We start from the raw sequence: 110,697 nt of genomic DNA, 5'->3' as shown, positions 1-110,697 counted from the left end.
GACAAGCTCATCACCGACTACACGCGACTGGCCAACAACGCCCGCCAGGCGGAGATCACCCAGCAGATCTCCGAGATCGTGGGCGGCGCGGACGCGCTGAGCTCGGCAAAATAATCGTCCAAACGAGAGAGAACGAATCATGACTACCGCTACCGCCGAAGCCCAGGCTTCGACCGCGCAGCCGGCCGGCGTGGGACGCATCGCCCGCGTCACCGGTCCGGTCGTCGACATCGAGTTCCCGCACGACTCGATCCCGGGCATCTACAACGCCCTGAAGACCACCATCACCATCGGCGAGCAGTCGACCGAGATCACGCTCGAGGTCGCGCAGCACCTCGGCGACGACCTCGTCCGCGCCATCGCCCTGAAGCCCACCGACGGCCTGGTCCGCGGCGGCGAGGTGCGCGACACCGGCGCCCCGATCTCCGTGCCGGTCGGCGACGTGACCAAGGGCAAGGTCTTCAACGTGACCGGCGACGTGCTCAACGCCGAGCCGGGCGAGAAGATCGAGATCACCGAGCGCTGGCCGATCCACCGCCAGCCGCCGGCGTTCGACCAGCTCGAGTCCAAGACGCAGCTCTTCGAGACCGGCATCAAGGTCATCGACCTCCTCACCCCGTACGTCCAGGGCGGCAAGATCGGCCTGTTCGGCGGCGCGGGCGTCGGCAAGACCGTCCTCATCCAGGAGATGATCCAGCGTGTGGCTCAGGACCACGGTGGTGTCTCGGTGTTCGCCGGCGTCGGTGAGCGCACCCGTGAGGGCAACGACCTCATCCACGAGATGGAGGAGGCGGGCGTCTTCGACAAGACCGCGCTCGTCTTCGGCCAGATGGACGAGCCGCCGGGGACGCGTCTGCGCGTCGCCCTGTCCGCGCTGACGATGGCGGAGTACTTCCGCGACGTGCAGAAGCAGGACGTGCTGCTCTTCATCGACAACATCTTCCGCTTCACGCAGGCCGGCTCCGAGGTCTCCACGCTGCTCGGCCGCATGCCGTCCGCGGTGGGCTACCAGCCGAACCTCGCCGACGAGATGGGCCTCCTCCAGGAGCGCATCACCTCGACCCGCGGTCACTCGATCACCTCGCTGCAGGCGATCTACGTGCCGGCCGACGACTACACCGACCCGGCGCCGGCGACCACGTTCGCGCACCTCGACGCCACGACCGAGCTCTCCCGCGAGATCGCGTCGAAGGGCCTGTACCCGGCCGTCGACCCGCTGACCTCGACCTCGCGCATCCTCGACCCCCGCTACCTGGGCGCCGACCACTACCGCGTGGCCACCACGGTCAAGCAGATCCTCCAGAAGAACAAGGAGCTGCAGGAGATCATCGCGATCCTCGGTGTCGACGAGCTGTCCGAAGAGGACAAGATCACCGTGTCGCGGGCCCGTCGCATCCAGCAGTTCCTCTCGCAGAACACCTACATGGCGAAGAAGTTCACCGGTGTCGAGGGCTCGACCGTCCCGCTGAAGGACACCATCGAGTCGTTCGACGCGATCGCCAAGGGCGAGTTCGACCACGTGGCCGAGCAGGCGTTCTTCAACGTCGGCGCGATCACCGACGTCGAGGAGAAGTGGGCGCAGATCCAGAAGGAGAACGGCTGACATGGCTGTCCTCAACGTGAGCGTCGTCGCGGCCGACCACGAGGTGTGGTCGGGCGAGGCGAAGATGGTCGTCGCGCGGACCGTGGAAGGGCAGATCGGTATCCTGCCCGGCCACGAGCCGCTGCTCGCCATCCTCGCCCAGGGCGAGGTGCGCGTGACCCTGAACGGTGGGGAGTCCATCGCGGCGCAGGCCGACGACGGCTTCCTCTCCGTGGAGAACAACACGGTCACGATCGTGGCCCGTCAGGCCGAGCTGGTCTGAACATGACCGACCAGAAAGCCCCGCTCGAACGGCAGTTCGGTGACGTCCGCGTCCCCGTCCTGGTCGTGACGGCGGGGCTTCCCGGTTCGGGCAAGTCCACCATCGCGGAGATCATCGCCGGCCGCCTCGGCGCGACCGCGATCTCGGTGGACCCGATCGAGGCCGCGATCCTCAAGGCCGGCATCGACTCCGACCAGCCCACCGGCCTCGCCGCCTACCTGGTGGCGGAGCGCATGGCCGAGCAGGTGCTCGTCAGCGGGCACTCGGTCGTCGTGGACGCGGTCAACGCCGTCGAGCCTGCGCGCCTGCAGTGGCGCGACCTGGCCGAGCGCTGCGGCGTCAAGCTGCGGGTCGTCGAGACGGTCTGCTCCGACCCGGAGCTGCACGAAGAGCGCCTGGCCAAGCGCACCGGCCTGATCGCCGCATACGCGGTGGAGCAGAGCATCGAGGACTACGCCGAGTGGAAGGGCGCCGCGGCGTCGCTCCCGCGGGTGACCCTCGACACCTCACGGCCGCTCGGCGAGAACATCGACGCCGCGCTCGCATTCCTGGTGGGCTGAGTGCTCGTTCTGCTGCCCCCGTCCGAGACCAAGCGCGACGGGGGAGACGGAGTCCCGCTCGCCCTGGAGACGCTGGGCTTCCCCGCGCTGACGGCGACGCGCGACGGGGTGGTAGCCGATGCGGTCGCGCTCTCGGCCTCTCCGGAGGCCGCCTCCCGTGCGCTCAAGCTGGGACCGAAGCAGGCGCACGAGATCGAGCGCAACCGCGCACTGCGGAGTGCGGCGACGATGCCGGCCCTGCTGCGCTACACCGGCGTCCTCTACGACGCGCTCGACGCGCAGTCGCTGACCCCGGAGCAGTGGCGGTTCGCCTCGCGGACGGTCGCAGTGCAGTCGGCCCTCCTCGGGCTGGTCCGTGCGGACGACCCGATCCCGGCGTATCGCCTCTCGTTCGACTCGCGGCTGACCCCGACGCTCAAGAAGCGCTGGGCTGCGGCGTGCGCAGTGCAGCTCGCAGCCGTGGAGGGCGTGATCCTGGACCTCCGCTCGGAGGGCTACGCGGCCCTGGGGCCGCTGCCGGCCCGGGACCACGCGCACTATCTGCGCGTGCTCGCCCGGGACGAGAACGGCACGGTCCGCGCGCTCAACCACTTCAACAAGCAGGCGAAGGGCCTCTTCGCGCGCGCGCTCATCGAGCACGGCGAGGACTTCGGGTCGGTCGACGCGCTGCTGGCGTGGGCGGCAGCCGAGGGCTATGAGCTGACCCGCTCGACGTTGCGGCCGGGGGAGCTCGACCTGGTCGTCCCGGAGATCATCGGCGTGCCCGGCAAGCTGAGCGCGGTCCTGCGCTCAGCAGGCTGACGATTTTCCCGCGGAGACCGACAGAGCCTGGTGCTGCGCCAGTAAGTGAGATATGCTCACCTCAACGAGAGAAGGGACATCCCGTCAGGTCCCGGCGCCGTGACGCCGAGGGACCCCACATACCAGTCGGGCCGACGCGCTGATCGCGGTCGCATCACACGATGTGCCGAGCCCGGAACCGGTGTGGCGGCAGCACAGTAGATTCCGCCTGCGGTCGGGCACGAGCGGACGCGTCGCCACCAGCGAGAACGGTTCCGTAGAGCGTCCTCGTCGGCCCGACTCTCTCGTTCAGAGCCACGGCTCTCGTCCAGGGCCCGCCGCCCGCCTCACGCGCCGGCGCGGAAGCACCCGTCGAAGTGATCGTCCACCATCCCGGTGGCCTGCATGAGCGCGTACATGGTGGTCGGCCCGACGAAGCGGAACCCGCGGCGGCGCAGCTCCTTGCTCATGGCCGTCGACTCGGCGGTGACGGCCGGGATGTCGCCCCAGGCTTGCGGCCGTGCGCGCGGGCTCGTCGGCGCGAAGCCCCACATCAGCTCCTCGAGCGGAACGTCGAGCGCGAGGGTCGCCCGTGCGTTCGAGATGGTGGCCTCGATCTTGCCGCGGTGCCGGATGATCCGCTCGTCGCCGAGCAGCCGCTGGACGTCCGCTTCCGTCATGGCGGCGACGCGCTCCGGGACGAAGCCGTCGAAGGCCTCCCGGAACGCCGGCCGGCGCCGCAGGATGGTGATCCAGGACAGCCCGGCCTGGAACCCCTCCAGGCAGAGCTTCTCATAGAGCGCGCGGGGATCGTGCTGCGGCGTGCCCCACTCCTCGTCGTGGTAGCGCCGGTACTCGGCGTCATTGGCCGACCAGGAGCAGCGGGCCCGGCCGTCGTCGCCGACCACGAGGGCGACGCGGGTGACGGCCTCGGCCGGGAGGGCGGCGGGGTTCTCGGTCTCGGTCGTCATGCGGCCAGGGTGATCCCCTCGTGCTCCAGGAGCCACAGCTTGGTCGGGATGCCCTCGCCCCCGCTGTAGCCGGTGATCTTGCCGGTGGAGGAGAGGACCCGGTGGCAGCCGATGATGATCGGGACCGGGTTCGCCCCGACGGCGCCGCCGATCGCGCGACCGTAGCCGGGGTGGCCGAGCGCCAGCCCGAGCTCGCCGTAGGTGGTGAGCGTGCCGTACTCCAGGGCGGTGAGGCGCTCCCAGACCGCCGTGCGGAACGCGGTCCCGTGCAGGCGGACCGGGACGTCGAACGCCCGCCGGGTGCCCGCGAAGTACTCGTCCAGCTGCGCGGCCGCGTTCTCGAGCACGGCGTCGCGGTTCTCGGGGAAGTCGTCGTGGGGGAGCACGTCGTCGCGTGCGATCGAGAGGGACGTGACGGCGTCGCCGTCGCCGGTCAGCTCGATGCGGCCGATGGGGCTCGGCATCCGGAGGAGGAAGGTCGTGGAACTGCTCATGACTCGACTCTAGGGCCGGCCACCGACAGCCACTCGCGGAAATCGGACATGGGGGATAAGCCGTCTGCCGGGCCTTCTGTGGAGGACTTCTCGATTCGTCGCGGCACCCCGCGCTGCCTAGACTCGACGGCATGGCGAACATCGAATACCGCACCCTCGGCGACTCCGGCCTGATCGTCTCGACCATCGGCCTCGGCTGCAACAACTTCGGCCGCGCGGGCACCGCGACCGAGACGCAGGAGGGCACCGACGCGGTCATCGGCGCCGCCATCGACGCGGGGGTGACCTTCTTCGACACCGCCGACATCTACGGCAAGGAGCGCGGCCTGTCCGAGACCCTGATGGGCGTCTCGCTGCAGGGCAAGCGCGACCGCGTCGTGCTCGCCACCAAGTTCGGGATGGACATGGCCGGGGTCAACGGCCCCGACTGGGGCGTGCGCGGCTCCCGCCGCTACATCCGCCTCGCCGTGGAGTCGTCGCTGCGCCGGCTGCGGACCGACTGGATCGACCTGTACCAGCTCCACCAGCCCGACCCGGCGACGCCGATCGAGGAGACGCTGGAGACGCTGGACGACCTGATCGCGGAGGGCAAGATCCGCTACATCGGCCACTCGAACCTCGCCGGCTGGCAGATCGCCGAGGCGGAGTTCACTGCGCGGCTCGCCGGCCACCCCCGCTTCATCTCCGCGCAGAACGAGTACAGCCTGCTCGTCCGCGGCGCCGAGCGGGAGGTGCTGCCGGCCGTCAACGCCTACGGTCTCGGCTTCCTGCCGTTCTTCCCGCTCTACAACGGCCTGTTCACGGGCAAGTTCAGCCGCTCGGGCGGCCCGGCCGACAGCCGGATCATGATGATCCGCAAGCATCTGCTCGACGACGCGCCGTGGGACGCCATCGAGCGCTACCAGGCGTTCTGCGACGAGCGCGGCGTCAGCATGCTCGAGGCGACCTTCGCCTGGCTGCTCGCCCAGCCGGGGCTCACCAGCGTGATCGCGGGCGCGACCCGCCCGGAGCAGATCGTCGCGAACGCCGAGGCGGCGACGGCGTGGACGCCGACGGCGGAGGACGTGGCGACGATCTCGGGCTTCTTCCCGCTCGATCGCTGACCGCGCCCGGGCTCGTTCGCTCAGGGCGAACGGTTTTCTCGTTGTGAGTGAGCACTCACTCCGCCTATGATCTCTGCGTGGACACCGAGGTGGAGGCCGAGCTGGAGGCCGAGCTCGCCGGCGCGCTGCGGGGCGAGCAGCCGGCGCGCAACCGCGCCCAGCCGCTGCCGCCCGAGGATCGCAAAGCGATGATCATCGACGCGGTCATTCCGCTGCTGATCGAGCACGGCCGCGGCGTGACGTCGCGGCAGATCGCCGACGCCGCCGGGATCGCCGAGGGGACGATCTTCCGGGCGTTCGGCGACAAGGAGACGCTCATCCAGGCCGCGGTCGAGAAGTTCCTCGACCCCGAGCCGCTCCGCGAGGCGCTGCGCGCGATCGACCCCGGCCTGCCGCTGGAGCACAAGCTCCGCGCGATCGTCTTCCTGCTGCGCGAGCGGTTCCAGAGCGTCATGCGCATCGTGACCGTGGTCGGCCACCAGCGGCCGCCCATCCCGCAGGAGCGCACCGAGCTCGCGGAGATCATCGCCCGCATCCTGGCCCCGGAGGCGGACGAGCTGAACTGGCCTCCCGACCGCGTCGCCCACATCCTGCGCCTGATCAGCTTCTCGTCCGCGTTCCCGGCCCTCAACGACGGGATCGAGTTCAGCGTCGACGACCTCGCCCGGATCGCCCTCGTGGGCGTCGCGGGGCGGCCGTTCGCCATCTATACACCCATCACACCCGTCACGACCGCCGCGGACGCGGCGGAGCAGGGAGAGCCCGGATGCTCCTGAAACTCCTCGGCCGGTTCCTCCGGCCGCACTGGCCGCTGCTCATCGGGGTGGTGGTCTTCCAGCTCGCGCAGTCGCTGCTGTCGCTCTGGCTGCCGACCCTGAACGCGGACATCGTCGACAACGGCATCGCCAAGGGCGACACCGGCTACATCCTCTCGACCGGCGCCGAGATGCTCGGGGTGACGATCGTGCAGATCGCCTGCGCGATCACCGCGGTCTACTTCGGCGCCAAGGTCGCCATGCTGGTCGGCCGCGACCTCCGTGGCGCGATCTTCCACCGGGTCGGCGAGTTCTCCGAGCGCGAGGTGACCCGGTTCGGCGCGCCGTCGCTCATCACCAGGAACACCAACGACGTCCAGCAGGTGCAGATGCTCGTGCTGATGACCTGCACGCTGCTGGTGTCCGCCCCGATCCTCGCGATCGGCGGCATCATCCTCGCGATGCGGCAGGACATCCAGCTCTCCTGGCTGATCGCGGTCAGCGTCCCCGTGCTGCTGATCGCCGTGAGCCTCATCATCGTCCGGATGGTCCCGCTGTTCCGGAAGATGCAGGAGCGGATCGACCGGGTCAACCGGGTGCTGCGTGAGCAGCTGACCGGCATCCGGGTGGTGCGGGCGTTCGTGCGGGAGGACGTCGAGACCGCCCGGTTCACCGTCGCCAACGACGAGGTCACCGACACCGCCATCAAGGCCGGCCGGCTGTTCGCGCTGATGTTCCCGATCGTGATGCTCGTGCTCAACGTCTCCAGCGTCGCCGTCATCTGGTTCGGCGCCTACCGCGTCGCGGACGGGTCGATGCAGATCGGCACGCTGACCGCGTTCCTGCAGTATCTCGCCCAGATCCTGATGGGCGTCATGATGTCCACGATGATGGCCGTGCTGGTGCCGCGCGCCGCCGTCTGCGCCGACCGGATCGGCGAGGTGCTGAACACCGAGCCGTCGGTGGCCGCGATCGAGAACCCGGTCACCGAGGTCACCGCGCGCGGGACCGTGGAGTTCGTCGGCGTCGGCTTCTCCTACCCCGGCGCCGAGCAGCCGGTGCTCAGCGACGTGACCTTCTTCGCCGAGGCCGGCAAGACGACCGCCGTGATCGGCAGCACCGGCGCGGGCAAGACCACGCTGGTCAACCTCATCCCGCGGCTGTTCGACGCCACGAGCGGCATCGTCCTGGTCGACGGCGTGGACGTCGCCGAGCTCGACCCCGAGCTGCTCTGGTCCCGCATCGGCCTGGTGCCGCAGAAGCCGTACCTGTTCTCCGGGACCGTCGCCAGCAACCTGCGCTACGGCAACCCGGACGCGTCCGACGACGAGCTCTGGCGGGCGCTGGAGATCGCGCAGGCGAAGGGCTTCGTCGAGGAGATGCCGGACAAGCTGGACGCCCCGATCGCCCAGGGCGGCACCAACGTCTCGGGCGGCCAGCGGCAGCGCCTCGCGATCGCCCGCGCGCTCGTCCGGCGGCCGGAGATCTACGTCTTCGACGACTCGTTCTCGGCCCTCGACACCGCCACCGACGCCCGCCTGCGCAGCGCGCTGGCCCGCAGCGAGTCGGACGCCACGATGATCGTCGTGGCCCAGCGGGTGTCGACCATCGTCGACGCCGACCAGATCGTCGTGCTCGAGGACGGCCGAGTCGTCGGCCGCGGCACCCACGCCGAGCTCGTGGAGACCAATCCCACCTACGCCGAGATCGTCTCGTCGCAGCTGACCGCGGAGGAGGCGGCATGACCCGCGAGGACAGCGCGCAGCGCACGCCGGCCGCCGAGCAGACCCCGGTCCGCACGCCGGTCCGCCGCGGCCCGGGCGGCGGCGGCCCCTTCGGCGGGATGACGATGCCCGGCGACAAGTCGCTCAACTTCGGCCCGTCCGCCAAGCGGCTCGCCGCGCGCCTGCGGCCGGAGTGGATCGGGATCGTGCTCGTCACGCTGCTCGCGGTCGTCAGCGTCGTCTTCGCCGTACTCGGCCCGAAGCTGCTCGGCAACGCGATCAACCTGGTCTTCGCCGGGGCGATCTCGGCCCAGCTGCCGAAGGGCATCACGCAGGCGGAGGCGATCGCCGGCCTCCGCGCCCACGGCCAGGGCCAGCTCGCCGACCTGATCTCGGGGATGACGCTGACGCCGGGCGAGGGGATCGACTTCACCGCGGTCGGCCACGTGCTGATGTGGGTGCTCGCGCTCTACATCGCGTCGTCGCTGTTCGCCTACCTCCAGGGCTACGTGCTCAACGGGATCACCCAGCGCACGGTCTACCGGCTGCGCCAGGACGTCGAGGCCAAGATCCACCGCCTCCCGCTGACCTACTTCGACCGGATGCAGCGCGGCGAGCTGCTGAGCCGGGTCACGAACGACATCGACAACATCTCGCAGACCCTGCAGCAGACGATGAGTCAGCTGCTCACCTCGCTGCTGACGGTGATCGGCGTGACGGTGATGATGTTCGTGGTGTCGCCGCTGCTGGCGGTGATCGCGCTCGTCACGATCCCGCTGACCCTCGTCGTGACGATGCTGATCGCCAAGCGCTCCCAGCGGATGTTCGTGGCGCAGTGGCGCAACACCGGCGAGCTGAACGGGCAGATCGAGGAGGCCTTCACCGGCCACTCGCTGGTGAAGGTCTTCGGCCGGCACCGCGAAGTGGAGGAGCGCTTCCGCTCCAAGAACCAGGAGATGTACCAGGCGAGCTTCGGCGCGCAGTTCATCTCCGGCCTGATCATGCCGTCGATGATGTTCGTCGGGAACCTGATGTACGTCGCCATCGCGGTGGTCGGCGGCCTCCAGGTGGCGAGCGGCGCGATGCAGCTCGGCGACGTGACCGCGTTCATCCAGTACTCGCGCCAGTTCACCCAGCCGCTCACGCAGCTCGGGTCGATGGCCAACCTGCTGCAGTCCGGCGTGGCCAGTTCCGAGCGGGTCTTCGAGCTGCTGGACGCGGAGGAGCAGAGCCCCGACCCGGAGCGGCCGGTGAGCCCGCAGGGCACCCGCGGCCGGCTGGCGTTCGAGGACGTCTCGTTCCGCTACGTGGCGGACACGCCGCTCATCGAGGACCTCTCGCTGGTGGCCGAGCCCGGCCAGACCGTCGCGATCGTCGGCCCGACCGGCGCGGGCAAGACCACGCTGGTCAACCTGATGATGCGTTTCTACGACCTGGACTCCGGCCGGATCACCCTCGACGGCGTGGACATCGCGTCGATGACCCGGCACGACCTCCGCGACCGGATGGGGATGGTGCTGCAGGACACCTGGCTGTTCAAGGGCACGATCCGCGAGAACATCGCCTACGGCCGCCCGGACGCGACGGAGGAGGAGATCCTGGATGCCGCCCGCGCCACCTACGTCGACCGCTTCGTGCACTCGCTCCCGGACGGCTACGACACGGTGCTGGACGACGAGGGCTCCAACGTCTCGGCGGGGGAGAAGCAGCTGCTGACGATCGCCCGGGCGTTCCTGGCGCGGCCGAGCGTGCTGATCCTCGACGAGGCGACCTCCTCGGTGGACACCCGCACCGAGCTGCTGGTGCAGAAGGCGATGAGCGCGCTGCGCGCCGACCGCACGTCGTTCGTGATCGCGCACCGGCTCTCCACCATCCGCGACGCCGGGCTCATCCTCGTGATGGAGGCCGGCCGGATCGTGGAACAGGGCACGCACGCCGAGCTGCTCGCCCGTGGCGGCGCCTACTACACCCTCTACAACGCCCAGTTCGCCGCCCCCGCCGAGGAGGAGGCCTAGGCGCCCCTTGCGATTCGTGCCGAATGTCGATTCACGCGACTCCACAGGCGACATTCGGCACGAATGTGCGGGGTCAGAGGCGTGCCTTGACGGAGCGCACGCACCAGAAGAGGCCGTAGGCGATGAGGCCGAGGGCGATCACGACCAGCGCGACGACGCCGAACGGCACGCTGGCCAGCGTCTTGAGGCTGCCGTCGAGGCCGGTCGCCTTCGAGGGGTCGTAGGTGACCGCGCCCAGGACGACCAGGCCGCCGACCAGCACCAGGGCGACGCCCTTGGCGATGTAGCCGACGCGGCCGAGGACGGTGATCGCCTCCGCCCAGCGGTCCGGGGGCAGCTTCAGGTCGCGCTCGAACCGGCTCGTCACGCCGTTGCGGAAGAACTCGACGCCGACGGCGACGACGATCAGGCCGATCAGGCCGAGGACGAAGACGCCGCCGGGCAGTGCGAGCAGGTGCGCGCTGCCCGACTTCTGCTTGCCTGTGGAGTTCTGGCCTCCGCCCAGGGAGACCGAGACGGTGATGAACGCCAGTGCTCCGTAGATGACCGCCTTGGCGACCTCCACGACCTTCGTCGCGGCCCCGTGCGCGGTGACCGCCACCAGAAGCTGCCAGAGCGCGAGCACGATCAGTCCGATGACGATCAGCCAGAGCACGAACACGCCTCCGGGCACCGCGGCGACGGCCTGCAGGGCGCCGGACTGGTCGGCCGTGCCGCCCGCGCCGAAGGCGACGGCCAGCGCGATCACGCCGATCAGGATGTGCAGGAGGCCGATGGAGGCCAGTCCCACGCGGGTGAGGACCCGCACGAAGGTGCTGTGCTCCAGCCGGGAGGCCGTTCGGGTAGGTGCGCCGCTCATACCGTGCACGGTACGCGGGGTCCCGGTCGCTCGGAATCTCGGGTACCGTAGATAGCTGGGTCCGCCGCGCCGTCGCGCGGCGGCGAAGATCTGAATAGAGGAGGCCGGCATGGACATCGACCTCAGCGTCTTGCGTCTCATGGAGCGCGAGAAGGAGATCCCGTTCGATGAGCTGGTCCAGATCATCGAGCAGGCGATCCTGACCGCGTATCTCAAGCACACCAACCAGGCCGACCACCGCCACGGGCACAGCGACCAGCCGCCCGCCGCGCGCGTCCACCTGGACCGCAAGACGGGGCATGTCACCGTCTACGTCCCGGAGCGCGACGAGGAGGGCAATGTCATCGGCGAGGCCGAGGACAGCCCGAGCGACTTCGGCCGCATCGCGGCGTTCGCCGCCAAGCAGGTGATCAACCAGCGGTTGCGCGACATCGCGGACGACGCGGTGCTCGGCGAGTTCCGCGGTCGGGAGGGCGACATCGTCGCCGGGGTCATCCAGCAGGGGCCGAACCCGCGCATGGTGCACATCGACCTGGGCAGCGTGGAGGCCATCCTCCCGCCGGAGGAGCAGGTGCCGGGCGAGGAGTACACGCACGGCTCCCGCATCCGCGTCTACGTCACGAGCGTGGCCAAGGGCGCCAAGGGCCCGTCGATCACGGTCTCGCGCACGCACCCAGCGCTGGTGCGCAAGCTGTTCGCGCTCGAGGTCCCGGAGATCGCCAGCGGCATCGTCGAGATCGTCTCGCTGGCGCGCGAGGCCGGGCACCGCACCAAGATCGCGGTGCGCGCGACCGAGCCGGGCGTGAACGCCAAGGGCGCCTGCATCGGCGAGCTCGGCCAGCGCGTGCGCGCGGTGACCGCGGAGCTGAACAACGAGAAGATCGACATCGTCGACTACTCGCCCGACCTCGCGACGTTCGTCTCGAGCGCGCTCTCGCCGGCCAAGGTGACCAGCGCGTTCGTGATCGACGAGTCGCTCAAGGCCGTCCGCGCGCTCGTGCCCGACTACCAGCTCTCGCTCGCGATCGGCAAGGAAGGTCAGAACGCGCGCCTGGCGGCGAAGCTGACCGGCGCGAAGATCGACATCCAGCCCGACTCGATCCTGGACGAGAAGTAACAGCCCGCAGAAGGAATGCGAAGCGGTGACGGAGCGTTGAACTAGTGTGCGGCGCTCCGTCCTGATTCGGCGCAGAGATGCGTGAGGGGTAAGATGGAAGCCGTCAGAACGTGCGTCGGATGCCGTTCTCGCGCTCCCCGATCCTCTCTTCTGAGGGTCGTCCTCCGGAATTCGGAAATCGTGGCGGACCCGTCCGCCACTCTCCCCGGACGGGGCGCGTGGCTGCATCCGGTCGACGAGTGTCTCGATCTCGCACTCCAGCGCAAGGCCTTCGGGCGTGCGCTGAGGGCGGAGGGGACGCTCGACCCGACGGCCGTCCGGGCCGCACTGCGATCCCGGGTGGCATTGAGAGAACAGGCTGAAGAAGCAGTGACTTCACATGAGTGACAACAAATGAGCGGCTCGAAATGAGTGCCGTCCGCAACTAACGCCTGCCCTGTCCGGGGTGGGCCCCAGACAGGAGAATTGTGGCTGCAAAACCACGCGTACACGAGGTCGCGAGCGAGCTCGGCGTCGACAGCAAAGTCGCGCTCGCGAAACTCAAGGAGATGGGCGAGTTCGTCAAGGGACCGTCCTCGAGCATCGAGCCGCCGGTAGCGCGCAAGCTGCGCGCCGCGCTCGAGGCTGAAGGCTTCACGGCCGACAAGGCGTCGGCCCCCAAGGCGGAGGCCCCGCGCCCCGCCGCGCCGCGCCCGCAGGCGTCCGGCGAGTCCGCCGCGCCCAAGCCGCAGGCGCCGCTCTCGGTCGCCGAGCGTCAGGCCGCGGCCGAGAAGGCCGCCGCCGAGAAGGCCGCGGCGGAGAAGGCAGCAGCGGAGAAGGCCGCGCAGGCCGCTCCCGCTGCCGCCGCGACGACCGACACGGCCAAGCCGGCCTCCCCGCGCCCCGGTGCGGGCGGCGGCTCCGGCTCCGGCAGCAGCATCCCGCGCCCGGGCGCCCCGCGTCCCGGCAACAACCCGTTCTCGTCCAGCCAGGGCATGGGCCAGCGGCCCAGCACCCCGCGGCCGGGGAACAACCCGTTCTCCAGCTCGCAGGGCATGGGCTCGCGCCCGAGCCCGGGCAACATCCCGCGTCCGGCCCCGCCGCGTCCCGGCTCGCCGCGCATCGGCGCGCCCGGCCAGGGCGGCGGAAACCGTCCCGGCCCGCGTCAGGGCGGCGGCGGACGTCCCGGCTTCCAGCAGCGCCCGGGCGGAGCTGGCGGCGGAGCGGGCGGCGGCTTCCAGCGTCCCGGCGGCGGCACGGGCACCGGCTTCGGCGCCCCGCGCCCGGCCGGCGGGGGTGGCCGCGGCCGTGGTCCCGGCGGCGGCACGGCCGGCGCGTTCGGCCGTGGCGGCGGCAAGTCCAAGGCCCGCAAGTCGAAGCGCGCGAAGCGCCAGGAATTCGAGATGAGGGAAGCTCCGTCGCTTGGCGGCGTGAGCGTTCCCCGCGGTGACGGCGGCACGGTCGTGCGCCTGCGCCGCGGCTCCTCGATCTCGGACTTCGCCGACAAGATCGACGCGAACCCCGCGTCGCTGGTCACCGTCCTCTTCCACCTGGGCGAGATGGCGACCGCGACCGAGTCGCTCGACGAGGCGACCTTCCAGATCCTCGGTGAGGAGCTGGGCTACAAGATCCAGGTCGTCTCGCCCGAGGACGAGGACCGCGAGCTCCTCGAGGGCTTCGACATCGACCTCGACGCCGAGCTCGAGGGCGAGTCCGACGAGGACCTCGAGATCCGTCCGCCGGTCGTCACCGTCATGGGCCACGTCGACCACGGTAAGACGCGCCTCCTCGACGCCATCCGCAACGCGAACGTCGTCGCGGGCGAGGCCGGCGGCATCACCCAGCACATCGGCGCCTACCAGGTGTGGACGGAGCACGAGGGCATCGAGCGTGCCATCACCTTCATCGACACCCCGGGTCACGAGGCGTTCACCGCCATGCGTGCCCGCGGTGCGCAGGTCACCGACATCGCGATCCTCGTGGTCGCGGCCGACGACGGAATCATGCCGCAGACGATCGAGGCGCTGAACCACGCCCAGGCGGCGAACGTGCCGATCGTGGTCGCGGTCAACAAGATCGACAAGCCGGAGGCCAACCCGGCCAAGGTGCGCCAGCAGCTCACCGAGTTCGGCCTGGTCGCCGAGGAGTACGGCGGCGACGTCATGTTCGTCGACGTGTCGGCCCGCAACAACATCGGCATCGACTCCCTGCTCGACGCGGTCCTGCTGACCGCCGACGCGGGTCTCGACCTCCGCGCGAACCCGAACAAGGACGCGCGCGGTGTCGCGATCGAGGCGAAGCTCGACAAGGGCCGCGGCGCCGTGGCGACCGTGCTCATCCAGTCCGGAACGCTGCGCGTCGGCGACGCGATCGTCGCGGGAACGGCCTATGGCCGCGTCCGTGCGATGGCGGACGAGAACGGCGAGCCGGTCTTCGAGGCGGCTCCGTCGCGTCCGGTCCAGGTGCAGGGTCTCTCCAGCGTCCCGCGCGCCGGTGACACCTTCATCGTCACCGAGGAGGACCGCACCGCCCGGCAGATCGCCGAGAAGCGCGAGGCCGCCGAGCGCAACGCGCAGCTGGCGAAGGCCCGCAAGCGCATCTCGCTCGAGGACTTCACCCGTGCTCTGGAAGAGGGCAAGGTCGAGGCGCTCAACCTCATCATCAAGGGAGACGTGTCCGGTGCCGTGGAGGCGCTGGAGGAGTCGCTCATGAAGATCGAGGTCGACGAGTCGGTCAGCCTGCGCATCCTGCACCGCGGCGTCGGCGCGATCACCGAGTCGGACATCGACCTGGCGACCATCGACAACGCGATCGTGATCGGCTTCAACGTCCGCCCGGACGTGAAGGCGCGCGAGCGTGCGGCCCGCGAGGGTGTGGACGTCCGCTTCTACTCGGTCATCTACAACGCCATCGAGGACATCGAGAACTCGCTCAAGGGCATGCTCAAGCCCGAGTTCGAAGAGGTCCAGTCCGGTGTGGCCGAGATCCGCGAGGTGTTCCGCTCCTCCAAGTTCGGCAACATCGCCGGTGTCATCGTCCGGTCCGGAACCATCACGCGCAACGCCAAGGCGCGCGTCATCCGCGACGGCGTCGTGGTGGGCGACAACCTCACCATCGAGTCGCTGCGCCGGTTCAAGGACGACGTCACCGAGGTGCGTACGGACTTCGAAGCCGGTATCGGCCTCGGCAAGTACAACGACATCCAGGTCGGCGACGAGATCGAGACCACCGAGCTGCGGGAGAAGCCCCGCGCCTGAATCGGTAGCATGTGAGGCCCGGCGGGAGACCGCCGGGCCTTCGGCTTCCGCACCGAACCATCCAAGGAGGACCCCATGGCCGACCCGGCACGCGCGAGGAAGCTCGCCGACAGAATCCAGGTCATCATCGCCAAGCGGCTGGATCGCGGCCTCCGCGACCCGCGGCTCGGCTTCGTGACGATCACCGACGTGCAGGTGACGGGCGACCTCCAGCACGCGACCGTGTTCTACACGGTGTACGGCACCGACCAGGAGCGCGCCGACACGGCCGCGGCCCTGCAGGCGGCCACCGGGCTGCTGCGGAGCGAGGTCGGCAAGAACATCACCGCCCGGCTGACGCCGACGCTGACGTTCCAGCTCGACGCCATCCCCGAGAACGCGGCGCACATCGAGGACCTGCTGCGGCAGGCGCACGAGCGCGACACCGAGGTGGCGGGACTCGCGGCGGGCGCGAGCTACGCCGGCGACGAGGACCCGTATGTGAAGCCGCGCGAGGCCGACGAGGACGAGGACTGACCGTGTACGCCGTCTCGTTCTACGATCCCGACCCCGACACCACCCCGGAGCGCTTCCAGCGCATCGTGGAGGCGTACCCGCGCCACAAGGCCTACCTGGACGCCTTCGCGGCCGAGACCGGCGACGTGCTGATGATCGGCACGTTCGGCGACCCCGGCACGCAGGGGTCGATGGCGGTGTTCCGGTCGCGGGAGGCCGCCGAGCGGTTCCGCGACAGCGACCCGTTCTTCACCGAGGGGCTGGTCTACCGGTCGCGGATCCTGGACTGGGATCCGATCGTCTTCGCGGAGTCCTGAGCCCGCGCGTCCTCAGGGGAGCGTGTAGCCGTCGCCCTCCGCGACCGCGAGCCCGTCGGCGACCAGCCCGCGGAGCGCGCGGTCGCGCTGCTCCGCGTCCGGCCAGACGTCCTCCAGCTCGGCGGGCGTGACCGGGATGTGCGAGCCGCGCAGCTCGGCGAGGATGCGGCCGCGCACCTGCCGGTCGCTGCCCTCGTACTTCTTCTGCACGGCCTTGCGCGGGCCCGCGTAGGCGGGATACCCGGCGGCGCGCCACGCGCAGGTCGCCGCCAACGGGCAGTCGTCGCAGCGCGGCGAGCGGGCGACGCAGACGATCGCGCCGAGCTCCATCATCCCGGCGTTGAACGCGGCCGCGGCCGGACGGTCGTGGGGGAGCAGCGCCGTCATCGCGGCGAGGTCGCGCCGGGAGCTGGGCGGACCCGGCTCGCCCTGGCCGTCCACGGCGCGGGCGATGACCCGCCGCACATTGGTGTCCACGACCGGATGGTGCGCCCCGTACGCGAACACCGCGACCGCGCGCGCGGTGTAGTCGCCGATCCCCGGCAGGGCGAGCAGCGCCTCCACGTCGTCCGGCACCACGCCGCCGTGGCGCTCGGTGATCGCGACGGCCGCGGCGTGCAGCCAGAGCGCCCGGCGCGGGTAGCCGAGCGACTGCCAGGCGCGCACGGCCTCCCCGGGCGGGACGGCGGCCAGGTCGGCGGGCGTGGGCCAGCGGGTCAGCCACTCCTCGAGCCGCGGGATGACGCGGGCGACCGGGGTCTGCTGCAGCATGAACTCGCTGACCAGGGTGCCCCACGGGGTGAAGCCGTCCCGGCGCCAGGGGAGGTCGCGGCGGTTGGCGTGGTACCAGTCCACCACCGCCGTGGCGAACGCGTCGGGTCCGTCCGGGTGGGGCATGCATCGAGGCTACCCGGTGCGGCGGCATATGCTCGTCCCATGATGCTGCCGCCGACTCCGCGCGTGCTCGCCCTCCGCGAGATCGTGGCGGAGGTGCGTGCGCTCGCGCCGGGCGGCCGGGTGATCGTCGCGGTCGACGGCGGCGGTGGCACCGCGGACTTCGCGGACGACCTCGCCGTGGTCTTCCGGGAGTCCGGCGTCGACACGCACCGGGCCTCCGTGAGCGACTTCCACCGGCCCCGCGCCGACCGGACGTTCTTCGGCCCGGAGACGCCGGAGCGCTACTACCGCGACGCGTTCGACTACTCGACGCTCCAGCGGGTGCTGCTCGACCCGTTCCGGATGGGAGGCAGCACCGGGTTCCAGACGGCGGCGTTCGACGAGGTGCGGGATGCGCCGCTCACGAGCCGGTGGGAGACCTCGGGTCCCGACGCCGTGTTGGTCATCGACGGCGAGTTCCTGCTGCGGCCGGAGCTGCGGCGGGAGTGGAACGCGTCCATCCTGCTGGTGAACGCGCCGGAACGCGCCGTCTACGAGGAGGAGGCGCGGCCGCGGGCGTTCGCGACCATCCTGGTGGACGCCTCGGACCCGCTCGTGCCGGTGCGGGTGCCGCGGAACGAGCCGGCCTAGCGAGCCGGCCTAGCGAGCCAGCAGGGGCGCGAGCCGGCGGGCGACCTCGGCCGGCGGGATGAACGCCTTCGTGGCCTCCACCTCGTGCACGAGGCCGGTCAGCGCCGCGTTGACCGGCGCCTCGCGCCCGATCGCCCGCGCTTCGGCGACGACCGCGCCGTTCAGGTAGTCGATCTCGCTGAGCTGGCCGCGGCGGATGCTCTGCAGCGTCGAGCCGGGGTTGGGCGTCGCGCCCATCCTGCGCCGCATCAGCAGCGGGACGACCTGGGCCAGCCAGCGCGGCGAGGAGGCGACGAAGCGCAGGATCCGGTCGTCCAGGCCCTGGATGCTGCCGAAGCGCACGCCGCGCGCGATCCCGATGCGGACGGCCTCCTGGAGGCTCGCTGTGATGATCGGCCGCAGTTCGCGGCCGCCCAGCGTCGCCTGCGCGCTCAGCCCGGTGATCGCCGGCATGGCGTTGACCTGGTTGACGATCAGCTTCGTCCACTGGCAGCCGGTGAAGTTCTCGACCGCGAAGCTCGGCATGGCGGCGTCGAGGATGCGCGCGGCCTCCACCGCGCTCGCCGGCGGCTCGCCGTCGCCGGCTCCGAGGTAGGTGTTCGCCGTCGTCGTCACGGAGACGCGGCCGGGGGAGAGGTAGCTGGCGGCGTAGAGCGCGAGCGCGCCGACGCAGTCGGAGCCGGGCAGGAGCTCGGTCGCGACCCGGAGCCCGGCGAGGCCGTTCTGGACGACCACGACGGTGATGCCGTCGAGGAGCGCCGCGTTGTCGCGGATGGCGGCCTCGGCGTCCTGCGCCTTGGTGCAGACGAACACCAGCTCGGGCCGGGTCTGCAGCCGCTCGGCGGCGGCGACCCGCGCGGTGTGAACGCCCCAGCCGCCGTCGAGGCGCAGGCCGTCGGCCCGGATGGCGGCGAGCTGCTCGCCGCGCGCGGTGACCTCCACGAGGTGGCCGACCCGGTCGAGGAGCGCCGCGATCGTGCCGCCGATGGCCCCTGCTCCGATCACGCCGATTCGCACGCCCTCCAGCCTAGGTGAGGGAGCGAACAGGCAGGACACGCCGCCTCGCGCGGGTGCGAGACGGCGTGTTCTGCCAGACGGATGGTCGGCTACTCCGCGAGGACCGGGGTCGGCTCGGCGGTGGCCTCGGCCTCGGCCGCCGCGCCGAGCGCGCCGGGCTCGGCGTCCGCGGTGTGCGCGGCCGCCGCGAGCTCCGCGGCCCGGCGCCGGCTCGGCAGGGCGAGCGAGATGACCGCGGCGACGGCGAGCGCTCCCGCGCCCACCCAGACGGCCGGGATGGCGGCGCTCACATAGCCGGTCGGGGTCAGCGTGCCGCCGGCGCCGGTGAACACGGCGGTCAGCACGGCGACGCCGAGGGCGACGCCGATCTCCCGCAGCGTGGAGTTGGTGCCGGAGGCCTTCGCGTGGTCGGCGGCGCGCATGTTCGCCAGCACCGCGGTCGAGCTGGGCGCGAACACCAGGCCCATCCCGACGCCCGCCAGCAGGAACGGCGGCCACATCTGCGAGTACGGCAGGTCGGCGGACAGCGTCCCGGCGATCCACGCCATCGCCCCGGCCAGGAAGACCAGGCCCACGACGATCGGCAGGCGGGTGCCCGTGCGCCCGGACACCAGACCGGTCAGCGGCGCGACAACCATCGGCGCCAGCGTCCACGGCATGGTCATCACGCCGGCCTCCAGCGGGGTGTGCCCCTGCACGACCTGGAGGAACTGGATGAGAATGAAGATCGCCCCGAAGATCCCGAAGCTGAACGTCACGCCGACGAGGTTCGCGACGGTGAAGCTGCGGTCGCGGAACAGCCGCAGCGGCAGCAGGGGAGCGGACGTGCGCGACTCCCAGAAGACGAACGCGACCAGCAGCGCGCCTCCGGCGATGAGCGAGAACAGCACCTCCGCGCTGCCCCAGCCCGCGTCGTTGCCGCGGACGATGCCGTAGACCAGCCCGAGCACGCCGGGCGCTGCCAGCAGCAGGCCGACGATGTCGGCGCGCACCCGGTCGCCGAAGCTGTTCGGGATGGCCAGCAGCACGAGCGGGACGGCGATGACGCCGAGCGGGACGTTCAGCCAGAAGATGGCCTGCCAGTTCCAGCCCTGGACGACCGCGCCGCCGATCAGCGGGCCGAGGGCGACGCCGAGGCCGGAGATGCCTCCCCAGATGCCGATCGCGGCGGGACGCAGGCGCTGACTGACGCTGCCAGCGAGCAGCGTGAGCGACAGCGGGAGCAGTGCGGCGGCGCCGGCGCCCTGGACGGCGCGGGCGGCGATCAGCATCCACGGCTCAGTGGCGAGCGCACTCGCCGCGCTGGCCAGGGTGAACACGACGATGCCGCCGAGGAAGACCGAGCGGCGGCCGAGGCGGTCGCCCATCCCGACGGCCATCAGCATGAGCGTCGCGAAGCTGAGCGTGTAGGCGTTGACCACCCACTGCAGCTGCTCGATGGAGGCGCTGAGGTCGCGGGCGATGACGGGGAGGGCGCTGGTGACGACCAGGTTGTCGAGGGTCGCCATGAACATCGGGAGGGAGACCGCGACGATCGCGAGCCAGACGGGGACGCGGCGCGCTGCGGAGCGGGCGCGAGCCGGGTTGTCGGTGCGGAGAGAAGTCATGGGACTTTCGCTTCCTGGGTCGATGACGGGTGAATCGGGAGTGGAGTTGGAAGTAATCGAATGATTACAACGAACTGTAGTAATCGACTGATAACATGTCAAGCATGACTTCGGCGATCAGTGAACGGATCCCTTCGGGCGAGCGGCGCGAGCAGATCCTCGGCGCGGCGAGCCTCGTGTTCGGGGAGCGCGGCTACTTCGGCGCGACCACCGACCAGATCGCCAGGGCGGCGGGGATCAGCCAGCCCTACGTCGTGCGGATGTTTGGCAGCAAGGAGAACCTCTTCGTGGAGGTCCTGCAGCGCGCGCTCGACAAGCTGATGGTGAGCTTCCAGTCCACGATCGACGACTGGAAGGCCGAGGGCTCGCCCGTGGGCGAGGACGGCGGAGACCTCCACGAGATCGCCCGCAGGCTCGGGCTGGCCTACGTCAACCTCCTTGAGGACCGCGGCATCCTGCTCTCGCTCATGCAGGCCTTCGCGATGGGCAACGATCCCGTCATCGGCCAGCGCGCCCGCGACGGCTTCCTCGGGATCTACAAGATGGTCCGCGACCAGGTCGGCTTCTCGCCGGACGAGGCGCGCAGCTTCCTCGCCGAGGGCATGCTGCTCAACACCCTGCTCGGGCTCAAGCTGCCGGCCGAGTACGGTAAAGACGTGTGCGCCACCGAGATCATCGAGTCCACCTTCCGCACCAAGCTGCAGCTGGTCCTCGACGTCGCGGGCGAGAACGCATGACGGGTAGCGGTCTGATCCTGGTCGACAAGCCGGGGGACTGGACGAGCCATGACGTCGTCGCGCGCGTCCGCCGGCTGGCCGGCACCCGCAAGGTGGGGCACGCGGGCACGCTCGACCCGATGGCCACCGGCCTGCTCATCCTCGGGGTGAACTCCTCCACCCGGTTGCTGACCTACATCGTCGGCGCGGACAAGGAGTACCTGGCGACCATCCGGCTCGGCGCCACCACGACCACCGACGACGCCGAGGGCGACATCACCGCGGAGGCCGACCCGGCCGACGTCGCGGCCGTCACCGACGACGCGATCGCGCGCGGCATCCGCGCGCTGACCGGGGAGATCGAGCAGGTGCCGAGCTCGGTGAGCGCGATCAAGGTGGACGGCAAGCGTGCGTACGCGCGCGTCCGGGCCGGCGAGGAGGTCGCCCTCCCGCCGCGGGCGGTGACGATCGCCGAGTTCGAGCTGCTGGCGGCGCGCCGGCTGCCGGACGCCACGGCTCCGGTGGCCGTCGAGCTGGATGTGCGCGTCGTCTGCTCCTCCGGCACCTACATCCGCTCGCTCGCGCGCGACCTCGGCGCCGATCTCGGCGTCGGCGGCCACCTCACGGCGCTGCGCCGGACGCGCGTCGGGCCGTTCGATGTGCGGGAGGCCCACGAACTCGATACGCTCGATGCCGCGGCCGCCCTCATCCCCGCCGCGCGAGCAGCCTCGGAGCTCTTCGAGACGCTCGAGCTGACCGAGCAGCAGGCGATCGACCTGACGCACGGTCGCCGGATCCATGTCGCCGACCGGGAGGGCGCGGGAGGCGGCCCCGTCGCGGCCATCGCCCCCGGTGGCCACCTCGTGGGGCTCATCGAGTTCCGCGGAAAGGAAGCCAGGACGCTCGTGAACTTCCCGACCGACGAGATCGCCTCCGCATGATCGAATGGTTCGTGGCGCTGCAGGTCGGCGTCGCCCTGGTGGCCGGCGTGCTCTGCCTGGTGCTCGGGCTCGCCGGACGGGTCCCGAACGACCTGACGATGGGAGCGGTCGCGCTCGTGGAGCTGCTGCTGATCGTGCAGCTCGTGATGGCGATCGTGGGGCCGCTGGTCGGCAACTCGCCCACCGGCAGCCTCGCCGAGTTCTACATCTACCTGATCTCGGCGCTCATCCTGCCGCTCGCCGGCGGGTTCTGGGCGCTCATCGAGCGCAACCGGTGGAGCACGGTCATCCTCGGCGGCGTCTGCCTGGCGATCGCGGTCATGGTCTACCGCATGGGGCAGATCTGGTTCGTCCAGGGCGCCTGACCACGCGGGCGCCCGAATAGAATTGTCGACGATGTCCCACCACACCATGTCCGCACGCGAGCAGGGCGGGGGCGAGACGCCCCGGCGCCGCATCTCCGGCGTCGGCCGCGTCCTCGTGTTCGTCTACGGCGTGCTCGCGCTGGCCGCGACCGGCCGCAGCGTCTTCCAGATCATCGACCGGTTCCACGAGGCGCCGGTCGCGTTCACGCTGTCCGGGCTCTCCGCGGTCGTCTACATCGTCGCGACCGTCGCGCTCATCGCGCCCGGCCGGGTCTGGTACCGGGTGGCGTGGATCACCATCACCTTCGAGCTGGTCGGCGTCCTCGTGATCGGCACGCTCAGCCTGTTCGCGCCCGCGACGCTCGGCCTGCATGACATCGACCCGTTCGGCCGCGACGCGACCGTGTGGTCGGTCTACGGCATGGGCTACCTGTTCATCCCGCTGGTGCTGCCGGTCCTCGGGCTGCTTTATCTGTCCAAGCACAAGCCGAGCGACGGGGCGCGTTCGTGAAGGTCTTCGGCTCCGTCGAGGAGATCCCGGACGGCTTCGGGCCGAGCGCGGTCACCATCGGCAAGTTCGACGGTGTCCACACCGGACACCGCGCGGTGATCGAGCGGCTGCGCGCCGTCGCCGCCGAGCGCGGGCTGACCGCGGCGGTCATCACCTTCGACCGGAACCCGCTCGAGCTGCTGGCGCCGGAGAAGTGCCCGGCCTCGCTGGTGAGCAACCGGCAGAAGCTGGAGCTCCTGGCCGAGACCGGGATCGACGCGACGCTCATGGTCGCGTTCGACCGTCCGCTCGCGGACCTGCCGCCGGAGGAGTTCGTCCACCGCATCCTGGTCGACCGGCTGCACGCCGCGTCCGTGCTGGTGGGCAGCGACTTCCGCTTCGGCGCGCGCGGGGCGGGGGACATCGACCTGCTGCGGGAGCTGGGGGAGCGCTACGGCTTCACCGTCGAGCTCATCGACGACGTGCGGCCCGAGCACGGCCGGCGGGTGTCCTCCACCTGGATCCGGGAACTGCTGGCGGCCGGCGACGTGGGACACGCGGCGGAGCTGCTCGGCACCGTGCCCACCGTGCGCGGGGTCGTCGTCCACGGCGCGGCCCGCGGCCGTGAGCTCGGCTACCCGACCGCGAACCTGTCGCCGGAGTCCGAGGGCCTGATCCCCGCCGACGGCGTCTACGCCGGCTGGCTGACCGACGACGACGGCACCCGGTACCCCGCGGCGATCTCGGTGGGCAACAACCCGACATTCGAAGGGGTGCCGCAGAAGCAGGTGGAGGCCTACGTCCTCGACCGCGAGCTCGACCTCTACGGCCACACGGTCGACGTGGCCTTCTCGGAGCGCATCCGCGGCATGGTCGCCTACTCCGGGATCGAGCCGCTGATCGCGCAGATCGCCGCGGACGTCGAGCAGGCCAGGCGCATCCTGACCGCCGAGCGCGCGTGACCGAGGCCACGCGCGACGCGGCGGCCTCCGCCCGCCCGCCGCGGCCGCTCTGGCAGGGCCGCGCGGTGGCCCTGCTCGGCATCCTGCTGGTCGCGGCCAACCTGCGCACCGCCGTCGCCGCGCTCTCGCCGATCTTCACCGAGATCCGCGGCGAGTTCCCGGTCTCCAGCGTCGGCGTCGGACTGCTGGGGATGCTGCCGCCGGTGTGCTTCGCCCTGTTCGGGCTGCTCGCGCCGGTCTTCACCCGGCGCCTGGCGCTGGAGGCGGTGCTGCTCTGCGCGCTCGGCGTCATGCTGGCCGGGCACGTCCTCCGGGCGACGGCGGGATCGTTCGCGATGCTCGCCATCGGCTCGGCCGTGACCTTCGCCGGGATGGGGGTCGGGAACGTCCTGCTGCCCCCGCTGGTGAAGCGGTACTTCCCCGACCGGATCGGGCTCGTGACGGCGCTGTACGCGACGGTGATGTCGGTGAGCACCCTGCTGCCGCCGCTCGTCGCGGTCCCGGTCGCCGACGCGGCGGGCTGGCACGTGTCGGTCGGGATGTGGGCGCTGGTCAGCGTGCTGGCGATCCTGCCGTGGCTGCGCATCCTGGTCACCCACCGGCCGGCGCACCCCGAGCACGATGTAGAACTGGAGGAGGCCGACCGCTCGCTGATCCGGCGGATCTGGCGCTCCGGGCTGGCCTGGGCGATGGCGGTGGTGTTCGCGGTGTCGAGCCTCAACGCCTACGCCATGTTCGCGTGGCTGCCGCAGCTCGTCCATGACGTCGCGGGGACGCCGCCGGCGGAGGCGGGCGCGCTGCTGTCGATCTACGCCGGGATGGGCATCCCCGCCGGACTGCTGGTGCCGCTGCTGGCCGCGCGGATGCGGAACGTCACGGCGCTGATCTACGCGGGGGTCGCGTTCTTCGTGGCGGGCTACGCGGGGCTGATCTTCCTGCCGGGCGTGGCGACCTGGCTGTGGGTGGCGTTCGCCGGCCTCGGGCCGCTGCTGTTCCCGCTGAGCCTGGTGCTCATCAACGTGCGCACGCGGACGCACGCGGGCTCGGTGGCGCTGAGCGGCTTCACGCAGGGCCTCGGCTACACCCTCGGAGCGCTCGGGCCGCTGGCCGTCGGCATCCTCCACCAGGCAACCGGCGGCTGGACCGTGCCGCTCGTGGTGCTCACCGCAACCGCGCTGGCCGCTGCCGCGGCCGGCGCCGTCGTCGCCCGCCCGGTCCCCCTAGAAGACCGCTGACCTGCGCTGGCCGCCGAGCACAGGAAAAACGCTCGGATTCAGCCCCAAGAGCGACGAAATTCCTGTGCTCGCGGGCTAGTCGCGGGGGTTGGCAGGGAGGAGCGCGCTGCGGTGGATCAGGGCGGCCGCGCCGATGAGCGGGCCCTCGGAGGACAGCGCGCTCGGGACGATTCGCACCTTGCGGACGAACGGGAAGTAGTGCGCCTCGATGACCTCGCGCATGTGGGTGAACAGGTCGGGCGTGGAGTGCGAGAAGCCGCCGCCGATCGCGACCAGCTCCAGGTCGAGCAGCGCGGTCGCGGAGGCGATGGCGTGGCCCACGGCGCGGCCGGTGCGGGTGATCGCGGCGACCGCGACCTCGTCGCCCGCGGCGTAGGCGGCGGCGAGCTCCTCTCCGGTGGTGCCGGTGAAGCCCTCGCCGCGCGCCCAGGCGACGGTGTGCGGGCCGGAGGCGATGGCCTCCAGAGCGTAGGGGGCACCGAAGGTGTCCTCACCCCGGGTGGCGCCCACCTCGACGTGCCCGATGTGCCCGGCGTTCCCCGTGGGTCCGGTGATGACCCGGCCGTCCACGATCAGGCCGCCGCCGATGCCGGTCGAGATCACCATGCCCATCACGTTGTCGACGCCCTGCGCCGCGCCCACCCAGTGCTCGGCCATCGTGATCGCGACGCCGTCCATCTCCAGCGTCACCGGCACGTCGAGGCTGAGGGAGGCCGCCACCGAGGCGATGAAGTCGCGCAGCGGGTAGTCGCGCCAGTCCGGCACGTTCAGCGGCGAGACCAGGCCGCGCCTGCGGTCGATCGGGCCGGCGCAGCCGATGCCGACGCCGACGACGGTCGCGCCCTCCGGAAGCGCGGCCAACGCGTCGCGGACGACGCCGCCCACCGAGGCCTCCAGGTCGGCGACCGTCGCCGTGCGGCCGGTCGGGAGGCGGTGGCGGGAGCCGGGGAGGAGGACGCCGTCCGCGTCGACGAGGGCGGCTTCGACCTTGGTTCCGCCGAAGTCGACGGCGAGTGCGAGGGGAGTGGCAGACACGAGCCAACGATAAACGAAACTGTCCCTGCTCATTTGAGCAGTCAACGCGCAATCGTTGCACACCGTCCTAAGCTGGACGCGTGGCCCTGAACGATTCCGACGAGATCCTCGCCGTCAAAGCCGCAGAGCTGTACTACGAGGCGGGCAAGACCCAGGACGAGATCGGCGTCGCCCTCAACGTCTCCCGCTGGAAGGTCGGCCGGCTGCTGGTCGCGGCGCGCGAGCACGGTTTCGTGCGCATCGAGATCGTGCACCCGAGCGCCAGGAAGTTCTCGCTGGAGCGCGAGCTGTGCTCCTTCTACGGCCTGGAGGACGCCGTGGTCGTCCCCGCGGCCGAGTCCGACTCCGACGTGCAGGCCCGCGTCGCGCAGGCCGCCGCCGACTACCTCACCACCCTGCGACCCGTCCCGCGCACCCTCGGGGTGAGCTGGGGCCGCACCCTCCACGCCGTCGCCGCCCGGCTCCGCCCGGGCTGGGCCGTCGGCGTGAACCCGGTCCAGATCAACGGGAGCGTCTCCAGCACGCGCCAGGCCACCGCGGCGGCCGACACGGCCGTCGTCATGGCCCGCAAGGCCCAGGGCACGGCGACGCTGCTGCCCAGCCCGGCGATCTTCGAGCACGCCGCCACCCGTCGCGCGATCGAGTCCGACCGCTCCGTCCAGTCCGTGCTGGAGCTCGCCCGCAACGCGAACGCCTACCTGTTCAGCGCCGGCACGGTCGACCCCAGCTCGGTGCACGTCGACTCCGGCTACCTGTCGGCGGAGGACGTGCTCGCGCTGGCTGCCAAGGGCGCCGTCGGCGACGTCGTCGGGCGCTTCATCGACGACACGGGCCAGGTCGCCGACCCCGAGCTCGACAGCCGCACCCTTGGCCTCAGCCTGGACGAGCTCCGCAACGCGGGCACGTCCATCGCGGTCATCGCTGGGGAGGCCAAGCACGGCATCGCCCACGCGGTCGTCGCCAGCGGGCTGTGCACAACCCTGATCACCGACGAGTCGACAGCCAACGACCTCCTCGGCCGCGCGCCGAACATGAGAAAGCAGATGTCATGACCATCGAAACGACACCGCCCGTGCGCACCCTCGCGCCGGCGGCCCGCGCCGTCGAGGTGCTGGGCGGCGACCTCACCGAGGGCTCGCTCCGCCGCTACCTGGGCGGCATCCCCGGGGTGGACGCCGTCGGGCTGGAGCAGCGCGCCGCCGGCCTCGGCACCCGTTCCATCAAGACCACCAGCAAGGCCTGGGCGCTCGACAAGATCATCGAGCTCATCGACCTGACCACGCTGGAGGGCGCCGACACGCCGGGCAAAGTGCGCTCGCTCGTCGCCAAGGCGCTGACGCCCGACCCGAGCGACCTCACCGCGCCGCGGCCCGCCGCGGTCTGCGTGTACGGCGACATGGTGCCCTACGCGGTCCAGGCGCTCGGCGCGTCCCACGCGGGCCGCGTCGCCCGCGAGACCGGCCAGGCCGGCGGCATCAACGTCGCCGCCGTCGCCACCGCGTTCCCGAGCGGCCGCGCCTCCCTCCCGGTCAAGCTCGCCGACACCGCCGACGCGGTCGCGGCCGGCGCCGACGAGATCGACATGGTCATCGACCGCGGCGCCTTCCTCTCCGGCCGCTACGGGCTCGTCTTCGACGAGATCGTGGCCGTCAAGGAGGCCTGCCGCCGCGACGACGGCAGCTACGCCCACCTCAAGGTGATCCTGGAGACCGGCGAGCTGAACACCTACGACAACGTGCGCCGCGCGTCCTGGCTGAGCATCCTCGCCGGCGCCGACTTCATCAAGACCTCCACCGGCAAGGTCTCGCCGGCGGCGACCCTCCCGGTGACGCTGCTGATGCTGGAGGTCGTGCGCGACTGGCACCGGCTGACCGGGGAGGAGATCGGCGTGAAGCCGGCGGGCGGCATCCGCTCGTCGAAGGACGCCATCAAGTACCTCGTGACGGTCGCCGAGACCGTGGGCGAGCACTGGCTGCAGCCGCACCTGTTCCGGTTCGGCGCCTCCAGCCTCCTCAACGACGTGCTGCTGCAGCGCCAGAAGCTGCACACCGGGCACTACTCCGGCGCCGACTACGTGACGATCGACTGAGACGGGACGACAACACCATGAGCTTCCTCGAGTACGCCCCGGCCCCCGAGTCGCGCGCGATCCTCAACCTGCGCGACCAGTACGGCCTCTTCATCGACGGCGAGTTCGTCGACGGCCACGGCACGCCGTTCCAGACCATCTCCCCGGCCACGGAGGAGCGCATCGCGACCATCGCGACCGCGGACTCCGCCGACGTCGACCGCGCGGTGGCCGCCGCCCGCCGCGCCTACGACCGGGTCTGGTCGCGGATGAGCGGCAGCGACCGCGGCAAGTACCTGTTCCGCATCGCGCGCCTGATCCAGGAGCGCGCCCGCGAGCTGGCCGTCGCCGAGAGCCTCGACAACGGCAAGCCGATCAAGGAGAGCCGCGACGTCGATGTGCCCCTGGTCGCCGCCTGGTTCTTCTACTACGCAGGCTGGGCCGACAAGCTGGAGCACGCCGGCCTCGGCCCCGCGCCGCGCGCCCTCGGCGTCGCCGCCCAGGTCATCCCGTGGAACTTCCCGCTGCTCATGCTGGCGTGGAAGATCGCCCCGGCCCTCGCGGCGGGCAACACCGTCGTCCTGAAGCCGGCCGAGACCACCCCGCTGACCGCACTGCTGTTCGCGGAGATCGTCCAGCAGGCCGACCTCCCCGCCGGCGTCGTCAACATCGTCACCGGCGCCGGGGAGACCGGCCGCGAGCTGGTCGCCCACCCGGACGTCAACAAGGTGGCGTTCACCGGGTCCACCGCCGTCGGCCGGGAGATCGCCCGCTCGGTGGCCGGCACCGAGAAGAAGCTCACGCTGGAGCTCGGCGGCAAGGCCGCGAACATCGTCTTCGACGACGCGCCGATCGACCAGGCCATCGAGGGCATCGTCAACGGCATCTTCTTCAATCAGGGCCACGTCTGCTGCGCCGGCAGCCGACTGCTGGTGCAGGAGAGCGTGCACGACGAGGTCGTGGAGCGCCTGAAGCGCCGCCTCTCGACGCTCCGCCTCGGCGACCCGCTGGACAAGAACACCGACATCGGCGCGATCAACAGCGCCGAGCAGCTGCAGCGCATCCGCGAGCTCTCCGACATCGGCGAGGCCGAGGGCGCCGAGCGCTGGACGGCCGAGTGCGCCATCCCGGAGAACGGCTTCTGGTTCGCGCCGACGATCTTCGACAACGTCTCGACCAGCCACCGGATCGCCCGCGAGGAGATCTTCGGCCCGGTGCTGTCGGTGCTGACGTTCCGCACCCCGGCGGAGGCCATCGCCAAGGCGAACAACACGCCGTACGGCCTCTCGGCCGGCATCTGGACCGACAAGGGCAGCCGCATCCTGGCCGTCGCCGACAAGCTCCGCGCCGGCGTCGTCTGGGCGAACACTTTCAACCGGTTCGACCCGGCCAGCCCGTTCGGCGGCTACAAGGAGTCCGGCTACGGCCGCGAGGGCGGCAGGCACGGCCTCGGCGCCTACCTGGTGCCCGGCCGCTCGCTGCCCGCTGCACGTCCCGCTGTGACGGCCTCCCGCACCTCCACCCGCACCACGACCCGCAAGGGAGCGACGAAATGAGCCGCCTGGCCGTGCCGAAGACCTACAAGCTCTACATCGGCGGGAAGTTCCCGCGCTCGGAGTCCGGCCGCACGTACGAGGTCGTCTCGGCGAAGGGCGCGTTCCTGGCGAACGCCGCCAAGGCCTCCCGTAAGGACGCCCGTGACGCCGTCGTGGCCGCGCGCGGCGCGCTGTCCGGCTGGGCCGGCGCGACGGCGTACAACCGCGGCCAGGTGCTCTACCGGATCGCCGAGCTGATGGAGGGCCGCCGGGCCCAGTTCGTGGACGAGATCGTGTCCGCGGAGGGCGTCTCCGCCGCCGTCGCGGGCGCCCAGGTGGACGAGGCGATCGACCGCTGGGTCTGGTACGCCGGCTGGGCCGACAAGTTCGCCCAGGTCGCCGGTAACGCCAACCCGGTCGCCGGCCCGTACTTCAACATCTCGGTGCCGGAGCCGACCGGCGTCGTCGCGATCGTCGCGCCGCAGGACTCCAGCCTGCTGGGCTTCGTCAGCGCCATAGCGCCGGCCCTGGTCGCCGGCAACACCGTCGTTGTCGTGGCGAGCGAGCGCTTCCCGCTGTCGGCGATCAGCCTCAGCGAGGTGCTCGCGACGAGCGACGTCCCGGGCGGCGTGGTCAACATCCTCACCGGGTCGCCCGCGGAGATCGCCCCGTGGCTGGCCTCGCACGCCGATGTCAACGCGCTCGACCTGGTCGGCGCGGGAGCGCTGGAGTGGGTGGACCTGCAGATCGCCGCGGCGGACACGCTGAAGCGCGTGCTGACGCCGGAGAACGGCCCGGACGCCGCTGCACCGTCGCTGGACCGCATCGCATTCTTCACGGAGACCAAGACGGTCTGGCACACCAAGTCGCTGCTGTAGCCGTCGGGTCGCCGCGGGCACCCTTCCGACCTCCCTCGTTCTGAGGGAGGATGGGAGGATGAGCGACGGGTGGGGTTCTGGGCACGGAACACTCGCCCTGGTCGGCGACAGCCTGACCCAGGGCGGCGACTGGGCGGCCTGGCTGCCGGGGGAGGACGTCCTCAACCTCGGCGTCGCGGGCGACACGTCCGACGACGTGCTCGCGCGCCTCGGCCAGATCGTGGAGGCGCGCCCGGCGACGGTCGCCCTGCTGATCGGCACGAACGACCTCGCCTGGCGCCGCTCGGTCGAGCACGTGGTGCGGAACGTCGAGACGATCCTGGTCACGCTCCGCAAGGAGCTCCCGGAGGCGCGCATCCTGGTCCAGTCGGTGCTGCCCCGCGGCCGCGAGTTCGCCGACCAGATCCGCGACATCAACCGCCACTTGTGGCAGTTCGCACCCACCGTCCACGCGGCGTGGCTCGACCTGTGGCCGGCGATGGCGCTCGAGGGCGGCGAGCTCAACCCCGCCTACACCGACGACCGCCTCCACCTCAACGAGGAGGGCTACCGGGTCTGGCTGAGCGAGCTCGTGCCGGGACTGGAGCGGGCGCGGCAGCTGCCGCCGAACAGCCGGGCGATCCAGCTGCCGGATCTGGGCGGGGCGGCGTAGGGGGTCACGCCCCCCGCAGCATCTCCTCGTAGAACCGGATCCCGCGCAGCCACGTGGCCACGCCGATCCGCTCGTTCCGCGCGTGCAGCGTCCCGCGCTCCTCCGCGCTCATCTCGAACGGGGTGAAGCGGTAGACGGCGTCGCTGATCGCCGTGAAGTGGCGGCCGTCGCTGGCGCCGAGCATGATGTACGGGGTCGCGATCGCGTCCGGGTGTACGGCGGAGATCGCCGACGCCACGCGCGTCCACTGCGGGCCCGACGTCGGGGAGACCGGGGAGGGCTCGTTCGCGTCGACCGCCTCGATGCGGACGTGGGGGTCGTGGATGGCGCGGCGCAGGTGCTGGAGGGTTTCGGCGACGGTGGAGCCGACCGCGATGCGGACGTTGACGACCGCCTCCGCCGTCTCCGGCAGCGCGTTCGCCGCCAGGCTGCCGTGGAGCTGCGTCACGGCGGTCGTGGTCCGCACGATCGCGCGGGTCTCGTCGCCGAGCCGGGTGAACACCCAGCGCAGCAGCGGCTGGAGCCGCCGGGCGCGGGTGAACACGGCCCGGAGCGGTCCGGTGGCGTGCGCGCCGAGGGTCTCCACCATCAGCAGGTTCGTCTCGGTCAGGCGCGCGGGGAACGGGCGCGCGTTCAGGCGGGTGATCGCCCGGGCCAGCCGCACCGTCGCCGTCGTCCGGGGCGGGGTGGAGGCGTGGCCGCCGTGCTGCTCAACGGTGAGCCGGACGGTGGTGATGCCCTTCTCGCTCACGCCGACCACCGCGATGGGCTTTCGGATGCCCGGGAAGACGCCCTCGATCACGGCGCCGCCCTCGTCGAGGACGAGGGCGGGGCGGACGCCGCGCGAGCGCAGCACCTCCACGATGCCGCGCGCGCCGGAGCCGAACGTCTCCTCGTCGTTGCCGAACGACAGGTAGACGTCGTGCGCGGGGACCACGCCGTCCGCGAGCAGGGCCTCCACGGCCTCCAGGATCGCGACGGCCGCGCCCTTGTCGTCCAGCGTGCCGCGGGCCCAGAGCAGCCGGTCGTCGCCCCGGCCGGTCAGCTCGGCCGCAAACGGCGGGTGGTCCCAGCCCTCCTCGGTGGCGGGCACCACGTCGTAGTGCGCCATCAGCACCGTGGGCGCACCGGCGGCGTCGCGCCCGCGCCAGCGGTAGAGCAGCGCGTGCCCGCGGTCGCCGTGGCGCTCCCGTTCGAGCTCGGCGTGGACGCGGGGGTAGAGCCGGGGGAGAGCGTCCACGAACGCGTCGAACGCGGCCCAGTCGGTCTCCTCGACCGCATTGCGGGACATCGTCGGGATACGCAGGAGCGTGCGGAAGCGCTCCAGCGCCTCGGTGTCGCGCGCGGCGCTCCCGGCGGCGACCTCGTCCGTCGCGCTCACTCGCCGGCCGCCCGGCGGAACGCGGAGAGCGCGTCGTCGTTGAACAGCACGAAGCGCACGAGCTCGACCGAGCCGACGCCGGAGGAGAGGACGGCGCGCACCGTGCTCACCGCGATCCGGGCCGCGTCGTCCAGCGGCCAGCCGTAGACGCCGGCGGACACGGCAGGGAACGCCACCGTCGCGGCGCCCAGCTCGCGCGCCACCCGCAGCGACGAGCGGTAGGCGTTCTGGAGGTCGGGCGTGCGGTCCTCCGAACGGGCCCAGACCGGCCCGACGGTGTGGATCACCCACTGCGCCGGCAGGTCGCCCGCGGTCGTCGCGACGGCCTGCCCGGTCGGCAGGCCGTCCGGCAGGGTGGTCGCCCGCAGTTCGCGGCACGCGGCGAGGATGGCGGGGCCGCCCCGCCGGTGGATGGCGCCGTCGACGCCGCCGCCGCCAAGCAGGGAGCTGTTGGCGGCGTTGACGACGGCGTCCACGGCCTGCTCGGTGATGTCGCCGCGGACGATCTCGATGGGGTCCGCCATCTCAGCCCCGGTTGTTCGACAGCTCGTACACCTTCAGGAGCTCGAGGATGGCGTCGTCGCGCTGGTCCCCGCCCTCCTCGAACATCGCCGAGACGTGGGTCTTGAGGTGGTTCTCGACGAGCAGCTTGTTGAGCGACCCGAGCGACTTCTGGATGGCCAGCGACTGGGTGATGATGTCGACGCAGTAGTCCTCGTTCTCGATCATCTTCTCGAGGCCGCGCAACTGCCCCTCGAGGATGCGCGTGCGGTGCAGCGCTCTCTTCTTGATGTCTGCGATCACGCGTCCCAGGATACCGCGGAAACCCCATACCCCGGCCAGGTATCCGCCCGCGGCGAACCGCCCCTCGTGCGCCCGATGTATCCGGGTGTATGCATGACGCGCGCGGGGACATATGCCGCCAGGTCCATGCGTCTGTATCAGATTCGGGACGGGAAGGCGCGACACGCGACACGGCGCGGCGCGTTGGCACCCCCTAACGGGGGGTGTGGGAGGACATACCGGCTGGTCTATCCTCCCTAACAGGGGTTGAGAAATATTCGTTTTACAGGAAAGGCCCGACTTTGCTGAAGAACCTCAGCCCGCTGCTGTCCGGTGCGCTTTTGAGCGCCCTGGACGCGATGCAAGATGGCGACACACTTACCCTCGTCGGCAGCGGCTATCCCGAAGAAGCACTCACATCGCCCATCGTCCACCTGGGGGAGGACGTCACCACCGAGGCCGCCGCCGAGGCCATCCTCAGCGTGTTCCCGCTCGACACCGCAGACCCGTCGCCGATCGTGTTCCTGGACCTCGCAGCAGAGCCCTACGAGGTCCCCGACGTCGCGTTCGCGGTGAACGGCATCGCCTCGGACGCGGAGCTGCGCCGCATCCCGATGACCCGGCTCGACCTCGAGCCGTTCGTCGCGCTGGCCCAGCGTTCCGCCGTCATCGTCCGCGTGGGATCGGACGCGCCGCCGTGCGCGTTCCTGTTCCGCAGAGGCGCACTCTGAATCCATCCGCTCACAGCCGTCCGCGCCCCGGGGAGAGGTCTTGTCCCAGGGGCGCGGGCCGTTCGGGCCGCTGACGGTTCACTAGAGTTGACGGGTGCCCTACACCCCGCAGCCTCCCGCCTACAACCGCGCCGCGCTCGCCCCGGGCATCCTGGGCGCGCTGGTGCTGCTGTTCGGGCTGGCGTTCGCGGACTGGTACACCTACGTGCAGTACGCGGTGAGCATCCTGGCGCTCATCCTCTGCGTGTTCGCCTGGCAGGCGAAGAGCCGGTGGTGGCTGGCCGGCCTGGTCCCGATCGCCGTGCTCTGGAACCCGATCTGGCCGCTCCCCGGGCTCACCCCCGTACTGCCGCTGCTGAGCCTCGCGGCGGCCGCCGTCTTCGTCGTCGCGGGACTCACTATCAAGATTCCGGCCGACACGCGCCGCTGAGCCCTCCCGATACGGTAAAATGACGGTTGCACGGCCGTCCTGCGCCGTGCGCCCGGCGTTCTGCGATGCTCGGTCGGACCACTCGGATCCGTCCCCGCCGCCGCGCCGGCCCTCACGCCCTACGGCGTCGCGTCCTCTGTCAGCGCGCGGCGCATCCACTGGAGGACCATGTCTCGTTCGGGTCAGCGCATGTCCGGTCAGCGCATGTCTGGTCAAGGCGCCTCGCAGCGCGCCTCGTCGCGACCGCAGCAGCAGCGCCGCAACCGTCACGCCAACAACGACGGGCTCATCCCCGTGCTCGCGCGCAAGGTGCGCGAGGTGGAGGCCAAGGCCGCCGACGGCAAGAAGCTCGGCCCGACCAACCGGACCAAGTTCCAGGTCATCGCGTTCCTCATGCGCGAGGAGCGCGCACGAGCCAAGGCCGACCCCGAGCTGAGCGACGCCGCGCGCGCCGAGCAGCTCAAGCGGCTGGACGGCATCGCCACGATCCTGGCCAAGACCGCGGCCCGCGACACCTCGCTCATCTCGCTGCTGGAGAGCGAGGCGCCGCCCACCGCGACGGCGCAGAAGATCCGCCGCGACTGGCTGCTGGAGTCCGGCACCGAGCTCAGCCCCGACGACCTCATCATCACGGTGGAGCGCGTGGTCCCGCCCGAGAGCGTCATCCCGCCCGAGCTGGCCGAGAAGCAGGTCGTCCCGGCCTCGGTCAAGTCGCGGCAGCTCTCCAACCCGTTCCTCGCCCCCGACTTCAGCAAGGCGACCGCCGCGGCGCCCGCACCGCGCCGCCGCCTCGACTCGTGGGAGCTGCTCGGCCCGCTGTTCAAGTCGTTCGAGTACGGCGCGGGCGGCCAGGCCGCGAGCATGGAGCTCCCCGACGCGCCGAAGATCGACCGCTACTCGCCTCCCGGCCTCGAGCTGATGCACCACCAGTCCCGGTTCATCGAGAGCGTCCGCCAAGGCCACCGCCGCTTCCTGCTCGCCGACGAGCCCGGCCTCGGCAAGACCGCGCAGTCCGTCCTCGCGGCCTCGGTCGCCGGCGCCTACCCGCTGCTCGCGGTCGTGCCGAACGTCGTCAAGATGAACTGGGCGCGCGAGGTCGAGCGCTGGACGCCGCACCGCCGCGCCACCGTCATCCACGGCGACGGCGAGGGACTGGACGCCTTCGCCGACGTCGTCATCGTCAACTACGAGGTGCTCGACCGGCACCTGTCCTGGCTGCGCACGCTCGGCTTCCAGGGCATGGTGGTCGACGAGGCGCATTTCATCAAGAACCTGCACTCGCAGCGCTCCCGGCTCGTGCTGGGACTGGCCGAGGCGATCCGCGAGAAGGCGGCCGACCCGCTCCTGATCGCGCTCACCGGAACACCGCTGATCAACGACATCGACGACTTCAAGGCGATCTGGCAGTTCCTCGGCTGGATCGACGGCAACAAGCCGACGGCCGAGCTGATGGAGAGCCTGGAGGAGACCGGGCTCACCCCCGCCGACTTCGGCTTCTACGCCGCCGCCCGGGAGTCCGTCATCGACCTCGGCATCGTCCGCCGCCGCAAGGTGGACGTGGCGGCCGACCTCCCCAGCCGCCGTGTGGTCGACCTGCCGGTGGAGCTGGACGACGACCTCGGCCGCTCGATCAAGCAGGCCGAGAAGGAGCTCGCCGCCCGCCTGGTGGCCCGCTTCCACCGCGCGGCAGCGGCCGGACGACCCGACTCGTTCGACGGCGACGACGAGGCGCACCGGAAGCACCTCATCCGGCTCGTGGCGCAGTCCGAGCTGGAGGAGTCGAAGTCGGCCAAGACCGGCGACAACGTCTTCACCATGGTCCGCAAGATCGGCCAGGCGAAGGCCGGGCTCGCCTCCGACTACACCGCGCAGCTGGCCCGCTCGGTCGGCAAGGTGGTGTTCTTCGCCAAGCACATCGACGTCATGGACGCCGCGGAGGAGGCCTTCGCCGCCCGCGACCTGAAGACGATCTCGATCCGCGGCGACCAGTCCGCGCTGGCCAGGCAGAAGGAGATCGACGCGTTCAACAACGACCCGGAGGTCGCCGTCGCCGTCTGCTCGCTCACCGCCGCCGGCGTCGGGCTCAACCTCCAGGCCGCCTCCAACGTGGTGCTCGCCGAGCTGTCCTGGACGGCCGCCGAGCAGACGCAGGCGATCGACCGCGTGCACCGCATCGGCCAGGACGAGCCGGTGACGGCATGGCGGATCATCGCCGCCCAGACCATCGACGCCAAGATCGCGGAGCTGATCGACTCGAAGCAGGGCCTCGCGGCCCGCGCGCTCGACGGCAGCGACGTGGAGATCGGCTCGGCGGACTCGGTGCAGCTGGACGCGCTCATCCACCTGCTGGAGGACGCGCTGGAGGGGTAGCGGCGCCCGCGGGCGAGAACAGCGTCAGGCGATCTCCGCGTCGTCGGGGTCGAGCGGCACCGGGCGGTCGTCGTCCGGGAGGAGGCGGTCGTCGTCCTCGTCCTCGTCGACGGGCAGGTCGTCCTCGTCGCGGATGACGGGGGCCGGCTCGTAGTCGCCCTCCTGCGCCTCGAGGAAGTCGTCGTCGTCCTCCCGGCTGCGGTCCGTCTCGCTCATGCCACGAGGGTACCGCGCGGACCGACCCCGCACGAGAGTGCACGCGATTCGTGCCGAATCGCGGCTCCGGCGCGGTGAAAGCGACGATTCGTGCCGAATCGCCAAATCGCGATTCGTGACGAATCGCGGCTCTGGCGCGGCGAAAGCGACGATTCGTGCCGAATGTGTCGCGCGCTCAGCCCAGGTCGAACTCGAAGTAGGCGCCGCGGTCGTCGTGGCGGATGCGGGCCGGGCCGGCGGCGCCCGCGAAGTCGTCCGTGCCCGTGCCGGGCACGATGTAGCCGAACGCCGACGGGTCGTCCGGGTGCTGCAGCGCGCCGTGGTGGACCGTGAACGAGCCGGAGCGGCCGTCCGGCAGCGTCCCGGTGATCCGTTCGGCCGCGAGGTAGCCGCGGCCGCCCTCCTCCGTGCCCGACGACACGAAGTGCGCGATCGACTCGCCGACCAGGCCCTCCGTGTACGTCTTGCGCATCACCACCGCGCCGAGCCAGTCGCCCGGGATGCCGGGCAGCTCCTCCGGGTCCCAGCCGGTGACGTCGAAGCGGGCGGTGACGATGGTCGCGTTGTCCATGCCGGGAGCCTAACGAGTGCGCCCGCGCACAGCTTGCAATTTCGCGACAGCGCAGAAGTGGACTAGACAGGGGACATGGCGCAGCACCATACCCAGCTCGAGATCGAGCGCAAGTACGACGTGGACGGCGACCTCCGCCCACCCCAGCTCGTCGGCGTCGGGGCGATCGCCGTCGAGGGCGAGCCGGAGTCCGCCGAGCTCGTCGCCGTCTACTACGACACCGCGGACCTGAGGCTGGCGCGGCAGCGCGTGGCCGTGCGCGCGCGGCGCGGCGGCTCCGACGAGGGCTGGCACGTCAAGCTGCCGCCGACCGACGAGGGACGCCCCGAGCTGCACTGGCCGCTCGGCGACGGCGAGAAGCCCCCGGCGGAGCTGCTGGAGACGATCCGGGAGGAGCTCGGCGACGGTGTGCTCGTCCCGGTGGCGCGCGTGACCAACCGCCGGGACACCACGCTGCTGAAGGACGCGGCCGGCTTCGAACTCGCCGAGCTCTGCGACGACCACGTCCGCAGCGAGAACCTCCGCACCGGCGCGTCGGACGCCTGGCGGGAGTGGGAGGTCGAGCTGCTGAGCGGCGCCCCCGACTCGCGCGAGCGGCGCACCGCGCTGCTGGACGGCATCGAGGCCGAGCTGCTGGCGGCCGGCGCCCGGCCGTCCGCCAGCTCGTCGAAGCTCCAGCGGGCGCTCGGCCTCTGAGCGACCGCCCGGGATTTTGGTGCGCCGGTATGCGTCGGGCATGATGCTCAGGGGCGCAATGAGAAACGGAGCAGCATGAAGATCGGCATCCTGACCAGTGGCGGCGACTGTCCCGGACTGAACGCGGTCATCCGCGGCGCGGTCCTCAAGGGCGACCGTGTGTACGGGTCCGAGTTCGCCGGCTTCCGCTACGGCTGGCGCGGCGTGGTCGAGGGCGACATCATGCCGCTCGACCGGCACAGCGTCCGCGGCCTCTCCCGCCAGGGCGGCACCATCCTCGGCTCCAGCCGCACCAACCCGTTCGAGGGCGACAAGGGCGGCCCGGAGAACATCCAGCGGATGATGGACGAGCACGGCATCGACGCGATCATCGCGATCGGCGGCGAGGGCACGCTCACCGCGGCCCGCCGGCTCACCGACGCGGGCCTGCGGATCGTCGGCGTCCCGAAGACCATCGACAACGACCTCGCGGCGACCGACTACTCGTTCGGCTTCGACACCGCGGTCGAGATCGCGACCGAGGCCATCGACCGCCTCCGCACCACGGCCGAGTCGCACCAGCGCTGCATGGTGGTGGAGGTCATGGGCCGCCACGTCGGCTGGATCGCGCTGCACTCCGGCATGGCCGGCGGCGCGCACGCCATCCTCATCCCGGAGCAGCCGCAGTCCATCGAGCAGATCTGCGAGTGGGTCGAGTCGGTGCGCGACCGCGGCCGCGCGCCGGTCATCGTCGTCTCCGAGGGCTTCCACCTCGACACGATGGAGGAGGCGCACTCGCACAAGGGCCTCGACGCGTTCAACCGTCCGCGCCTCGGCGGGATCGGCGAGATGCTGGCCCCGATGATCGAGGAGCGCACCGGCATCGAGTCGCGGGCGACCGTCCTCGGCCACATGCAGCGCGGCGGCGTCCCGAGCGCCTACGACCGCGTGCTCGCCACGCGTCTGGGCCTCGCGGCGGTGGACGCGGCGTACGAGGGCCGCTGGGGCTCGATGGTGTCGCTGCGCGGCACCGACGTCGTGAACGTGTCGATCGCGGACGCGACCGGCGGCCTCAAGACGGTCCCGCAGGCCCGCTACGACGAGGCGGCGCTGCTCTTCGGCTGACCCTCCCTCGCGGGCGCACTCCCTCGCGGCCGCGGGCGGGGATAGGCTCCACCGTATGAGCGGAAGGAGCCCGCAGGTGCCCAGATTCGTCCAGCTCGAGGAGTTCGGCTCGCGGGACTTCCTCCACCTCGTCGAGCGGGAGCGGCCGTGGCCGGGGCCAGGGCAGGTGCTGGTCCGGGTGATGGCCGCCGGCCTCAACCCGATGGACTACAAGGCCTACCGGAGCGAGCAGGCCGCCGCGCGGATGGGCGTGACGCTGCCGAGCGGGATGGGCCAAGACTTCGCCGGCTTCGTCGAGGAGCGCGGCGAGGGCGCGCAGCGCTTCGGGCTCGGCCAGGCCGTGCTCGGCACGGCCCCGTTCGCGGCGCTCGCGGACTTCGTGGTCGTGCCGGAGGACGGCCAGATCATCGAGAAGCCGGATCCGCTCACGTTCGAGGTGGCCGGCTCGCTCGGCGTGGTCGGCCGCACCGCGATGGCGACCGCGGCCTCCCTCGACCTCGGCGAGAGCGACACCGTGCTGGTGAGCGCGGCGGCGGGCGGCGTCGGCGTGCTCGCCGCGCAGCTGGCGATCCGCTGCGGCGCCACGGTCGTCGGCACGGCGAGCGAGGAGAACCACGAGTTCCTGGAGACGCTGGGGATCATCCCGGTCGCCTACGGGGACGGTCTGGCGGACCGGGTGCGGGAGGTCCTGGACGACGGAGCGCGGGTGACGGCGGTCCTCGACAACCACGGACCGGACACCATCGACGCCGCGATCGAGCTCGGCGTGCCGCCGGAGCGGATCAACACGATCGCCGCGTTCGGCCCGGCCGCCCGCGGTGCGCGGACGGTCGGCGGACGCACGGCGGGCAACGCCGAGCTGGCGGAGCTCGCCGACCTGCTGGCGCGGAACGAGCTCATGTTGCCGATCGACTCGATCTTCCCGATCGAGCGTACGGCCGACGCCTACGGCCGGCTGGAGGCCGGGCACGTGCGCGGCAAGATCGTGATCGTCACCGACTGACGGCGCGCTCCGGCGGGCTAGCCGGGCTTCTGCAGCCCCAGCGCCGTGTACAGCAGCGGGAGGCCGCCGTTGAGGCCGCCCATCAGCGCACCGATGCCGTGGCCGCCGGTCGGGATGTCGACGAACGTGCTGGCGATCCCGGCGCGCTGGGCGGTGCGCAGGGCGAGCTCGGCCACGTGGTGGAAGGCGGGGTCGTCGCGGCACGCCGTGAAGATCATCGAGCCGGGGAACGAGCCCCGGATCATCTTGTTGAACGGCTTCGCCTGGTCGTACGCGGCCTGGTCGCCGTGGAAGACGATGCTCAGCGTCGCCGCCGGATGCTCGGCGCCCGGGTACTCCTCGCCCGAGATGTCGAGGATGTTCGAGTACAGCTCGGGGTGGTCGAGCCCGAACGACAGCCCGCAGAGTCCGCCGTTGGAGTATCCCGCGACCGTCCAGAACCGGTGGTCGTGCGTGACCGGCAGGGTCTTGAGCGCCCACGAGCTGACGTCTTGCGTGATGTAGGTCTCCGCCTTGCCGAAGATCGACGTGTCACGGCAGAGCGTGTCGTGCCACGGGCTGCCGAGCTGGTCGGCCACCACCACGACGGGGGCGAGGCCGTTGTGCCGGGCGGCGAGGCCGTTCAGCACCTCGGCGATCGGCTCCGGGTCGGGATTGCCCGGCTGTCCCATCATCATGATGACGAGGGGGAGCGCAGGGGGCTTCGGCACGAGCGCCGCCGGCGGCAGGTAGACGCCGGCCTCCCGGGCCTTGAAGCCGCTGATCGTCGCGGGGATGGTGACCGTTCCGGTCTTCCCGCGCAGCGGCATGCCCGCCGGCGCCTTCCAGTGCTTCCAGAGCGCGTCGTCGTACCCGGCGCTCTGCTGGATCGGCGGCCGCACGGTGATCGGGTTGGGCACCGTGATCGCCATCAGGTTGCCGAGCGTGCGGTCCAGGCCGTAGTTCAGGTTGATGCCGAGCGTCGCGGCCACCAGGAAGACCGGGATTCCGACGATCGCCACGGCGGTCCGCCAGCGCGGCGTCCGCCCGATGCTGACCACGCACAGGGCGAGCCCGCAGAACGCGGCGGCCACCCAGAGGTAGTTGCCCATCCCGAGGGACTCCCCGAACAGGTTGAGCCAGCGCACGCAGACCAGCCAGGTGACCACCGCGGCGAGCAGCCCGCAGGCGACGGCGAGGCCGAGCCGGCGCAGCCAGCCGAGCGAGGGGCGGCGCGCCAGGAGCACGACGACGAGCGCGCTCGCGAGACCGAACACCGTGAAGGGGATGGGCCCGTCGAGCACGTCGATGGAGAGGAGGGCGTCAAACATGACGCGGGGTCGGGATTCCCATGGGAGCAATCTATGGCCGAGAATCGAACAAAAGGTGAACGCGGAGCGCGAGCCGGGGTGTATCCTCCGGATTCTCCCCCGAATTGGGGGCATCGCGAGCCCGGTGGTGAGGAGTAGCCATGATCGACGAGGACACCGCGCGCCTGCTGCGCGCCGCCGGCCTGCGCTGGCAGCCGGCGTCCGGGGACACGTTCGCGATCGACCGGCCGGGCATGGCCGGGGAGCACTTCACGGTCAGCGAGATGACGATCGAGCCGCACCACTTCGACACCGGCACGATCCTCGGCTTCAACGGCACGACGGAGTGGGCGCTCGACTCGCTCGCGGTCGAGGACGCGCTCTGGATCCCGCGGGAGGACCAGCTGCGGGAGCTCCTCGGCGGCTCGTTCCGCCACCTCGCCCGCACGCCGGACGGCTACCGGGTCACGCTGGAGCTCGACGGCGCCGAGCGCTACTTCGAGGAGGAGGACGCCGCGTCGGCGTACGCGCACGCGCTGCTCTCGCTCATCGCGGCGTCGGTGGCGTAGCCGTCGCGAGCACCGACCGGTCGAGGTCGGCGACGCGGGCGACGCCGCTCAGCCCGAGGGTGATGTCGAGCTCGGCCAGGAGGTTGCGCAGCAGCTCGCTCACGCCGCGCTCGCCGGCCACGGCGAGGGCGTAGGCGTACGGCCTCCCGACCGCGACGGCCCTGGCGCCGAGCGCCAGCGCGATCACCGCGTCGGCGCCGCCGCGGATCCCGCTGTCGAACAGGACGGGCAGCCGGCCGTCGACGGCGTCGACGACGCCGGGCAGCGCGTCCAGCGCCGCGATCTCCCCGTCGAGCTGGCGGCCGCCGTGCGTGGACACCTGCACGGCGTCCACGCCCGCGTCGACGGCGCGGCGCGCGTCGTCCGGATGCAGGACGCCCTTCAGCACGATCGGCAGCCGGGTGTGCTCGCGCAGGAAGGCCAGGTCGTCCCAGCCGAGCGACGGGTCGGCGAACACGTCGAGGAAGGTCTCGACCGCCGCCAGGGGCTCGCCGGAGCGCAGGTTCTCGCGCAGGTCGCCGGGATGGTGCCGGAGGATGCTCGCGAACGACGCGACCGCCGCCGGGGTGACGGCCGTGCGCTCGCGCGGTCCCGCCGTCGCCAGCCGATCGCGCACCAGGCGGTGGAAGACCGGGTCGCTGGTGTACTGGGCGATGCCCAGCCCGCGGCTGAACGGGAGGTAGCCGAGGGCGAGGTCGCGCGGCCGCCAGCCGAGGACATGCGTGTCCAGGGTGACGACGATCGCCTCGCAGCCGCAGGCCTCGGCCCGTGCGACCAGGCTCTCGACGAGGTCGCGCGACGAGCTCCAGTAGAGCTGGAACCAGCGCGCGGCGCCCGGTCGGACGGCCTCCATCGCGGCGGCGACGGTCTCCATCGGTGCGGAGGCCTGATTGGAGAGCACGGCGGGGACGCCGTGGGCCGCGGCGGCGCGCGCCGCCGCGGCGTCCCCGTCGCGCCGGGCGAGGTCGAGCACGCCGATCGGGGCCAGCAGGAGCGGCGTCGGCAGCCGCCGCCCGAACAGCTCGATCGACAGGTCCCGCTGCGAGACGTCGCGCAGCACCCGCGGGACGATCCGGCGCCGCCCGAACGCGTCGGTGTCCGCCCGGTCGGTGCGCTCCAGCCCGGCCGAGCCCGCGATGTAGGCGAAGGCCGCGCGCGACATCCGCCTGCGCGCGGCGCGCTCCAGCTCGGGGAACGCGACGGGGAGGGCCGGGCGGCGCCCGCTCACGCCCGCGCGGTAGACGGCGCTCTGCGCGGCCCGTCCGATGCTGTTCGCCAGCGTCGTCGTCGTCATGCCCCCATTCTGCCGATCGGCCTGGCAGAAAGGGCCGTCTCGCGCGGCGCCGGGACGGCGTGTTCTGTCAGGCGGATCGCGTCAGCGCTTCGGGCGCGGGCGCTTGCCCTGCGCGGGCCGGCCGGACTTGCCGGTCTTGGGGCCCTTGGCGGCCTTGGCAGATTTGGCGGACTGCGCGGCCTTGGCGGACTGCGCGGCCTGCGCCGATTGCGTGGCCGCGACCTCCGGGTTGCGCGAGCTGTTCGCGGTGCGGCCGCGGACGATGCCGATGAACTCGTCCACGAGGGGATGCTGCCCCTCCCGCGACCAGGTGAGGCCGACCTGCGAGGTCGGTCCGTCCTCCAGCCGCATCGCTGTGACGTCCTTGCGGCGGAGCGCCTTGGCGACCGAGGCGGGCAGCAGCGCGATGCCGTCGCCCGCCGCCACGCTGCGCATCAGCGCGTCGGACGGCTCTGCGGTCAGGCGCGGCTCGCCCTCGAGGTCGGCCAGGTGCAGCTTCTCCTCCAGCGTGAGCAGGTGCTCGTGGTGCATCACCACGACGACGTCCTCCGTGTAGAGCGGGATGAGGTGGCGGGCGTCGTCCGCCCGGGCGTCGCGCGCGAACACCATGTCGGCCTCGCCCGCGGCCAGCGCGGCCAGCGGGTCGGCGGACGGCGTCACCACCAGCTCCACGCCGGGCTGCCGCTCGGCGAAGACCCGTGTCCACTTGCCGATCGTGACACCGAGCGGGAAGGCGAGGGCGAAGCGGAGGGCCATGCAGGCCAGGCTACCGAACGGCCGGGACCGGCCGCGGACGATACCCTTGAATCCATGAAGCCCCAGACCATGAAGGCGGCCACCGCGGCCAAGAAGCTCGGCATCCTGCTGGCGGCGGCCCCGGAGGAGTTCCGCGACCGCGAGATCAGCCGCACCGAGCTCGACGAGCTGAACGCGAACCCGCCCGCCTGGCTGGTCACCCTCCGAGCCGACGGACCGCACCCGCGCGACGTGGTCGCGCACAAGCTCGGCGTGAGCAACTCGGGGCTGGCCCGCGCCGGCGTGACCGAGCCGCTCACCACGGCCGAGATCAAGGCGCTGCTGGAGGAGAAGCCGGAGTGGCTGGTCGCCGAGCGCGCGACGCAGGCGCAGGTGCACGCCGAGAACGCGCGGGTCAAGCAGCGCAACGCGGAGCGCGCGGCGCGGGACTGACTCCTACGGCCGGTCCGGCGTCGCTGAGGTCCCCGGCGTCCCGGCGGCCCCGGCCTTCTTGACCGCGTGCGCCAGCACCTCCGGCCCGGTGACGAACGCGCGGCGCCAGGGCGCGACGCCGTCGATCTCCACCTGCAGCGAGAAGCTCAGGATGGTGCGGATGAGCACGATGATCCCGAGCACGAGCGCGTCGGTGAGCGTCGGGTTCGACGTCACGGTCTTCACCAGGTCGGCAGCGACCAGCAGCTCCAGGCCGAGCAGGATGACGCCGCCGAAGGCCTCCCGCAGGGTGCGGAAGGCGTCCGCCCCGCTGCGCGTGCGCACCCACACCGCCAGCGCGATCGCGAGCGCCACGACGAAGCCGATCGCCAGTGCGACGACGCCCGCGAACTCGAAGGCGACCCCGACCGCCTCGAAGAACGCGTGGGTGTCCATGCGCACATGGTGCCACACCGCGCCCGCCGTGGAGAGAGGCGCGCAGCTCAGGCCACGTGGACGGCGGGCCTCCGCTTCACGTCCTTCTCGGCCTCGCGCAGCACCTCGCGGGTGACCGGGGCCACTTCGCCGACGCCGGTGATGAGGTACCGGAACATGTTCGAGATCGGGTTGCCCTCGGTCCACTCGAAGTAAATCGTCGGTACGACGCCCGTGATGTCGCGGATCTCCAGCAGGACCGCCGCGATGGTGTTCGGCACGTTGCCGCTCTTCACCTGCAGCACGCGGTAGCCGTACTTGACGACACCGTGCACGACCAGGTCCTCCTCGAAGTCGGAGGAGTCGGACTTGATGACCTCGAGGAAGATGGTCCGCGACCGCTGCGGGATGTGGCTGAAGCGACGCTCGTCCTTGTTCTTCTCCTCGTACTCCTTCGTCGTGTCGACGTCGGGCTCGTGCGAGATGATGCGGATCTCGCCCTCTTCCGCGTCCTCCAGGATGAAGTCGAGCGCCGTCACGTCGAAGGTGACGCTGGTGGCGCGCACCTGGAACGACCGGCCGATGCGGGAAACGATCGACACGATCAGGATGCCGATGATGAACAGCGTCGCGATCCGGAGTCCGTCGGGACGCTCGATGATGTTGTCGATCGTCGTGTAGACGAAGATCGCGGTGATGATGGCGAACACGAGGGTGCGCTTCGGCTGCTTCTTGCGCCAGGCGGACAGGCTCACCGCGAGCGACGCGGAGGTGATCAGCACCAGCACGCCGGTCGCGTACGCGCCGCCCTGGGCGTCCACGTTCGCGTCGAAGACCAGCGTGATGAGGAAGGCGATCGCGGTGAAGACGAGCACGAGCGGCCGCACCGCGCGCGCCCACTGCGGCGCCATCCCGTAGCGGGGGAGGTAGCGCGGCACCAGGTTGAGCAGGCCGGCCATCGCGGAGGCGCCGGCGAACCACAGGATCAGGATGGTGCTGATGTCGTAGACCGTGCCGAAGCCGTTGCCGAGGTACTCGTGCGCCAGGTAGGCGAGCGCGCGGCCGTTGGCGGCGCCGCCCTGCTGGAACTCCTTCTGCGGGATGAGCAGGGTGGTGGTGAAGCTCGACGTGATGAGGAAGACGCTCATGATGATCGCTGCGGTGGTGAGCAGCTTGTGCGCGCCGCGGATCCGGCCCTCGGGCTCGTTCGGGTTGTCGTCCGGCTTGCCCTTGATCTGCGGCATGACGGCGACGCCGGTCTCGAAGCCGGAGAGGCCCAGCGCGAGCTTCGGGAACACCAGCAGCGCGACGCCGACGATGAGCAGCGGATTCCCGTGCGAGGCGAACAGCGCGCTCCACCAGTCGTCGATCGCGGTCGGGTGCTGGAACACCTGCACGATGGACGCCGACACCACGACGACGTTGAGCGCGAGGTACACGCCGACGAGCACGACGGCGATGCCGATCGCCTCACGGAAGCCCTTGAGGAAGACCGCGCCGAGCAGCGTGATGAGCACCAGCGTGATGATGACGTTGTTACCGTGGAACCAGGACGGCGCGAACGGGTTCTCGATCGCGTGCGCCGTGGCGTCGGCCGCGGACAGCGTGATCGTGATCATGAAGTCCGTCGCGGCGAAGCCGAGCAGGACCAGCACGAACAGCTTGCCGGCCCACCAGGGCAGGAAGCGCTCCAGCATCGCGATCGAGCCGGAGCCGCGGAAGCTCTCCCGCGCGACCCGGCGGTAGACCGGGAGGGCGCCGAGCAGCGTCAGCGCGACCAGCACGAGCGTCGCGAACGGCGAGATCAGGCCGGCCGCGAGCGCCGCGATGGCGGGCTGGTAGCCGAGGGTGGAGAAGTAGTCGAGGCCGGTGAGGCACATGACCCGCCACCAGGAGTGCTGGTGCTCGGGGGTCTGGCCGTGCGGGCCCTGCTGGGTGCCGTGCTCGTCGACCATGCCGCGCAGCAGCCAGTGCTTGAACCGGCTGCCGTGCACGTCGGCCGGAGCGAGCGGGTGGGCCTGCCCGGGGATCGGGATCGGCTCCTTAGGCCTCACCCGGGGCGGGACGGCCCCGGTGAGCTCGGCCGGCGTCGGGGCGGAGGCGGAGCCGCCTGAGGTCGGTTCGTCCGGTGCCGCAGATGCGGTGCCCTGCGTCTTGTCCCCGGACGGGGAGGTGCTCGACATCGGCTGCCCTTCGTTCGCCTTCGTGCTCACTGTACGTTCATCGCACGGACCGCCGGAAGACCTTCGGGAAGGACCCGCCAGCGGCCTCCCCGCGATGCCTCGGAAAGTATAGTCAGGCGGACGGGCTCACCACGCGGACGATCTGTAATCCTTCAGGAACACCCCGTGCAGGTCCTCGCCGGCCTCGCCGCGCACGATCGGGTCGTAGACCCGCGCCGCGCCGTCCACGAGGTCGAGCGGGGCGTGGAAGCCCTCCTCGGCGAGGCGGACCTTCGTGTAGTGCGGGCGCTCGTCGGTGATCCAGCCGGTGTCGACGCTGGTCATCAGGATGTTGTCCGTCTCGAACAGCTCCAGCGAGCTGGTCCGGGTGAGCATGTTGAGGGCGGCCTTCGCCATGTTGGTGTGCGGGTGGCCCGCGCCCTTGTAGCGGCGGCCGAAGACGCCCTCCATCGCCGACACGTTCACCACGTAGGCGCGGCCCGCGGCGGCGAGCGACGGCCGGAGCCGGTCGATCAGGATGAACGGCGCCGTCGTGTTGCAGAGCTGCACCTCCAGCAGCTCGAGCGGGTCGATGCCGCCGACGGCCTGCGTCCAGGTGTTGACGCGCTGCACGTCGGGCACGAGGCCGCCCGCGTCGATCGCGGTGCCGTCGTGGTGGCGCTCCAGCGACGACGACCCGGCGGCCATCGCAGCGGAGGCCAGGTCGTTCGCGGTCAGCGCGGCGGCGCCGACCAGCTCCGCGACGGTGCCGCGGACGTTCGCCGACGACAGCAGCGGGTGCGCGGCGACGGAGGCCTCCAGGGCCTGCGGGTGCGGGTCCGCCGTGTGGCCGAAGGTCTCCAGCTCGGGGAGCGGGCCGTCCGGCAGCGGGTGCGACTCGGCCTCGGCCAGCAGCGAGTAGGCGCCGGGGGAGCGGCGGACGGTCTGGGCGGCGTTGTTGATCAGCACGTGCAGCGGCCCGCGGGAGGCGACGGAGTCGGCGAGGCCGATCACCTGGGCCGGGTCGCGCAGGTCGATGCCGACCACGCGCAGGCGGTGCAGCCAGTCCTTCGCGTCGGGGAGCTGGGAGAACCGGCGCACGGCGTCGCGCGGGAACCGCGTGGTGATGGTGAGGTCGGCGCCGTCGCGGAGCAGGCGCAGCGCGATGTGCATGCCGATCTTGGCGCGGCCGCCGGTGAGCAGCGCCCGCTTGCCGGTCAGGTCGGTGCGGGCGGTGCGCTTGGCGTGGCTGAACGCGGCGCAGGACGGGCAGAGCTGGTGGTAGAACCAGTCGACCTCGGTGTAGTGCTGCTTGCAGATGTAGCAGGCCTGCGAGTTGATCAGCGTGCCGGCCGTCGTGGAGCCGGTGGTGGGGGAGGTCAGGTCGCGGCCGCGGGTCTCGTCGTCGATGCGGTCGGGGGCGCCGGTGGCGGTCGCCGCGATCACCGCGCGGTCGGCGGCGAGCTCGGCCTCCCGCAGCTCGCGCCGCCTGGCCTGCTTGACGGCCTTGAACATGTGCGCGGTCGCGCGGCGGACGGAGACGAAGTCGGGGTGCTCCTGGTCGAGCTCGTGGAGCTGAGCGAGGACGCGGAGGGTGGTCGCGAGGTCGTCCGGATCGATGCTCGCGGGGGTTTCGGCTGGCACCGGACGATTGTACTGGGGAGCGGATGACCGTCGGCTGAGGGCAGCCGACCTCTCCCGAGAGACGGCTCAGACCTCCAGTTCGAGCCAGTCCAGCCCGCGCAGGTCCAGGCACAGCCGCCCCTCGCGCTCCGTCGCCTTCGCGATGACGTCGCCGCAGATCCGGCAGTGCAGCACCATCCCGTGGTCGTCCGGCCACAGGTGCGCCTGGGCGATCACCGACACGTCGCCGCAGTGCGCGCACTTGCCGTGCGCCGAGGTCACGTCGGCGGCGAACACCTCGGAGAGGAGCCCGGCCGCCGCATTGCCGTCGAGGTAGTCCATGTCGCTCACGCGGCGCCTCCGATCCCGCCGTAGCGTTCGGTGCGGATCCGCGCCGGGTCGTGCCCGGCGTCCACCAGCCAGCCCGACACCGTCTCGACGAACGGTGTCGAGCCGCACAGGAAGAACGCGGGGGATTCCGCCGCGGGCAGGACGAGCGCGCCCAGCCCCTCCTGCGTCAGCCGTCCGGCGGCGACCGGCCACCCGGCCGGCGCCTCCCGCGTGTACACGTAGTCGACGCGCAGCGGCGCGGCGGCCTCGCCCAGCGCCATCAGCTCGTCGCGGTAGTAGACGGACATCGGCGTGCGCGCGGAGTACAGCAGCCGGAACGGGGCGCTGCTGCCTGCCGCGGCGTGCGCGCGGGCCATCGACATCAGCGGCACGACCCCGGAGCCGCCCGCGATCAGCTGCACGGGGCCCTCGTCGCCGTCGCGCCAGACGAACCACCCGCCGACCGGGCCGCGGACCTCCAGCTGGTCGCCGACCGACAGGCCGTGCACCAGATACGGCGACACCTCGCCGTCGGGCAGCTCCTCCACGGTCAGCTCCAGCTCGTCCGGCGCCAGGCCGCCCGCCCCGGAGGCCGACGCAATCGAGTACGACCGCACCGCCTGGTACCCGTCCGGCGCGGTGAGCCGGACGTCCACGTGCTGCCCCGCCAGGTGCCCGGTGAGCCCGGGGATGCGCAGCCGGATCGTGCGGGCCGTCGCGGTCTCCTCGTGGGCGGCCACCACCTCGGCCGCCCGCCACGCCGTGCTCACCAGTAGCGCTCTTCCTTCCAGGGGTCTCCGTACATGTTGTAGCCGTTCTGCTCCCAGAAGCCGGGCTGGTCCTGGGGCAGCATCTCCAGCCCGCTCACCCACTTGGCGCTCTTCCAGAAGTAGAGGTGCGGCACCAGCAGCCGGGCCGGGCCGCCGTGCTCGGGCGGGAGGTCGGCGCCGTCGAAGGTGTGCGCCACCCAGGCCTTGCCGTCGAGCAGGTCCTTCAGCGGGACGTTCGTGGTGTAGCCGCCGTACGAGTGCGCCATCGTGTACTCGTAGTCGGTGTCCACGTTCTCGAACAGTGTGTCGAGCGCCACGCCGCGCCACGACGTCCCGAGCTTGGACCAGCTCGTCACGCAGTGGATGTCCGTGTCGACGTCGGCCTGCGGGAGCGCCAGGAACTCGTCCCAGCTCCAGCGGTGCACCACGCCCTTCTCGGTCGTGATGGTGAACGCCCAGTCGTCCTTCGCGATCCGCGGAGTCGGTCCTGCGGACAGGACCGGGAAGCCCTCTGTGACGTACTGGCCCGGTGGGAGGCGAGGGTCGTCGGTTCGGCGCCGGCCGAGGAAGCCGGAGGAGATGATTCCCATGCGCGGAGCTTATTACCGTCGCCGTGCGGCGGTCTACGCCCGGCCGGTCTAGGGTGAGGACATGACCGCGGTGAATCTCGGACTCCCGCGCAGCGCGTCGCTGCGGGCTGAGCCCGGCTCTGCCGCGCCCGGTCCCGCTGCGCCCGGCCTCGACGGCCGCCCCGATGTCCCCGGCCTCGTCGACCGGTTCGGCCGGATCGCGCGCGACCTGCGGGTGTCGGTGACCGAGAAGTGCTCGCTGCGCTGCACCTACTGCATGCCGGCGGAGGGCCTGCCCGCCATCCCGCGCGAGGAGCTGCTGACGCCCGCCGAGATCGCCCGCCTGGTCGGGATCGGCGTGCGCGACCTCGGCATCCGGGAGGTGCGGTTCACCGGCGGCGAGCCGCTGATGCGCGCCGACCTCGCCGAGATCATCGGCCTGTCCGCCGCCGCGGCGCCCGGCATCGACCTGAGCATCACGACCAACGGCATCGGCCTCGACCACCGCGTCGGCGAGCTCGTCGCGGCCGGGCTGACCCGGGTGAACATCTCGCTGGACACCGTCGACCGCGAGCACTTCGCGGCGCTCACCCGCCGCGACCGGCTCCCGGCCGTCTTCGCGGGGATCGCCGCCGCGCACGCCGCCGGCCTCACGCCGCTCAAGCTCAACGCGGTCATGATGCGCCAGACCCTCGCCGGCGCCGCCGACCTGCTGGCTTGGGCGCTGGAGCACGGCTGCCGGCTGCGCTTCATCGAGCAGATGCCGCTCGACGCCGACCACACCTGGCTGCGCGAGAACATGGTCTCCGCCGAGGAGCTGCTCGGCGTCCTGCGCACCCGGTTCGACCTGGTGGAGGCCGGCCGGCCCGACGACCCGTCGTCGCCGGCCGAGGAGTGGCTGGTCGACGGCGGCCCGGCCACGGTCGGGATCATCGCCTCGGTGACCCGGTCGTTCTGCGCCGCCTGCGACCGCACCAGGATCACGGCGGAGGGCACCGTCCGGTCGTGCCTGTTCGGCGACGACGAGACCGACCTGCGCGGGCTGCTGCGGGGCGGCGCGGACGATGCCGAGCTCGCCCGCTGGTGGCGCGGCGCGATGTGGGGCAAGCAGTCCGGGCACGGCATGGAGGCCGCGGGCTTCGTCCCGCCGGTACGGAGCATGGGAGCGATCGGTGGCTGAGGCGGCAGGGCGCAGCGTCCTGGTCCGCTACTTCGCCGCCGCCGAGGAGGCCGCGGGCCGCGAGGAGGAGCGGGTCGCACTCGGCACGCCGACCGTCGGCGCCCTGCGCGAGCTCCTCGACGCCCGCTACGGCGAGGCCATGCGGCTCGTGCTGAGGAACGGGTCGTTCCTGGTGGACGGCGTCGTGTCCCGCGACCCGGACGCCGTGATCGGCGAGCGCGTCGACGTGCTGCCGCCGTTCGCGGGCGGCTGACGAACGCCGGCTTCTGCGCTGCCGCGCCTCCGTTCGGGTATGCTGCGCGAAAGGGGGACACCATGAGCGTGCACATGCAGGAACTGGAATCGGTCCGGCGTCGGCAGGGGAGGTTCGCCGCGCTGGTGGTCGCGGCCGTGCTCACCGCGATCGGGACCTGGCTCGCCCTGCCATTCGGGATCGTGCTGCTGACGCAGGGCGCGATGTTCGGACTCGCCCTGGTCGGCGCGGGGATCGTGCTGCTCGCGGCGTGCGTCGTCGCGATCGTCGGAGCGGCGCGCGCGCGTGTCGCGCCGCAGAGCCTCCCGGGCAAGGCGAACCCGGCGTTCGACGAGCCGCTGCCGTCGAAGAACCCCGACGGCGGATACTCCACCGCGGGGATGAAGCTCGGCTCCAACTAGCCCCGCGACATTCGTGCCGAATGTGCCGAATCGCGGCCGCATTCGCGACATTCGTGCCGAATCGTTTGCGTATCACGGGGCTCACATTCGGCACGAATGAGCGGAATCGCGGCGGCATTCGCGACATTCGTGCCGAATCGCCCGTCAGGCGGGGGTGATGCGTACTTCGGCGGGTGGCACCGTCAGGGTGACGCGGGCGCCGGGGGCGACGCGGAGCTCGGCGACCACGGCCGCCGGGACCAGCGCCGTGAGCCGGTCGGTCCGCACCCGGACGAGGTCGTCGCGCGGCTCCAGCGCGGTGACCGTCGCGGCGATCCCGGCCTCGCCCGGCAGCGGCACGCCGACCCGGACCGAGACCGTGGAGGGCCGCACCACCGCGGTCACGGGCCGGCCCTCGACGAGGGGCGCGGTCGGTGTGCCGTCCAGGGCGAGACCGTCGTCCGTGACCAGCCCGGTCGCGGTGCGCCGCCCGGTCAGCAGGCTGAGCCCGGTGAGCTCGGCGGTGAACGGGTGCCGCGGCTGCGTGAGCACATCGCGCGCCGGGCCCTCCTCGACCACGCGGCCGCCGCCGAGCACCGCGACCCGGTCGGCCAGCAGGTAGGCGTCGAGGGCGTCGTGGGTCACGACGACCGCGGTGCGGCCGGCGAGCACCTCCGCCAGCGTCCCGCGGAGCTCGCCCGCGACGCTCACGTCGAGGGAGGCCAGCGGCTCGTCCAGCAGGATCAGCTCGGGCTCGGCCGCGAGCGCCCGCGCGATCGCGACGCGCTGGGCCTGGCCGCCGGAGAGCTCGTCCGGGCGGCGGTCGGCCAGGGCGCCGACGCCGGTGCGCTCCAGCCACTCGTCGGCCTTGGCGCGCGCCTCCGCCCGCGACGCTCCGGCCGACCGGGGTGCGAACTCGACGTTGCGGCGGACCGTGAGGTGCGGGAACAGCAGCGCGTCCTGGGCGAGCAGCGCAATCCCGCGGCGGTGCGGAGGGAGCCAGGACGCAGGGAGGTCGAACAGCGTCTCGTCGGAGAGCGTCGCGCGCCCCGCGTCGGGACGGACCAGGCCGGCGAGGACTCCCAGCACCGTCGACTTGCCCGCACCGTTCGGGCCGAGCAGGGCCAGCGTCTCGCCGGTGCCGAGCCGCAGCTCCACCGCGACGTCGCGCTCGGCGACCGTGGCGGAGAGGGCGAGGCTCATCGCGCGACCTCGGGCGTCCGGGCGGCGCCCGCCGGCCGCGGCCTCCTGCGCAGCGGCTCGCCGGCCCCATGCGCGACGGCGACCACGGCGATCGCGACCGCGATGAGCACCAGCGACAGCGCGACGGCCGCGTCCGGGTCGGTCTCGCGCTGCAGGTAGATCTCCAGCGGCAGCGTCCTGGTGGTGCCCTGCAGGCTGCCGGCGAAGGTCAGCGTCGCGCCGAACTCGCCCAGGGCGCGCGCGAACGACAGGATCGAGCCGGAGACGATCGCGGGCGCCACCAGCGGCAGCGTCACCCGGAACAGCACGGCCGACGGCCGGGCGCCGAGGGTGGCGGCGACGGCCTCGTAGCGTTCGCCGGTGGTGCGCAGCGCGCCCTCCAGGCTGAGCACCAGGAACGGCAGCGCCACGAAGGTCTGCGCGATCACCACGGCCGGTGTGGAGAACGCGATCGGGATCGCGCCGTCGAGCAGCCCGCGCCTGCCGTAGAGGGCGAGGAGCGCGAGGCCGCCGACGACCGGAGGCAGCACCAGCGGCAGCAGGACGATCGCCCGCACCAGCCCGCGCCCGCGGAACGGCACCCGCGCCAGCACGACGGCCATCGGGACGCCGAGCACGAGACAGGCGATCGTGGCGGCGACGGAGGTGCGCAGGCTCAGCAACAGCGCGTCCAGCGACGACGGCGAGGTGATGAGCGTGCCGAACCGCGCCCAGTCCACGCGGGTGACCATCGCGACGATCGGGAGCAGCACGAACAGCGCGCCGAGCGCCGCGACGACGAGGATCCAGCCGGGGATGCCGGTGCCCGCGGGCGTGCCGGACTGCTCCCCGAGTATGCGGCGCGGCGTCACGGTGTCCCGAAGCCGGCTGCCGCGAGCACCTTCCTGCCCTCCGGGCCCGTCACGAACGCGATGAAGGCCGCGCCCCCGGTGAAGTTCGCCCCCTGCCGGACCGCGGCGATCGGATAGGTGTTGACGACGCCCTTCGCCTCGGGGAACGCCACCGAGTCGACGCTCTTGCCCGCGCCCTTCACGTCGGTCACGTAGACGATGCCGGCGTCCGCCTCCCCGGAGGAGACCTTGCCGAGCACGTCGGTGACCGACGACTCCTGGCTCACCGGCTTCAGGGCGACGCCCGTCTTCGCCTCGACCGTGGCGGTCGCGGCGCCGCAGGGCACCTGCGGGGCGCAGACCACCACCTTGAGGCCCGGCCGGGCGAGGTCGGCCCATCCGGTGACGTGGGCCGGGTTGCCGGGAGGCACGGCGATCGCCAGCACGTTGGTCGCGAAGTCGGCCGGCTCGCCGGAGGTCACGCTCGCGGAGACGGCCTTGTCCATGTTCTTCCGGTCCGCCGAGGCGAACACGTCGGCCGGAGCGCCCGCGCTCAGCTGGGTGACGAGGTCGGACGAGCCGCCGAAGCTGAAGCGCACGGTGCTGCCGGGGTTCGCCTTCTCGAACTCCGTGCCGAGCTCGGTGAAGGTCTTGCTGAGGGAAGCCGCCGCGAAGACGGTGATGGTCCCGGTGACGGCGTGCTTCGTGGGCGTCTGGGTCGGCGGCGCGGAGCCGGCGTCCGCCGAGCATCCCGTCGCGGCGAACAGCACGGCCGCGAGCGCCGCCCCGGCGATCCCGAGCCCGAGCCGTCCGCGCATGCCGCCCCTCATTCGACCGATCCCGTCTCGACGATGACGTTGGTGGCTTTGACGACCGCGACGGCGACCGAGCCCAGCTCGAGGCCGAGCTCCCGCACGGCCTCGCTGCTGATCAGCGACACGACGCGGTGCGGCCCGCACTGGAGCTCGACCTGCGCCATGACCCTGTCCATCACGATGTCGGTCACGATGCCGACGAAGCGGTTGCGCGCCGACCGGCCGACGCCGGACGGGTCGACGGGGAGCACGGCGTTCTGCTTGGCGAGCTGCGCGAGCTCCAGGCCGTCCACGACCGTGCGTCCGGCGTCGTCCTTGGCGCTGGAGAGCACCCCTGCGTCGATCCAGCGACGCACGGTGTCGTCGCTCACCCCCAGGAAGCTCGCGGCATCCCTTACCCGTATCTGCGGCACGAACAGCACTCTAGACCGGCAGGCGCGTCGAAATCGAGTCCGCGGGCGGCGAGCAGGTCAGAGTCCGACCCACTCCGAGGCGCCGTCGCCGAAGTGCTGGCGCTTCCAGATCGGCACCTCGGCCTTGATCCGCTCCACCAGCTCGGCGCACGCGGCGAACGCCTCCGCCCGGTGCGGGGCGGCGACCGCGGCGATGAGCGCGAGGTCGCCGATGGTCAGCGAGCCGACCCGGTGCACGGCGGCGACGCGCAGCCCGGTGCGCTCGGCGACCTCCTCGCAGCAGCGGCGGAGGAAGTCGGCGGCCTCGGGATGGGCGCGGTAGTCGAGCGAGACGACGGAGCGGCCGCCGTCGTGGTCGCGCACGATGCCCTGGAACGACACCACCGCGCCGGCCTCGCGGCGCCAGACGAACTCGTCCAGCGTCGACGGATCGAGCGGCCGGTCGGACACGTCCGCGAAGACGTCGGTCATCGGTTCCCTCCCTGGTGGCCACGGTCGTGGCCGCGGTCCCGGTCGCCGTTCAGCTGGTCGAGGAGATGCTCCAGCACGTCGTCCAGGACGGCGAGCCCGTCGGCGACGCCGCCGCGAGAGCCGGGGAGGTTCACGACGAGCGTGCGGCCGGCGACGCCGGCACGGCCGCGGCTCAGCGCGGCGAGGGGTGTGGAGGCGGCGCCGCGCGCCCGCAGCGCGTCGGCGAGGCCGGGGAGCTCCCGGTCCAGCACGGCGGCGGTGGCCTCCGGGGTGCGGTCGTCCGGGGCGACGCCGGTTCCTCCCGTGGTGAGGATGACGGCCGGGCCCTCGGCGACGGCCGCCGTCAGGGCCGGGGCGATGTCCGCGTCCGCGACGACCCGCACCTCCGGATGGAGGCCGTGGCCGTCGAGCCAGGAGGCGATCGCCGGGCCCGTGGTGTCGGCCGCCTCGCCCGCGGCGGCGCGGGTGGAGGCGACGATCACGACAGCGGAGCTGGCGCTGCCTGTGGTGGGCCTGTCGGTGGCCGCGGCGGTCGGGGCGGCGCCGGCGCTGTCCGCGCCTTCCGCGCCTTCCTCACCCGGTCTCCGCCACTCTCCGCGCTTCCCGCCGCTCTTCGCCACGAGCTGCACATCCGTCAGCGTCGCCGCCGGGTCCACGGCCTTCACCATGTCGTGCAGGGTCAGCCCCGCCACGGCGACCGCGGTCAGCGCCTCCATCTCCACGCCGGTGCGGCCGTGCGTGCGCGCGACCGCCTCGATGGCGATCGCGCCGGCGGCCTCGTCCAGCGCGAAGTCCACGCGCAGCGAGTTCAGCGGCAGCGGGTGGCAGAGCGGGATGAGGTCGCTCGTCCGCTTGCCTCCCGCGATCCCGGCGATGCGCGCCGTTGCGAGCACATCGGCCTTGGGCAGGTCGTCCGCGGCGACGAGCCGCACCACCTCCGGCGTGGTCACGAGCCGCCCGCGCGCCACGGCCTCGCGGTCGGTCTCCGGTTTCGCGCCGACATCGACCATGCGGGCGCGGCCGTCGGCGTCCAGGTGGGTGAGCTCGCTCATAGGGTCCAGACTGTCACGTCCGAGCCCGCCTCGATCGCCTCCGCCTCCTCCGGCAGGTCGATGAGCACGTCCGCGTTGGCCATCGCCGCGACGAGATGCGAGCTCGGACCCGACACCGGCGCCACCCCGTCCTCGGCGACCCGGCCGCGCAGGAACTGCCGTTTGCCCGGCACGCTCCGCACCGCTTCGGCCAGCCGCACCCGCCGCACCGGCAGCGGAGGGAGACCGGCCGCCGCGCGCAGCGGCGCCCGCAGGAACACCGCGAACGAGACCTGGGTGCTCACCGGGTTGCCGGGGAAGCACAGCACGGGCACGCCGTCGATCACGCCGGTCGCCTGCGGGCCGCCCGGTTGCATCGCCACCGTCGTGACCTCCGCGCCGCGGGGCAGCAGCACCTCCCGCACGACCTCGTACGCGCCCTTCGAGATGCCCCCGGAGGTGATGACCAGGTCGCTGGCGGCGAGCGCGGCGTCGAGCACCTTCGCGAACGCCGCCGGATCGTCGCTGCTGCTCGCCCGCAGCGACACCATCGCGCCGGACTCCTCCACCAGGGCGGCGAGGGCGATGCCGTTCGCGTCGAACACCTGGCCGAAGCGGACGCCCCGCCCCGGGGCGGCCAGCTCCGAGCCGGTGGTCAGGACCGCGACGCGCAGGCGTGCCCGCACGGCCACGGAGCTGACGCCGGCGGCCGCCAGCGCGGCCAGGTGCCGGGCGGCCAGCCGGGTGCCGGCTCTCACGAGCACGTCGCCGCGCTCCAGGTCGCTGCCGCGCTCGCGCACGAACTCGCCGCGGCGCCGGGCGCGCCTGATCTCGACCACCGCGCCGGCCAGGTCGTCGTCCCTGCCGAGCACCAGCTCGGTGTCCTCGACCGGCACGATCGCGTCCGCGCCGGTCGGCACGGGCGCGCCCGTCATGATCCGGATGGCGGTGCCCGGAGTGAGGGTCAGCGGCACCTCGTGGCCGGCCGGGACGTCGCCGGTCACCTCCAGCGCCACCGGGACGCGGGCGACGTCGGCCGCCCGCACCGCGTAGCCGTCCATCTGCGAGTTGCGGAACAGCGGGAGGTCGACCTCCGACCGGATGTCGGTCGCGGCGACGCGGCCGGCGGCGTCCGCGAGGAGGACGGTCTCGACGTCCGGCTCGGCGCTCAGCGGCGCCAGCAGGCGGTTGACGTGCTCGGCGTGCTCCTCGACGCTGCGCGGTGGGGTCATGGCTTCAGTATCCCGCGCGCCCTGGTGGCGTGCGAGGCCCGGCCGCCACAGGGGTCGCAACACGCCGCTCTCCGCGCGGCGACACGGCGTGTTGCGACCCCTGTGCGGTCGGAGGAGGGGAGCAGCGGGTCAGTAGCGCGGGAGCGACGGGTCGACCTGGCGCGACCAGGCGTCGATGCCGCCCTCCAGCACCACGCCGGGGGCGCCGGCCGCGGCCAGCAGCTTCCGCGCGGTCTCGGCCCGCATGCCGTGGTGGCAGACGATCACGAGCGGGTCCTCGCCCAGCCGCTCGGCGACGCCGGGCGCGTCCCGCACGACGACATCGAGCGGGACCAGCAGCGACCCTGGCAGCTCGGCGATGTCGGCCTCCCACGGCTCGCGCACGTCGAGCAGGATGTGCGGCTGCCCCGCCGCCAGCCGGGCCGCCAGGTCGGCGGGGGAGACGCTCGTGGCCGCCGGAGCCTCACGAGCCGGAGTCTCCTGCGCCTGAGCTCCCTGCGCCGGGGCGACCCCGCAGAACAGCTCGTAGTCGATCAGCTCCGTCACCGGCTCCGCGTGCGGGTCGGCGGCGTACGGCAGCTCGCGGAAGCTCCCGCGCAGCGCGTCGTGCACGAGCACCCGGCCGAGCAGGAGGTCGCCCTCCCCGGTGACGACCTTGATCGCCTCGCTCACCATCAGCGACCCGATCACGCCGCACACGCTCGGCAGCACGCCGGCCTCCGCGCAGCTCGGCACGCTGCCGGGCTCCGGCGGCTCCGGGAAGAGGTCGCGGTAGTGCGGCCCGTGCTGGGCCCAGCTGAGCCCGGCCTGGCCGCCGAACCGGTGGACCGCGCCCCACACCACCGGGAGCCCGGTCAGCAGGGCCGCGTCGTCAACGAGGTAGCGGGTCGGGAAGTTGTCGCTGCCGTCCAGCACGAGGTCGAATCCGTCGAGGATGCCGAGCGCGTTGGCCGACGTGAGCCGCTCGGGGAAGACCCGCACGTCGATCCCCGCGTCGATGGCCCGGATCGCGTCGGCCGCCGACGCGGTCTTCGGCCGGCCGAGGTCGCGTTCGCGGTGGATGGTCTGCCGCGGGAGGTTGCTGAGCTCCACGCTGTCGTCGTCGACGATCCCGATCGTCCCGAACCCGGCCCCCGCGAGCAGCGGAAGCACCGCGGAGCCGAGACCGCCCGCGCCGACCACGAGGACCCGCGCGGCGCGGAGCCGGCGCTGGGCGTCCTCCCCGAAGCCCGGCAGCTGCTCGGTGCGGGCGTACCGGGCACGGTACGCCGACGCCAGCGCGGGACCGGGGGCGACGAGCGGGCCGGGTCGTCCGCCGGGGCCCGTCGAGGTGGAGGTGTCGGCCATGCGGCTAGCCAACCACGGAGACGCCGATCGTGTGCAATCCGGTCGCGCCGTCCGGCACCACGTCCTGCACCTTCGACGTCTGCATGGTGCCGTGCGCGTCGGTGGCCCTGACCTTGATCGTGTGCGAGCCGGGCGTCGCATCCCACGCGTACTTCCACTGCCGCCAGGTGTCGGCCGAGATCGCGTCGGCCAGGGTGGCCTCCTGCCAGTCCACGCCGTCGATCTGCACGTGCACCGCGCTCACGCCCACGTGCTGCGACCAGGCGACGCCCGCGACGGCGACCGTCCCGGCCTTCACCTGCTTGCCGTCGCCCGGCACGTCGATGCGGGACTCCAGCTTGACCGGGCCGCGCTCCGACCAGCCGCGGTCGGTCCAGTACGAGGTCGCCTTGTCGAAGCGCGTCACGTTCAGCTCGACCACCCACTTGGTGGCCGAGACGTAGCCGTACAGCCCGGGCACGACCATCCGCACCGGGTAGCCGTGCTCCAGCGGCAGCGGCTGGCCGTTCATCCCCACCGCCAGGATGGCGTTGCGGCCGTCGGTGAGGGCCTCCAGCGGCGTCCCCGCCGTCCAGCCGTCCTGGCTGCGGGAGAGCACCATGTCGGCGTCGGACGTGGGCTTCGCGCGGGCCAGCAGGTGCCGGATCGGGTAGCCGAGCCATTTCGCGGTGCTGATCAGGTCGCCGCCGACCTCGTTGGAGACGCAGGTGAGGGTCGTGACCGACTCCTCCAGCGGGAGCGCGAGGAGCTCGGTGAAGGTCAACTCGACCTCCTTCTCGACCATCCCGGTGATCCGCAGCCGCCAGGCGGACGGGTCGATGCCGGGGATCTGCAGGGCGGTGTCGATCCGGTAGAAGTCGGCGTTCGGCGTGATGATCGGTGCGAGCCCCCCGATGTCGAAGGAGGCCCCGGCCGGGACGGGCGGCGCCGCGACCGCCGGCTTCGGCAGGTGGAAGGCCGCCCGGGCCGCCGACGCGGCGCGATACCCGGTGGCGATTGCCTGGCCGATCAGCGTGGCGAGGATCCCGCCCGCGGCGGAGGCGGCGGTCGCCGTCACGAAGTGCCGCCGGGAGACCTCGCCCTGCGGGGCGATCCGGGTCGGCCGGGTCCCGCGCAGCAGGCCGGCCAGCCAGCCGAGGAACAGGATGGCGACCAGCGCAGCGAGGGCGGAGGGCACGACGTTCACGATCGACGACCCGGCCCGGGTGATCGCCGCGAGCACGCCCAGCGCCCCGCCCACGCCGATCAGGATGCGGCCGACCGGAGGCCGCCGCAGCTCCAGCCAGCCGGCGAGCGCGCCGCCCACGAGCAGCACCACCGCCAGGGACGAGATCAGGAACGCCTTGTCGCCGGTCCCGAACACGCCGATCACCGCGTTCTTGAGCCACGCCGGAGTGAGGTCGATGACCAGCGCTCCGACGACCAGGATGGGACTGCCGTCCTGCACGGCGAACGCGCTCAGCAGCTCGGCCGCGCCGACGCCGGCCAGCACGCTCGCGGCGCCGGCCCCGGCGGCGCGCCAGGACTCGCCGGCCTTCCGTGCGGTGCCCGCGAGCCGGTCCGCGCCGGCGGGCCGCGTCGATTCCGGAGCCGAACCCGATCCCATACCCGAACCCGATCCCATACCCGAACCCGATCCCATACCCGAAGGATAGGCGCGCGAGCCGGTGGATCTGCCGAGCATCGTCGCGGCTGTGACAGGCTTGACCCCTATGGCCTCCCTGCGCGTCGACGACCTCCCCGGCTGGGCCGGCCCCTCCTCCGTGTCCGAGGACGCCGTCTACGAGGCCTTCGTCGCCTGGGCGGAGTCCACCGGCATCACCCTCTACCCGGCGCAGGACGAGTCGCTGATCGAGATCGTCGGCGGCTCGAACCTGATCCTGTCCACCCCGACCGGGACGGGCAAGTCGCTCGTCGCCGTCGGCGCGCACTTCGCGGCCCTGGCCCGCGGCGAGCGGACCTTCTACACCGCACCGATCAAGGCGCTGGTGTCCGAGAAGTTCTTCGCGCTGGTCGACGTCTTCGGCGCCGAGAACGTCGGGATGATGACCGGCGACTCCGCCGTCAACGCCGACGCCCCGATCATCTGCTGCACCGCCGAGATCCTCGCCAACCTCGCCCTCCGCCAGGGCGAGGACACCCCCGTCGGCCAAGTCGTCATGGACGAGTTCCACTTCTACTCCGACCCGGATCGCGGCTGGGCCTGGCAGGTGCCGCTGCTGCTCCTCACCCGCGCGCAGTTCGTGCTCATGTCGGCGACTCTCGGCGACGTGACGGCGCTCGCCGCCGACCTCAGCCGCCGGACCGGCCGGGAGACCGCGACGGTCACCGGCGTCGAGCGGCCGGTGCCGCTGCACTACTACTACGAGCTGACCCCGATCCACGACACCGTCGAGGACCTCCTGCACACCGGCCAGGCGCCGATCTACATCGTGCACTTCTCGCAGCTCGCCGCCCTGGAGCGCGCCCAATCGCTCTCCAGCGCCAAGATCGCGACCCGCGAGCAGCGCGACGCGATCGCCGAGCTGATCGGCGAGTTCCGGTTCACGACCTCCTTCGGGCGCACCCTCTCCCGGCTGCTGCGGCAGGGCATCGGCGTGCACCACGCCGGGATGCTGCCCAAGTACCGCCGCCTGGTCGAGCAGCTCGCCCAGCGGGGGATGCTGCGGGTGATCTGCGGCACCGACACCCTCGGGGTCGGCATCAACGTCCCGATCCGCACCGTGCTGCTGACCGCGCTGACCAAGTTCGACGGCACCCGGATGCGCCAGCTCAATGCGCGCGAGTTCCACCAGATCGCCGGGCGCGCGGGCCGCGCGGGCTACGACACCGCAGGCACCGTCGTCGTGCAGGCGCCCGAGCACGAGAGCGAGAACCTCAAGGCGCTGGAGAAGGCCGGCGACGACCCCAAGAAGCGCCGCAAGATCGTCCGCAAGAAGGCGCCGGAGGGCTTCGTCTCGTGGGGTGAGCCGTCCTTCCGCAAGCTCGTGGAGGCCGAGCCGGAAACGCTGACCTCGTCCATGCAGATCACCAGCGCCATGCTCATCAACGTCATCGGCCGCGGCGGCGACGTCTTCGGGCACGTCCGGGACCTCGTGTTCGACAACCACGAGCCGTGGAAGCGCCAGCTCGCGCTCGCCCGGCGCGCACTCGGCCTCTACCGCTCGCTCCTCACAGCCGGGGTTGTGGAGGTCGTGGACGGCGAGATCCGGCTCACGGTCGACCTCCAGCCGAACTTCGCGCTCAACCAGCCCCTGTCGCCGTTCGCGCTCGCCGCGTTCGAACTGTTCGACGTCGAGTCGCCGAGCTACGCCCTGGACATCGTCTCGGTGGTGGAGGCCACCCTCGACGACCCGCGCCCGGTGCTCTCGGCCCAGCAGTTCCAGGCGCGCGGCGAAGCGGTCGCCGCCATGAAGGCCGAAGGGATCGAGTACGACGAGCGGATGGAGGCGCTGGAGACCGTCACCCACCCCAAGCCGCACGACGAGCTGCTGCACGAGGCGTTCGCGACCTACGCCTCCAGCCAGCCCTGGGTGGCGGACTTCGAGCTGAGCCCGAAGTCGGTGGTCCGCGACCTGTACGAGCGGGCGATGACCTTCGGCGAGTTCATCGCCTTCTACAAGCTCGCGCGCTCCGAGGGCGTGGTCCTGCGCTACCTCTCCGACGCCTACCGCGCCCTCAACCAGACCGTGCCGCTCGACCTTCGCACCGAGGAGCTGCGCGACATCGTGGAGTGGCTCGGCGAGCTGGTCCGCCAGGTCGACTCCAGCCTCCTGGACGAGTGGGAGGAACTGGTGCACCCCGACGCCGCCCGGCACGCCGCCGAGAGCGGGGAGCTCGCGCCGCCCGCGCCGCGGAACGTCACCACCAACCGGCGCGCCTTCTTCGTGCTCGTGCGCAACGAGCTGTTCCGTCGCGTGCAGCTCGCCGCGCTCGACAAGGTCCAGGAGCTCGGCGCCCTCGAGAACGAGGCGGCGGCGCTCGCCGAGGCGGCAGCGCCGTCCTTCACCGAGCTCCAGTGGGACGAGGCGCTGGAGGCGTACTACGCCGAGCACGACGAGATCCTCACCGACGCGGCGGCGCGCGCCGCGAGCATGATCGTCGTGGACGAGACCCCGGCAGCCACCGAGGGCGTCTGGCGCGTGCGCCAGATCCTCGCCGACCCGGCAGGCGACCACGACTGGGGCATCGCGGCGGACGTGCTGCTGGCCGACTCCGCGCGCACCGGCGTCGCCGTTGTGCGCGTGACGGGCGTCGACCGGCTCTGAGGTGCGCCGGCGGCCGCCGGCGGTTTGACGCGCCCGAGAAGCGCATGCAAGGCTCTACACGGTCGCTTAACGGCACCAGGCATTTCTGTTGAACAACCGGTGAACCCCTCGCCGGGCGTCCGTCTCCACACGAGAAAGAAGCCGGTGGATCTCACCCTCGTCATCGTGCTGGTCATCGCGCTGGCCCTCTTCTTCGATTTCACCAACGGGTTCCACGACACCGCCAACGCGATGGCCACGCCGATCGCGACCGGCGCCATGCGGCCCAAGGTCGCGGTGGCCCTCGCAGCGGTCCTGAACCTCGTCGGCGCGTTCCTGTCGACCGAGGTGGCGAAGACCATCTCGGGCGGCATCATCAACGAGGGCTCCGGCGGCGTCCTGATCTCGCCGCAGCTGATCTTCGCCGGGCTGGTCGGCGCCATCGTCTGGAACATGGTGACCTGGCTCTACGGCCTGCCGTCGTCGTCCAGCCACGCTCTGTTCGGCGGCCTCATCGGTGCGGCCATCGTCGGGGCGGGGGTCGCGTCGGTGAACTTCCCGGTGGTCGTCCAGAAGGTCGTCCTCCCCGCCGTGATCGCCCCGTTCACCGCGGGCGTGGTGGCGTGGGCGGCGACCAAGCTGGCCTACTGGATCACCCGGCGCTACGACGGCCGCCCGGACGGCCGCGGCGGCTTCCGCTACGGCCAGATCTTCTCGTCCTCCCTCGTCGCGCTGTCGCACGGCACCAACGACGCGCAGAAGACGATGGGCGTCATCACGCTGCTGCTGATCTCGGCGAACCTCCTCCCGGCCGGCAGCGGGCCGCCGCTCTGGGTCGTCGTCGCGTGCGCGCTCGCGATCGCGATCGGCACCTACTCCGGCGGCTGGCGGATCATCCGCACGCTCGGCAGGGGCCTGACCGAGGTGAAGCCCGCGCAGGGCTTCGCCGCGGAGACCAGCACGGCGGCGACCATCCTGGCCTCCAGCCACCTCGGCTTCGCCCTCTCCACCACGCAGGTCGCCTCCGGCTCCGTGATCGGCTCCGGCCTCGGCCGGCGCGGCGCGTCGGTGCGCTGGGGCACGGCCGGCCGGATCGCGATCGGCTGGGTGATGACCCTGCCCGCCGCGGGCGTCGTCGGCGCCGTCGCCGCGTTCGTCGGCCTGCTCGGTCCCGTCGGCATCCTCATCGACACGGTGGTCGCCGTCCTGGTGATCACGTTCATCTTCTGGCGGTCGCGGCGCAACCGGGTCTCCAGCGCGAACGCGGTCGCTCCGGTCCCCGTCCAGGGCCAGAGCGACGTCGCCGAGTCCGGCCGGGTCGTGAAGATCCGGAAGGTCAAGCCGCTCAAGCGCGAGCGCACCGGAAGGAACCCCGCATGAGCGCCGTCCTGCAGTTCCTCACGGTGTTCGCCGCGTCCCTGATCGGCGCGTGCGTCGTCGTCGGCTTCTACGCGCTCGGCACGCGCCTGCTCGCCGTGGCCGGCCGGGCGCTGTTCGTCGAGCCGGCCGAGTTCACCGACGCCATCACGGTCATCACGCCGGAACAGGCGGCCAAGGCCCAGAAGAAGGCCGAGAAGGCCCGCCGCAAGAGCCCGCTCAGCGACGGCAGGAAGCGCGCGGCGCTGACCGGCGCCTACGCGTGCTTCGTGCTCTGCGGCGCGGCGGTGCTGTACGGGCTGTATTTGATCATCCCGTACTTCCACCACTGACCGTCGGCGCGGCGAGCGCCGCTACGCGGTCCCGCGGACCCGCGCGATCGAGTTCATCACGTGGTAGACCACGATCGCCGCGATGGCGCCGAGCGCGATCCCGTTGAAGGTGAGCTGGCCGAGGTTCAGCGTGAAGTCGCCGATGCCGATGATGAGCGCGGTCGCCGCCGTGAACTGGTTGACCGGCTTGGAGAAGTCCACCTTGTTGTCCAGCCAGATCTTCACGCCGATGACGCCGATGAGGCCGTAGAGCGCGGTCGTCACACCGCCCAGCACGCCGGCCGGGATGGTGTTGATGACGGCGCCGACCTTGGGGGAGAGGCCCAGCAGCACCGCGACGATGCCGGCCACCCAGTACGCGGCCGTCGAGTACACGCGGGTCGCGGCCATGACGCCGATGTTCTCGCCGTAGGTCGTCGTGCCCGAGCCGCCGAAGAAGCCGGCGATGGTCGTCGCCAGGCCGTCGGCGAACAGCGCGCGGCCGGTCAGCTTGTTCACCGCCGGGTCGGTGAGCTGGGCGACGCCGCGGATGTGGCCGACGTTCTCGGCGATCAGCACGAGCACGACCGGCAGGAAGGCGGGCAGGATGCCCCAGGTCGCCGGGGCGTCCGTGAACGGGTTCGCCGGGAAGGTGAACTGCGGGAGGCCGATCCACGCCGCCTTCTCGACCTTGCTGAAGTCGACCTGGCCGGCGAACACGGCGAAGACGTAGCCGACGACCACGCCGAGGAAGATCGAGAGCCGGCCGAGCATCCCCTTGAACAGCACCGTGCAGAGGATCACCGCGGCGAGGGTCACCAGCGCGGTGACCGGCGCCTGCATGAAGTTGTTCTTCGCCGCCGGGGCGAGGTTGAAGCCGATCAGCGCCACGATGGCGCCGGCGACGATGGGCGGCATCAGCCCGTCGATCCACTTGGTGCCGGTCGCGACGACGATCAGGCCGACCACGGCGAGCAGGAGGCCGGTGACGACGATGCCGAACAGCGCGGACGGCATCCCGTGCGCCTTGGTCGCCGCCACGATCGGCACGATGAACGCGAACGAGGAGCCGAGGTAGCTGGGCAGCTTGTTGCGGGTGATCAGCAGGAAGAGCATCGTGCCGACGCCGGAGAACAGCAGGGTCGTGCTGGGCGGGAACCCGGTGAGCAGCGGCACCAGGAACGTCGCGCCGAACATGGCGACGACGTGCTGCGCGCCGAGTCCGATGGTCCGCGGCCAGGTGAGCCGCTCGCCGGGGAGCACGAGTTCGCGCGCTCCAACCGTCTTTCCGTCGCCGTGCAGCTTCCAGGGCAGAGCCATGCGTGTCCTTATCGTGTCCGAAGGGGAATTAGGCTGGTATGGCGCTGTGACATCGCTTCGAATGCGCCACGAACCAAAACCCCACCGATACTACGGGAGACCACCATTTCCGCTTCGACTTCCACGCCGACGCCGACCCTCAAAGGGCGCCTGGACCGGTTCTTCGAGATCACGTCCCGCGGCACCACGTGGGCCACGGAGTTCCGCGGCGGCCTGCTGACGTTCGTGACGATGGCGTACATCGTCATCCTCAACCCGCTCATCCTCGGCGGGACCCCCGACGTGTCCGGCCACTCGCTGCAAGGCCAGCAGGTCGCCGCCGTCACCGCGCTGAGCGCCGGCTTCATGACCGTGCTCTTCGGCCTGGTCGCCCGGCTGCCGTTCGCGTTCGCCGCGGGCCTCGGCATCAACTCCTTCCTCGCGGTCAACGTCGTCAAGGTGCTGACCTGGCAGGAGGCGATGGGCCTGGTCGTCATCAACGGCCTCATCATCGTGCTGCTCGCCGCCACCGGGCTCCGCCGCCTGATCTTCAACGCGGTCCCGCCGCAGCTGAAGACCGCCATCACCGTCGGCATCGGCCTCTTCATCGCCTTCATCGGCTTCGTCGACAGCGGCTTCGTGCGCAGCACCAATCTGTCCTCGCCGCCGGTGCAGCTCGGCGAGGCCGGCTCGATCGCCACCGTCCCGACCCTGGTCTTCCTGGTCGCGCTCGTCGTCATGGGCGTGCTCATGGCCCGGAAGGTGAAGGGCGCGCTGCTCATCGGCATCGTCGTCGCCACCATCGTCGCGATCATCGCGGAGGCGATCTTCCACGTTGGCGCGTCCGGCCCGAAGAACGCCAACGGCTGGAACCTCACGGTGCCGCAGCTCCCGACGTCGCTGGTCAGCGTCCCGAACCTCAGCCTGGTCGGCCAGTTCGACCTGTTCGGCTCGTTCGGCCGGATCGGCGCCCTCGCCGCCGTGATGCTGATCTTCACGCTCGTCTTCACGAACTTCTTCGACGCCATGGGCTCGATGACCGGCCTGGCCCGCAGCGCCGGCCTCGCGAAGGAGGACGGCACCTTCCCGCGCCTGCAGTCCGCGCTGATCGTGGAGGGCGTCGGCGCCGTGGTCGGCGGCGGCACCTCGGCCAGCTCCAACACCGTCTTCGTCGAGTCGGCCTCCGGCATCGGCGAGGGCGCGAAGACCGGCTTCGCCAGCGTCGTCACCGGCGTGCTGTTCCTGCTCGCGATGTTCTTCACCCCGCTCACCCAGGTGGTTCCGCTGGAGGTCGCGGCCGCCGCGCTCGTCGTCGTGGGCGCGCTGATGGTGGTGCAGATCCGCCACATCGACTTCCACGAGTTCTCCAGCACGCTGCCGGTGTTCCTCACGATCATCGTCATGCCGCTGACCTACTCGATCGCCAACGGCATCGGCGTCGGCTTCATCTCCTGGGTGCTGATCCGGTCCCTCGCCGGAAAGGCGCGCGAGATCAGCCCGCTGCTCTGGATCGTCGCGGCTGGCTTCCTGGTCTACTTCGCGCGCGGACCGATCGAGGCGGTGCTGCCGCACTGACGGACGGCTGAGCCGGCTTCCCGGGTAACCCCTGAGCACAACCGGGGGTTACCCGGATGTGCGCGGGGCGCCCGGATCGCTTGACTGGAGGCATGTCAACCACCGGCACCTCACCGAACCCGTACACCACCGCCCCGTCCCGAACGCTCAGCGTCACGAGCTTCGCGCTCGGCCTCGCGTCCATCGCCCTCGGCTGGACCTTCCTCGCCCCGATCGCCGGCCTCGTCGTCGGCATCCTCGCCCTCGGCCGCGAGCCGGAGGGCCGCACCTTCGCGATCTGGGGGATCGTGCTCAACGCGGTCATGCTCGCCGGCATCCTGATCGGCCTGCTGGTCGCCGTGGTCGGCGTGGGCTTCGGGCTGGCGTTCCTGCCGTGGCACGTCGCGAACGTCTCCTGGTGACCCCCGGCCGCTGATCGGGACAGCCGCTCGGGGGCGGCCGCGCGGCCTGCGAGAATGGAGGGATGGAACCGTCCCCACTCGTCAGGCCGCGCAGCTTCGTCATCCGCGGCAGGAAGACCGAAGCCCAGCAGCGGGCGATCGACGAGTTCTGGCCGCTCTACGGCGTGGAGTTCGACGGCTCGCCGCTCGACCTCGACGCGCTCTTCGGGCGCACGGCGCCGCGCGTGGTCGAGATCGGCTTCGGCAACGGCGAGAACCTGCTCGCCCTGGCCGCGCGGCACCCCGAGAAGGACTTCCTGGGGGTGGAGGTCCACGGTGCGGGCGTCGGCCGGGTGCTGGCCGCCGCGCACGAGCAGGGCCTCAGCAACATCCGGGTGGTCCGGCACGACGCGGTCGAGGTCTTCGAGCGGGGGCTCGGCGCCGCGAGCGTCGACGAGGTGCTCATCTTCTTCCCCGACCCGTGGCCGAAGGCCCGCCATCACCGGCGCCGGCTGGTGCAGCCCGACGTCGTCCGGCTCATCGTCGCCGCGCTGAAGCCCGCCGGCGTGCTCCGGCTCGCGACCGACTGGGAGCCGTACGCCGAGCACATGATCGACGTGCTGGACGCCGAGCCCGCCCTCGTGAACGTCGCAGGCCCCGGCGGTTTCATCCCGCGCCCGGACGACCGTCCCGTCACCAAGTTCGAGCGCAGGGGCGAGCGGCTCGGGCACGCGATCTTCGACCTGGAGTACCGCCCGCGCGTGTGATCGGCCGCGCGTGCGATCGCTCGCGCGTGCGATCGCCCGTGCGTGTGATGATGGGCGCATGACCTCCGAGTCCACGCTCACGTCCGGCACCGTCGCCGGCGGCCCGATCCCGCAGACCGTCGCGACCCTGCGCGCCACCTTCGACGCCGGCCGCACCAAGCCGCTCGCCTGGCGGCTGGCGCAGCTCGACGCCCTCCGCCGCATGCTCACCGAGCGCGCCGCCGAGTTCGAGGACGCCCTGCTGGAGGACCTGGCCAAGAACCCGACCGAGTCGCAGATCGCCGAGGTCGGCTTCGTCGTCGGCGAGATCGACCACATGCGGCGCAACCTCCGCCGCTGGCTGCGTCCCCGTCGCGTCGCCGTTCCGGGCGCCCTCCAGCCCGCGAAGGCGCGGGTCGTGCTGGAGCCGGTCGGCGTCGTGCTCGTGATCGCCCCGTGGAACTACCCCGTCCAACTGCTGCTGGCGCCGGTCGTCGGCGCGCTGGCGGCGGGCAACGCCGTCGTCCTCAAGCCGAGCGAGCTCGCCCCGGCGACCTCCGCGGCGATGGCCCGGCTCGTCCCGCAGTACCTCGATCGCAGCGCCGTCGCCGTGGTCGAGGGCGCGATCGCCGAGACCACCGAGCTGCTCGCGCAGCGCTGGGACCACATCTTCTTCACCGGCAACGGCCGCGTCGGCCGCATCGTCGCCGCGGCGGCGGCGGAGCACCTGACGCCGGTGACCCTGGAGCTCGGCGGCAAGTCCCCGGTCTACGTGGACGACTCCGTCGACCTCGCGGCGGCCGCACGCCGGATCGCCTGGGGCAAGTTCATGAACGCGGGCCAGACCTGCGTCGCACCGGACTACATCCTGGCCACGAAGGCGGTGGCCGGGCGGCTCGCCGCCGAGCTCGCCACCGCCGTGCGCGCGCTGTACGGCGACGACACGGCGCAGAGCCCCGACTACGGGCGCATCGTGGACGACCGGCACTTCGAGCGGCTGACGGGCCTGCTCGGCTCCGGCACGACCGCGGTCGGTGGCGAGTCGGAGGCGGCCTCGCGCTATCTCGCGCCGACGGTGCTCGTGGACGTGCCGCGCGACTCGGCCGCGATGGCCGAGGAGATCTTCGGCCCGGTGCTGCCGATCGTCACGGTGGACGGCCTGGACGACGCGATCGCGTTCATCCGCGCCGGCGACAAGCCGCTGGCCCTCTACGTCTTCAGCGACCGCCGCGACGTCCGCCGGCGCATACTCACCGAGACCAGCTCCGGAGCGGTCGGCTTCGGGGTGCCCGCGGCGCACCTCGCGGTCGGCGGCCTCCCGTTCGGCGGGGTCGGCGAGAGCGGCTCCGGCGCCTACCACGGCCGCCGGTCGCTGGAGGCGTTCAGCCACGAGAAGGCGGTCCTGTCCAAGGCCCTCGCCCCCGACACGCTGCAGCTGATCTACCCGCCGTACACGGAGGGCAAGGACCGGTTCGCCCGCGGACTGCTGCGGAAACTGGGCTGAACAGGAGCGCTCTCGACAGGCTGTCGAACGACGTCCGGGATCCCGGACGATGTGTCCAACTCGGGCACCCCCACCAGGGGTAGGCTCTGCACTGCCGGGCGCCACGAACGGCCGGCTGACCCCCTGAACGCCAACGCACAACGAGAGGCAATGGAGCCAAGCGTGGATTCCACAGCAACGATGGACGAACCGAAGACTCACCCCATCCCCGTCATCGACCCGACGGCCGGCGGCGCCGTCGTCGACGCGTCCGAGAACGTGTCCGACGTCCCGACCCCCAGCGCCGAGGGCCGGCCGACCCGCATCGAGACCGACTCCCTGGGCAGCCGGGAGATCCCGGCCGACGCCTACTGGGGCGTGCACACCTCGCGAGCCCTCGAGAACTTCCCGATCGCCAAGCGGCCGATCTCCGTCTACCCGGACCTCATCGTCGCCCTCGCCGCCGTCAAGCAGGCGGCGGCCCGCGCCAACCTCGAGATCGGTGTGCTGGAGCAGCACAAGGCCGACCTCATCGACCGGGCCTGCCAGCTCATCATCGACGGCAAGTACCACGACCAGTTCGTCGTCGGCGTGATGCAGGGCGGCGCCGGCACCTCCACGAACATGAACGCCAACGAGGTCATCGCGAACGTCGCGCTCGAGCTCGAGGGGCGCCCCAAGGGCGACTACGCGTACATGAGCCCGATCGACGACGTGAACCGCAGCCAGAGCACGAACGACACGTACCCGACCGCGATCAAGATCGCCCTGACCTTCGCGCTCGGCCACCTGCTCGACGAGCTCGCCCTGCTGCGCGACTCCTTCGCCGCCAAGGGCCGCGAGTTCCGCCACATCCTCAAGGTCGGCCGCACCCAGCTGCAGGACGCCGTGCCGATGACGCTCGGCCAGGAGTTCCACGGCTTCGCCACCACCCTCACCGAGGACCACGCCCGGCTCACCGAGACCAAGTGGCTGCTCGCCGAGATCAACCTCGGCGCCACCGCGATCGGCACCGGCATCACGGCCGACCCCGGCTACGCGGCGGCGGCCGTCAAGCACCTCAACCTGATCACCGGCCTCAACCTGGAGACCGCCCCCGACCTGATCGAGTCGACGTCCGACGCCGGCGCCTTCATGTCGTTCTCCGGCTCGCTCAAGCGCAGCGCCATCAAGCTCTCGAAGATCTGCAACGACCTGCGCCTGCTGTCGTCCGGCCCGCAGGCGGGCCTCGGCGAGATCAACCTCCCGCCGCGCCAGGCCGGGTCGTCGATCATGCCGGGCAAGGTCAACCCGGTCATCCCGGAGGTCGTCAACCAGGTCGCGTTCTCCGTGGCCGGCGCCGACGTCACCGTGACGATGGCGGCCGAGGGCGGCCAGCTCCAGCTCAACGCCTTCGAGCCGGTCATCGCCCACTCGCTGCTGCAGTCCATCACCTGGATGGCGCAGGCCTTCCACACGCTGCGCGTCAACTGCGTCGACGGCATCACCGCGAACGAGGAGCGGCTCGGCGCGATGGTCGGCTCGTCGGTCGGCGTCATCACCGCGCTCACGCCGCACATCGGCTACGCCGCCGCGGCGGCGCTCGCCAAGTCGGCGCTGCTGACCGGCCACAACGTCGCCGACCTGGTCGTGGAGGCCAAGCTGATGAGCCGCGAGGAGGTCACCCGCCTGCTGTCGCCCGCGCGCCTGAGCGGCCTCGAGGCGATCACCACCTCCATCCCGGTCGTCGAGGCCGAGGCCATCGAGAAGGCCGAGAAGGCCCGCGAGTAGCGTCCCGCCCTCCGGACAGGGGTCGCAACACGCCGCTATCGCGTCGCGATAACGGCGTGTTGCGACCCCTGTTCCGGTGGAGGCGGGGCGCGGCGTCAGCGCTCGGCGGAGCGGAACAGCGCGATCATGTCGCGGCCGAGCTGGTTCGGCGCGGTCTCGCACGGGCTGTGGCCGGTGCGGTAGACGGCCAGCCGGGCGCCGAGCGCCTGGGCGTTCGCGGCGTGGAGGTGCGTCGGCCACAGGTCGTGGTCGCCGGTCGCCACCAGGACGGGGAGGCCGATCGCGGCGACACGGTCGCGCACGTCCGGCACGTGCTTCATCAGCCCGACGATATCGTCCACGCTCGACCGGCGGGTGAGCGCGAAGCGCTCCCGGACGAACGCGAGCCGGGCCGGGCCGACCTTGTTCTTGTTGGTCACGATGCCCCAGATCATCAGACCGGCGCCCTGGCGGCCGTTCAGGAACCAGCTCAGCCAGCCGATGGTCCGCACGCCGCGGAATGCCTGGCCCGGCTCCGGCGGCGAGGTGAGCAGCGTGAGGGTGAGGAACAGCTCCGGGTGCGCGACGAGCGCGAGCTCGGCGAGGATGCCGGCGAACGAGTAGCCGAGGACGTGCGCGGGGCCGCCGTCGCGCAGGAAGGCGACGAGGTCGGCCACCAGCAGGTCGTAGGTGTAGTGCCCTCCGGCGGCCGGGCCGGCGGACGCCGACTCGTACTGGCCCGCGAGGTCGTAGCTCTGCACGTAGTAGCCCGCAGCCACCAGGATCGGCGCGAGGAGGTAGAAGTCCTCCTTGGAGCCGGTGGCGCCGGGCACCAGGACGACGCGCGGGTCGGCGGGGTCGCCGAGCGCGACGACGGCGAGCTCGCCGCTGGGCGCGCGGAATGTCGAGAACGTCGCCCCGACCGGGGCGACCGACCAGTCGATCTCGGGGAGCACCGCGTCGAGGCGGGCCGCCTCGTCGTCTCCGCCCGAGACTCCGGGCCGCCGCTCGCCGATCGACATGCACTCACGCTAGCCGAAGGCACCGACGATTGCAGGCAATCACGATTGCTGGCACCGACGGTTGCAGGCAATCGGGAGGCCGGGCAGGGCCGGGGTCAGGTCACCCGGCAGTACGTGGTCAGGTAGCCGATCCCGCCGATCGAGACCGTGACCGTCGACCGGTCGCGCAGGAACACCGGGGGAGTGCGCGAGTAGCCGGCGCCGCCCGGGCTGCCGGTGGAGATCAGCGTGCCGGGCAGGATGGTGGCCGACCGGGACAGGAACTCGATGATCTCGGCGACCGAGCGCACCATGTCCGCCGTGGAGGCGTCCTGCAGGATCGCGCCGTCGACGTTGGTGGTCAGCCAGAGGTCCTGGGGGTCCGCGATCTCGTCGGCCGTCACGACCACCGGCCCGTTCGGGGTGAAGCCGTCGAACGACTTGCACCGCGACCACTGCGCCTCCGAGAACTGGAGGTCGCGCGCGGTGATGTCGTTGACCACCGTGTAGCCCCACACGTAGTCGAGGGCGTCGCGCACCGAGACGTTGCGCGCGGGCTTGCCGATGATGACGCCGAGCTCGGCCTCGTAGTCGACCTGGGTGGTGAGGTCCTCCGGCCAGCTGGTGGTCCCGCCGTGGCCGGCGAGCGAGTTGGGCCAGAGCGAGAACACGGTCGCCGCCTTCTCGCTGCGCAGCTTCAGCTCGGAGGCGTGCGCGGCGTAGTTGGCGCCGATCGCGATCACCTGCGGCGGGCGCAGCACGGCGGAGGCGTGACGCAGCTCGTGCACGGGGACGAGGGGCGTCCCGGTCGTGACGGCCTCGTCGACGAGCGCGCGCACCTCCTGGAGGGTGACGTCGCCGCGCTCGATGAGGTCCTGGAGGTCGCGGGGAGCCTCGGCCATCAGCTCGTCGAGGAAGAGGGCGCCGTCTCCGATGACGGCCGCCAGGCGCGGGTGCGAGTCCGGGGTAGTGCTGAGGTGCGAGAATCTCACACGGTCCAACCTATCGGTCGGGAGGCCGCCGACACGAACCGGGGCGGCCCGGGAGAGCGCCCGAAACGCGCAGAACCCGGGGCCCGGGGCGCCGCTCAGGCGATGGCGCCCGGCGCCTCCTCCGTGTGCTCGGCCTCCCAGCGCCTCCGCGCGGCGCGGCGCCGCCACGGCGTCTCCTCCGGCAGGTGCATGCGCAGCGTGCCGAACGCCCAGCGGATGCGCCGGCCGAAGCCGCGCCAGGTCGAGAACGGCCGCGACGAGATCCCGACCAGGAGCCGCTCGTCGTAGCGCACGACCACGCCCGGGTCGAGGTGGATGGCGAGGTCCAGGTCGTCGTGCACCTCGCGCAGGTCCCGGTGCACGCGGCCGCGCACCTCGTGCCACACCTCGCGTCGCATGGCGAAGTTGGAGCCGAAGATCGGCGGGTGCCCGAGCCAGATCTCCATCGACCAGAAGTAGCCGCCGATGTAGAGGAGCTGGCCGAGGCCGGCGACGAAGGTGTTGCCGTCGTAGAACACGCCGGGGCCGGTCAGCACGCCGATCGCCGGGTCGTCGACGAACTCGGCGTCGATGTGCAGCAGCCAGTCGACCGGGGGACGCGAGTCCGCGTCGAGGCGCGCGATGATGTCGCCGGTGGCGGCGTCGTACCCGGTCGCGGCGGCGGGGAAGATGCCGCGGACCTGCTGCTCCAGCACGCGCGCCCCGCCGGCGCGGGCGACCGCTGCGGTGTCGTCGCTGCTGCCGTTGTCCACCACGATGATCTCGTCGGCGGGCCGCAGCTGCGCGGCCAGGTCGGCCAGGCAGCGGGCGAGCATCCCGGCGTCGTCGAGCGCGGGGATCACGACGGTGATCGAGGGCCCGGCGGTGTTCGAGGGCACGAAAGGGCTCCCTCCTCGCCCGAGACGGATGTTCTCGTGATGCCGGGCCGTCACGTCGGCCCCGGCATGGGCGATCCTACGCTTTGCGGGTGGCCGCGGGGCTGAGTCGGGTCCGGCGAGCCGACGCCGTCGCCTCCGCAGCGGGGCGCTGCGCCCGCGCCTCCTGCTGAGCGAGGTGCGCGCTCTCCCAGAGGTGCATCCCCGCGTAGCTGCGCCACGGCGACCACGCCGCGCCGCGCTCCGCGAGCGCCCGCGCCTCCGCCGGGAGGCCGAGCCGGGCGGCGCCCTGCCGCAGGGCCAGGTCGCCGGTCAGCAGCACGTCGGGGCTGCCGAGCACCCGCAGCGCGACGTAGCCGGCGGTCCAGGCGCCGATGCCGGGGAGCGCGATGAGCCGGGCCTCCAGCTCCGCGCGGGACTCCCCGACATCGATGGCGAGGGAGCCGTCCGCGAGCGCGGCGGCGGCGCCGACGATGGCGTCGATGCGCTTGCCCGGCCCGCGCAGCACCTCCCTGCCGTGCTCCGCGATCGCCTGCGCCGTCGGGAACAGCCGGGTGAAGCCGCCGATCGCGACCGGCTCGCCGAGGGCGTCGGTGAGCCGCGCCAGCGCCGTTCGCGCGGCGGCCACCGACACCTGCTGCCCGATGAGGGCGCGGAAGAGGATCTCCTCCGGGTCGACCGCGCCGGGGACCCGGATGCCGGGCGCCGCGGCGACCGAGGGCGCGAGCACCGGGTCGGCCGCGAGGGCGGTGTCGATCGCCTCGGCGTCGGCGTCGAGGTCGAGGAGGCGCCGGACCCGCGCGACGAGCGGGGCGAGATCGGCCATGTCGGCGAGGGTGGCCTCGCACTCGACCGCGGGGGCGTCCGCGTCGCCGGACAGCGTGAGCCGGATCGCCGCGGGGCCGTGCGGCAGCCGCAGCGCGCGACTGTAGGACGGAGCGATCCCGTCCCCGCCCGTCACCGCGGTCTCCATGCCCGCGATCGCCCGCGCGCCGAGGAAGGCGAGGAGGCGTCCGCCGTCGAACGGGGCCCGCGCGGGCAGCCGGAGGCTCAGGGAGGCGCCGGCTGCCGCGCCCGGCACCATCGGCCCGTGGGCGATCCCCGGCCGGCGGCGGGCGGAGGCCCGGATCGCGCCGGGCGTCACGTGGTAGATCTCCGCCATCGTCTCGTTGAACTGCCGCACGCTGGAGAAGCCGGCGGCGAACGCCACGTCGGTGACGGGCATGTCCGTGCCCGCCAGCAGCAGCCGCGCTGTCTGCGCCCGGTGGGCCCTGGCGAGGGCGAGCGGCCCAGCTCCGAGCTCGGCGGTGAGCACCCGGCCGAGGTGCCGCGGCGTGTAGCCGAGGCGGCGGGCGAGCCCCGGCACGCCCTCCCGCTCGACGGTCCCGTCGGCGATCAGGCGCATGGCGCGCGCGGCGAGGTCGTCGCGGACGTTCCACTCCGGAGAGCCGGGGACCGCGTCCGGCAGGCAGCGCTTGCACGCCCGCAGCCCGGCCTCGTGGGCGGCCGCGGCGGTCAGGTAGAAGGTGACGTTGTCCGCCTTGGGCGTGACGGCGGGGCAGCTCGGGCGGCAGTAGATGCCGGTCGAGTGGACGCCGGTGATGAACTGGCCGTCGAAGCGGGCGTCCCGCGCGCTCATCGCGCGGTAGCGGCGGGCGAACACCGGGTCGGCGAGCCGGTCGTCCGCGGTGGGCCGCCGGGCGGCGCCCTGCGTCGGCGTGGTGCTGGTCATGGTCCCAGCGTGACACGCGCCTCCGACATCCGATAGCGGAAATCGGACATCAGCGCGACGCCGTTAGCATGACGTCATGGATGTCATCGACTGGCTCAGGGCGGCTCTCGGCGAGGACGCGGACGACGTGCTGTCGTTCGAGCCGGACCACCTGGACGCCGCGCGCGGCGACCACTCCGGCTGGGTGTCGGACGGCCTCCCGCTCGCCGTCGTGAACGCCCGCACGGTCGATCACGTCCAGGCGACGATGCGCGCGGCCTCCGAGTTCCGGGTGCCGGTCGTGCCCCGCGGCGCGGGCACCGGGCTGGCGGGAGGCGCCAACGCGACCGCCGGATCCCTCGTGCTGAGCGTGGCGCGGATGAACCGCATCCTCGAGATCTCCGCGGAGGACCAGCTCGCCGTCGTCGAGCCCGGCGTCGTCAACGGCGACCTGAACGCCGCGCTGGAGCCGTTCGGGCTGTTCTTCGCGCCGGATCCGGCGAGCAAGGCGATCTCCACCGTCGGCGGCAACATCGCGACGAACGCCGGCGGCCTGCTCTGCGCCAAGTACGGCGTCACCCGGGACGCCGTGCTCGGGCTGGACGTCGTCCTCGCCGACGGGCGCCTCCTGAGGACAGGCCACCGCACGGTGAAGGGCGTGACCGGCTACGACCTCACCTCGCTGCTGGTCGGCTCGGAGGGCACGCTCGGCGTGATCGTCGGCGCCACGGTCCGCGTGCTGCCGCAGCCGCAGGGCGAGCCGATGACGCTCGGCGCGCTGTTCCCGGACGTCCGTGCCGCGTCCGACGCGGCGGCACGCGTGACGGCCGCGCACCTGCGCCCCGCGGTCATGGAGCTGCTGGACGGCCCCGCGCTGGATCGGATCTCCGCGCACCTCGGCGAGCGGACCATCCGGGACGCCCTCGGCGCGACCGGGGGAGCGGCCTACCTTCTCGTCCAGTTCGACGGGCCGGGCGCTGCTGCCGACGCCGCGCTCGCGAGCACCCTGATCGCGGAGACCGGCGGCACGGTGCGGGTCGCCGCCGACGCGGAGGAGGGCGAGCGCCTGCTCGCGATCCGGCGCGCGTTCCATCCGGCGCTCGCGGCGAGCGGGACGGTCCTCATCGAGGACGTGGCGGTCCCGCGCTCGCGGATGCCGGAGATGTTCGCGGCGATCGAGCGGATCGGCGAGCGTTACGGGATCGCCATCCCGACGGTCGCGCACGCGGGCGACGGCAACCTGCACCCGAACTTCGTCACCCAGGGCGATGAGATCGGCCAGGAGGTGTGGGACGCTGCGGGCGACCTGTTCCGCACGGCGGTCGCGCTCGGCGGCACCCTCACCGGCGAGCACGGCGTCGGGGTGCTCAAGCGCCGCTGGCTCGCGGAGGAGCTGGGCCCGGACTCCTACGAGCTCCAGGTGAAGCTCAAGTCGGTCTTCGACCCCCTCGGCATCCTGAATCCCGGAAAAGTCTTCGGCTAGGGCTTAAAAGACTCGACGCCCGGTGGTGCGGCGATGCCTGCAACGCTCCCGGGTCGTCGAGTTATGCGTCTAGCCTGCCCCAGGCTCGCCCGGATTGCAAGACTTTTGACGCGGACGTCCCGCACCGGTTGGATGGGTGCATGGCAGAGAACACCAATGAGAAGCCCGAGGTCGACGCCCCCGAGGGCCCGGCCCCCACGACCCTCGAGATCGTGGACATCGTCGAGGGCGCAGGTCCCGAGGCGACCCCCGGCTCCAAGGTCGACGTGCACTACCTCGGCGTCGAGTACGAGTCGGGCGAGGAGTTCGACTCCTCGTGGAGCCGCGGGCAGTCCATCAACTTCCCGCTCAACAACCTGATCAAGGGCTGGCAGGACGGCATCCCCGGCATGAAGGTCGGCGGCCGTCGCAAGCTCACCGTCCCGCCGGTGCTCGCCTACGGCCCGGCCGGCGGCGGTCATCCGCTGTCGGGCAAGACGCTGATCTTCGTGATCGACCTGCTCGGCGTGAGCTGATCTCCATTCCCCGTGTCGAAGGGCACGTGGCGCACCTCCTCGGTGGCCACGTGCCCTTCGTGCGTCCGGCTCGTCCGGCGGTGTCGGGCGGTGCTCAGAGCGCCGGCGGCTGCAGGTGGGTGGGGACGGCGATCCGGTTCCAGATGTTGATCGTTCCGATCGCGAGGAGGAGGTTCGCGAAGTCCACTTCGCCGAACTCCGCGATCGCGCGCGCGTAGAGCTCCTCGCTCACGCCGCCCTGGTGGATCAGCGTGACCGCCTCGGTCAGCTCCAGCGCGGTGCGCTCGCGCTCGGTGAACCAGGGGGACTCGCGCCAGGCGGAGACCGCGAACACCTTGCGGAGCGGGTAGCCGCCCTCCTGGAGGTCGACGGAGTGCATGTCGACGCAGAAGCTGCAGCCGTTGAGCTGGGAGGCGCGCAGCTTGATGAGGTCGCCGAGCGGCGCCTCGACGGTCTGGCCGACGTAGCCGTCGAGGTTGATCACCTTGCGGTAGCCGTCGGGGACGACCGAGGAGAGCTGCACCCGTGCGGTCGGGGCGGGGTGGTGGGCGGTGGCGGCGGTTTCGATGATCGAGGTGTCTGTCATGGCTCCACCGTAGGATCGCCATTGGTCGGTTGTAAGATCCAATTCTGGAGAATTCCAGCAGACCATTCCGGGAGGCCGTCACGGACATCCACGTGTCGATCGAGGGGCGCGGCGACCGCACGGAGCGGGTCTACCGCGAGCTGCGCGACGCCGTCCTCGACGGCCGGCTGCGCCGCGGCGAACGGCTGCCCGCCACCCGCGAGCTCGCGGCGAGCCTCGGGGTCTCGCGCAGCACCGTCTCGACCGCCTACGAGCGGCTGACCGCGGAGGGCTACCTCGTCGCGCGCGTGGGCTCCGGCACCTACGTCGCGATGCCCGCGTCCACGCCGTCGCGCGCGCCGCGGCACGCCGCACCGTCCGGGACGGCCCCGCGCGGCGCGGCGCTGCCGGCCCCGGCCTGGCGGGACCTCGCCGACCCGCTGTGGTCGGAGCCGCATCCCATCGCCTACGACTTCAGCGTGGGGTCGCCCGACCCCGCGCTGTTCCCGGCCGACGCATGGCGGCGCAGCGTGACGGCCGCCCTGCGCGGCCCGGCGCTGCGGTCGGCGCACTACGCCGACCCGGCCGGTCCGGAGCGCCTGCGCGCCGGGATCGCGCGGCACCTCGGCCTCGCGCGCTCGGTGGCGGCGACCGCGGCGGACGTCGTGGTCACCAGCGGCGCGCAGCAGGCGTTCGACCTGCTCGGCCGCACGCTGCTGCGGCCCGGGGACACGGTGATCGTGGAGGACCCCGGCTACCCGCCCGTCCGCCAGCTCTTCGAGCAGCTCGGGGCGCGCGTCGTGCCCGTCCCGGTCGACGAGGAGGGTCTCCGGGTCGACCTGCTGCCTCCGGCCCGGATGGTGTACGTGACGCCCTCCCACCAGTTCCCGCTCGGCGGCGTGCTCCCGCTGGAGCGGCGCGCGGCGCTGCTGGAGTGGGCGGCGCGGGAGGACGCCGTCGTGATCGAGGACGACTACGACAGCGAGTACCGGTTCGGCGCCAGAGCGCTCGATCCGCTGCAGCGGCTGGACGCCGACGGCCGGGTCGTCTACGTCGGGACGTTCTCCAAGACGATGCTGCCCGGCCTCCGGCTCGGGTTCGTGGTGGCGCCGCCGTCGCTCGTGCCCGCGCTCCGCAGCGCCAAGCGGCTGACGGACTGGCACAACGACGTGGTCACGCAGGCCGCGATGGCGAGCCTGCTCGACTCCGGGGCCTTCGCCTCCCATGTGCGGAGGGCACGGCGGGTGTACGAGGAGCGCCACGCCCTGATCGGCCGGGAGGCCGGGCGGCTGCTGGCGGGCCGGCTGGATGTGGTGCCGTCCGCGGCCGGGCTGCACCTCGCGCTCCGGCCGGCCGACGGCGTCCCGTTCGACTCCGCCCGGGTGGCGGCCGCCGCTGCGGTCGCGGGCGTGGCCGTGCAGGCGCTGCCGCGGTTCGCCGTGGCCGGCGGCTGGGAGGGCCTGCTGCTCGGCTTCGGCGCGATCGCCGCCGCCGACATCCCGGACGGCGTCCGCCTCCTCGCCGAGGCGGCCGCCCGCGCCCACGCGGGGGAGCCGGCCGCCTCAGCGGGTGGGAAGCGGGAGTAGGCGGGTCAGATCGCCGACCAGCCGCCGTCCGAGGCGAGGACGACGCCCGAGATGTTCGCGGAGTCGTCGCTGAGCAGCCAGGTGATCGCGGCCGCGAGCTGCTCCGGGTGCGCCACCGGCGGCACGTTGGTCTGCATGATCGGGCCGAGCCGCTCGCCGGCGAGCTGCGACTTGAAAGTGCCGTCCACGTTGGTGATGACGCCGCCGGGGGCCACCGCGTTGGTGCGGACGCCGTTGGGGGCGTAGAAGACGCTGGTGCTCTTGGTCAGGCCGATGACGGCGTGCTTGGAGGCGGTGTACGCCGCGCCCGCCGCCGAGCCGCGGAGGCCGGCCTCCGACGACACGTTCACGATCGAGCCGCTGCCGGCCTCGACCATGAGCGGGAGGACCGTGCGGGTGAGCCGCATGATCGCGGTGACGTTGACGAGGAACACCCGGTCCCAGGTCGCGTCGTCGACCTCGGCGGCCGGCAGGAAGCCGTCCATGATGCCGGCGACGTTGGCGAGGGCGTCGACCCGGCCGTCCGCGGCCTCCAGCACCGCGGCGATGGTGTCCTCGCTGGAGACGTCGCCCGCGACGGTGACGAGGTCGAGCTCCGGGTTCTCTTCGACGAGCTCCGCGAGGCGGTCGGCGGAGATGTCGCTGGCGACCACGCGCGCGCCCTCGGACGCGAGGCGGAGGGCCGTCGCCTTGCCAATGCCGGAGCCCGCTCCGGTCACGATGGCGGTCTTTCCGGCGAAGCGGCCGGTTCCGTTGCTGCTCATACTGCTGTACTCCTTGACTCGATGTCATCGTCGGCGCTCGATCGGGCGTCGATGCATTTATAACACTGAGTGCCATAATGGAGACCATGAATTCGCTCGAAGCCGAATCCATCCCGCGCCGCCGGGGCCGTCCCGCCGACGTCGACCCCGACCGCGTCGCGCTGCTGGCCCTGCGCCACTTCGCGGAGCACGGCTACGAGACGACCACGATGGACGAGATCGCAGCGCTGGCGGGCATCGGCCGGCGGACGCTGTTCCGCTACTTCCCGTCCAAGCCCGACCTGGTCTGGGGAGGCCTGGAGCCGGTCGTGGACCGGATGCACGAGGTGCTGGACTCCGCGCCGCCGGAGGAGCCGGCCCGCGACGTGATCGCGCGCGCCATCACCGAGTCGCTCGACCTCGGCCCGGACGGCGTCGAGGCGACCCGGTTCCGGTTGCGGCTGATGGCCTCCGACCCGGCGCTCATCGGGTTCGGGCTCACCCGGCTCGGGGCCAACCGCGACATCCTGGCGGAGTTCATCGCCCGCAGGCTCGAGGAGCCGACGGACGCGCTGCGGCCGCAGGTGCTCGCCGACGCGATCAGCTCCGCGAACTTCTCCGCGCTGCTCTGGTGGGCGGTGCGCGGTGCGGGCGACGACCCTGCCGCGGTGGCGGTGCAGGCCCTGGACGAGGTGCTGCGGGGACTGCCCGGCTGACCTGCGGCGCGAGTAGCCTGTCGGCCATGCCGATCGTCGCAGAGTTCCCTCCCGGCACGCCCGTCTGGGCCGACCTCCAGACCGCGGACCCGGTCGCGGCCGCCGCGTTCTACCGTTCGCTGTTCGGCTGGAGCGTGCCCGACGCCGACCCCGCCCACGGCGGCTATGCGATCGCCTCGCTGAGCAGCACGCCGGTCGCCGCCCTCGGGCCGTTCCCGCCGGGCATGGAGCGCCCGGTCTGGACCGTGTACTTCGCCGTCGCCGACATCGACGCGTCCGCAGTCGCGGCGACCGCGACCGGGGGAGCGGTCCTGCTCCCGCCGGGGGAGATCATGCCCGGCGTGCGGCTGGCGATCGTCGCCGACCCCGCCGGCGCGGTACTCGGCCTCTGGCAGCGCGACCAGGACGCCGCGTGGCTGCGCGACGAGCCCGGCGCCGTCGACTGGCTGGAGCTCGTCGCCGGCGACTACGAGAGCACGTTCCCGTTCTACGAGGCGGTGCTCGGCGTCGCGGTGAGCGAGATGCGGGTGAACGACGAGCCGTACGGGCTCTTCGACGTCGGACCCGCGAACGTCGCGGGCGCGACGACCGCGGCTCCCGGGGTGCCGGCGCACTGGCTGGTCTACTTCGGCGTCGCCGACCTCGACGCCGCGGTGCTCCGGTTGACGGAGCTCGGCGGCAGCATCCTCGAACCCCCGGTCGCCGCCGCGGGCGTCGGCCGGTGGGCGATCGTCACGGACGCGCAGGGGGCCGGATTCGGACTGCTCGAACCGGAGGCGCGCTGAGGCTCCGACGCCTCCGCGCGCGGACGGCGCCCGCACCCAGGTCTGCTAAACTCTTCAGGTTGCCGTCTGAACGGCCGCGGAGAAAGAGAGCCCAGGCATTCGGCCCCGGGCACCGCGCAACGAGAGAAAGGGGATCCCCTCTATGGCACTGGATGCAGAGACCAAGAAGGCGATCATCGACGAGTACGCGACCCACCCCGGTGACACCGGATCCCCCGAGGTTCAGGTCGCCATCCTGACCAAGCGGATCAAGGACCTCACCGAGCACCTCAAGGAGCACAAGCACGACCACCACTCGCGTCGTGGCCTGCTCCTCCTGGTCGGTCAGCGTCGCCGCCTGCTCGGCTACCTGTCGGACATCGACATCAACCGCTACCGCGCCCTCATCGAGCGCCTCGGTCTGCGTCGATAACGACCGGTCGCACGCAGGTCGGTCGTCGATCGACAACGCGAGCTTCTTGCGAACGGGCCGTCACCTCCGGGTGGCGGCCCGTTCCGCATCTCCGGCGGGATGAACCGCCGCGCGCGCGGTGAACAGCCGCGGACCGACTGTCCACTAGTGTCGCTCCCGTGGCACTCCCGTTCCTGCCGTACATCGTCGTCGGCGTCGTCCACCTCGCGGCCGTCCTCGCCGGCGCCGACGCCGTCGTCGCGCTGACCAAGCCGTTGCTCATGCCCGCACTGCTGCTGGCCCTGCTGCTCGCGGTGCCGGCCCGACGCGGCGAGACGGTCGTGCTCGCCGCCCTCGGCATCCTGTTCGGCTGGCTGGGCGACCTGGCCCTGATGAACGCCGGCGCCGGCTTCGTCATCGGGCTCGGGTTCTTCCTGCTCGGCCACGTGGCCTACATCGTGTTGTTCGTGCGGCGGATGCGGCTGCGCCGGCCGCGCTGGTGGTCGGCCGGCTACGTGCTGTGGTTCGCCGGCCTCCTCACCGTGCTGGCGCCGCATGCCGGCGGCCTGCTGATCCCGCTCGCGCTGTACGGCGCCGCCCTGGCCGTCCTCGGCATCACCGGTTCGGGATGCTCGCCCTGGATCGCCGGAGGCGCGGCTCTGTTCGTCGTCTCGGACAGTCTGCTCGGGCTGCACCGGTTCCTGCCCGGGTTCGCGCTGCCGCAGGCGGACTTCGCGATCATGCTGACCTACATCGCCGCGCAAGGGCTCATCTGCTGGGGCGTCGTGCGCCGGGTCCGCGCCGCCGCGGCGGTCCCGTCGCTCGCGTAGCGGTCAGTCGGTGTCGGGCCGCCGAGCCTCCACCACCCGGTCGATCAGCGTCGCCGCGACCAGCGCCGCCGCCACCAGCGCGATCGCGATCGTCACGCCGACCAGCCCGATCACCGGGGACGCCAGCGGCGCCAGCAGCACCAGGAGGACCGCGATGCCGGTCTTCAGCGGCCGGATGACGACCTCCGGAACCAGCGGGGCGTGCAGCACGTAGAGCATCAGCAGGAACACCGCGACCGGCACCGCGATCGCGTATTCGACGGCTGTGTCCGACACCGCCGCGTGGGCGGCGCCGCGCTGCACCGCGACCTCCAGCCCGGCGCCCAGCGCGGCCAGCGATGCGAAGACGAAGTAGTGCCCGTACCCCCAGTAGAACGACCTCCCGCGGTTGGACTGCAGGCCCTCGCCCGCCGGCTCCAGGAAGTACAGCCACCACAGCGCGAACAGCAGCACCAGCCCGGCCGCCGCGATCAGCACCAGGGCGGGGGAGACCCCGTGCGCCGCCAGTCCGCTCTGCACGCCGATCGCGGAGGCCGACACCGACTCGCCCAGCACGATGATCGTGAACAGCCCGTAGCGCTCGGCGATGTGGTGGGGATGCCAGGAGGTCATCCCCGGCCGCTCCGCCCACACCGGCACCAGCAGCTCCAGCAGCGCCGCGAGCAGGAACGTCCACTGCTTCAGCTCGACCGGCAGGAACCCCCACGCCACCCAGAGCACCTGCACCGCCGCGATCCCGATCGCGTAGCGCCGCGCCGTCGCGCGCCCGTCCGGATGCTCGACGGCGGCGCGGACCCACTGGCCGACCATCGCCAGGCGCATGATGACGTACCCGATGATGATGGCGGTGAACTCCTGGTGCTCGAAGGCCGAGGGCACGCCGGCGGCGAGCACCAGCACGCCGCCCATCTGCAGCAGCGTCATCAGCCGGTAGGGCACGTCGTCGGTGTCGTAGGCCGACGCGAACCAGGTGAAGTTCATCCACGCCCACCAGATCGCGAAGAACACCATCAGGTAGGGGCCGAGCTTCTCCAGGATCTGTCCCTGCTCGCTCGCGTGCGCGAGTTGCGCGGACACCTGGGCGACCGCGACGACGAACGTCAGATCGAACAGCAGCTCGAGCGAGCTGGAGACCCGGTGCTCCTCGTCGGTGGAGCGCCCGGACATCGGGATGCGGAAGGCGATGCTCATGTGCGCAAGCATAGGAGGATGCTCCGCCGCGTCCTCCTCGCCGTCACCGCCGCCTACCTGCTGCTGGTGGCGTGGATCACGCTGAACCCGTTCCCGGCCGACCCGCACCGCAACACGCTGCTGGAGGGGCTGCTGGCGGCCTTCGCGCAGGCGCCGCTGCTCGCGTGGATCGACTACGACGTGGTCGAGTTCACGGCCAACATCCTGCTGTTCGTGCCGATGGGCGCGCTGTTCGCGCTGCTGCTGGGCCGCTGGCGATGGGGGCTGGCGTTCGCGATCGGCGCGGGGGCGACGCTGACGATCGAGTTCGTGCAGCTGTTCCTGCCGGCGCGGGTGAGCGACCCGCGGGACCTGCTCGCCAACGCGCTCGGGACGGCGCTCGGCATCGCGGTCGTTGCGGTGTCCGGCGTGTTCGCGGGAGGGCGCCGGTCGCGCCCCGATGCGACGCCCTCCCGCAGTCTGTAGGCCGGAGTCTTTCGGCTGCAGCCGGTAGGCCGCCGCCGCTCAGCCCAGCCCGAACGCCGCCAGCTCGGCGTCGTCGAGCATCCGCGAGCGGATCAGGAACCGTTTGCCCTCTGGCGCCTCCACCGAGAACCCGCTGCCGCGGCCGTCGACCAGGTCGATCGTCAGGTGCGTGTACTTCCAGTACTCGAACTGGGAGGCGGACATGAACACCCGCACCGGGTCGATCCCGTCGACCTCCAGCGTTCCGAGCAGCACGTCCGCGGCGCCGACCCGGAACATCCCGACCGGATAGCACATCGGCGACGACCCGTCGCAGCAGCCGCCGGACTGGTGGAACATGAGCGAACCGTGGGTCGCCGCCAGCCGCCGCAGCATCGCCGCGGCGGCCGGCGTGACGTCCACGCGAGAGCGCAGGGTCTCCATCGGCCTAGAAGAACCCCATCGGGCCATCTGCGTACGACACCAGCAGGTTCTTGGTCTGCTGGTAGTGGTCGAGCATCATCTTGTGGTTCTCCCGCCCGATGCCGGACTGCTTGTAGCCGCCGAACGCCGCGTGCGCGGGGTACTGGTGGTAGGTGTTCGACCAGACCCGGCCGGCCTCGATCGCCCGTCCCGCGCGGTACAGCTGCGAGCCGTCGCGGCTCCAGACGCCCGCGCCCAGCCCGTAGAGCGTGTCGTTGGCGGTCGCGATGGCGTCGTCGAAGCCGTCGAAGCTCGTCAGCGCGAGCACCGGCCCGAAGATCTCCTCCTGGAAGATCCGCATCGAGTTGACGCCCTCGAACACGGTCGGCTGCACGTAGAAGCCGCCGGCCAGGTCCCCGCCGAGGTCGGCGCGCTCGCCGCCGGTCAGCAGCTTCGCGCCCTCCTGCCGCCCGATGTCCATGTAGGAGAGGATCTTCTCCAGCTGATCGTTGGATGCCTGCGCGCCGATCATCGTCGAGACGTCGAGCGGGTTGCCCTGTTTGATCCGCTTCACCCGCTCCAGGCCGTCGGCGACGAAGCCGTCGTAGATCGACTTCTGCACCAGCGCGCGCGACGGGCACGTGCAGACCTCGCCCTGGTTGAGCGCGAAGAACGAGAAGCCCTCCAGCGCCTTGTCGTAGAAGGAGTCCTTCTGCGCCGCGACGTCCTCGAAGAAGATGTTGGGGCTCTTGCCGCCGAGCTCCAGCGTCACCGGGATCAGGTTCTCGCTGGCGTACTGCATGATCAGCCTGCCGGTGGTGGTCTCACCGGTGAACGCGACCTTGCGGATGCGCGGGTGCGACGCGAGCGGCGCGCCGGCCTCGAACCCGAAGCCGTTGACGATGTTGAGCACGCCGCCCGGGAGCAGGTCGCGGATCAGGTCGAGCCAGACGTGGATGGAGGCCGGCGTCTGCTCAGCGGGCTTCAGAACGACGCAGTTGCCCGCGGCGAGGGCCGGCGCGAGCTTCCACGTCGCCATCAGGATCGGGAAGTTCCACGGGATGATCTGCCCGACGACGCCCAGCGGCTCGTGGAAGTGGTACGCGATCGTGTCGTGGTCGAGCTCGCTGATCCCGCCCTCCTGCGCGCGGATCGCACCGGCGAAGTAGCGGAAGTGGTCGATCGCGAGCGGGATGTCGGCCGCGAGCGTCTCCCGCACCGGCTTGCCGTTCTCCCACGTCTCGGCGACGGCCAGCAGCTCGAGGTTGGCCTCCATCCGGTCGGCGATGCGGGTGAGCAGCAGCGCGCGCTCGGCCGGGGAGGTCCGGCTCCACTCCGGGAACGCGGCCCAGGCGGCGTCCACGGCCCGGTCGACATCGGCGGCGGTGCCGCGCGCGATCTCGGTGAACGGCCGCCCGGTCACCGGGGTGACGTCCTCGAAGTACAGGCCGCTCGCCGGGGCGACGTACCGGCCGCCGATGAAGTGGTCGTACCGGGTCGCGTAGCTCACGACGGAGCCGGCGGTCCCGGGCTGCGCGTACACGCTGGGCTTCTCGGCCGTGACGCTCTCCGTCACGCCCTCGGTCTGTTCCAGAGTCATTCGAGTCTCCCTTGACTGTCGCGTGCGCCCCTCGCACGCCTCTGGTCCGGGACCCTACGCACCCGAGGGTTGCGTTCAGTTGCACCCCGGTCCGGCAGCCATCGCTTCCTCACTTTCTCCCGCAACACGCCGGGATGGAGCGAGAGAAAGTGAGGAACAGAAGGCGGCAGGGTCAGGATTCGAGGGCGAGGAGGCGGGCGACGACCTGGGCGCGCCGCGGGGAGTGCGGCGGCAGCGCCTGCAGGGCGGCGCGCCAGATGTCCTCGTCGGCGGCGCCGCGCTCCGTCTCGCCCCAAGCGATCAGGAGGTCGGCGGAGCCGGACTCCAGCAGGGCCTCGCGCAGCCGGGCGATGACGTCCTCGCGCAGCTCCTCGACGCCGGGCGCGTCCGAGCCGGGGAGCGGGCCGCCGCCGTAGGACGCGATGGCCGCGCGGTGGGCGCCGCGGCGCTGCAGGTCGAGCACCGCGCCGAGGTCGGTCTCCAGCGGCGCCCCGAGCCGGTACGGGCGGGCGAGTGGGCCGAGCTCGGGAGCGATCGCGGCGATCGCCTTGCGCAGCCGCACGATCTCGGCGCGCAGCGTGACGGTGGAGGCCGGGTCGCCGTAGACCAGCTCGGCCAGGCGCTCGGCCGACAAGCCCTCGCGATGCCAGGAGAGCAGGGTGAGGAGCTCGCTGTGCCGCGCGCTCAGCGTCCCGGTCCGGCCGTCCGCTCCGGCCAGCTCCCCGGTGTCGCGGCCGAGGACGCGGAGCGCCGCGATGGCCGGCCGAGGTCGTTCGCGGCGCGGGCCTCCCGGCGTGCGCGCCTCCCGCAGCCGGGCGATGAGCAGCTCGCGCTCCACCGCGGCCGCGGTCGCCTCCAGCAGGGGGAGCACGTGCGGCTCGGCCACCTGGTCGCCGCCGGTCACGTCGATCACGCCGATGATGTCGCCGGTCTCCGGGTCGCGCACCGGGACCGCGGTGCAGCTCCACGGCTTGACGTCCTGGGCGAAGTGCTCGGCGCCGCGGATCTGCACGCCGTCGCCGATCGCGAGGGCCGTGCCCGGCGCGGACGTGCCGACGTCGCCCTCCGCCCACGCGGCCCCCGGGACGAACAGCATCGACTCCGCGCGCCGGCGCAGCACCGGGTCGCCCTCCACCCAGAGCAGCCGGCCGCGCGCGTCGCCGACCGCGACGACCACGCGGCTGTCCGGTTCGGCGTCGCGCACCAGCAGCTGCCGGATCACCGGGAGCGCGGCGGCGATGGGGTGCGCGCGCCTGGCGTCCTCGAGGCCCGGACCGTCGAGCACCAGCGGGGCGGCCACGGCGGGATCCAGGTGCGCCTGTTCCGCGCGCCGCCAGGAGGCGTCCACCACGGGACGCAAACCGGGGTGCGGGGAGCCCTCGACCGTGCCGACGCCGTCGTCCATGCGCAGCATCGTACGCGGTGTGCGGGCCGCCTGAGTACGGTGGATCGCGTGCGCACGATCGTGAAGGAACGCCCCGACGCGCCGCCCCGGTTCTTCGAGGCGGAGGCGGCGGGGCTGCGCTGGCTGGGGGAGGCCGAGCGCGACGGCGGCGCCCGGGTGGTGCGCGTCGCGGACGTCGGTCCCGGCCGGATCGAGCTGGAGCACGTGCAGGAGGCCCGGCCCACCGCCGACGCCGCTCGCGCGTTCGGCGCCGCACTCGCGGCCACGCACACCGCAGGCGCCGCGGCCTTCGGCGCCCCGCCCGACGGCTGGGACGGCCCGCTCTTCATCGGCCGCCGCCCGCTCCCGATCGCCCGCGAGTCCAGCTGGGGCCGGTTCTACGCGCGCGACCGCGTCCGCCCGTACCTCGATCCCGCCATCGCCGCCCGCAATCTGACCGAGCGGCAGCGGGAGGTCGTGGAGGCCGCCCTGGCGCGGGTGGAGGCGGGCGACTTCGACGACGACGAGCCTCCCGCGCGCCTGCACGGCGACCTCTGGACCGGCAACGTGCTCTGGTCGCCGGAGGGCGCGGTCCTGATCGACCCGGCCGCGCACGGCGGCCACCGCGAGACCGACCTGGCCATGCTCGCCCTGTTCGGCGCGCCCCACCTCGACGCCATCCTCGCCGGCTACGACGCCGCCCGGCCGCTGCGCGCCGGCTGGCGGGAGCGCGTCCCGCTGCACCAGCTGCACCCGCTCGCCGTGCACGCCGCCGGGCACGGTCCCTCCTACGGCGTCGCCCTGGCGGAGGCCGCGCGGGCCGTGCTCGCGCTCTGATACCGGAATTCAGGCGTTCCGACCACCACGACTGATAGGATTCTGCTGGTCGGCCGAATGCCGGCCGCCGGAGCAGGCTGGCAGGAGCTGGTCCTCGGTGGTGGTATCCGGATGCGCTGTGCGAGAGGCACAACCGCAACCGTGTATTTCTACTGATGGCCAGACGGGCTCAGCCCACGCACCCGCATGGGATGCCGCGTACACGAGAGTCGTGTCGAACTGCCTGCTCGCTCCTGAGCCCACGCTGCGCACACGGCGCAGCCGGGCATTGTGGAGTCGCGCCCAGACGGGGCTGCGACGTTAAACAAAGGAGAAAGACCTCTTGGAAGGTCCCGAAATCAAATTCGCCGAAGCCGTCCTCGACAATGGACGCTTCGGCACCCGCACCGTCCGGTTCGAGACCGGACGCCTCGCCCAGCAGGCGCAGGGCGCCGTCGCCGCCTACCTCGACGAGGAGACCATGCTGCTGAGCGCGACGAGCGCCAGCAAGCACCCGAAGGACAACTTCGACTTCTTCCCGCTGACCGTCGACGTCGAGGAGCGCTCGTACGCCGCCGGCAAGATCCCCGGCTCGTTCTTCCGTCGTGAGGGCCGTCCCTCCACCGAGGCGATCCTGGTCTGCCGCCTGATCGACCGCCCGCTGCGCCCGTCGTTCGTCGACGGCCTCCGCAACGAGGTCCAGATCGTCATCACCGTCCTCAGCATCGCTCCGGACGAGTTCTACGACGCGCTCGCCATCAACGCGGCCAGCGCCTCCACCCAGATCTCCGGCCTGCCGTTCTCCGGCCCGATCGCCGGTGTGCGCCTCGCGCTCATCCCCGGCAACGGCCAGCACGAGGACCAGTGGATCGCCTTCCCGAAGGCCTCCCAGCTCGAGGAGGCCGTCTTCGACCTCGTCGTGGCCGGCCGCGTCCTCACCAACGAGGACGGCTCCGAGGGCGACGTCGCGATCATGATGGTCGAGGCGGAGGCCACCGAGGGCAGCTGGAACCTCATCCAGGGCGGCGCCGTCAAGCCGAACGAGGAGGTCGTCGCCCAGGGTCTGGAGGCCGCCAAGCCGTTCATCCGCCAGCTGGTCGGCGCGCAGAACGTGCTCGCCCAGCAGTCCGCGAAGGCGATCGCCGACTACCCGGTGTTCCTGCCCTACTCGCAGGAGACCTACGACAACGTCGCCGGCCTCGCCTACGACGAGCTCGTGAACGTCTACCAGATCGCCGACAAGATCGAGCGCCAGAACGCCGACGACGCCCTCAAGGAGCGCGTCAAGGTCGCCATCACCGAGAAGGTGGAGGCCGGTGCGCTGCCCGCGGAGACGCTGGAGCAGTTCTCCGCCGCCTACAAGTCGGTGTCCAAGGTGGTCATGCGCGGCCGCGTGCTGCGCGAGGGCATCCGCATCGACGGCCGCGGCCTGACCGACATCCGTCCGCTCGACGCCGAGGTGCAGGTCATCCCGCGCGTCCACGGCTCGGCCATCTTCCAGCGCGGCGAGACCCAGATCCTGGGCGTCACCACGCTGAACATGCTCAAGATGGAGCAGCAGATCGACTCGCTGTCGCCGGTCACCAAGAAGCGCTACCTGCACCACTACAACTTCCCGCCCTACTCGACCGGTGAGACCGGCCGCGTCGGTTCGCCGAAGCGTCGCGAGATCGGGCACGGCTTCCTGGCCGAGCGCGCGCTCGTGCCGGTGCTGCCGACCCGCGAGGAGTTCCCGTACGCGATCCGTCAGGTGTCCGAGGCTCTCGGCTCCAACGGCTCGACCTCGATGGGCTCCGTCTGCGCCTCCACCCTGTCGCTGCTGAACGCCGGTGTGCCGCTGCGCGCCCCGGTCGCCGGCATCGCCATGGGCCTGATCTCCGACGTCGTCGACGGCGAGACCCGCTACGCGGCGCTCACCGACATCCTGGGCGCGGAGGACGCGCTCGGCGACATGGACTTCAAGGTCGCCGGCACCAGCGAGTTCGTCACCGCGATCCAGCTCGACACCAAGCTCGACGGCATCCCGTCGTCGGTGCTGGCGGGCGCGCTCAAGCAGGCCAAGGATGCTCGCACGACCATCCTCAGCGTGCTGAACGCCGCGATCGACACCCCGGACGAGATGGCCCCGACCGCGCCGCGCGTGATCTCGGTCCAGATCCCGGTCGACAAGATCGGCGAGCTGATCGGCCCGAAGGGCAAGACGATCAACGCGATCCAGGACGAGACCGGCGCCGAGATCTCCATCGAGGAGGACGGCACCGTCTACATCGGCGCCACCGACGGCCCCTCGGCCGAGGCGGCCCGCGCCCAGGTCAACGCGATCGCGAACCCGACGAACCCGGAGGTCGGCGAGCAGTTCCTCGGAACCGTCGTCAAGATCGCCGCGTTCGGCGCGTTCGTCTCGCTCCTCCCGGGCAAGGACGGCCTGCTGCACATCTCCGAGGTGCGCAAGCTCGCCGGCGGCAAGCGCGTCGAGAACGTCGAGGACGTCCTCGGCGTCGGCCAGAAGATCCTGGTGGAGATCACCAAGATCGACGACCGGGGCAAGCTGTCGCTCGCCCCGGTGCTCGCCGACGAGGCGGACACCCACGGCCGCGACGCCGCCTCCGAGGGCCCCGCTGAGCCCGCCGAGGGCGCCGTGGAGACCGTCGAGAGCTGAGCTCCCGTTCCACAGCGAAGGCCGCGCCGACTCCGTCGGCGCGGCCTTCGCCGTTCCCGCCGCTGATCTTGGTCGATCGCGGGAATCTACTTGCGTCAAATCGCTTTGACTGACATTGTTGTTTGAGGGGATAGACCCAAAGCTATACACGCAAGACGTAAGATTCCAGGGGTGGGTTTGAATTCTTCGATCGACGACTACTTGGGGCCCGCGGCAGAGCGGTTCTTCGGCGAGGGGTTTCGTCGAGTGCATCACGCGATCCGTGACGTACACACGGCGATGGGGGTGGAGGGAGTCTTCGGAGTCCAGGGCTCAGCTGCTCTGAAGTATCCGGAAGACTGGTCGACCAAACCGGGGAAGTCCGAACTGCGACCTCACCTCTCCACGATCGACGCCTTCCTCGTGTCCGTGGAGCTCATCGACCTCCTCCTCGTACAGCAATTCGGCCTTGACAGCGCCGGCCGAGCTGACGCTTGGATCAGTGCGGTCGACTTCCGCTCCGGGACCGCACCGCTGGAGGATCTGAGGGACGTGCCGGTAGCAGCCGGCGTTCTCCGTACCGTCCCGGGGTCCGGGTGGGCGGGCGGATATGTGTCGACGGTTGAGAGCACGGTCGGCCCGATCAAGGTCCTTCTCACTGTCCACCACTCGATCCGGGTGCTCTCCGCGAGGTCGGTTTCGATTCCCTGCCTGGACGAGGTGATCGGAGCGAGTGCGGATCGCTTCTACGGTGAGGGCTACAAGCATCACCGCCACCGAATCGGCGCGCTCTCGTTCGGCGAGGACCGCTCTGCGACCGCCCGGGTCGAGGTCACCCTCGGAGACGGGCGGGATTATCCGGTCGATCTCGGCGGAGCATACCGCCCGTCCGTGTCGGTCCTGGACTGCATCATCGCCCAATCCCAGATCACTCAGGCGCTGTTGTACTGCCTTGATGACATCGATCGGGCAGAGTCGAACACGCTCTGGATGCGCCGCGTGCGCATCGAGGCGGTCACGCCGTATCGGCCGCTCGGGAACGCCTTCGAATCCACAACGCGCGTCGACAAGACCCGACTGCTGAGGATTGCGGATGGCGTGTTCCGATCGACCGAATTCAGTGGGAGCTTTCAGGGCTTGACGTCTCGCTATTCCCTTGCCCATCAGCTGCCGGCCAGCGTCGCAGATCGAGTGAGCGATTCGGTCTGACCGGATCCGACCCGTCGAAAGGAAACCATGAGAATCGCTGTATCCGGGACCTACTCATCAGGCAAGACGACGACCTCGATCGCACTTGCGCACCTCACCGGCCTTCCGCGGACGCACGCGAAGACCATGCGGGAGATTCTCCCGATCGCTCTCCCCGGTAGGCGTCTCGAAGACTGTACCGTTCCCGAGCTGTTCGAGCTCGGCATGATCCGATACAGCGAGCGCGCCGTCCACGAGAGCCATCTGCCAGACGCTTTCATCTCAGACGGGTCGTCTCTGCACGAGTGGGTGTACGGAAAGGTGCGCACCTACGTCGGCATTCATCCTGGGCGGGAAGAGAGCCTGAACGCTGACTTGACCGGCGAAATGCGCTTCTTCGACCAAGTGATCGACTCCATCGGGAATGTCGTCAAACGACACGCCAAGAACGCCTACGACGTGTTCATCCACCTTCCGATCGAATTCGATCTGGTGACCGACGGGCACCGTCCTGTCTCAGAGCGGTTCCGCTCCCTCTCGGACGAGCTTCTCTTGCAGAGTCTGACCGACTTGGAGATCCCCCACCACATCGTCGGCGGAACGGTCGCCGAGCGCCTGCGATCAATCACCAAGATGCTCGCCCTGCCGCACTTCATGCCGATCGATCAAGCCATTGATCGCGCCGAGGCCGAAATCCGCTCACTGAACGTCGCCGACGAACTCGCTCGATAGGAACACCAGACGAATGTCACTCGATCCAACCGCCGGTCCATTCACGACCAGCCTCCACGATCCGGCCCGCGTCGGCCCGCTAGAGCTCCGCAATCGATTCGTGATGGCCCCGATGACGCGCGAATTCTCGCCTGGCGGGATTCCCTCGGAACGCGCCGCCTCGTATTACGCGCGCCGTGCGCGCGGGGGCGTCGGGCTCATCGTCACCGAGGGAACGGTCGTCAATCACCCTGCCGCCGCGGCCTCGGCGAACGTCCCGCGCTTTCATGGCGAACAAGCGCTTGCGCGTTGGAAGCTCGTCGTCGACGCGGTACACGCTGAAGGCGGGAAGATCGTGCCGCAGTTGTGGCACGTCGGCCTGGACCGGAATCCGCGAACGTCTCCGACCACCGCCCCGAATATCGGCCCGCACGTATGGTTCGGCGAGTCTCGGGCTGAGCAACGGCCCATGACCCATGACGAGATCGAAGATGTCGTTCGCGCATTCGGGCAAGCGGCGGTCGACGCCGAGACTCTCGGATTCGACGGTGTCGAGGTCCATGGCGGCCACGGCTATCTCGTCGACCAGTTCCTGTGGGAACGGACCAACGTCCGCACCGACGGGTACGCCGGTAGCGTAGCCGCGCGCTCGCGCTTCGCGGCCGAGATCGTGGAAGAGATCAGACGACGGGTGAGTCCTGACTTTCCGATCATCTTCCGCTTCTCCCAGTGGAAGACGATCGACTTCGAAGCTCGACCCTACGACTCGCCGGAGACCCTGGAGAAGGCCCTCGCGCCGATCGCGGAAGCCGGCGCCGATCTCCTTCACGCATCCACGCGACGCTTCTGGCTCCCTGAATTCGACGACTCGGACCTCAACCTCGCAGGGTGGGCGAAGAAGGTCACCGGTCTACCCACCATCACTGTCGGCTCGATCGGTCTCGAGGGAAGCGACTTCGTCGGCGCCCTCTTGGCCGGAGAAGGCGCTCGTCCCGCTTCCCTGACCCGCCTCGAAGAGATGCTCTGCCGCGGAGACTTCGACCTGGTCGCGCTCGGCCGCGCCTTCATCTCCGATCCCGACCTCGTCACGAAGCTCGGCGCGGGAAACGATGAAGCGCGGACTCCGTTCGACGCGCACGACCTGATGTCGCTGATTTAGGACCAATCCGATGAAACAATCAACAGCTATTCTTTGGGCGGCCTGCCTCGGCTATGGAATGGTCATTCTCGACACCTCTGTCCTGAATGTCGCGCTCCCGTCGATCGCACTGGAAACCAACGCGTCGGGAGCGCAGCAGCGCTGGATGATCGACGCCTATGTCCTGGTCATGACCGCACTCCTGCTCGCCGGCGGAGGACTGATCGACCGTTTCGGCGCCAAGCGCATCTTCCACATCGGCGTCGCGATCTTCGCTGTGGCCTCGATGGCGTGCGCGATTGTGAGCGACGCCAACCTCCTCATCGTCGGTCGCACCCTCCAGGGGATCGGCGGAGCTCTGCTCATCCCTGCCACATTGACGGTCGTCGTCACGCACTTCACGGATCAAGCCCAACGAGGCAAAGCTATCGCTCTCATCGCCACGGTGACGGCGAGCCCGCAGGCGTTCGGACCCACTCTTGGCGGGCTTCTAGTCGACACCCTCGGTTGGCGATCCATCTTCTTGCTCAACGTACCGATTGCCGTGGTCACCCTCTTTCTGGGCCGGCGCATCGCGGCGGGGGTCGCGAGCACCCGTAAGCTCGATATCCCGGGATTGCTGAGCTTCGCGTTGGCTCTCGGCGCCCTGACCTTCGGTGTCATCGACCTCAGCGAAAACCGTCACCTCACGGCCGCGAGCATCACGGCATGCGTCGTCGCGGTCGGAGCAGGAGCGATCTTCCTCTTCATCGAGCGGTCGGTGTCCAGTCCGTTGTTGCCGCGATCGGTGTTACACGCGAAGAACCTGAATCTCGTGGTCCTCGCCGGGACGTTCATGTTCATCCTCTTCTACGGCGCCCTGTTCGCGGCGAACCTCTATTTTCAGAAGGTGCTGCAGATGGATGCTCTTTCTGCGGGACTGTGGCTCCTGCCTGCCGGAGTCCCCGTTTTCGCGCTTCCCATCCTCGTCGCGAAGCTCGCCAAACGCAGGTCTGCCTTCGTTCCCACCATGATCGGCATCGTGGTAGCGACCATCGGGGCCAGCGCGGCCCTCCTCTCCGGAGTATTCGAGGGGCCGATCATCGTCGCAGCCTCCCTTCTGATCATCGGAATCGGATTCGGGATCGCGTCACCTCCGCACCTGAACCTCGCAACCGGAGCCGCGCCGGCAGGCGCCGCCGGTGTGGTCAGCGCTCTCGCGAACGCGGGAAGGCAAGCGGGTTATCTCCTCGGAGTCGCAGCTGTCGGAACAGCGGGCCTCGGTCTCGACGGGTACCTCCAGGCGTCGTGGGTCGCCATCACCGGAGGTGTCTTGGCGATCACGGCACTTGGACTCTCACGCATGCGCGCTGTCCTGCCACGGCGGTCTGAGTCGCCGGAGTCGGAACCCGCCACCACCTGACCGCACCCGCAGTGGAAGCAGAGTCGCGAGGCCCCTCCCTGCTGGTCGAATCCATCGGGTCGGGCTAGGCGTCCCGTGTCAGCAGCGGCCGCAGCCGGTACGGGATCAGCTCGCCCATGTCGAGGGAGGTCTCGGCACGCTCCACCCCGTCGGTGGACTGGATCGCGCCCGTGATGCGGAACAGGTCCTCCGCGTCCGTGCAGACGACGCGCAGCAGCAGGTCGGACGGCCCGGACAGCCCGTGCGCCTGCACGATCTCGGGGATCCCGGCCAGGTGCTCGACGATCGCGGCCAGCTTCTGCTGCTGCACGTGCACCGTCACAAAGGCCGCCAGCGGGTAGCCGGCGGCGGTGGGGGAGATGCGCCGCTCGAAGGACAGGAAGGCCCCGCTCCGCTCCAGTTCGGCCACCCGCGCCTGCACCGTGTTGCGGCTGAGCCCCAGCCGGTCGGCGAGGGAGACGTTGGTCGACCGGGGGTCGTCCGCGAGCGCGACGAGGATCCGCCGGTCGGTGCTGTCGAACGTGCGCATAGTGTGAAAGCTAGCACCTCGCCGGAAGCCCGGACAGTGCAGTGTGCACGGTCGACACGCCGTTGGTTGTGCGCGCTGAACGTGGAGCGTAGCCTTTCGAGTAATTCCGGCAAGGAGGCCGGAAGCCGGTCGCGCGCGCCACAAGCGGGCGGGCCGGACGCGAGAGTGAAGGTTGCGTGAACCGTGACGATCGACAATCAGCCCGACACCCGACTGGACGACGTCCACCTCCCGGCCGGTGCGGACACCGTCCGGCTGCTGACTCCCGAGGGCGTGCGCACCAGCGACGTCCGCTTCGACGCCTGGGTCTCCGACATCGGCCCGCAGCAGCTCCTCGACCTCTACGAGGACATGGTCGTCATCCGCCGCATCGACTCCGAGGCCACCGCGCTTCAGCGTCAGGGCGAGCTGGGCCTGTGGCCGCCGCTGCTCGGCCAGGAGGCCGCCCAGATCGGCTCCGGCCGCGCGCTGCGCCGCGACGACTTCGTCTTCTCCAGCTACCGCGAGCACGGCGTGGCCTACTGCCGCGGCGCCGGCCTCGTTGACCTGCTGCGCGTCTGGCGCGGCACCACGCAGAGCGGCTGGAACCCGTACGACATCAACATGGCGACCCCGCAGGTCATCATCGGCGCGCAGACGCTGCACGCCACCGGCTACGCGATCGGCATCCAGGCCGACGGCACCGACGCGGCCTCCATCGCCTACTTCGGCGACGGAGCGACCTCCGAGGGCGACGTCAACGAGGCGCTGATCTTCGCCGCGACCTACGCCGCCCCGGTCATCTTCTTCTGCCAGAACAACCAGTACGCGATCTCCGAGCCGGTCGGCCTGCAGGCGCAGCGCCCGATCGCCGAGCGCGCCCCCGGTTTCGGCGTGCCGAGCGTCCGCGTGGACGGCAACGACGTGCTCGCGGTCATGGCCGTGACCCGCTCCGCCCTCGACCGCGCCCGCAGCGGCGGCGGCCCGACCTTCATCGAGGCCGTCACCTACCGGATGGGACCGCACACCACCGCCGACGACCCGAGCCGCTACCGCGACCCGGCCGAGCTCGACGAGTGGCGCGCGAAAGACCCGATCGCCCGCGTGGAGGCCCACCTCGCCGCCGAGGGGCTGCTCACGCCGGAGCGCCTCACCGCCATCCAGGAGCACGCCGACCGCGTCGCGGCCGAGATGCGCCAGGGCGTCGTCGCGCTCCAGGACCCGGACCCGCTGTCGGTCTTCGACAACGTGTACGCCGAGCCGCACACCGGCCTCGCCCGGGAGCGGGACCACTACTCGCGCTACCTGCGCACGTTCGTCGGCGGTGACCGATGACAGCGCTCACCATGGCCAAGGCCATCAACGCCGGCCTCCGCCGCTCGCTGGCCGAGGACGACCGGGTCGTCCTCATGGGCGAGGACATCGGCACCCTCGGCGGCGTGTTCCGCGTGACGGACGGCCTGCAGACCGAGTTCGGCCCGCGCCGGGTCATGGACTCGCCGCTCGCCGAGTCGGGCATCCTGGGCACCGCCGTCGGGATGGCGTACAAGGGGCTGCGTCCCGTTGTGGAGATCCAGTTCGACGGGTTCATCTACCCGGCGTTCGACCAGATCGTCAGCCAGGTGGCCCGCATGCACTACCGCACCGCGGGCGCCGTGCGCATGCCGATCACGATCCGGGTGCCGTTCGCGGGCGGCATCGGCGCGGCGGAGCACCACTCCGACTCGCCGGAGGCCTACTTCGCGCATGCCGCCGGGCTGCGCGTCGTGAGCCCGTCGACCCCGCAGGACGCCTACACGCTCATCCGGCAGGCGATCGCCTCCGACGACCCCGTGCTGTTCTTCGAGCCCAAGCGGCGCTACCACGCGAAGGGCGACGTGGACGAGGACGCCGCGCTCGAGGACGCCCGGCCGATGGGCACCGCCCGGGTCGTCGCGTCCGGCAGCGATGTCACGCTCGTGACGTACGGCGGCCTGGTGCAGATGGCGACGGACGCGGCCCTCGCGGCGGAGGACGAGGGTATCTCGGTGGAGGTCGTCGACCTCCGCTCGCTGTCCCCGCTCGACCTCGACACGGTCGCGGCGTCGGTCAGGAAGACCGGCCGCCTGGTGGTCACCCACGAGGCCGCGCTGTCCGGCGGGCTCGGGGCGGAGATCTCGGCGTCGATCACCGAGCGCTGCTTCTACCACCTGGAGCACGCGCCGGTGCGGATCACCGGCCACGACATCCCGTACCCGCCTGCCCGGCTGGAAGCGCACCACCTGCCCGACCTGGACCGGATCCTCGACGGCATCGACCGCGCGATGGACCGCCCGAACTCGCTCAGCGGAGTGGAGGACTGATGGCGGTCAAGGACTTCGCGCTCCCGGACCTCGGCGAGGGACTGACCGAGTCGGAGCTGGTGAGCTGGCACGTCGCCGTCGGCGATACGGTGCGGCTCAACCAGATCATCGCCGAGGTGGAGACCGCCAAGGCGCTGGTCGAGCTGCCCGCGCCGTACGAGGGGACGGTGTCCCGGCTGTACGTCGAGCCCGGCGTGACCGTGGCGGTGGGGGAGCCGCTGGTCGCGTTCGAGGTGGCGGGGCCGGCCGGGGCCGAGCCGGGGGCGCCCGCCGCGGCGCCGTCGGAGGACGCCGGGTCGGCGGAGACGCGCGAGCCGGTCCTCGTGGGCTACGGCGCACGGCCGGATGCGAAGGGGCGGCCCGCGCGGCGGGCGCGTCCGGGACTCGCGGCGCAACCCGCCGCGTCGCAGTCGGTCGCCGTCCAGCCGGCCGCCTCCGGCCAGGTCGCGTCGGCACCGGCCGCCTCCGGCCAGGCGGCGTCGGCATCGGTCGCCGCGCACTCCGCGCCCGCAGTGTCCGTGTCAGCCGCACCGTCCGCGGCGGCGAGCGACACCGCCGTCCCGGAGCGCCCGCGCGCGACGCCGCCCGTCCGCAAGCTCGCCCGCGAGCGCGGCATCGACCTCGCGGCCGTCACCGGCACCGGCGACCGCGGTCTGGTGACACGGGCCGACCTCGATGCCTTCGAGACGGCAGCCGCCGCGCCCGCGGCGGTCGCCCCGGCCGGGAGCACGCCGGACGAGCTCCGCATCCCGATCAAGGGCGTCCGCAAGGCCACGGCCGACGCGATGGTCCGCAGCGCGTTCGGCGCCCCGCAGGCCACGGTCTTCCTCACCGTCGACATCACGCCGACGACCGAGCTGATCGAGCGCCTACGCGCCCGCCCCGACCTCGCCGACGCGCGCCCCGGCCTCCTCGCCGTGGTCGCGAAGGCGCTGTGCCTGGCGGCGCGGCGCACGCCCGAGGTCAACTCGAAGTGGGACGAGGCCGCACAGGAGATCGTGCAGACCCGCGCGATCAACCTCGGCATCGCCGCGGCGACCCCGCGCGGGCTGCTGGTGCCGGTCATCCGCGACGCCGACGGCCACTCGCTGGCCGAGCTGTCCGGCGCGATCCGCGACCTCGCGGTGACCGCCCGCTCGGGCAAGACGCCGCCGAGCGCACTCACCGGCGGGACGATCACGATCACGAACGTGGGCGTCTTCGGCGTGGACGCCGGCACGCCGATCCTGACGCCGGGGGAGGCCGCGATCCTGGCCGTCGGAGCCGTACGGCGTCAGCCGTGGGAGCACCATGGCGAGATCGCGCTGCGCGACGTGCTCACGCTCGCGCTGACGTTCGACCACCGGATCGTGGACGGCGAGCAGGGCTCGCGCTTCCTCGCCGACATCGGCCGCATCCTCGCCGACCCCGCCTCGGTCCTCACCCTCGTCTAGCCATCCATCCGTTCCGGACTTATGTACGCGCGCACACGGCGTGTCGCGTACACAAGTCCGGAACGGATTGAGGGGGTCAGGCGTGGAGGGCGGCGTTCAGTTCGACGCCGGTGCCGGAGCGGCGGAGGACCTCGACGGCGCCCGTGAGGGAGTTGCGGCGGAAGAGCAGGCCCGGGACGCCCGAGAGCTCGACGGCCTTGACGGTCTGCGGGCGGCCGTCCGCGGTGACGGGGCCGTCGACCACGACCACCTTCGTGCCGGCCGTGACGTAGAGCCCGGCCTCCACCACGGTGTCGTCGCCGATCGAGATGCCGATGCCGGAGTTCGCGCCGAGCAGGGCGCGCTCGCCGATCGCGACGCGCTGGGTGCCGCCGCCGGAGAGCGTGCCCATGATGGACGCGCCGCCGCCGATGTCCGAGCCGTCGCCGACGACGACGCCCTGCGAGATGCGGCCCTCCACCATCGAGGAGCCGAGCGTGCCCGCGTTGAAGTTGACGAAGCCCTCGTGCATCACGGTCGTCCCCGGCGCGAGGTGCGCGCCGAGCCGCACGCGGGAGGCGTCGGCGATCCGGACGCGGTCCGGGGTCACGTAGTCGAGCAGGCGCGGGAACTTGTCGATCCCCGTCACGTGGATGCCGACGCGCTGCAGCGTCGGCCGCAGGCGGTCCAGATCCGCGGGGAGGACCGGCCCGGCGTTGGTCCACGCCACGATCGGGAGGTGCGCGAAGATCCCGTCCAGGTTCACCGTGTTCGGGCGGGCGAGCAGGTGCGAGAGCAGGTGCAGGCGCAGGTACGCGTCCGGCGTGGACGCGGGGGCGGCGTCGAAGTCGATCTCCTCCGTCACGATGTCGATGCGGACGTTGCGGCGGGGGTCCTCGCCGGCGAGCTCCTCGAACTCGGCCGGGGCGATCCAGCGCTCCCGGCCGGCCGGGATGCGGCCCAGCTGCGGCTCGGGGAACCAGGTGTCCAGCACGGTGCCGTCGCCGGCGATCGTGGCCAGGCCGTACCCCCAGGCGGAGCGGGCGTTCGCGGACGCGGCGGACTCGTCAGGAAAGTCGGAAGGCATGCCCCTAGATTAGTAGCGTGCCTCTCGACCTCAGCGCCACGTCCATCGACCTCACCCGGCAGATCTGCGACATCGAGTCGGTGTCCGGGAACGAGAAGACCCTCGCCGACGCGATCGTGGCGGCGCTCTCGCCGCTGCCGCACCTGGAGATCATCCGCGACGGCGACACCGTCGTCGCGCGCACGAACCTGGGCCGCGAGCGCCGCGCGCTGATCGCCGGCCACATCGACACCGTGCCGCTGAACAAGAACCTCCCGACCCGGTTCGAGGAGGACGGCGGCGTCCGCTACCTCTGGGGCCGCGGCACCGTCGACATGAAGGCCGGCGTCGCCGTGCAGCTCAAGCTCGCCGCCGAGCTCACCGACCCCGCCATCGACGTGACCTGGATGTGGTACGACCACGAGGAGGTCAACGCCGAGCTGAACGGCCTCGGCCGCCTCGCCCGCAACCGTCCCGACCTCTTCGTCGGCGACTTCGCGATCCTGGGCGAGCCGAGCAATGGCGTCGTGGAGGGCGGCTGCAACGGCAACCTCCGCGTCGAGGTGCGGGCGTACGGCGTGCGCGCCCACTCGGCGCGCGGCTGGGTCGGCGAGAACGCCATCCACAAGATCGCGCCGGTGCTCGACCTGCTGGCGGGCTACACGGCCCGCGACGTGGAGGTCGACGGCCTGGTGTACCGCGAGGGGCTGAACGCGGTCGGCGTCTCCGGCGGTGTCGCGGGCAACATCATCCCCGACGAGGCGATGGTGCACATCAACTACCGGTTCGCCCCCTCGCGCAGCTCGGAGGAGGCCATCGCCTACCTGCACGAGCTCTTCGCCGGCTACGACATCACCGTGGTGGACCGCGCCGACGGCGCCCGCCCGGGCCTCGACGCCCCGCTGGCGCAGGAGTTCGTCTCCGCGGTCGGCGGCGTCGCCAAGCCGAAGTACGGCTGGACCGACGTCGCGCGGTTCAGCGCGCTCGGCATCCCCGCGGTCAACTACGGCCCGGGCGATCCCCTGAAGGCGCACGCCGACGACGAGCGCGTCGACGTGGAGCAGATCGTCGCGGTGGAGGCGGGTCTCCGTGCCTGGCTCAGCGGTCCCGGCGCCCGCTGAGGCCGACGAGGCGGCGCTGACGCCGCGCGGCCCCTGGTGGTCGCGGTGGTGGGTGCGCGTCCTCGGCGTCTTCCTCGCCAGCCGCGTCGTCACGACCGTCATCCTGCTGATCTTCGCCGCGGGCCAGGGCAAGAACCCGTGGACGGGCGCGCATCCGGACTACTTCTCGTACGCAACGATCTGGGACGGCCTCTGGTACAACATCGTCGCGGTCAGCGGCTACCCGGCCTCGCTGCCGTCGAACGACGGCCTGCACGTGACGGAGAACGCCTGGGCCTTCCTGCCCGGCTACCCGGGGCTGGTCGACGTGGTGATGTTCGTGACCCGGCTGTCCTGGGCGCCCGCCGCGGTGCTGGTGTCCGTGCTGTGCTCCGCCGGCGCAGCGCTCGTCTTCTACCGGTTGATGCTGCGCGTCGGGCTCGGGACGTCGACCAGCATGTTCGCCGTCGTGCTGTTCTGCTTCGCCCCGGTGTCCCCGCTGTTCCAGCTCGCCTACGCCGAGTCGCTCTACCTGCTCCTCCTCGCCGCCGCCCTGCTGCTCCTGGTCGAGCGGAGGTACGGCTGGCTGTTCCCCGTGGTGCTGGCGATGGCCTTCACCCGGCCGAGCGGGCTGGCGTTCGCGCTGGCGGTCGGGCTGCACGTCGTCCACCGCTGGCTGCACAGGCGGGACGACCCGTTCCCGGTGCGCGAGCGGGTCCTGGGCGTGTCGCTCGCGGTCTTCAGCGCGGTCGCCGGGATCGCCTGGCCGGCGATCGCGGCCGTCGCCACCGGGTCGTGGACGGCCTACACCGACACCGAGCTCGCCTGGCGCGCCCCGTACATCGGCTACACGCACCTGGTGCCGTTCACCCCGTGGTTCCAGGGCGCGAACTGGTGGGCGAGCGTGATGCTGGGCGTGCCCGGCTGGCTCGGCGTGATCGCGCTCGTGCTGCTGGTCATCGTCTACGCCGTGCTGCTGTTCTCGCCCGCCGTGCGCCGGCTCGGGGTGGACCTGCGGTTCTGGATCGCGGCCTACTCGCTCTACCTGTTCGCGGTGTTCTTCCCGCAGTCGAGCACCTTCCGGCTGCTGATGCCGCTGTTCCCGCTGCTGGGCGCGATCGCGATCCCGAAGAGCCGCGCGTACCGGGTGGGCCTGGTCGTGCTGTCCGTGGCGCTCCAGATCGGCTGGATCGCGCTCTGCTGGGGCGTCGACGGCGCCGACTGGTCGCCGCCGTGACCCGTCCTCCCGCGCCGTCCGGTGCGCGGCCCATTGTCCACGGGGTAGACCGGCGATTTCCCCCGCTCACCGTGGATGACGGTTAATGGATAACGACATCCACGAAAGGGGAGCTGCATGGCGGCCATGAAGCCGAGGACCGGGGACGGGCCAATGGAGGCTGTGAAGGAGGGACGGCTCATCATCGTGCGGGTACCGCTCGAAGGTGGGGGACGTCTGGTCGTCTCCGTCAACGACGCGGAGGCCAAGGAGCTTCACGACGCTCTCGCGAGCGTCGTGAGCGCCTCCTGACGACTACCTCACGAGATACCCGAGAAGGGGCCCCGAGCGATCGGGGCCCCTTCTTCGTCGCACAGGCGGTTGCGCGCCACCGGTTCCGGTCAGGGCGTGAGCTTCGTGATCTGCAGCAGCCCGTCGCCGGCGGGCGAGAGCGCGCTGATCACCGCCCCGGAGGCCGCGGTCTCCGTGATGAGCGTGCGGTAGCCGGTGGCGAGCGGGTCGCGCGCCGCGGGGTCGGCCACCCGGCCGCGCCAGAGGGCGCGGGCGACGAGCACCGTGCCTCCCGGGCGGACCAGCCGCAGGCCGTGCTCGACGTACTCGATGACCGACTGCGGGTCGGCGTCGACGAAGACGATGTCGTAGGAGTTCTCGTTCATCCGGGGGAGGACGTCGAGGGCGTGCCCGGTGATGAGCCGGACCCGGTTGGCGGCGATGCCCGCCTCGGTGAAGAACGTGCGGGCGTGCTGCTGGTGGTCCACCTCGACGTCGATGCTGGTCAGCTGCGCCTCGGCGCCGCCGTGGAGCAGCCAGAGCCCCGACACACCGACACCGGTGCCGATCTCGACGATGTTCTCCGCCTTCGTCGCGGCGACGACGACCGCGGCCTGCGCACCCGTGCTCGGCGCGATCGGCTCGACGCCGAGTTCCAGCGATTGCTGGCGGGCTCGCGAGATCACCTCGCTCTCGACGATCACGTCGTCGGCGAATCTCCAGTTCGAGTCCTTGTCTGACACGTGTCTCCCGTCGGTGGCCTCGGTCCAGAATAGGCCCAGCCGATCCAGCATTCGCGCAGCCGCGCGCGATACTCTTCATGTGTGTTCGGCCTGACCTTCGAGAAGCTCCTCATCGTGGCTGTCATCGCCGCGTTCCTCATCGGGCCGGAACGGCTCCCGCTCTACGCGGGCAAACTGAGGCAGTTCGTGCGGACGGTGCGCGACTTCGCCGACGGCGCCAAGGACCGCATGAAAGAGGAGATGGGGCCGGAGTTCGATGACGTCGACTGGAAGAAGCTCGACCCGCGTCAGTACGACCCGCGCCGCATCATCCGCGAGGCGCTGCTGGACGACGCCCCCGCGCCCTCCGCGATCAAGCCGGTGACCCAGTCGGCCTACGCGCAGCGCATCGCGCCGCTCCCGCCGGGTTCTCTCCCGCCGTTCGACGCCGAGTCCACCTGAGCCGCCTCCGCACCCTGAGCGGCCGTACACACTCCGTCGCGCGTCGCTGACGCGCCTGCGCCCCGATACGGTTCTGCATCCAATACGATGCGGGAATGATCGCAACGCAGCAGTCGCTGACCCGGGCGACGGTCGCCCGTTACGCCGTCGGCTCGCTCGGCACCGGAGGCTTCGCGACGCTGCCCGGCCTGGTCCTCGTCTACTACCTGACCGACAGCCTGGGCGTCGCGGCGATCGCCGCCGGCCTGGTGGTGACGGTCGCGAAGGTGTGGGACGTGATCATCGACCCGGTGATCGGCGCGCGCAGCGACCGGATGCTGGCCGCCCGCGGGTCCCGGCGCCCGATGATGGTGCTCGGCGCCGTGGCCCTGCCGGTGTTCTTCCTGCTGACGTTCGCCGTCCCGGCCGGCACGGCCGCGGTCCCCGCCGCCGTGTGGGTGTTCGTCGCGTTCCTGCTCACGGCGACGGCGTTCAGTCTCTTCCAGGTCCCGTACATCGCCCTCCCCGCGGAGCTGGCGTCCGGCTACGACGAGCGCACCCGGCTGCTCACCTGGCGCGTCGTGGTGCTGACCTTCGCGATCCTGCTGTTCGGCGCCGGCGGACCCGCGCTGCGGGCGCTCGGCGGCGGGAACGACTTCGCCGGGTACTTCCTGATGGCGCTGGTCGCGGGCGTGGTGATCGGCGGCGGCATGCTGGTGTCGGCGTTCGTCGCGCCGCGGCAGCTGCCGGCGGACACCCTTCCGCCGCGCAAGGGCGTCCTGACCACGCTGCGCACGAACTACGCCGCCGGGATCGGGGCCCTGCGCGACAGCCAGCCCTTCCGCGCCCTGCTGCTGGCCTTCCTGCTCCAGGGCCTCGCGACGGGGATGATGCTGGCCGGCGCGAACTATGTCGCGACCTGGGTGCTGCACTCGGAGGACGCGGTGACGTTCCTGTTCATCGCGCTGATCGGGCCGGCGCTGGTCGTGACGCCGCTCTGGGGCGTCGTCGCCCGGCGGATCGGCAAGGAGCGCGGCTTCCGGCTGGCGAGCATGCTGTTCGGCGTCGCCGCGCTGTCGATGGTGCTGCTGATCTGGGCGCCCGGGGCGTGGGTCTACCTGCCGGTGGCGGTCGCGGGAGCGGCGTATGCGGGCATGCAGTCGCTGCCGATGGCGATGCTTCCCGACGTGATCTCGCACGACGCCCGCCGCAACGGGCCCGGCCGCGCCGGCACGTTCGGCGGGATGTGGACGGCGGGGGAGACCACCGGCATGGCGCTCGGGGCGACCGTGCTCACCATCGTGCTGGCGCTGACCGGCTACATCGCCCGCTCGGCGTCGGCCGCCGCCGCGGCAGGGGCCGGCCAGCCCGCGGAGGCCGTGGCCGGGATCGTGCTGAGCTTCAGCGTCATCCCGGCGGCGATCATCGCCGCCAGCCTGGTGCCGCTGGCGCGGTACCGGCTGCGGAAGGGGGACGTCGATGACGTCGTTTGACCGGAACGCCATCCTGGCCAGGCTCGCCGCCCTGCGGGCCGCGGACGCGCCGACGCACGGCGGGCACGTGCTGAGCTACGTCTACGACTCCGGGATCGCCGAGCTCGACGAGCTGGCCGCCGCCGCCGTGCGGATGGTCCAGCCGGTCAACGGGCTCGACCCCACCACGTTCACGTCGGTCGCGGTGATGGAGCGCGAAGTCCTCGGCTTCGCCCGCGAGCTGCTGCACGGCGGCGACGACGTGGTCGGCTCGGTGACCTCCGGCGGCACCGAGTCGTGCCTGCTGGCGGTCAAGACGGCGCGGGAGGCCTGGCGGGCGCGCGGAGCCGCCGGCGTGCCGCGGATCCTCGCCCCGGTGACCGTCCACGCGGCCTTCCACAAGGCGGCGGAGTACTTCGGACTCGACCTCGACCTGGTGCCCGTGGACCCGGACACCGGCCGGCTGGACGCGCAGCGCCTGATCGAACGCCTCGCCCCCGACGTGGCGCTCGCGGTCGTCTCCGCGCCCTCGTACCCCTACGGCTCGCTCGACCCGGTCGAGGAGGTAGCGGCGGCCTGCGAGGAGGCGGGCGTCGACCTGCACGTGGACGCCTGCATCGGCGGCTGGATCCTGCCGTTCTGGCGCGAACCGGACGGGTCCGCGCCGGCGCCGTGGGACTTCCGCGTGAGCGGGGTGACGAGCTTGTCGGCCGACCTGCACAAGTTCGGCTACGCGCCGAAGGGGGCGAGCGTGCTGCTGCAGCGGGGCCGCGACCGGCAGCGCCTGCAGTACTTCGCGACGACCGGCTGGCCGGGGTACCCCGTGGTGAACCCGACGCTGCTCGGCTCGAAGTCGGCGGGAGCGCTCGCGGCGTCCTGGGCGATCATCCAGGCGCTCGGGGCCCGCGGCTTCGCCTCCCTCGCGGAGGCGTGCCTGCGCGCGACGCGCACCCTCGCGGACATCGTGCGCGACATCGACGGGCTGCGGGTGGTGGGCGCGCCGACCGGTCCGCTGCTCGCCGTTGCCGCCGACGACTCCCTGCCGGAGGAGCGCAGGGTCGACCCGCACCACTGGGCCGACCGGGCCAGGAGGCGCGGCTGGCACCTCCAACTCCAGCCCGGGCTCACCCAGCCCGACGGCACCCACCTGCCGCACACCACGCACCTGACGATCACGCCGGTGACGCGCGACCGCCTGGACGAGCTGGAGGCCGCGCTGCGGGCGTCGGCGGACGAGGTGCGCGGCGTCGCACCGGTGGACCCCGCCGTCGCGCTGGCGGCGCTGCCGCCGGTGGGCGATCGGGCGCTGGACTCCGACACCGCCGCAGCGCTGCTGCGCGCCGCCGGGATCGCCGGCGACGCCCCCGGCCTCCCCGACGAGCAGGCGCCGCTCCTGGCGCTGATCGAGGCGCTGCCGCGCCCGGTCACCGAACGGCTCCTCGTCGAGCTCCTGGGCCGCCTCGTCGAGCCCACCTAGCCGACGAGTCCGCGATTATTCAGCCCCAAACAGCCGAGTACGCAGATTATCGACGTACTCGGCGGTTCGGGGCTGAGTTTTCGCGTACTCGACGGGCGCTAGCGGGTGGACAGCGGCAGCTTGCGGCGGGGGAGGTCGCGCGGGCGCACGGCGAGGCCCGCGGCGACGGCGCGGATCGCGGCGGCGGCCGGGTCCTGCGGGTCGGTGACCACGATGGGCGCTCCGGTGTCGCCTCCCGTCCGCAGCGGGACGCTGAGCGGCACGCTGGCCAGCAGCGGGACCGGGGCCTCCTGACCCGCCGAGAGCCGGCGGGCGACCTCGGCGCCGCCGCCGGAGCCGAACAGCTCCAGGACGCTGCCGTCGGGCTGCACGAGGCCGGCCATGTTCT

General features: G+C 71.7%; 113 protein-coding genes (2 of these 113 cut by a window edge). 68 read left to right on the top strand and 45 right to left on the bottom strand.

The window, feature by feature from the left end:
• The 5 genes in view from HNR13_RS15015 to HNR13_RS14995 are tightly spaced (at most 25 nt apart) and all read left to right on the top strand, a layout consistent with a single transcriptional unit that may run on beyond the window.
• Positions 1 to 114, top strand: the 3' portion of a protein-coding gene (locus tag HNR13_RS15015) for a F0F1 ATP synthase subunit gamma (RefSeq protein ID WP_179607016.1). Its footprint begins 786 nt before the window's first position; the window shows 114 of its 900 coding nt (coding positions 787–900); its start codon lies off the left edge, out of view; the stop codon is at positions 112 to 114.
• 25 nt (positions 115 to 139) lie between these two features.
• A complete protein-coding gene (atpD, locus tag HNR13_RS15010; protein WP_179607015.1) occupies positions 140 to 1,603 on the top strand; it encodes a F0F1 ATP synthase subunit beta in 1,464 nt (487 codons plus the stop codon).
• A 1-nt stretch (position 1,604) separates the two neighbouring features.
• The gene (locus HNR13_RS15005) at positions 1,605 to 1,865 is read left to right on the top strand and encodes a F0F1 ATP synthase subunit epsilon (protein ID WP_179607014.1); all 261 of its coding nucleotides are present in this window, start codon (positions 1,605 to 1,607) and stop codon (positions 1,863 to 1,865) included.
• Positions 1,866 to 1,867: 2 nt separating this feature from the next.
• Positions 1,868 to 2,425: a P-loop nucleotide/nucleoside kinase family protein gene (locus tag HNR13_RS15000; RefSeq protein ID WP_179607013.1), complete on the top strand. Its 558-nt coding sequence runs from the start codon at positions 1,868 to 1,870 to the stop codon at positions 2,423 to 2,425.
• A complete protein-coding gene (locus HNR13_RS14995) occupies positions 2,426 to 3,226 on the top strand; it encodes a peroxide stress protein YaaA (protein ID WP_179607012.1) in 801 nt (266 codons plus the stop codon).
• Between the two features lie 326 nt (positions 3,227 to 3,552).
• Here the strand turns inward: HNR13_RS14995 and HNR13_RS14990 are convergent, their stop codons facing one another.
• Together HNR13_RS14990 and HNR13_RS14985 are read right to left on the bottom strand one after the other, a co-directional pair.
• A complete protein-coding gene (locus HNR13_RS14990) occupies positions 3,553 to 4,176 on the bottom strand; it encodes a DNA-3-methyladenine glycosylase I (RefSeq protein WP_179607011.1) in 624 nt (207 codons plus the stop codon).
• Complete coding sequence (locus HNR13_RS14985) at positions 4,173 to 4,670, bottom strand: methylated-DNA--[protein]-cysteine S-methyltransferase (RefSeq protein WP_179607010.1); 498 nt, start codon at positions 4,668 to 4,670, stop codon at positions 4,173 to 4,175. Before HNR13_RS14985 ends, HNR13_RS14990 begins: the two co-directional genes overlap by 4 nt.
• Before the next feature lie 131 nt (positions 4,671 to 4,801).
• Here HNR13_RS14985 and HNR13_RS14980 point away from each other — a divergent pair, with 131 nt between their 5' ends.
• From HNR13_RS14980 to HNR13_RS14965, 4 genes are all read left to right on the top strand, one after another.
• Positions 4,802 to 5,773: an aldo/keto reductase gene (locus HNR13_RS14980; RefSeq protein WP_179607008.1), complete on the top strand. Its 972-nt coding sequence runs from the start codon at positions 4,802 to 4,804 to the stop codon at positions 5,771 to 5,773.
• Between the two features lie 77 nt (positions 5,774 to 5,850).
• Positions 5,851 to 6,549 (top strand): TetR/AcrR family transcriptional regulator, encoded by a 699-nt coding sequence (locus tag HNR13_RS14975; protein WP_343063575.1) that lies wholly within the window; start codon positions 5,851 to 5,853, stop codon positions 6,547 to 6,549.
• Positions 6,540 to 8,273 (top strand): ABC transporter ATP-binding protein, encoded by a 1,734-nt coding sequence (locus tag HNR13_RS14970; RefSeq protein ID WP_179607007.1) that lies wholly within the window; start codon positions 6,540 to 6,542, stop codon positions 8,271 to 8,273. The genes HNR13_RS14975 and HNR13_RS14970 overlap by 10 nt, the downstream gene beginning before the upstream one ends.
• On the top strand, positions 8,270 to 10,267 hold the full coding sequence (locus HNR13_RS14965) for an ABC transporter ATP-binding protein (RefSeq protein ID WP_179607005.1): 1,998 nt from the start codon (positions 8,270 to 8,272) through the stop codon (positions 10,265 to 10,267). The genes HNR13_RS14970 and HNR13_RS14965 overlap by 4 nt, the downstream gene beginning before the upstream one ends.
• A 73-nt stretch (positions 10,268 to 10,340) precedes the next feature.
• Here HNR13_RS14965 and HNR13_RS14960 read toward each other — a convergent pair whose 3' ends face one another.
• Complete coding sequence (locus HNR13_RS14960) at positions 10,341 to 11,126, bottom strand: DUF1206 domain-containing protein (protein WP_179607003.1); 786 nt, start codon at positions 11,124 to 11,126, stop codon at positions 10,341 to 10,343.
• Positions 11,127 to 11,235: 109 nt separating this feature from the next.
• Here HNR13_RS14960 and nusA point away from each other — a divergent pair, with 109 nt between their 5' ends.
• The 5 genes from nusA to HNR13_RS14935 all read left to right on the top strand — a co-directional run bounded on the left by nusA (position 11,236) and on the right by HNR13_RS14935 (position 16,291).
• Entirely contained in the window at positions 11,236 to 12,243 is a 1,008-nt protein-coding gene (nusA, locus tag HNR13_RS14955) for a transcription termination factor NusA (protein WP_179607001.1), read from the top strand.
• 93 nt (positions 12,244 to 12,336) lie between these two features.
• On the top strand, positions 12,337 to 12,630 hold the full coding sequence (locus HNR13_RS14950) for a YlxR family protein (RefSeq protein WP_179606999.1): 294 nt from the start codon (positions 12,337 to 12,339) through the stop codon (positions 12,628 to 12,630).
• An 80-nt stretch (positions 12,631 to 12,710) separates the two neighbouring features.
• Complete coding sequence (gene infB / locus HNR13_RS14945; RefSeq protein WP_179606997.1) at positions 12,711 to 15,479, top strand: translation initiation factor IF-2; 2,769 nt, start codon at positions 12,711 to 12,713, stop codon at positions 15,477 to 15,479.
• Positions 15,480 to 15,554: 75 nt separating this feature from the next.
• Positions 15,555 to 15,995, top strand: coding sequence for a 30S ribosome-binding factor RbfA (rbfA, locus tag HNR13_RS14940; protein ID WP_179606995.1), 441 nt, complete (start codon positions 15,555 to 15,557; stop codon positions 15,993 to 15,995).
• A gap of 2 nt (positions 15,996 to 15,997) precedes the next feature.
• Entirely contained in the window at positions 15,998 to 16,291 is a 294-nt protein-coding gene (locus HNR13_RS14935; protein ID WP_179606993.1) for a YciI family protein, read from the top strand.
• 12 nt (positions 16,292 to 16,303) lie between these two features.
• On the opposite strand, the gene HNR13_RS14930 is transcribed toward HNR13_RS14935, so the two are convergent.
• The gene (locus HNR13_RS14930; protein WP_179606991.1) at positions 16,304 to 17,188 is read right to left on the bottom strand and encodes an HhH-GPD family protein; all 885 of its coding nucleotides are present in this window, start codon (positions 17,186 to 17,188) and stop codon (positions 16,304 to 16,306) included.
• 39 nt (positions 17,189 to 17,227) lie between these two features.
• Here HNR13_RS14930 and HNR13_RS14925 point away from each other — a divergent pair, with 39 nt between their 5' ends.
• Entirely contained in the window at positions 17,228 to 17,818 is a 591-nt protein-coding gene (locus HNR13_RS14925) for a nucleoside/nucleotide kinase family protein (RefSeq protein ID WP_179606989.1), read from the top strand.
• Positions 17,819 to 17,827: 9 nt separating this feature from the next.
• On the opposite strand, the gene HNR13_RS14920 is transcribed toward HNR13_RS14925, so the two are convergent.
• Positions 17,828 to 18,835: a 2-dehydropantoate 2-reductase gene (locus HNR13_RS14920; protein WP_179606988.1), complete on the bottom strand. Its 1,008-nt coding sequence runs from the start codon at positions 18,833 to 18,835 to the stop codon at positions 17,828 to 17,830.
• Positions 18,836 to 18,924: 89 nt separating this feature from the next.
• The gene (locus HNR13_RS14915; RefSeq protein WP_179606986.1) at positions 18,925 to 20,442 is read right to left on the bottom strand and encodes a DHA2 family efflux MFS transporter permease subunit; all 1,518 of its coding nucleotides are present in this window, start codon (positions 20,440 to 20,442) and stop codon (positions 18,925 to 18,927) included.
• A 104-nt stretch (positions 20,443 to 20,546) separates the two neighbouring features.
• Between HNR13_RS14915 and HNR13_RS14910 the strand changes: the two genes are divergently transcribed.
• From HNR13_RS14910 to HNR13_RS14885, 6 genes are read left to right on the top strand one after another with little or no spacing between them, the layout of a single operon-like run.
• On the top strand, positions 20,547 to 21,179 hold the full coding sequence (locus HNR13_RS14910; RefSeq protein ID WP_179606984.1) for a TetR/AcrR family transcriptional regulator: 633 nt from the start codon (positions 20,547 to 20,549) through the stop codon (positions 21,177 to 21,179).
• Positions 21,176 to 22,099: a tRNA pseudouridine(55) synthase TruB gene (truB, locus tag HNR13_RS14905; protein ID WP_179606982.1), complete on the top strand. Its 924-nt coding sequence runs from the start codon at positions 21,176 to 21,178 to the stop codon at positions 22,097 to 22,099. Before HNR13_RS14910 ends, truB begins: the two co-directional genes overlap by 4 nt.
• Positions 22,096 to 22,464, top strand: a complete 369-nt coding sequence (locus tag HNR13_RS14900; RefSeq protein WP_179606980.1) for a hypothetical protein — start codon at positions 22,096 to 22,098, stop codon at positions 22,462 to 22,464. The genes truB and HNR13_RS14900 overlap by 4 nt, the downstream gene beginning before the upstream one ends.
• Positions 22,465 to 22,495: 31 nt before the next feature.
• Entirely contained in the window at positions 22,496 to 22,975 is a 480-nt protein-coding gene (locus HNR13_RS14895) for a hypothetical protein (protein ID WP_179606978.1), read from the top strand.
• A complete protein-coding gene (locus HNR13_RS14890; protein WP_179606976.1) occupies positions 22,972 to 23,916 on the top strand; it encodes a bifunctional riboflavin kinase/FAD synthetase in 945 nt (314 codons plus the stop codon). Before HNR13_RS14895 ends, HNR13_RS14890 begins: the two co-directional genes overlap by 4 nt.
• On the top strand, positions 23,913 to 25,151 hold the full coding sequence (locus HNR13_RS14885; RefSeq protein ID WP_179606974.1) for an MFS transporter: 1,239 nt from the start codon (positions 23,913 to 23,915) through the stop codon (positions 25,149 to 25,151). The genes HNR13_RS14890 and HNR13_RS14885 overlap by 4 nt, the downstream gene beginning before the upstream one ends.
• A 75-nt stretch (positions 25,152 to 25,226) precedes the next feature.
• Here the strand turns inward: HNR13_RS14885 and HNR13_RS14880 are convergent, their stop codons facing one another.
• Complete coding sequence (locus tag HNR13_RS14880) at positions 25,227 to 26,186, bottom strand: ROK family protein (protein WP_343063574.1); 960 nt, start codon at positions 26,184 to 26,186, stop codon at positions 25,227 to 25,229.
• Positions 26,187 to 26,266: 80 nt separating this feature from the next.
• On the opposite strand from HNR13_RS14880, the gene HNR13_RS14875 reads away from it, so the two are divergent.
• Genes HNR13_RS14875 through HNR13_RS14855 form a run of 5 tightly spaced genes read left to right on the top strand, consistent with a single transcriptional unit; the run spans position 26,267 to position 31,319 of the window.
• Positions 26,267 to 27,238 (top strand): sugar-binding domain-containing protein, encoded by a 972-nt coding sequence (locus HNR13_RS14875; RefSeq protein ID WP_179606970.1) that lies wholly within the window; start codon positions 26,267 to 26,269, stop codon positions 27,236 to 27,238.
• A complete protein-coding gene (deoC, locus tag HNR13_RS14870; protein ID WP_179606968.1) occupies positions 27,235 to 28,275 on the top strand; it encodes a deoxyribose-phosphate aldolase in 1,041 nt (346 codons plus the stop codon). Before HNR13_RS14875 ends, deoC begins: the two co-directional genes overlap by 4 nt.
• Positions 28,276 to 28,292: 17 nt before the next feature.
• Positions 28,293 to 29,810 (top strand): aldehyde dehydrogenase family protein, encoded by a 1,518-nt coding sequence (locus HNR13_RS14865; RefSeq protein WP_179606967.1) that lies wholly within the window; start codon positions 28,293 to 28,295, stop codon positions 29,808 to 29,810.
• Positions 29,807 to 30,667: an aldehyde dehydrogenase family protein gene (locus HNR13_RS14860; protein ID WP_179606965.1), complete on the top strand. Its 861-nt coding sequence runs from the start codon at positions 29,807 to 29,809 to the stop codon at positions 30,665 to 30,667. Before HNR13_RS14865 ends, HNR13_RS14860 begins: the two co-directional genes overlap by 4 nt.
• A gap of 58 nt (positions 30,668 to 30,725) precedes the next feature.
• Entirely contained in the window at positions 30,726 to 31,319 is a 594-nt protein-coding gene (locus HNR13_RS14855) for an SGNH/GDSL hydrolase family protein (RefSeq protein ID WP_179606963.1), read from the top strand.
• A 4-nt stretch (positions 31,320 to 31,323) separates the two neighbouring features.
• On the opposite strand, the gene HNR13_RS14850 is transcribed toward HNR13_RS14855, so the two are convergent.
• The 3 genes from HNR13_RS14850 to HNR13_RS14840 form a co-directional block, all read right to left on the bottom strand.
• Positions 31,324 to 32,610: a M20/M25/M40 family metallo-hydrolase gene (locus HNR13_RS14850; RefSeq protein ID WP_179609529.1), complete on the bottom strand. Its 1,287-nt coding sequence runs from the start codon at positions 32,608 to 32,610 to the stop codon at positions 31,324 to 31,326.
• An 86-nt stretch (positions 32,611 to 32,696) separates the two neighbouring features.
• Positions 32,697 to 33,224, bottom strand: a complete 528-nt coding sequence (locus tag HNR13_RS14845; protein ID WP_179606961.1) for an O-acetyl-ADP-ribose deacetylase — start codon at positions 33,222 to 33,224, stop codon at positions 32,697 to 32,699.
• Between the two features lies 1 nt (position 33,225).
• On the bottom strand, positions 33,226 to 33,504 hold the full coding sequence (locus HNR13_RS14840) for a metal-sensitive transcriptional regulator (protein WP_055919275.1): 279 nt from the start codon (positions 33,502 to 33,504) through the stop codon (positions 33,226 to 33,228).
• Positions 33,505 to 33,785: 281 nt separating this feature from the next.
• Between HNR13_RS14840 and HNR13_RS14835 the strand changes: the two genes are divergently transcribed.
• The 3 genes from HNR13_RS14835 (at position 33,786) to HNR13_RS14825 (ending at position 37,014) form a co-directional block, all read left to right on the top strand.
• Entirely contained in the window at positions 33,786 to 34,214 is a 429-nt protein-coding gene (locus HNR13_RS14835; RefSeq protein ID WP_179606959.1) for an RbsD/FucU domain-containing protein, read from the top strand.
• 94 nt (positions 34,215 to 34,308) lie between these two features.
• Positions 34,309 to 34,644 carry a DUF6804 family protein gene (locus HNR13_RS14830; RefSeq protein ID WP_179606957.1) on the top strand — a complete coding sequence of 112 codons (336 nt, stop codon included), beginning with the start codon at positions 34,309 to 34,311 and terminating at the stop codon, positions 34,642 to 34,644.
• A 168-nt stretch (positions 34,645 to 34,812) separates the two neighbouring features.
• A complete protein-coding gene (locus HNR13_RS14825; RefSeq protein ID WP_382313504.1) occupies positions 34,813 to 37,014 on the top strand; it encodes a DEAD/DEAH box helicase in 2,202 nt (733 codons plus the stop codon).
• A 24-nt stretch (positions 37,015 to 37,038) separates the two neighbouring features.
• Here the strand turns inward: HNR13_RS14825 and HNR13_RS14820 are convergent, their stop codons facing one another.
• The gene (locus HNR13_RS14820; RefSeq protein WP_179606953.1) at positions 37,039 to 37,230 is read right to left on the bottom strand and encodes a hypothetical protein; all 192 of its coding nucleotides are present in this window, start codon (positions 37,228 to 37,230) and stop codon (positions 37,039 to 37,041) included.
• A 175-nt stretch (positions 37,231 to 37,405) separates the two neighbouring features.
• Positions 37,406 to 37,801: a DUF3224 domain-containing protein gene (locus HNR13_RS14815; RefSeq protein WP_179606951.1), complete on the bottom strand. Its 396-nt coding sequence runs from the start codon at positions 37,799 to 37,801 to the stop codon at positions 37,406 to 37,408.
• Between the two features lie 75 nt (positions 37,802 to 37,876).
• Here HNR13_RS14815 and HNR13_RS14810 point away from each other — a divergent pair, with 75 nt between their 5' ends.
• The 3 genes from HNR13_RS14810 to HNR13_RS14800 all read left to right on the top strand — a co-directional run bounded on the left by HNR13_RS14810 (position 37,877) and on the right by HNR13_RS14800 (position 40,604).
• Positions 37,877 to 38,497: a CYTH domain-containing protein gene (locus HNR13_RS14810; protein WP_179606949.1), complete on the top strand. Its 621-nt coding sequence runs from the start codon at positions 37,877 to 37,879 to the stop codon at positions 38,495 to 38,497.
• A 75-nt stretch (positions 38,498 to 38,572) separates the two neighbouring features.
• On the top strand, positions 38,573 to 39,601 hold the full coding sequence (locus HNR13_RS14805) for a 6-phosphofructokinase (protein WP_179606947.1): 1,029 nt from the start codon (positions 38,573 to 38,575) through the stop codon (positions 39,599 to 39,601).
• A 76-nt stretch (positions 39,602 to 39,677) separates the two neighbouring features.
• Positions 39,678 to 40,604, top strand: a complete 927-nt coding sequence (locus HNR13_RS14800) for a zinc-binding dehydrogenase (protein ID WP_179606945.1) — start codon at positions 39,678 to 39,680, stop codon at positions 40,602 to 40,604.
• Positions 40,605 to 40,621: 17 nt separating this feature from the next.
• On the opposite strand, the gene HNR13_RS14795 is transcribed toward HNR13_RS14800, so the two are convergent.
• Entirely contained in the window at positions 40,622 to 41,914 is a 1,293-nt protein-coding gene (locus tag HNR13_RS14795) for an alpha/beta hydrolase (protein ID WP_179606943.1), read from the bottom strand.
• A 140-nt stretch (positions 41,915 to 42,054) separates the two neighbouring features.
• On the opposite strand from HNR13_RS14795, the gene HNR13_RS14790 reads away from it, so the two are divergent.
• On the top strand, positions 42,055 to 42,462 hold the full coding sequence (locus HNR13_RS14790) for a hypothetical protein (protein WP_179606941.1): 408 nt from the start codon (positions 42,055 to 42,057) through the stop codon (positions 42,460 to 42,462).
• Here the strand turns inward: HNR13_RS14790 and HNR13_RS14785 are convergent.
• Complete coding sequence (locus HNR13_RS14785; RefSeq protein ID WP_179606939.1) at positions 42,440 to 43,756, bottom strand: alpha-hydroxy-acid oxidizing protein; 1,317 nt, start codon at positions 43,754 to 43,756, stop codon at positions 42,440 to 42,442. The two genes, HNR13_RS14790 and HNR13_RS14785, sit on opposite strands and share 23 nt — an antisense overlap.
• 81 nt (positions 43,757 to 43,837) lie before the next feature.
• Positions 43,838 to 44,512 (bottom strand): LysR substrate-binding domain-containing protein, encoded by a 675-nt coding sequence (locus HNR13_RS14780; RefSeq protein WP_179606937.1) that lies wholly within the window; start codon positions 44,510 to 44,512, stop codon positions 43,838 to 43,840.
• A 54-nt stretch (positions 44,513 to 44,566) separates the two neighbouring features.
• Here HNR13_RS14780 and HNR13_RS14775 point away from each other — a divergent pair, with 54 nt between their 5' ends.
• Entirely contained in the window at positions 44,567 to 44,944 is a 378-nt protein-coding gene (locus HNR13_RS14775) for a DUF5997 family protein (RefSeq protein ID WP_179606935.1), read from the top strand.
• Positions 44,945 to 44,947: 3 nt separating this feature from the next.
• Here HNR13_RS14775 and HNR13_RS14770 read toward each other — a convergent pair whose 3' ends face one another.
• From HNR13_RS14770 to HNR13_RS14745, 6 genes are all read right to left on the bottom strand, one after another.
• A complete protein-coding gene (locus HNR13_RS14770) occupies positions 44,948 to 45,379 on the bottom strand; it encodes a DUF1622 domain-containing protein (RefSeq protein WP_179606933.1) in 432 nt (143 codons plus the stop codon).
• A 47-nt stretch (positions 45,380 to 45,426) separates the two neighbouring features.
• Positions 45,427 to 47,313 (bottom strand): APC family permease, encoded by a 1,887-nt coding sequence (locus HNR13_RS14765; RefSeq protein ID WP_246313134.1) that lies wholly within the window; start codon positions 47,311 to 47,313, stop codon positions 45,427 to 45,429.
• A 354-nt stretch (positions 47,314 to 47,667) separates the two neighbouring features.
• Positions 47,668 to 49,164: an SDR family NAD(P)-dependent oxidoreductase gene (locus HNR13_RS14760; RefSeq protein ID WP_179606931.1), complete on the bottom strand. Its 1,497-nt coding sequence runs from the start codon at positions 49,162 to 49,164 to the stop codon at positions 47,668 to 47,670.
• 66 nt (positions 49,165 to 49,230) lie between these two features.
• Positions 49,231 to 49,485 (bottom strand): DUF6510 family protein, encoded by a 255-nt coding sequence (locus tag HNR13_RS14755; protein WP_218881709.1) that lies wholly within the window; start codon positions 49,483 to 49,485, stop codon positions 49,231 to 49,233.
• Positions 49,486 to 49,490: 5 nt separating this feature from the next.
• Complete coding sequence (locus HNR13_RS14750) at positions 49,491 to 50,246, bottom strand: ferredoxin reductase (RefSeq protein WP_218881708.1); 756 nt, start codon at positions 50,244 to 50,246, stop codon at positions 49,491 to 49,493.
• On the bottom strand, positions 50,240 to 50,833 hold the full coding sequence (locus HNR13_RS14745; RefSeq protein WP_179606929.1) for a sulfite oxidase-like oxidoreductase: 594 nt from the start codon (positions 50,831 to 50,833) through the stop codon (positions 50,240 to 50,242). The genes HNR13_RS14750 and HNR13_RS14745 overlap by 7 nt, the downstream gene beginning before the upstream one ends.
• Before the next feature lie 61 nt (positions 50,834 to 50,894).
• On the opposite strand from HNR13_RS14745, the gene moaA reads away from it, so the two are divergent.
• From moaA to HNR13_RS14730, 3 genes are all read left to right on the top strand, one after another.
• Entirely contained in the window at positions 50,895 to 51,992 is a 1,098-nt protein-coding gene (gene moaA / locus HNR13_RS14740; RefSeq protein WP_179606926.1) for a GTP 3',8-cyclase MoaA, read from the top strand.
• Positions 51,985 to 52,245, top strand: a complete 261-nt coding sequence (locus tag HNR13_RS21655; RefSeq protein WP_343063571.1) for a MoaD/ThiS family protein — start codon at positions 51,985 to 51,987, stop codon at positions 52,243 to 52,245. Before moaA ends, HNR13_RS21655 begins: the two co-directional genes overlap by 8 nt.
• Positions 52,246 to 52,307: 62 nt before the next feature.
• Entirely contained in the window at positions 52,308 to 52,646 is a 339-nt protein-coding gene (locus HNR13_RS14730) for a hypothetical protein (protein WP_179606923.1), read from the top strand.
• A gap of 144 nt (positions 52,647 to 52,790) precedes the next feature.
• Here the strand turns inward: HNR13_RS14730 and HNR13_RS14725 are convergent, their stop codons facing one another.
• From HNR13_RS14725 to HNR13_RS14685, 9 genes are all read right to left on the bottom strand, one after another.
• Positions 52,791 to 53,828 (bottom strand): sulfate/molybdate ABC transporter ATP-binding protein, encoded by a 1,038-nt coding sequence (locus tag HNR13_RS14725; RefSeq protein ID WP_179606921.1) that lies wholly within the window; start codon positions 53,826 to 53,828, stop codon positions 52,791 to 52,793.
• Positions 53,825 to 54,679, bottom strand: a complete 855-nt coding sequence (locus HNR13_RS14720; RefSeq protein WP_343063570.1) for an ABC transporter permease — start codon at positions 54,677 to 54,679, stop codon at positions 53,825 to 53,827. Before HNR13_RS14720 ends, HNR13_RS14725 begins: the two co-directional genes overlap by 4 nt.
• Positions 54,676 to 55,476: a molybdate ABC transporter substrate-binding protein gene (gene modA, locus HNR13_RS14715; protein WP_179606920.1), complete on the bottom strand. Its 801-nt coding sequence runs from the start codon at positions 55,474 to 55,476 to the stop codon at positions 54,676 to 54,678. The genes HNR13_RS14720 and modA overlap by 4 nt, the downstream gene beginning before the upstream one ends.
• Before the next feature lie 8 nt (positions 55,477 to 55,484).
• The gene (locus tag HNR13_RS14710) at positions 55,485 to 55,886 is read right to left on the bottom strand and encodes a TOBE domain-containing protein (RefSeq protein WP_179606919.1); all 402 of its coding nucleotides are present in this window, start codon (positions 55,884 to 55,886) and stop codon (positions 55,485 to 55,487) included.
• 57 nt (positions 55,887 to 55,943) lie between these two features.
• A complete protein-coding gene (locus HNR13_RS14705; protein WP_179606918.1) occupies positions 55,944 to 56,357 on the bottom strand; it encodes a molybdenum cofactor biosynthesis protein MoaE in 414 nt (137 codons plus the stop codon).
• Positions 56,354 to 57,409, bottom strand: coding sequence for a bifunctional molybdenum cofactor biosynthesis protein MoaC/MoaB (gene moaCB, locus HNR13_RS14700; RefSeq protein WP_179606917.1), 1,056 nt, complete (start codon positions 57,407 to 57,409; stop codon positions 56,354 to 56,356). Before moaCB ends, HNR13_RS14705 begins: the two co-directional genes overlap by 4 nt.
• Positions 57,406 to 58,620 carry a molybdopterin molybdotransferase MoeA gene (locus HNR13_RS14695; RefSeq protein ID WP_179606916.1) on the bottom strand — a complete coding sequence of 405 codons (1,215 nt, stop codon included), beginning with the start codon at positions 58,618 to 58,620 and terminating at the stop codon, positions 57,406 to 57,408. The genes moaCB and HNR13_RS14695 overlap by 4 nt, the downstream gene beginning before the upstream one ends.
• A 129-nt stretch (positions 58,621 to 58,749) precedes the next feature.
• Positions 58,750 to 59,967 carry a ThiF family adenylyltransferase gene (locus HNR13_RS14690; RefSeq protein ID WP_179606914.1) on the bottom strand — a complete coding sequence of 406 codons (1,218 nt, stop codon included), beginning with the start codon at positions 59,965 to 59,967 and terminating at the stop codon, positions 58,750 to 58,752.
• Between the two features lie 4 nt (positions 59,968 to 59,971).
• Complete coding sequence (locus tag HNR13_RS14685; protein WP_179606912.1) at positions 59,972 to 61,573, bottom strand: molybdopterin-dependent oxidoreductase; 1,602 nt, start codon at positions 61,571 to 61,573, stop codon at positions 59,972 to 59,974.
• Between the two features lie 106 nt (positions 61,574 to 61,679).
• Between HNR13_RS14685 and HNR13_RS14680 the strand changes: the two genes are divergently transcribed.
• The 3 genes from HNR13_RS14680 (at position 61,680) to HNR13_RS14670 (ending at position 65,923) form a co-directional block, all read left to right on the top strand.
• Positions 61,680 to 64,235, top strand: a complete 2,556-nt coding sequence (locus HNR13_RS14680) for a DEAD/DEAH box helicase (protein ID WP_179606910.1) — start codon at positions 61,680 to 61,682, stop codon at positions 64,233 to 64,235.
• Positions 64,236 to 64,379: 144 nt separating this feature from the next.
• Complete coding sequence (locus HNR13_RS14675) at positions 64,380 to 65,594, top strand: inorganic phosphate transporter (protein WP_179606908.1); 1,215 nt, start codon at positions 64,380 to 64,382, stop codon at positions 65,592 to 65,594.
• Entirely contained in the window at positions 65,591 to 65,923 is a 333-nt protein-coding gene (locus tag HNR13_RS14670; protein WP_179606906.1) for a peptidase, read from the top strand. Before HNR13_RS14675 ends, HNR13_RS14670 begins: the two co-directional genes overlap by 4 nt.
• A gap of 21 nt (positions 65,924 to 65,944) precedes the next feature.
• Here the strand turns inward: HNR13_RS14670 and HNR13_RS14665 are convergent, their stop codons facing one another.
• Complete coding sequence (locus tag HNR13_RS14665) at positions 65,945 to 67,222, bottom strand: uracil-xanthine permease family protein (protein ID WP_179606904.1); 1,278 nt, start codon at positions 67,220 to 67,222, stop codon at positions 65,945 to 65,947.
• Between the two features lie 87 nt (positions 67,223 to 67,309).
• Here HNR13_RS14665 and HNR13_RS14660 point away from each other — a divergent pair, with 87 nt between their 5' ends.
• The 5 genes from HNR13_RS14660 (at position 67,310) to HNR13_RS14640 (ending at position 73,155) form a co-directional block, all read left to right on the top strand.
• Entirely contained in the window at positions 67,310 to 68,776 is a 1,467-nt protein-coding gene (locus HNR13_RS14660) for an NCS2 family permease (RefSeq protein ID WP_382313527.1), read from the top strand.
• Positions 68,777 to 68,868: 92 nt separating this feature from the next.
• Positions 68,869 to 69,177, top strand: a complete 309-nt coding sequence (locus HNR13_RS14655) for a hypothetical protein (RefSeq protein WP_179606903.1) — start codon at positions 68,869 to 68,871, stop codon at positions 69,175 to 69,177.
• A gap of 62 nt (positions 69,178 to 69,239) precedes the next feature.
• Positions 69,240 to 69,923, top strand: coding sequence for a tRNA (guanosine(46)-N7)-methyltransferase TrmB (gene trmB, locus HNR13_RS14650; protein WP_179606901.1), 684 nt, complete (start codon positions 69,240 to 69,242; stop codon positions 69,921 to 69,923).
• 58 nt (positions 69,924 to 69,981) lie between these two features.
• A complete protein-coding gene (locus tag HNR13_RS14645; protein ID WP_179606899.1) occupies positions 69,982 to 71,406 on the top strand; it encodes an aldehyde dehydrogenase family protein in 1,425 nt (474 codons plus the stop codon).
• A 180-nt stretch (positions 71,407 to 71,586) separates the two neighbouring features.
• Positions 71,587 to 73,155 carry an aspartate ammonia-lyase gene (locus HNR13_RS14640; protein ID WP_218881703.1) on the top strand — a complete coding sequence of 523 codons (1,569 nt, stop codon included), beginning with the start codon at positions 71,587 to 71,589 and terminating at the stop codon, positions 73,153 to 73,155.
• 95 nt (positions 73,156 to 73,250) lie between these two features.
• Here the strand turns inward: HNR13_RS14640 and HNR13_RS14635 are convergent, their stop codons facing one another.
• The 4 genes from HNR13_RS14635 to HNR13_RS14620 form a co-directional block, all read right to left on the bottom strand.
• Complete coding sequence (locus HNR13_RS14635) at positions 73,251 to 74,156, bottom strand: alpha/beta fold hydrolase (protein WP_179606897.1); 906 nt, start codon at positions 74,154 to 74,156, stop codon at positions 73,251 to 73,253.
• 95 nt (positions 74,157 to 74,251) lie between these two features.
• Positions 74,252 to 75,127 (bottom strand): fumarylacetoacetate hydrolase family protein, encoded by an 876-nt coding sequence (locus HNR13_RS14630; protein WP_179606895.1) that lies wholly within the window; start codon positions 75,125 to 75,127, stop codon positions 74,252 to 74,254.
• Between the two features lie 95 nt (positions 75,128 to 75,222).
• Positions 75,223 to 76,005: a glycosyltransferase family 2 protein gene (locus HNR13_RS14625; protein ID WP_343063569.1), complete on the bottom strand. Its 783-nt coding sequence runs from the start codon at positions 76,003 to 76,005 to the stop codon at positions 75,223 to 75,225.
• A gap of 76 nt (positions 76,006 to 76,081) precedes the next feature.
• Positions 76,082 to 77,734: an AlkA N-terminal domain-containing protein gene (locus HNR13_RS14620; protein ID WP_179606893.1), complete on the bottom strand. Its 1,653-nt coding sequence runs from the start codon at positions 77,732 to 77,734 to the stop codon at positions 76,082 to 76,084.
• A 76-nt stretch (positions 77,735 to 77,810) separates the two neighbouring features.
• Between HNR13_RS14620 and HNR13_RS14615 the strand changes: the two genes are divergently transcribed.
• Both HNR13_RS14615 and HNR13_RS14610 read left to right on the top strand, forming a co-directional pair.
• Complete coding sequence (locus HNR13_RS14615; RefSeq protein WP_179606891.1) at positions 77,811 to 79,196, top strand: FAD-binding oxidoreductase; 1,386 nt, start codon at positions 77,811 to 77,813, stop codon at positions 79,194 to 79,196.
• A gap of 140 nt (positions 79,197 to 79,336) precedes the next feature.
• Entirely contained in the window at positions 79,337 to 79,711 is a 375-nt protein-coding gene (locus HNR13_RS14610; protein WP_179606889.1) for an FKBP-type peptidyl-prolyl cis-trans isomerase, read from the top strand.
• Positions 79,712 to 79,805: 94 nt separating this feature from the next.
• Here the strand turns inward: HNR13_RS14610 and HNR13_RS14605 are convergent, their stop codons facing one another.
• Entirely contained in the window at positions 79,806 to 80,297 is a 492-nt protein-coding gene (locus HNR13_RS14605) for a carboxymuconolactone decarboxylase family protein (protein ID WP_179606887.1), read from the bottom strand.
• Between the two features lie 92 nt (positions 80,298 to 80,389).
• Here HNR13_RS14605 and pdxR point away from each other — a divergent pair, with 92 nt between their 5' ends.
• Positions 80,390 to 81,862 carry a MocR-like pyridoxine biosynthesis transcription factor PdxR gene (gene pdxR, locus HNR13_RS14600; protein ID WP_343063568.1) on the top strand — a complete coding sequence of 491 codons (1,473 nt, stop codon included), beginning with the start codon at positions 80,390 to 80,392 and terminating at the stop codon, positions 81,860 to 81,862.
• Positions 81,863 to 81,867: 5 nt separating this feature from the next.
• On the opposite strand, the gene HNR13_RS14595 is transcribed toward pdxR, so the two are convergent.
• On the bottom strand, positions 81,868 to 82,626 hold the full coding sequence (locus tag HNR13_RS14595; protein ID WP_179606885.1) for an SDR family NAD(P)-dependent oxidoreductase: 759 nt from the start codon (positions 82,624 to 82,626) through the stop codon (positions 81,868 to 81,870).
• Positions 82,627 to 82,712: 86 nt separating this feature from the next.
• Between HNR13_RS14595 and HNR13_RS14590 the strand changes: the two genes are divergently transcribed.
• The 4 genes from HNR13_RS14590 (at position 82,713) to HNR13_RS14575 (ending at position 85,327) form a co-directional block, all read left to right on the top strand.
• Positions 82,713 to 83,321, top strand: coding sequence for an acyl-CoA-like ligand-binding transcription factor (locus HNR13_RS14590; RefSeq protein WP_179606883.1), 609 nt, complete (start codon positions 82,713 to 82,715; stop codon positions 83,319 to 83,321).
• Between the two features lie 26 nt (positions 83,322 to 83,347).
• Positions 83,348 to 84,106 carry a VOC family protein gene (locus HNR13_RS14585; RefSeq protein ID WP_179606882.1) on the top strand — a complete coding sequence of 253 codons (759 nt, stop codon included), beginning with the start codon at positions 83,348 to 83,350 and terminating at the stop codon, positions 84,104 to 84,106.
• A gap of 142 nt (positions 84,107 to 84,248) precedes the next feature.
• Positions 84,249 to 84,518 carry a 30S ribosomal protein S15 gene (gene rpsO, locus HNR13_RS14580; protein ID WP_055919394.1) on the top strand — a complete coding sequence of 90 codons (270 nt, stop codon included), beginning with the start codon at positions 84,249 to 84,251 and terminating at the stop codon, positions 84,516 to 84,518.
• 158 nt (positions 84,519 to 84,676) lie between these two features.
• On the top strand, positions 84,677 to 85,327 hold the full coding sequence (locus HNR13_RS14575) for a lysoplasmalogenase family protein (RefSeq protein WP_179606880.1): 651 nt from the start codon (positions 84,677 to 84,679) through the stop codon (positions 85,325 to 85,327).
• 3 nt (positions 85,328 to 85,330) lie between these two features.
• On the opposite strand, the gene HNR13_RS14570 is transcribed toward HNR13_RS14575, so the two are convergent.
• Entirely contained in the window at positions 85,331 to 86,518 is a 1,188-nt protein-coding gene (locus tag HNR13_RS14570) for a low temperature requirement protein A (protein ID WP_246312779.1), read from the bottom strand.
• Positions 86,519 to 86,536: 18 nt separating this feature from the next.
• On the opposite strand from HNR13_RS14570, the gene HNR13_RS14565 reads away from it, so the two are divergent.
• A complete protein-coding gene (locus HNR13_RS14565; protein ID WP_179606876.1) occupies positions 86,537 to 86,983 on the top strand; it encodes a VanZ family protein in 447 nt (148 codons plus the stop codon).
• 39 nt (positions 86,984 to 87,022) lie between these two features.
• Here the strand turns inward: HNR13_RS14565 and HNR13_RS14560 are convergent, their stop codons facing one another.
• The 3 genes from HNR13_RS14560 to HNR13_RS14550 form a co-directional block, all read right to left on the bottom strand.
• Positions 87,023 to 87,406: a DUF779 domain-containing protein gene (locus tag HNR13_RS14560; protein WP_179606874.1), complete on the bottom strand. Its 384-nt coding sequence runs from the start codon at positions 87,404 to 87,406 to the stop codon at positions 87,023 to 87,025.
• A 4-nt stretch (positions 87,407 to 87,410) separates the two neighbouring features.
• Entirely contained in the window at positions 87,411 to 88,985 is a 1,575-nt protein-coding gene (gene exaC, locus HNR13_RS14555) for an acetaldehyde dehydrogenase ExaC (RefSeq protein ID WP_179606872.1), read from the bottom strand.
• A gap of 172 nt (positions 88,986 to 89,157) precedes the next feature.
• The gene (locus tag HNR13_RS14550) at positions 89,158 to 90,390 is read right to left on the bottom strand and encodes a GAF domain-containing protein (protein ID WP_179606870.1); all 1,233 of its coding nucleotides are present in this window, start codon (positions 90,388 to 90,390) and stop codon (positions 89,158 to 89,160) included.
• A gap of 57 nt (positions 90,391 to 90,447) precedes the next feature.
• Here HNR13_RS14550 and HNR13_RS14545 point away from each other — a divergent pair, with 57 nt between their 5' ends.
• The 6 genes from HNR13_RS14545 (at position 90,448) to HNR13_RS14520 (ending at position 98,262) form a co-directional block, all read left to right on the top strand.
• Positions 90,448 to 91,206, top strand: a complete 759-nt coding sequence (locus HNR13_RS14545; RefSeq protein WP_179609513.1) for a fructosamine kinase family protein — start codon at positions 90,448 to 90,450, stop codon at positions 91,204 to 91,206.
• Between the two features lie 322 nt (positions 91,207 to 91,528).
• Positions 91,529 to 93,844: a polyribonucleotide nucleotidyltransferase gene (locus tag HNR13_RS14540; RefSeq protein WP_179606868.1), complete on the top strand. Its 2,316-nt coding sequence runs from the start codon at positions 91,529 to 91,531 to the stop codon at positions 93,842 to 93,844.
• A 171-nt stretch (positions 93,845 to 94,015) separates the two neighbouring features.
• Entirely contained in the window at positions 94,016 to 95,032 is a 1,017-nt protein-coding gene (locus HNR13_RS14535) for an AvrD family protein (protein WP_179606866.1), read from the top strand.
• A gap of 27 nt (positions 95,033 to 95,059) precedes the next feature.
• Positions 95,060 to 95,743, top strand: coding sequence for an ATP/GTP-binding protein (locus tag HNR13_RS14530; RefSeq protein WP_179606865.1), 684 nt, complete (start codon positions 95,060 to 95,062; stop codon positions 95,741 to 95,743).
• A 13-nt stretch (positions 95,744 to 95,756) separates the two neighbouring features.
• Positions 95,757 to 96,881 (top strand): NADH:flavin oxidoreductase, encoded by a 1,125-nt coding sequence (locus HNR13_RS14525; protein WP_179606863.1) that lies wholly within the window; start codon positions 95,757 to 95,759, stop codon positions 96,879 to 96,881.
• Between the two features lie 10 nt (positions 96,882 to 96,891).
• Positions 96,892 to 98,262, top strand: a complete 1,371-nt coding sequence (locus HNR13_RS14520) for an MFS transporter (RefSeq protein ID WP_179606861.1) — start codon at positions 96,892 to 96,894, stop codon at positions 98,260 to 98,262.
• A 64-nt stretch (positions 98,263 to 98,326) separates the two neighbouring features.
• Here HNR13_RS14520 and HNR13_RS14515 read toward each other — a convergent pair whose 3' ends face one another.
• Positions 98,327 to 98,791 (bottom strand): Lrp/AsnC family transcriptional regulator, encoded by a 465-nt coding sequence (locus HNR13_RS14515; RefSeq protein ID WP_179606859.1) that lies wholly within the window; start codon positions 98,789 to 98,791, stop codon positions 98,327 to 98,329.
• 189 nt (positions 98,792 to 98,980) lie between these two features.
• Between HNR13_RS14515 and pdhA the strand changes: the two genes are divergently transcribed.
• From pdhA to HNR13_RS14500, 3 genes are read left to right on the top strand one after another with little or no spacing between them, the layout of a single operon-like run.
• A complete protein-coding gene (pdhA, locus tag HNR13_RS14510) occupies positions 98,981 to 100,105 on the top strand; it encodes a pyruvate dehydrogenase (acetyl-transferring) E1 component subunit alpha (RefSeq protein ID WP_179609511.1) in 1,125 nt (374 codons plus the stop codon).
• Positions 100,102 to 101,112 carry an alpha-ketoacid dehydrogenase subunit beta gene (locus tag HNR13_RS14505; protein WP_179606857.1) on the top strand — a complete coding sequence of 337 codons (1,011 nt, stop codon included), beginning with the start codon at positions 100,102 to 100,104 and terminating at the stop codon, positions 101,110 to 101,112. Before pdhA ends, HNR13_RS14505 begins: the two co-directional genes overlap by 4 nt.
• A complete protein-coding gene (locus tag HNR13_RS14500; RefSeq protein WP_179606855.1) occupies positions 101,112 to 102,545 on the top strand; it encodes a dihydrolipoamide acetyltransferase family protein in 1,434 nt (477 codons plus the stop codon). Before HNR13_RS14505 ends, HNR13_RS14500 begins: the two co-directional genes overlap by 1 nt.
• Before the next feature lie 76 nt (positions 102,546 to 102,621).
• Here HNR13_RS14500 and dapD read toward each other — a convergent pair whose 3' ends face one another.
• Complete coding sequence (dapD, locus tag HNR13_RS14495) at positions 102,622 to 103,611, bottom strand: 2,3,4,5-tetrahydropyridine-2,6-dicarboxylate N-succinyltransferase (protein ID WP_179606853.1); 990 nt, start codon at positions 103,609 to 103,611, stop codon at positions 102,622 to 102,624.
• A gap of 17 nt (positions 103,612 to 103,628) precedes the next feature.
• On the opposite strand from dapD, the gene dapE reads away from it, so the two are divergent.
• From dapE to HNR13_RS14480, 3 genes are all read left to right on the top strand, one after another.
• Positions 103,629 to 104,711: a succinyl-diaminopimelate desuccinylase gene (gene dapE / locus HNR13_RS14490; RefSeq protein ID WP_179606851.1), complete on the top strand. Its 1,083-nt coding sequence runs from the start codon at positions 103,629 to 103,631 to the stop codon at positions 104,709 to 104,711.
• Positions 104,680 to 105,927 carry a hypothetical protein gene (locus HNR13_RS14485; RefSeq protein WP_179606849.1) on the top strand — a complete coding sequence of 416 codons (1,248 nt, stop codon included), beginning with the start codon at positions 104,680 to 104,682 and terminating at the stop codon, positions 105,925 to 105,927. The genes dapE and HNR13_RS14485 overlap by 32 nt, the downstream gene beginning before the upstream one ends.
• 117 nt (positions 105,928 to 106,044) lie before the next feature.
• Entirely contained in the window at positions 106,045 to 106,218 is a 174-nt protein-coding gene (locus HNR13_RS14480) for a DUF3117 domain-containing protein (RefSeq protein ID WP_021764147.1), read from the top strand.
• A gap of 89 nt (positions 106,219 to 106,307) precedes the next feature.
• Here HNR13_RS14480 and HNR13_RS14475 read toward each other — a convergent pair whose 3' ends face one another.
• A complete protein-coding gene (locus tag HNR13_RS14475) occupies positions 106,308 to 106,940 on the bottom strand; it encodes a class I SAM-dependent methyltransferase (protein WP_179606847.1) in 633 nt (210 codons plus the stop codon).
• A gap of 81 nt (positions 106,941 to 107,021) precedes the next feature.
• On the opposite strand from HNR13_RS14475, the gene HNR13_RS14470 reads away from it, so the two are divergent.
• The 3 genes from HNR13_RS14470 to HNR13_RS14460 all read left to right on the top strand — a co-directional run bounded on the left by HNR13_RS14470 (position 107,022) and on the right by HNR13_RS14460 (position 110,309).
• Positions 107,022 to 107,381 (top strand): twin-arginine translocase TatA/TatE family subunit, encoded by a 360-nt coding sequence (locus tag HNR13_RS14470; protein WP_179606845.1) that lies wholly within the window; start codon positions 107,022 to 107,024, stop codon positions 107,379 to 107,381.
• A 95-nt stretch (positions 107,382 to 107,476) separates the two neighbouring features.
• Positions 107,477 to 108,853, top strand: coding sequence for an MFS transporter (locus tag HNR13_RS14465; RefSeq protein WP_179606843.1), 1,377 nt, complete (start codon positions 107,477 to 107,479; stop codon positions 108,851 to 108,853).
• Complete coding sequence (locus tag HNR13_RS14460) at positions 108,840 to 110,309, top strand: pyridoxal phosphate-dependent decarboxylase family protein (protein ID WP_179606841.1); 1,470 nt, start codon at positions 108,840 to 108,842, stop codon at positions 110,307 to 110,309. The genes HNR13_RS14465 and HNR13_RS14460 overlap by 14 nt, the downstream gene beginning before the upstream one ends.
• A gap of 98 nt (positions 110,310 to 110,407) precedes the next feature.
• Here the strand turns inward: HNR13_RS14460 and HNR13_RS14455 are convergent, their stop codons facing one another.
• Positions 110,408 to 110,697: the 3' portion of a P-loop NTPase gene (locus HNR13_RS14455; RefSeq protein ID WP_179606839.1), read on the bottom strand. 874 nt of this gene lie beyond the right edge of the window; the window shows 290 of its 1,164 coding nt (coding positions 875–1,164); its start codon lies off the right edge, out of view — the gene reads right to left on this strand; it ends in the stop codon at positions 110,408 to 110,410.

It is taken from the genome of Leifsonia shinshuensis (assembly GCF_013410375.1).
Taxonomy (GTDB): domain Bacteria; phylum Actinomycetota; class Actinomycetes; order Actinomycetales; family Microbacteriaceae; genus Leifsonia; species Leifsonia shinshuensis.
This window is presented reverse-complemented; position numbering and strand designations above follow the sequence as displayed.

Excerpts from the sequence above, each read along its gene's own strand:
- atpD (WP_179607015.1), top strand. The coding sequence starts at position 140 with ATGACTACCGCTACCGCCGAAGCCCAGGCTTCGACCGCGCAGCCGGCC.
- HNR13_RS15005 (WP_179607014.1), top strand. The coding sequence starts at position 1,605 with ATGGCTGTCCTCAACGTGAGCGTCGTCGCGGCCGACCACGAGGTGTGG.
- HNR13_RS15000 (WP_179607013.1), top strand. The coding sequence starts at position 1,868 with ATGACCGACCAGAAAGCCCCGCTCGAACGGCAGTTCGGTGACGTCCGC.
- HNR13_RS14990 (WP_179607011.1), bottom strand. The coding sequence starts at position 4,176 with ATGACGACCGAGACCGAGAACCCCGCCGCCCTCCCGGCCGAGGCCGTC.
- HNR13_RS14985 (WP_179607010.1), bottom strand. The coding sequence starts at position 4,670 with ATGAGCAGTTCCACGACCTTCCTCCTCCGGATGCCGAGCCCCATCGGC.
- HNR13_RS14980 (WP_179607008.1), top strand. The coding sequence starts at position 4,802 with ATGGCGAACATCGAATACCGCACCCTCGGCGACTCCGGCCTGATCGTC.
- HNR13_RS14970 (WP_179607007.1), top strand. The coding sequence starts at position 6,540 with ATGCTCCTGAAACTCCTCGGCCGGTTCCTCCGGCCGCACTGGCCGCTG.
- HNR13_RS14965 (WP_179607005.1), top strand. The coding sequence starts at position 8,270 with ATGACCCGCGAGGACAGCGCGCAGCGCACGCCGGCCGCCGAGCAGACC.
- HNR13_RS14960 (WP_179607003.1), bottom strand. The coding sequence starts at position 11,126 with ATGAGCGGCGCACCTACCCGAACGGCCTCCCGGCTGGAGCACAGCACC.
- nusA (WP_179607001.1), top strand. The coding sequence starts at position 11,236 with ATGGACATCGACCTCAGCGTCTTGCGTCTCATGGAGCGCGAGAAGGAG.
- HNR13_RS14950 (WP_179606999.1), top strand. The coding sequence starts at position 12,337 with ATGGAAGCCGTCAGAACGTGCGTCGGATGCCGTTCTCGCGCTCCCCGA.
- rbfA (WP_179606995.1), top strand. The coding sequence starts at position 15,555 with ATGGCCGACCCGGCACGCGCGAGGAAGCTCGCCGACAGAATCCAGGTC.
- HNR13_RS14930 (WP_179606991.1), bottom strand. The coding sequence starts at position 17,188 with ATGCCCCACCCGGACGGACCCGACGCGTTCGCCACGGCGGTGGTGGAC.
- HNR13_RS14925 (WP_179606989.1), top strand. The coding sequence starts at position 17,228 with ATGATGCTGCCGCCGACTCCGCGCGTGCTCGCCCTCCGCGAGATCGTG.
- HNR13_RS14915 (WP_179606986.1), bottom strand. The coding sequence starts at position 20,442 with ATGACTTCTCTCCGCACCGACAACCCGGCTCGCGCCCGCTCCGCAGCG.
- HNR13_RS14910 (WP_179606984.1), top strand. The coding sequence starts at position 20,547 with ATGACTTCGGCGATCAGTGAACGGATCCCTTCGGGCGAGCGGCGCGAG.
- truB (WP_179606982.1), top strand. The coding sequence starts at position 21,176 with ATGACGGGTAGCGGTCTGATCCTGGTCGACAAGCCGGGGGACTGGACG.
- HNR13_RS14900 (WP_179606980.1), top strand. The coding sequence starts at position 22,096 with ATGATCGAATGGTTCGTGGCGCTGCAGGTCGGCGTCGCCCTGGTGGCC.
- HNR13_RS14895 (WP_179606978.1), top strand. The coding sequence starts at position 22,496 with ATGTCCCACCACACCATGTCCGCACGCGAGCAGGGCGGGGGCGAGACG.
- deoC (WP_179606968.1), top strand. The coding sequence starts at position 27,235 with ATGACCATCGAAACGACACCGCCCGTGCGCACCCTCGCGCCGGCGGCC.
- HNR13_RS14865 (WP_179606967.1), top strand. The coding sequence starts at position 28,293 with ATGAGCTTCCTCGAGTACGCCCCGGCCCCCGAGTCGCGCGCGATCCTC.
- HNR13_RS14860 (WP_179606965.1), top strand. The coding sequence starts at position 29,807 with ATGAGCCGCCTGGCCGTGCCGAAGACCTACAAGCTCTACATCGGCGGG.
- HNR13_RS14855 (WP_179606963.1), top strand. The coding sequence starts at position 30,726 with ATGAGCGACGGGTGGGGTTCTGGGCACGGAACACTCGCCCTGGTCGGC.
- HNR13_RS14850 (WP_179609529.1), bottom strand. The coding sequence starts at position 32,610 with ATGTCCCGCAATGCGGTCGAGGAGACCGACTGGGCCGCGTTCGACGCG.
- HNR13_RS14845 (WP_179606961.1), bottom strand. The coding sequence starts at position 33,224 with ATGGCGGACCCCATCGAGATCGTCCGCGGCGACATCACCGAGCAGGCC.
- HNR13_RS14825 (WP_382313504.1), top strand. The coding sequence starts at position 34,813 with ATGTCTCGTTCGGGTCAGCGCATGTCCGGTCAGCGCATGTCTGGTCAA.
- HNR13_RS14820 (WP_179606953.1), bottom strand. The coding sequence starts at position 37,230 with ATGAGCGAGACGGACCGCAGCCGGGAGGACGACGACGACTTCCTCGAG.
- HNR13_RS14815 (WP_179606951.1), bottom strand. The coding sequence starts at position 37,801 with ATGGACAACGCGACCATCGTCACCGCCCGCTTCGACGTCACCGGCTGG.
- HNR13_RS14810 (WP_179606949.1), top strand. The coding sequence starts at position 37,877 with ATGGCGCAGCACCATACCCAGCTCGAGATCGAGCGCAAGTACGACGTG.
- HNR13_RS14805 (WP_179606947.1), top strand. The coding sequence starts at position 38,573 with ATGAAGATCGGCATCCTGACCAGTGGCGGCGACTGTCCCGGACTGAAC.
- HNR13_RS14795 (WP_179606943.1), bottom strand. The coding sequence starts at position 41,914 with ATGTTTGACGCCCTCCTCTCCATCGACGTGCTCGACGGGCCCATCCCC.
- HNR13_RS14790 (WP_179606941.1), top strand. The coding sequence starts at position 42,055 with ATGATCGACGAGGACACCGCGCGCCTGCTGCGCGCCGCCGGCCTGCGC.
- HNR13_RS14785 (WP_179606939.1), bottom strand. The coding sequence starts at position 43,756 with ATGACGACGACGACGCTGGCGAACAGCATCGGACGGGCCGCGCAGAGC.
- HNR13_RS14780 (WP_179606937.1), bottom strand. The coding sequence starts at position 44,512 with ATGGCCCTCCGCTTCGCCCTCGCCTTCCCGCTCGGTGTCACGATCGGC.
- HNR13_RS14775 (WP_179606935.1), top strand. The coding sequence starts at position 44,567 with ATGAAGCCCCAGACCATGAAGGCGGCCACCGCGGCCAAGAAGCTCGGC.
- HNR13_RS14770 (WP_179606933.1), bottom strand. The coding sequence starts at position 45,379 with ATGGACACCCACGCGTTCTTCGAGGCGGTCGGGGTCGCCTTCGAGTTC.
- HNR13_RS14765 (WP_246313134.1), bottom strand. The coding sequence starts at position 47,313 with ATGGTCGACGAGCACGGCACCCAGCAGGGCCCGCACGGCCAGACCCCC.
- HNR13_RS14755 (WP_218881709.1), bottom strand. The coding sequence starts at position 49,485 with ATGGACTACCTCGACGGCAATGCGGCGGCCGGGCTCCTCTCCGAGGTG.
- HNR13_RS14745 (WP_179606929.1), bottom strand. The coding sequence starts at position 50,833 with ATGGGAATCATCTCCTCCGGCTTCCTCGGCCGGCGCCGAACCGACGAC.
- moaA (WP_179606926.1), top strand. The coding sequence starts at position 50,895 with ATGACCGCGGTGAATCTCGGACTCCCGCGCAGCGCGTCGCTGCGGGCT.
- HNR13_RS14730 (WP_179606923.1), top strand. The coding sequence starts at position 52,308 with ATGAGCGTGCACATGCAGGAACTGGAATCGGTCCGGCGTCGGCAGGGG.
- HNR13_RS14725 (WP_179606921.1), bottom strand. The coding sequence starts at position 53,828 with ATGAGCCTCGCCCTCTCCGCCACGGTCGCCGAGCGCGACGTCGCGGTG.
- modA (WP_179606920.1), bottom strand. The coding sequence starts at position 55,476 with ATGCGCGGACGGCTCGGGCTCGGGATCGCCGGGGCGGCGCTCGCGGCC.
- HNR13_RS14705 (WP_179606918.1), bottom strand. The coding sequence starts at position 56,357 with ATGACCGACGTCTTCGCGGACGTGTCCGACCGGCCGCTCGATCCGTCG.
- moaCB (WP_179606917.1), bottom strand. The coding sequence starts at position 57,409 with ATGAGCGAGCTCACCCACCTGGACGCCGACGGCCGCGCCCGCATGGTC.
- HNR13_RS14695 (WP_179606916.1), bottom strand. The coding sequence starts at position 58,620 with ATGACCCCACCGCGCAGCGTCGAGGAGCACGCCGAGCACGTCAACCGC.
- HNR13_RS14690 (WP_179606914.1), bottom strand. The coding sequence starts at position 59,967 with ATGGCCGACACCTCCACCTCGACGGGCCCCGGCGGACGACCCGGCCCG.
- HNR13_RS14685 (WP_179606912.1), bottom strand. The coding sequence starts at position 61,573 with ATGGGATCGGGTTCGGCTCCGGAATCGACGCGGCCCGCCGGCGCGGAC.
- HNR13_RS14680 (WP_179606910.1), top strand. The coding sequence starts at position 61,680 with ATGGCCTCCCTGCGCGTCGACGACCTCCCCGGCTGGGCCGGCCCCTCC.
- HNR13_RS14670 (WP_179606906.1), top strand. The coding sequence starts at position 65,591 with ATGAGCGCCGTCCTGCAGTTCCTCACGGTGTTCGCCGCGTCCCTGATC.
- HNR13_RS14665 (WP_179606904.1), bottom strand. The coding sequence starts at position 67,222 with ATGGCTCTGCCCTGGAAGCTGCACGGCGACGGAAAGACGGTTGGAGCG.
- HNR13_RS14655 (WP_179606903.1), top strand. The coding sequence starts at position 68,869 with ATGTCAACCACCGGCACCTCACCGAACCCGTACACCACCGCCCCGTCC.
- trmB (WP_179606901.1), top strand. The coding sequence starts at position 69,240 with ATGGAACCGTCCCCACTCGTCAGGCCGCGCAGCTTCGTCATCCGCGGC.
- HNR13_RS14645 (WP_179606899.1), top strand. The coding sequence starts at position 69,982 with ATGACCTCCGAGTCCACGCTCACGTCCGGCACCGTCGCCGGCGGCCCG.
- HNR13_RS14640 (WP_218881703.1), top strand. The coding sequence starts at position 71,587 with ATGGACGAACCGAAGACTCACCCCATCCCCGTCATCGACCCGACGGCC.
- HNR13_RS14635 (WP_179606897.1), bottom strand. The coding sequence starts at position 74,156 with ATGTCGATCGGCGAGCGGCGGCCCGGAGTCTCGGGCGGAGACGACGAG.
- HNR13_RS14620 (WP_179606893.1), bottom strand. The coding sequence starts at position 77,734 with ATGACCAGCACCACGCCGACGCAGGGCGCCGCCCGGCGGCCCACCGCG.
- HNR13_RS14615 (WP_179606891.1), top strand. The coding sequence starts at position 77,811 with ATGGATGTCATCGACTGGCTCAGGGCGGCTCTCGGCGAGGACGCGGAC.
- HNR13_RS14610 (WP_179606889.1), top strand. The coding sequence starts at position 79,337 with ATGGCAGAGAACACCAATGAGAAGCCCGAGGTCGACGCCCCCGAGGGC.
- HNR13_RS14605 (WP_179606887.1), bottom strand. The coding sequence starts at position 80,297 with ATGACAGACACCTCGATCATCGAAACCGCCGCCACCGCCCACCACCCC.
- HNR13_RS14595 (WP_179606885.1), bottom strand. The coding sequence starts at position 82,626 with ATGAGCAGCAACGGAACCGGCCGCTTCGCCGGAAAGACCGCCATCGTG.
- HNR13_RS14590 (WP_179606883.1), top strand. The coding sequence starts at position 82,713 with ATGAATTCGCTCGAAGCCGAATCCATCCCGCGCCGCCGGGGCCGTCCC.
- HNR13_RS14585 (WP_179606882.1), top strand. The coding sequence starts at position 83,348 with ATGCCGATCGTCGCAGAGTTCCCTCCCGGCACGCCCGTCTGGGCCGAC.
- rpsO (WP_055919394.1), top strand. The coding sequence starts at position 84,249 with ATGGCACTGGATGCAGAGACCAAGAAGGCGATCATCGACGAGTACGCG.
- HNR13_RS14570 (WP_246312779.1), bottom strand. The coding sequence starts at position 86,518 with ATGAGCATCGCCTTCCGCATCCCGATGTCCGGGCGCTCCACCGACGAG.
- HNR13_RS14565 (WP_179606876.1), top strand. The coding sequence starts at position 86,537 with ATGCTCCGCCGCGTCCTCCTCGCCGTCACCGCCGCCTACCTGCTGCTG.
- HNR13_RS14560 (WP_179606874.1), bottom strand. The coding sequence starts at position 87,406 with ATGGAGACCCTGCGCTCTCGCGTGGACGTCACGCCGGCCGCCGCGGCG.
- exaC (WP_179606872.1), bottom strand. The coding sequence starts at position 88,985 with ATGACTCTGGAACAGACCGAGGGCGTGACGGAGAGCGTCACGGCCGAG.
- HNR13_RS14550 (WP_179606870.1), bottom strand. The coding sequence starts at position 90,390 with ATGGACGACGGCGTCGGCACGGTCGAGGGCTCCCCGCACCCCGGTTTG.
- HNR13_RS14530 (WP_179606865.1), top strand. The coding sequence starts at position 95,060 with ATGAGAATCGCTGTATCCGGGACCTACTCATCAGGCAAGACGACGACC.
- HNR13_RS14525 (WP_179606863.1), top strand. The coding sequence starts at position 95,757 with ATGTCACTCGATCCAACCGCCGGTCCATTCACGACCAGCCTCCACGAT.
- HNR13_RS14520 (WP_179606861.1), top strand. The coding sequence starts at position 96,892 with ATGAAACAATCAACAGCTATTCTTTGGGCGGCCTGCCTCGGCTATGGA.
- HNR13_RS14515 (WP_179606859.1), bottom strand. The coding sequence starts at position 98,791 with ATGCGCACGTTCGACAGCACCGACCGGCGGATCCTCGTCGCGCTCGCG.
- HNR13_RS14505 (WP_179606857.1), top strand. The coding sequence starts at position 100,102 with ATGACAGCGCTCACCATGGCCAAGGCCATCAACGCCGGCCTCCGCCGC.
- HNR13_RS14500 (WP_179606855.1), top strand. The coding sequence starts at position 101,112 with ATGGCGGTCAAGGACTTCGCGCTCCCGGACCTCGGCGAGGGACTGACC.
- dapD (WP_179606853.1), bottom strand. The coding sequence starts at position 103,611 with ATGCCTTCCGACTTTCCTGACGAGTCCGCCGCGTCCGCGAACGCCCGC.
- HNR13_RS14480 (WP_021764147.1), top strand. The coding sequence starts at position 106,045 with ATGGCGGCCATGAAGCCGAGGACCGGGGACGGGCCAATGGAGGCTGTG.
- HNR13_RS14465 (WP_179606843.1), top strand. The coding sequence starts at position 107,477 with ATGATCGCAACGCAGCAGTCGCTGACCCGGGCGACGGTCGCCCGTTAC.
- HNR13_RS14460 (WP_179606841.1), top strand. The coding sequence starts at position 108,840 with ATGACGTCGTTTGACCGGAACGCCATCCTGGCCAGGCTCGCCGCCCTG.